A 115,343-nucleotide genomic window follows, 5' to 3' on the forward strand; every position below is an offset into this window, starting at 1 on the left:
ACGTGCGTGCCTCACGATTCTCGTACTGGCTGATGGACCCCAAGAGGTTCACCGATGGTCGGCTCGAACTTGAAATCAGCAGTTCATTAGGGATAAACTGGATGCGGCCAGAACGGTTGGTGGTTGATGTCCGCAACACGCTGGATAGCTTCAAACTGATTCTGTCCGTGCACAACACAGTGCCGACGAACAAAGCCGTGAACCGGAGCGGCGAAGTCCGGCGGTTTTGAAATGGACAGTACTACGTCGCCGCCCGGTGAACGGGGGCGTTATGCGGCAACACCAGCACTGCCATGAACGCGAAAGCGAAACCTTGCTGCAAATCGCACTCCGCTTCCGCCGTAATCGGAATCCGGATGATCGCGGGTGCCGTGTCACGTCGCACTCGATCCTCGCAATCACAGAAGACGACCGGCCTTCGCGCTGCAAGACAACCGAACACATAGGCCCAAACCAAGGAGATCTAAAATGCCGCTCGGCAAAATCTTTGGCGAGCGATGCGCTCGATGCGGCGTCACCCGAACCAAGCAAGAATTCGAAGGCTTACCCACATGCGACAAATGCGAATTGGAAATCAAGGCCGATCGCGAAGAAAAACGCGCCTGTCCAATGTGCCAAGCCGCAATGGATAAATCTGTCGTGCTCAATATCATCGTCGATAAGTGCCCGTCATGTCATGGTGCATGGCTCGATGGTGGTGAACTTGACTTGCTCAAAAAGGCCATCGAGGATGGTGCTGGTGGTGCTTTCGCCACCGGAATGTTGTTGGGCATGGCTACGGGATAATGAATAATCCGTGGACACAAGTGCCGCATAACAAGGCGATGCACCGGAGCGGGCTACGTTTTCCGTTTTTCCACGACGTTCGCTTCGTTTAACAGCCCGTGAGTGATCAACAAATACTCAATGCCGATTAGCCGGCCATAGTACTGTGCCAGCGACGCCAGGTACCGGCCCAAAGGCTGGCGTGCAAGTCGCGGCGATAGGATTGTGAAGTGAGTCAGCCAAAGCGCAAGGTGCGCAACCGAACCCGGCAAGGTGCTAGAAAAGCCTATCCAAGAGGAGCCTGCCTAGAAGATCGAGCACTAACCCTATCGCAAACGACATAGATACCAGGATACCCCCTCCAAGAGATATTATTACAACTCCGCGAACTCGCTCACGTAGGGGTAATTCCCTGTCGATGAATGCCACGACGCAGCAACAGAATGTCCACACCAGCATGAAAGCCGCAAGATACGCGATGACAGCGTTGTCCCAAAGCAAGGGTTTGAGAAACCGGGTCAACAGACAAGCGGTAAAGGTAGCAACCAGTAAGATAGCATAGATATGAAAAGTGCGGCACATTGATCGCTCCTTGCCGTCGTCGCGGTGTCTTATCAATCATCACACATTATATACACCAAGGGTGAACTCCAATACCACAGGAACAGCCAGCGTAAAGTGTTCAGGTGTTGCAGCAAACCATACAGTGGCTTCATGAAACGCGCCAGCCAACCATCGTTCCGTCTGGCCGTTCAGTGCTGCACCTAAATGCAGTAGTTCATGGCGTGCAGCCCGCCCAAACTACCAACTCGAAGGGTTGCTCTGCAACCAGAATCGCAACGGTCCCGAATGCTTTCCGGGCACAAATAACCCCGAGCTGAGCGTAGATCGAGTACGCACGAAGGTTGTTTCCGTTTTGAGCGCCGCCACAATCTGCTCCACAGTTGCTGCACGCTTGCAACCGGGCACAAAACGCGCCGCGTAGTTATATCGCGCCAAAGCCCTAGCAAACTGGGGCGACTCGGCAATCTCAACGTACACGGCGCCTAGCAGCCCGTTGCACAAGCCGGTTTTGGACGCGGCTTGACGGCGAATAATGACCAATGGGCGTTGTGACCTTGCCAGGTCGAATATCGCCAAATAAGCGCCAAATGGCCGTTTATACGGCGCAATCGGCCGAGTATCGACGTGGTGTGAAGATAAACAACCGCAATGACAAAATAGAAAAGACAACCGACGTGAGTCAGGCTCCGCGGCGAGGCAAGGCCGAACAGCAAGCGCAGGATCACCGCCAGGTTGTAGCCCATCACCCGCACCAGGTACCATTTCCTGACTTCCGTCAGGCCCCGCAGCCATACCCGACGACTACCGCCGCTATCGCAGACGTGCGCGAACGTTCGCTCGCAGACCTCCGAGCGCTTCCGCTGAAGCCGTTTCCCGCGGGCTCCCAGACAACGCCGGCGGTTCGCGCGATACGCTTCCTCGTGCTCGCTCGGCTTGTCCGTCCAACGACGCTTGTGCCGAAGACGTTTTTCCGGAATGTATGTCCTCCAACCACCGGCGTGTTGCAGCCGCGAAAGCGTTTCCGCCTTGTGATAGCCCTTGTCGGCAACGACCTCCTCGGCCGGTTCGGTGTCCGCCTTGATCGCGACCTTGTCCGCCGCCTGCAGCGTCTGTTCGATGCTTGTCGTGTCGGGCGTGTCGGCCGTGTACACCTCCGCCGCCAGGATCATCCCCGATCCGAGTTCGACCGCGTGCTCCGCCTTGTAGGCCATGTGGGTCCGGCCGTCTTTCAGCTTGGCGATCCTCGCGTCCGGATCAACCGGCGATTCCCAGTCCCGGTTCGAAAGCCTCTTGTCTTGCCGCTGTCGGTCGAAACGACGCAGCTCGTCGTCGTCCGGCGCTTGCGCCTCCGGGTTCTCCTCCAGGTAGATCTTGCGGACATACTCCTTCCAGCTTTCTCCTTCCTCTTTATGTTGCAGCGACTTCAAGGCCGCATTGCCTTCCAGGAAGGTCGCGTCGACGCCGAGGGTTCTTCCTCGCAACAACCCTTCTTTGCGGGCGATCTCGACGACCATGGCGAACAGCTCGAAAAAGACCTCCAGCGGCAGGCGTTGCCGCGTGCGGCTGAGCGTGCTGTGGCACGGCGTCGGTTCCGTGATCTCGCAGCCCAAAAAGATTCTGGCCGAGAGGCTGTCGGCACAGCGGGCGGCGATCCCGCGTTGCGAACCGATGCCTTCCAGAAAACCGAACAGAAGCATCCGGATCACCACGCCGACCGGTGTCGAGGGGCGGCCGGTTTGGGCATAGTACGGGGCACACAGTGCTTCTGCTCGTTGATCGAAGTCGTGTTTCGCCAGAAGCGCGTTCAGCTTGCGATAAAACGCGGCACCCGGCGGTTCGGGGATCTCATCCCGGCGGATAAACAGCGTCGGCTGTCGAAGCCTTCTTCTGCGTCCGAGCATCGTGCCGTCAGAATCTTGGTCCCAGAGGCTTATTCTTTGTCCTTTTGTGCCGCTATTCTCTACAATCAGCCGCAGTCTGCAAAGAGGTTTTGCAACGGGCTGCTAGACATGGTAGCTGGAAAAGCTTTGACTGCTCGCAAGCTGGGAGGAACACACACGATCGACAGCACAGAAACTGGTCTATTTTCCACAGTTCACAGAACGCCTCGTCGTTACCGGCGCTTCGCGTCCCTGTCTTGTAGCGATTCAACTGCGTCACAGGCGTCTTCTTCGTTTCGTATGTTTCGCGATGGGCACAATGAAACTGAACGCGCGATGGAAAATAACATCGAGGAAACGTACTGGGCCGATCGAGACAGCCATACTGGTGACCACAGTCCTTTGCTGAGGCATTCTCGTGTGTGTGGAATGTACAGCTACCCCAACTTCCCGATACGAGAAAGTGAGTCCTATCGCCGGTAACCACAACGAACTCACGATGTTTTCCTGGCTGCGTTCGCCTTTCTTTGACGGCGGGCCAGTGTCCAAATAGCCGCTCATTCTCAAAATAGTCTTTGATGTTGAGCAAACGACATTTGTGCCCAAGTTGTCGTTCGACTTCTTCCAATAGTTGATCTGCCTGTTTCGCGACCGAGTTCATGTGATCCGTCCAACCGTTGCTGTCCCGAGGAACCTCGCTTGGGGCAGGGTTGCCAGGCTCGACAACAATACACCCGCCGTCTCTGCCAACCAACAGCAACAATGGTGTCACGTGCATATGGGGCACCTTACCGTAACCCGTCCATGTGTGGTCGTAAGCCACTAGTAGTGCGCGTGCCACGCCAGCGATATTCTCATCCGACACCGCACCGGAAACTTCGTTGGGCCGCAGCCACGGTGCTTCGTCTGTGAGCTTCTTGTAGGCCAAGCGTTCAAATATATCGAGGGAGTTTGCGAGGACGGCCTCGCGGTCTTGATAGACGACAACCTCACCCGCGTCTTCTGAGTCATCGCCGAAGGCCTGAGGCGGATCCTGGAAAATAATCAGCCACTCGCCGTTGGTGATGACGAGGCGCTTGACACCTCCAGCTTGGGCTGCGGCGCTGCAAAAATAATCGCGGAGGTCTCGAAGATACTTCTGCCATTGTTGTGTTAACTGTGGTCTACTGCTGCTGGACTGGCGTGCCCCCGATTTCATGTCACCGCAAAACGTTTGGATCATGTCAGCGGCAGGATGGTGTGCTGGATGGCCGCCATGGTTGTTGACACTAGGGAGCGAGAGGCTGGGACGCTTGGCCTCGACGATCAGAAGCGGCCTTCCCGATTGTTGCTCATAACCCAAATAGTCCAGGAACCGCCGGTGGCCAGTCTCGGCAGAAAGGACTGGATACTCGATATTGAGGTTCTGAATGTGATCGGCCAGGTCGCGGCGTGCGTGGATGTTCCATCCCAGTCCAGCCAGGATATGATCAATCACGTAGCGCCGTGCGTGACATTCCAGCCAGTGGCTCTGGTCCTCCGGCGGGAGCGCCGGGGGCACGATGTGGGCGCGGAGGGATTTCCGATTGTCGTATGCAGAAAAGGTCTTGTGTAGTCTATCCAGGAAATCATCAGGCCCCATCCGTGTCACCCCCGGAACACCTCGTCCAAGCGGTAAACGAGTGCTGCCGCCTTCGGCCACCCAGCCTCCACAAATAGATCCAGAAGATCCAATAGCGCACCCAGTAGTTGAGGATCGTTACGGAATATGCCCCGGTGCTCTGCCAAGTAGGTTTCTACAATGTCCACCACCTTGTCTGCGGCCAGAGGTTCAAACTGTAACGCATCCTCTTTTGCCGAGAATGCCGCCTTTGCTACCAGCCGAAACATCCGTTGTGGATCAGCCCGCCGTAAGTTCTGAAGGGTTTTGAGCACATCGTATGCCAGACGCGCAAAGCGGCACTCGCAGATCGCATCCAAAAGATCGTCCGCTTCCTTAACGAAACGATCCAAGACAGACGTGTCGTCGACCGTGTCTAGTGCTTCGGCAGTTCTGGACTGATCCGCACGTGGGTTCAGGTTTTCTGACACCGAGAGCACTTGATGAACTATGCTTTCTTGCAACTGGACGAGCTCGCTTAGTTGTTGCAAACCCTCTTCCGCAAGTTGCCGCTTGCGTGCCTTTTCCAGCAATGGAGCCAGAGCCTTGTCGACCGATCGAAAGACTCCTACGAGCCACTCAATTGCTTGTTGCCGAATCCGACGATTGTCGTCCTCCGATCGATCCGCATCGTCAAAGATGACCAGGTCTCCCACCAGCCTCACAACAGTCTGTAGTTCTGGCTGCCTATCTATTGGGTTGTCGATCGCTTCTTTGATCAGGGCAAGGGAATCCTCGTGTCTGTCCCATAAAGCCCTGCGTAGAAAGAACTCTGCACACTCTTCTCGCACAGGCGATCCCTTTGGGTGCCCCAGCATGCGAGAATGGATTGCTGCGACCAGCGGTTGTACGCGATCGGCTTCCTCTTGTGACAGTTCCAGCAACACGCGATACACGAAAAACCGCAGCACCCCAATGCGTGCCTCCTTGTGGCTAAAGTGCTCCGCCAGTTTCCAGAACAACTTTTGGTCGATCCTCCAAAGGGAGAGTAAATCGCTGGCAATCATGTGCCGCACTGCTGGCACGGGATCTTCGGCAAGCTTTTTGATTGCCTCCAGGATTTGGGGATCAGGACTTCCAAGCCTTCTTGCTAGATTCATCAAGCCCTGCGCCGCATCGATCCTTGGCAGCGGGCTGCCCCATCCGGATGAAGGTTCGTCCCATCGCTCGTCGTCTTCTTGTCTGTACTCGGGAACCGGATGTGAGGCACCTTCGAGAAGCTTTTGCCGCACGTATGCATAAACTACCGGGACTGACACAAGCTCAGGGCAGCGGCTCATCACCTCGCAGCAGGCGTAAATGTGGAATTCGGCGTTCTCGTGCAAGAGTGGATCGACCCCGTTCCCCTTCGCAGCAGCGAGGAGTTGCTGAAACCGCTGTAACTGGGGCAGGAACTGCCGGACTGCACTTAAAGGTAGGGCTTCGTTGAACCATTGCCGTTCGAACTGTTCCACCTCCTTCAGAGCTGCACGAAATTCCGCGTTCTCCGGCCGATCAAGGTCAACACCTTGAGATCGCAAGTGCTCATCGGCCGAAATGAAACGTGGCCCTTCAATCTTCACTGGCAGCCGGTTTTCCGGAGGACCGCCCACAGCATCAAGCTCATCACGGAGGTTGCGTGCTTGCTGTGTAGCCAGCAGATCCCTACGAATACACCCAATGAGACGATCTCTGATTCTCCTCCGGCGTTCTGCATCGTTTTCTTCGGGCGATCCGCCTGGCAAAGCCATGATTGCCTCCTCAATCCGCCGCCGAGCAGAGAAGTCCAGGTGCGGGTAAGCTTGCTCCAACACCCGCCCTGCGGTCACGCTGGTTTCCACCGCTTCCAGGATCGCAGGAGCACAGAGGAGTTCAACCAACGACGGCGCCAGCACCTGCGGGACTTCCATCGCTGCAAGGAGCAACTGGTTCCACAGCACTGCCCAAGTAGCATGCTCAGCGAACGTATCGAGAATGGCATCCACTTGGTCTCGCGCACCTTGCTCACAGAACTGGCGAACCGTAGCCCTGAAAGAAGTACATAGCTTGTACCAAAGCTCGTCCTGAACACTCGGACGGTCGAAAGCCCACCGTTCACTGGCATCGTGAACCAGTTGTGCCTGTTTGCCGCGGAAACCAAATGCAATACTTTGAGCCGGTTGTGAGCCAGTAAGGTATCGCTTACGAATATGCGAGTCGAGCACCACTATCAAGATTCGAGCGCCGAGCGAAGGATGTCGCTGCATGATTTGTCCGAATTGGTTTTCCAGTTCGTGATACGCCATATCCAGAAGATCACGCCGGCTTATCCTCATTGGGAGAATGCGGCTGCCAAACGGCTCCCAGTCGTCACGGCTTGCCTCTGCGTTGCACAGCGTTTCTACAAAATCAATGACAAAGCCTTCATCGACGTCTGCCAGTTGAGCAAAAAATTGAGCAATTGCCGGCAAGTCGCTGTGCCCATATTCTCCGACCCGTTCACCAACAAGGCACCGCCGCAAAAGTTCGATTGATTCTTCCGGGGCCACGCTCGCCGTCCACGCGACCGCCCGAATCGCGAGTTCCAAGGTGGTTGGTCGCAGTTTTCTCTCCAGCGCGTAGGCCATAAACCTTCGAGCTGCTGCGGCAGCTTGACGCTGTTGTTCGTCGGTCAATACGTGAAGTTCATGCATGACGTCACCTGGGCATAACCGAAGCGAAAAGCGATCGTAGTATGCCGACCGTCTCGTCCAGATGGCGTTCCGCCAACTGTTCAGCCAAAGCCAACCACTCTGGAGCACACTCGCCGCAAAGAGGGAAGCCATGAGGATCCGCCCGATGCCGAGCGAGTGCCGCCTGCCATACGAAGTGCAATAGTTTGGTTGCCACTTCCTTATCCGAAGTCGAAAAACGATCAAGAAGTGGCATCATGTCGGGAAGCCTCCGGTACTCTCGGGCCGCCACATCGGCGGGAATAATCTGGCCAATTGGTCTAACGAAGGGATGCTTCGCGAAGCAAATCGCGCGGTCCCAAAACACCTTGCGATCGGGCTTCGCGTGCCACAGCCGCTCGAATGCCAGAGTCAAACTTGGCCGAATGGCAACAAGCAGATCTTGGCTCCCTTTATTGCCCAGCCAATCTATGACATCATCCGGCAGATCCATTAGCAGCAACCTGGCAGCCGCGTAATCAAACAGTATAGTGTGTGAGAAGGTGATGCTTCTTGCTGCACCTGGGACAACCGCATCTGATGCTCTCAGAATGCCGAGACTTCCCAACGTTCTGATACACTGATCCCAGCTATCGACACGCTGGGAACACTGCTCCTCACTGAGATTCAACGACCGCCCATCAACCATCAAGTGCACGCATTCTTTGATCGCAGTTTTCAAGCTGCCGTCGGTGTCGTTCTTTTCGACTCGTTCCGCCCAGTACAAGTCAAGCAGTCCTACCTGCGTCTTTATTTCGGAAAGACGTTGGTGATCCACGTTGCTCTCGACCAGTTCCACAAGTAGTTGCAAGTTAAACAGATTTCGAGTAAGCTCCTGAAGCTCCCGGCCGCATCGATTTCGTACCTCGGCGACTTCCGGAGCTTGCTGTGCGAAAAGATCCAACTCTTCATCTGTCAGAAGCGGCACGCGCAAATGCCTCACACTCTTGAACTTATCGTTCGCGACGTCCGAGACAGGCTCCCCTCTGAACAGCCGCTGAATATCACGACTGTGCGCAAGGTCATACTCCCGAACAGACGCCACCACACGCCAGCGTTTAGCATAGCGGCGAATCTGCTCAATGAGGCTACACAACGTATTTAGGCCATGGGTCGTACGTGCAGCATCCAGAGCGTCGATAATGAGCACCGCCGGCCGAGAACCCGACCAATCGGCCAGCACATCAACCAAACAACGAGCATCTGGAAGCCGCAGCTCTACGTCGAGCTCACCAAAAGATGTGGCCGCCAACTGATCCACTGCGAGGACAATTACGTCGCCTTCTTGCTCATGGAACGCATTTGCAGTGTCATATAAGCAACCAGACTTACCGGCTCCAGCCTCACCAACTACGAGCACGTCACCTTGCGCAGCCTGGAGCAGTTGTTGGACAACGGGACGCCGAATCTTAATTGCCTTGCCTCTAAATGTTATTTGTGATCGCAAACTAAGATGTCTCTCGAATACGGCCGATCGCTGCTTCAACGTATCAATAGCACCGAGGGCAGACCGTGCCGGGCGGGAAATCAACCCACGGTCTTCGAGTCGCCGGCTGAGAAAGCGGCGATCAGCGCCAGTCCGATTGGGAGCCAACTCGCGAACGATACCGACGAGGCAATCCCATGCTTGGTTAGCCATCTGGGGGTCTTTGAGAACAGTGGTCCGGAGCAGACGATCAGCTTCACGCCGTGTTTCCCCGTTTCCGCCAAAATCCAGCGGAAGCACATGCATCAGTCGCAGGACGTTCAGTACATCCTCATCTCGGCAACCGCTCGCGTTCAACGCAGAAAGCGATTCGCGGACAAGCTCCTCAACCAGTCCCAAGTCATTCCGTTCTTTCTTAGACAGCCGAGGGCGGAGGTTTTTGAGGTCTCGATAACTGCCACACGTTCTCAGCCGGGCAAGCAGTTTTCTCAACTCATCGCGAATAGTTGCTGGTGCGTCATGACCGACTGCCAGTACAAGCCTATCCCGATCCAAGTCGAGACGGCGCGATTCTTTGTTGGAAACATAACCTTCATGGTACTGTCTTACGAACTGCTCAATTACCGAGCGAAACCTCCCGTTGTCCGAAAAGCTCAGCGACGCTTTACACTGGAAAAACAACTGCCCGTCTGCACTCGTTTCCACTTTTAGGTCATCGACGGGATATTGTGTTTCAGCGTCCAGCCGCAACAGCGTGACGTCGGACGGTAGGCCGAGAATCGAGGGCGCAGAATCTTCGGCCAAAATCAGACATGCCAACCAAGCTGCCACATTCTCCTGGAAAGTGGTCCCTTTTGTTGTGCCTGCACCGCCGCTCATCCGCTGATTGTCCTTCCTGTTTGCATACTCCGAGAATTGAACATCAGTGCCACCGCTCCTCTCGTAAGCGTATAGTATATCGCAAGGGGGCCAAATCGCGGAGGGGCAGGACCCCGCGGTACGGGGGGTGCGGCAATTCCCGCTTCACTCGAAACTGGGACGCGGCGTCGAGAGACAAGAAACTCGTGACAGATTTGGCACTGCCGCAAAAGCGCACCGTGTTGTTAACCCAGAGGGGGGTGTTCAACGGAGAGTTTGACAGTTTGCGGCGGGTTGGGTTCGGGCTGCGAGCGGAACCTGCTTGGGCGGGGTAGAAAAGGCCGACTCTCAGAGGGGCTAAATAGGTAATTCGCCGGGATGAAGAATGGCGGGGGAGATTGGTGTAAGTGCTTTTCTGGTAAAGACTTACGTCTTATACAAACGCAAAACGCCGGGGCGGCTGTCGCCTCGGCGTTTAGGCTTACCCATGGTTCGGTCTCCACTCGAGACCGACAGAAGGCTCCCCGACCTGGGCTCGAACCAGGGACCTAGCGGTTAACAGCCGCTCGCTCTGCCAACTGAGCTATCGGGGATCAAGGTCGCGAACAAAAATAATATCTCAACCTACGGCGGCGTTCAAGAGTAGCCGAAGCTGCCCCGTCACCGCTCAACCAAAATCGTAGCACGCTCCTGAGACTTTGACCAGAGGGGGAGGCGGGTTGACGTAACTACTTGTGGTCACATAGGTGACGTTACGCAAAGAGAGATTGCATGTTCCCGCGGTGCGCGGCAGATTTTCTCTCTTGAAGTCGCCATTTTTCGGTCATCGTCCGCCGCCAGGACGGGAGAAACCGCCACCACCGAATGGGGACCTTCCTGAAAAGCCTCCAAAACGTTGGAAGAAGGGCGAGCTACCGCCGAACGGGGGGCGGAAACCCGACGACGACGAGGACGAGCTGCTCGGGCGGCTGCTTGACGACTGGCTGGAACGACTGCGCGACGAACTGCCGAAACCTACTCCCTCTCCCAACAAGGCTGAAAGCGCGTCGCGAATCGCGTCAGGGTTGGCGTTGCCTATCGGAATGACTTGCATCGTTTCGTCACTGTCGGTGGCCGCCTTCTGATCGAGCTGGGCGATCAGTTCCTTGACTTCGGACATCAGCGGCTCGGGCGCCGACACGACGATCGAGTTTGTCCGGCTGTCGACGCTCAAGGCCATTTTTTGTTGCTCCTCCTCTTGGTTCGTCCCGCCGCGACCGCCGCCACCACGAGATCGCAACAACTGCATTATTTGCTCAGGGCTTGGGGCACCTCCTCGCGAAGACGACGATTGGACCAATCGATCTTGGTATACCTCCTTCAAGATCGCCAAGATTTCTTCGGCTTGCGTATTCTCGACCGGAATGATGACCGTCTTCGGTTCGACGAGAACCTCCTCGGGACTGTCGGGGCGGTCCAACACTTTGAGAATCTTCTCGATCAACTCAAGGTCGGAAGGATACGCCTGAACAATCAATGCATTCAACCGCGAGTCGGGCGTAATTTGGATCGTGTCGGAGGGTGTCAAGCTCACGCCGTCATCTTCGAGGAGCGAGCCGACCAGGCCACCCCCGATGTCGCCGAACGCCATGCGAGCCATGTCCCCGATCAGTGAGCCGCCACCACCGGACGACGTGCCGTTGGTCAGCGTTCCACCACCAAGAATCTGGTCGATCACGACGGCTACCTGCTCAGCCTTGGCGTGCTTCAGATAGTAAAAAACGAGTTGCGGCCCCCGATCGGCGGCCCCGCCGCTGACCATCGTGCGCACGAGATCTTCAAAGCGATTCAACGCTTCGATATCCTCCGACGCAATTACGAGCCCCTCAGGGGTCACGCTGATCACGATCGGCGGTTTGCCGGAATCGCCCTCGCTTCGATCGTCGTTCGCCGGTTCCGATGCACCGTCGGCCTCGACGCCATCAGGAGATTCGGGCTCCACTTCGTTCGTTTGGGCAGCAAAGCGAAACAGCGACCGGGACGCCCCTGTACGTGTGGCCGTTTCGGCTACATGGCCTTCTGCCGCCGAGAACTGCGAACCGCGGAATCGGTCGTGGTCCCGATCACCACCCTCAGGCCGACCGAAGCCCCCGAAAGGCGGCCGGAAGCCGCCTCCAGGAAATCCTCCACCGGGAAACCCGCCCCCCGGAAAACCGCGGAAGCCCCCCTCAGGACGCTGCTGGTTCGATTGCGATCCGGAATCGGCATCGCTGCTTCGTCGTGTTCCCAACAACAATGTCGGCGATCCCGAAAACCCCAGGTCGATCCGTTCGGCTCGGATCGACTGTTCTTCAGCTTCTTCGGGCGCGGTGCCCTCGCCGTTTCGCATGGTCGGAACGACCGCGGAAGGCGTCACCAACTGCAATCGGTTATCACCCATTTGCGGCCAGATTTCTTGGATTTGCTTCAGCAACGTCTGGGCCTCGTCGACGCTCATCGGGATCGTCCGAATGGCGCCCGCGGGAGAGCTCGAAGCGTCGGTCGTTTCGCCCATTTTCTGCAAGAGTTCGCGAATCTGCTCGATTTGTGATCGGCTTCCCCGCACGAGCAATTGCCGGGTCGACAAATCGGCGTCGACCGTAGGCAGATTTTTGTCCTCGGTCGATTCCGTATCGATTCCGAACAACTTATTGATGGCGAGAACGGCCACCTGCGGATCGACCACTCGAAGTGGGATCACTTCGACGAGTCGTGAGTCCTCCTGCATTTGATCGAGCGTAGCGCGGATAGTCGCTAGTTGGGCTGGTCTCGCCCAGGCAATGAGATTCCCCGTTTCGGGGTCGAGAGCCAATCGGACGTCGGGGAAGCCCGCCATCAAGGTCTGCACGACCTGGAGTACCGATTCGGGATCGGCGGAAGTAACGGGGAAGACCTCTAATTGGGGCGTCGCGCTCAGGGCCGCCATCGCGCCTCCGGTGGCCGAGGGATCAATCTCACGGAGAATTTCTTCGACGCGGTCGAGTACTTCTGGGGTGCCTGTGACCAGCAAACGATGTCCCGTGGGATCCAGCGCGAAACGGAATGTACCGTCTTCGCTGGCGGTTTGATCGGGAGCAATGCCCAACAATTGCCGCAAGACCGTCAGTGTTTGCTCGACCAAATTGGGATTCAGGTCGAAGGTGCGGACTTCGGACCCTGCCACGAGCGTTGGATTTTCACTGGCCTCGATGACCTTGCGAATCGTTCGCAGGCGGCCGGCGGTATCCGTCACGAAAAGCTGGCGGGAATTGGGTAACACGGTGATTTTTCCCTGCGGGCCGAGCAGTTTGCTCACTTCGGCTTCGGCCTGTTCGGGGGATAGACGACGAAGTTGGAACAGCACGCTGACCAGCTCGTACTCGCCGCGGTCGTCGAGATCATCGAGCGAGACGGTATCGATCAGATTTTCCGGGATGCCGTCTTCCGTGTTGATGACGATCAGCATCCGATCGCGGCGGATCAGCACATAGCCTTTGAGCAACAAGACGCTGTTCAACAAGTCGATCGCTTGAGCCGGAGTGTAAGCCCGATCGTCGACATAGTTGAAGGTGCCCGGCGGGGGAGCATCCATTACCAGAGACAATCCGGCTTGATCGGCCAGCCATTCGATGACTTCGTCCCAGGGTTGGTAGCGAAAATTGAATCGCAGTTGGACATCATCACCGGGCAGATGCGGGCTATCGGTCAACTCGTTCTCGTCCGATGTGCCCTCCGAAGCAATTTCCGCTTCCGGTACCACCGCCTCACTACTGTCCCCGGCAGTGTCGGCTGCGCTTTCAGAACCGGATTCCGGTTGCTCCATTGCACCCTGGGGTTCGGCGGCCACTTCTTCGGGGGTCGACGGCGAAGCCGATCCGGACTCGCTTGGAGGCGACGTTTCTTCAGTCGCAGGCGCCGGAACGGGTTCTGAAACGCCTTCTGTCGACTCGGCGGCAGCCTGGTCGTCCGCGGTCGCTTCGGCCGATTCGGACGCCGGCTGCTGTGCCGGGTGTGCTGCACCGGGATTCGTTTCGGCAGGATGCTCCATTTCTTCCGGCACCGTTGTCGCAGGCTCGGACGACTCGGCTTCCGTTTCGCCCTCGCTTTCGCCATTCGTGGCATCGGTTGCCGATTCGCCGGCCTGGGGCCCGGAATCCTCCCCTGTTGCGGAATCGTTCGGAGTCGGCTGTGTCGAATCCGTTTCGGCGGTTGGAGAAGCCGATTCGTCCGGCGACGGTTCCGATGACCCCTCGGGCGCCGTTTCCGGCGCGGCAACAGCAGGCGTGTCCGGTTCCTCGGGGGAGGCGGCTGTTTCGGGCGTGTCTTGTACAAGGCCGTCCGGGGCCGGTGGTTCGTCGGGAGCGGCGGGGGCCTCGATGTCCGCCGCCTGTTGCGGCACTTCGGCCGGTTCTTCCGGATTCGGCTCGATGGCCGTCCCGAGAACGATCTGTTGCAGGCCTCTCCGCTGCTGGTCCGTGAGCGTGGCGGCGATTTGGACCTCATATTCGCGACGCAAGCGATCAGCTTCCGCTTCGTCTTCCAACGACATGACGGCCTGTTCGCGCTTTTCCAGCAGTTCGCGAATGCGGGCGCGTTGGTCGTCGCTCAAGTTCAAGCGATCAGCCAGCGACGAATCGACCAAAGCAGAAAGTCCTTCGCGTTTGAGACGCATCTGTTCCAGTTTGGCACGCTGCTGGATACTAAGCAGAGCAAGCCCCTCTCTTTCTGCTTCGCGCCGAAGAGCGGCCAGCTTGGCACGTCGTTGGTCGGGGGACAGGTCTCGCAGCGAAGATGCCATGTCCAATGCGTCGGATTCGTAACGGTCGATGAGCTCTTGGAGCTGCGTTCGCTGGTTATCGGTGAGCCCCAGTGATTCGGCAACGTCCGGTTCTGCCGCAATCGCCAACACGCCGACGACCTCTCGCTCGGCGGCATTCACGGACGTGGCACTTCCCCACACATAGGTGCCGACCAGGCATACTGCGAGAGCGATTGAGGCCATCCCGGGCAACGAGCGTTTTCGTAAAAATCGTCCAGCCATGGCGAGGGCTCCGTGCCGGAGACTTGACGGGGACAAAGCAGCGAATCTCGAATCCACGTTGCACCTCATGGTTGTCGTCTGCCCGATCGAAGCGACCGGCATCGATCCACCGAGAATCGAACGCCGGAAAAACGGGTTCCGCTCTTCAGTGAAGCGGAACAAATTGCCGCAAACTCTTATTTTAACACGGGATGCGGGGTGGAAACGCGACGCCGAGAGGATTTGCCGTAAGAGGTGGTGCCCCCAACCATACAACCCGCACCGTCCGTCGAAACGGCGCACATTTAAGCGCAATAGGCACCCTATCTCTCATAACACCACGGACTGGTGGGAAGTTCCGCAAATCCGTTCGGCACGACGGCATTTTGCAGAGGTCAGAGTAGCCCCCTCGCCATGGTGGGAGGCAAGAGGGTGCGGAGTAATGCTTCAGCGCCCCAAAATGCCGAATCGGTGGACCGTACGATGTTCGTATACCTGGCCCGGCCGGAGGACGGTGCTCGGAAAATTGGGGCGGTTGGGAGAATCAGGGAAAAACTGAGTCTCCAAGCATACGGCTCCGTACTTGGGGTAGGTGCGCCCTGCGGCCCCTAAGCGGCCGTTTAGCCCGTTCGCCGTATAAACCTGAACGCCGGGAAGGGTCGTGTAGACCTCCATTACCCTTCCAGAGTGGGGTTCTAAAAGCTTTGCACAAAAGCTTTGTTCGTTGGGGCGTTGCTTGTTGAGGACAAAGCAATGATCGTAGCCGCCCACTTCGTCAAGGTCGCGGCCGATCGGCTTTGGGTTCCGGAAATCAAAGGGCGTGTTTTCCACCGGGGCAATTTCACCCAAAGGGATCAACGTATCGTCGACCGGCAAGTAGCCGTCGGCGTTCAATTGCAGCACATGATTGCGAATGTCGCCGTTTCCGGCGCCGGCAAGATTCCAATACGCGTGATTGGTAAGGTTGACGACCGTCGGTTTGTCGGTGGTTGCGTGGTAGTCGATGATGAGCTCATTGTCGTCGTTGATGACGTAGGTGACGACGGCCGTCAATGTGCCTGGATACCCCTCGTCGCCGTCTTCGCTGACGAGCGTGAAGCGGACGCCGACGTGGCCCTCCCCCTGGACGGGCTCCGATTGCCAGATGCGTTTATGAAAGCCGACCTTGCCGCCGTGGAGATGATTGGGACCGTTGTTCGTCGCCAGTTGGTAAACCTGCCCGTCGAGCTCAAATCGCCCTTTGGCGATGCGATTGGCATATCGGCCGCAGATCGAGCCGAAGCAGGGATGTCCCGCGAGGTAGTCGTCGAGGGTCTCCAAGTACAGCGTCACGTTTTCGACGTTTCCCTGCCGATCGGGGAATTCGACGGCCGTAAGCGTGGCACCGTAATCGGTCACTTTGACGACCAACCCTTTGGTGTTGGCCAAGGTGTAGAGCATGACTTCGGTGCCGTCTTCCGTCTTGCCCCAAACCGTCGACTCGAATCGCATGCCTTGGTCGCTCCCGAAAGATAGGGTATCCGCCGAACACAAAGCCAAACCGGCAAGAATCGCCGCCGCTACCAACTGGAACCGTTCGCCCGACTTACAACTCGTGACAAACGCGGCCATATGGCACCTCGTCCGGAAATGGAGTGCGCGTTTTCCGACGGCATCGCGGGCCGTTCGGTTGCGTCGATTATAGAAGGCGAAGCCCCTCGAACGCAAACACACGCAGAATTGCACCGCCGCCGCTCGCGCCGGCTCAAACGGGGTGGACTTCCGGTTGAATTATCAAGGCGTACCTGTTCAGAGATAATCGGCGAACAGCTCGCGCGAAGGCCGCGGAATGACGATCTCAGACACTAGAAGGCCCCGTTCTCGCGCTTCGGCAGCCGCGGCCTGAACGCCTGCCCGAACGTCGGCGACCGTCCCCGTCATCAAGATCAAGCCTTTGCCGCCGAGCGCCATTGCCACGTGGATGCGAAAGAGAGTCACTCTCGCGGCTTTTGCGGCGGCATCTGCGGCAGCCAAGGCGGCTGTGCCGCTGAATGTCTCGACGACGCCCAAGGCACCCGAATGATCTCCGTCCAGGGTGACCGACTGCCCCAAGGCGGGAAAGACCGACTCGTGGACGTTCGGGATGACCAAATGATCGATCACCGAGTCGGGAGCAGTCTGCAATCCGGCCTGTACGGCGGCTTGCACGTCACTGACCAGCCCGCCGACGACGATCAGATACTTGCCGGAACAGATCGTGCGGGCGATGAGCAGCTCGACCGAAGCCGCTTTGAGCATGTTGTCTTCGACGAGATACCCGATTCCCACGCTGGAGAACTCGATTGCACCGATTGCTTTTGCCGTAGCCATGCCGCTGATCCGTTGTTCGTTGAATGACCCGATGGTTTCTTGCCGCCCGTGCCGTGTTCGCCGCTAACGCGCCTCGATCCAGACGACGCCGTCCTCGATTGCGGTGACGGTTCCTGCAATCGACGCGTGAACCGGTGCGCCCAGCGCCGGTTTACCGTCGGTGACGGGCGGTCGTCCGACGACCGTGCCCACGTCGACCGAATCGCCGACGGCGACGGTCGGTTCGCAAGGCGCCCCGATGTGTTGTTTCAGTTTGACGCCGACGCGATCAGCTTCGACGGTGCGATCGACCAGCGGACCGACGTTCGGGAACTGCATCAACCCGAGTTTCTGCATCAGTCGCTTGGTCGGTGCACGGCGGTTTTTCAGATGGCGATCCGCCCGCTCGGGAACGAACGGCGGATTCTCCCAACGCTTCTTTTCGGCGGCCAGCCGTCGCTTGTTTTGCACGCAGACGTTACGCGGATCCAAATCTTCGGGACACGAATACAGGCTGCACAAGTTGCATTCGCAGCAATACGCCGTGCCGATCGTGTTGGCTTCGCCGACGAGGTTGAATCCCAAGCTGCGCATGGCCCGGTGCGGCTCGATCGGGTGCCCCAGCAGCCAACGGGGGCACAACTCGGTGCAAAAACTGCACTGGTCGCAGGCTGCCCGCCCGATGCGGGCGATCTGGCTCCAATCCTGCTTGCGACGTTTGACGACGATGTGGTCCTCGGGCAACACGATGACGCCGCCTGTGGTCTTGTCCACCAGCGCGTCGTGGTTCGGCTCGAGGTAGCCCATCATCACACCGCCTACGACATATTGCGGATCAGGGACGGTCGGTCCGCCCGCGGCCTCGACACACTGGGCCAACGTGACGCCGACCGGAACTCGCAAGGTGACCGGTTCGGCCACGGCTCCGGCGATCGTCAAATACTTGTGCGTGACGGGCTTGGGGGCGTGCGCAATATTCAAGGCCGTTTCGACGTTCGTAACCACGGCGCCCACGTTCAAGGGAATACCGCCCGGCGGAATCACCCGTCCGAGTACCTCGTAAACGAGAATAAACTCGTCGCCCGACGGATAAGCATCGGGCAGCGGATGGATGTCGACGTTCGCGGGAACTTTCGGCTCCAAGATGGAAATGACGTTCGTATACTTCCCCTTGATGCCGATCGCCCCCCTTTCCGCGCCCACCAGACGCATTGCCGTCTGCAACCCGGCGAGGACGTCGTCTACGTAATCCCGCAGGACCTCTTTGTCCTTATGCAGCAGCGGTTCGCACTCGGCGGCGTTGATGATCACCGTGTCGGCTTGAGCGGAGAGTTTCACGTGCGACGGAAACCCGGCGCCGCCGGCGCCGACCACTCCGGCTTCGAAGATATCGTCTGTAGTAATGTTGGCCATCGAAATGCCGCCCAATGAGCCATGTCCAAGAAAGATGCACAACGACCGGCACGGCAGACAACCGGAAGGTCACCTCTGCAATATCGGCCGATTTCTCCCAAAAGGTTCATCATAACGTGCACTGCCGGTCGTCGCCAAGATTGCCCGCAGAACCCGTGCGCGAAACCGAAAGGGAATGCTTTCGCTGTTTCCGGCACTTTTGTTCCTGTGAATGAAATCGACGTTGAACACATTCAAGAACAGCCGCGGCGGAGCCGAACCACGAGTTCGACTCCGCCTTCGGCATGCACCGTCGGAAAGAAGTGAGGTGTGATCCTCCAACGATTACATTTCGCTCTCGTCCTCCGTAGTCGCTGCGAACGCCGATCCGGTCAGGTCTCGCGTCTTGAACTGGCCGACGAGTTCCTGCACCGCCGTGGCCTGAGCGCCGAGCTCCTCACTGCTGGAGGCCAGCTCTTCGCTTCCGGCCGCCGACTGTTCGACCACCTGGCTGATCCCCTCGACGGCGCGGGCGACTTCTTCAGCCCCGGTGGCCTGCTCGACGGTCGCTTCCGCGATTGCCGTGATTTTCTCGGCCGTTTCGCGGACGCTCTCCATGATCTCCTGGAGCGCTTCGGCCGTTTCATGACTGAGCGCGTTTCCTTCTTCGACCCGTTGGGCCGATTCTTGGATCAGCTTCGTGATTTCGCCCGCGGCTTGATTCGACCGTTCGGCCAGCTTGCGGACTTCGTCGGCCACCACGGCGAATCCCATGCCGTGTTCCCCGGCGCGGGCGGCTTCGATCGCAGCGTTCAAAGCCAGCAAGTTCGTTTGGCCGGCAATCTCGGAAATGACCTGGATGATCTCCGAGATCTGTTGCGAGCTTTGCCGGATCAACTCCATCGCCTCGCTGGAACGACGCACGGCATCGCCGCCTTTTTCGGCCACGCGCGAGGCTTTGGCGGCCAGATCGGTCGCCTCTTTGGCGTTGTTGCGGACTTCTTCGACCGAATGCGTCAACTGCTGCATCGAGGCGGAGATCTGTTCGACCGCGGCGCTTTGCTCTTGAGCACCGCCGGCCAGGCTTTGCGACGATTCGGCGACGACCCGGGCTCCCTCGGCGAACTGCAAGGCGCCTTCCCGCAATTCGGCGATGATCGCCTCCAGCTTGTCGACGAACCGATTGAACCACTTTGCCATCTCGCCCAGCTCGTCATTCGAAGAATCGTCGAGCCGTTTCGTCAAATCGCCCTCGCCTTCGGCGATGTCGCGCAACATGACGATGGCGTTTTGCAGCGGCCGGGTGATGCTGCGCGTGATGATCATCGCCGACACGGCACCGATCAGCACGACGGCAAACAACGTCGCAAGCACGATCGTGCGAGCTTGGCCTCGCAGAGCGTCGGCCTGAGCGGCGACCGCCGCCGCCACCCCGTCGACGACGGCATCGAGCGTCGCCAAGGCTTCGGCGCTGTCGACGATTTCACCACCGGCGGTCAACAAGGCATCGACCGCTTGGGTTTGATTGGCCTGGTACGCGTCAATCTGCTGACTCAACTTTTTCAGCAATTGCGGGTCGAGAGGCGTCTTCCAGTTGTGTTCCTCGGCGTACAACTCCATTTGGTGCAGCATCTCGATTTCGTGCTTCACGCGAGCAATTGATCTTTCCATCTCGGCAATGCGGGAGCTGTCGAGGTCGGCCTTGAACGACACGGCTTCGACCGACAATTCTTCCAGGGCGATAATCGCTTCCGAAAGATTGGCTTCCGACTCGACGGCAAACTTTTCTTCGAGTTTGCTTGCCCCCGAAGCCGCCAGCTCGTCGAGATGTTTTTCTTGTTCGTGCAGCATTTCGTCGAGTTCAGCCATCATGGCCTTTCGAATGCCGCCGGCCTCTTGCAGCTCGCTTGCCGCCTTAGCTTGACGATCGCATAGCTCACCCGCCGCGGTAACGTATTGATCGAATCGCTCATCGAATTGGGTGAGAGCCCGGCGCACTTCGGGCTCCAACACATCTTCCTCGATTGCATCGCGGAGTTCCCGAACGCTTTGAGCGGTGGCTTCGTGCTGTTCTCGAATTTTGGCTGCTTGTTGAGGATCGGCGAGAGCCGACCGAAGGTACTCGGCCTGGAGTTTGCCGAGCTCGGTCGTCTGCCGATTGATCTTTTCAGCAAGCGTTTCGTTTTGCGAGATTGCATTTACCGCATTGAGATAGTACAAACCCGCGGCACCGACGACGATCGCCAGCACGACCGCGGTACCGAAGCCCGCGTAGATCTTCGTGCCGATGTGCATTCGGTTCAACCAGCCGCTTCGCCATGCAACGACGCCGCCTGCGATAATGAACACGACGAAACCGAGCAGCAGTGATGTCGCACCGCTGGATGCGGTAACTTGGATTTCGTGTCGCGGGACCTGGAACGTCCGCGTGCGTGCCTGGTCGAGTTGGGCAAGTCGAGTTTTGTCGAGCAAGACGACCGAGAATTCCTCGGCATGGAACTCAGGGAGCGTTTCTTCCGATGTCGCCGAGGCATGGGGCATACCATGGGATTCAGCATCCTTCGAAGTCGATTCGTGAACGGCAACATGCTCGACGGAACCGACCGCCGCAGCTTTCTCGGCGGCGGCGATGATCGCCGCTTGCTCGGGATGTTCGCCCAGCCAGCGCACTTCTCCCGATTCGAGGTCGTATACCGCACCGACCACCTGTAGCTTGCCGGCTTTGACGCGTTTGCGGGCCGCCTCGCTGCGGTGGAACAGCTCGGCGATCGCCTGGCGGACGTTTTCTTCGACTGCATACGGGACAAGATCCTTGCCGTGGGCGTCGGGATGGGCCTGAGCGGCTTTTTCGACGGCCGGGACGATGTTGTCCACCAGCTGCGGAATGCTTCCGTGAACCGCAGCTTTCGTGGCGACTGCCGTGACGGCACCGCACTGCGTGTGGCCGAGGACGACCAACACCGGCGTTCCCAAGTGGTCGACACCGTATTCGATCGAGCCGACTTCATCGACGTCGCACACGTTTCCGGCCACGCGAATGACGAAAATGTCGCCGATTCCCTGGTCGAAGATCGATTCGACGGGTACGCGGGAATCGGAACAGGCGATCACGGTCGCAAAGGGATGTTGACCTTCCTTGGCAGTTTCTTCACGGCGATCGGCATCCAGCCGCGGGTGCTTCATTTTGCCCTTCACGTACCGCGCGTTGCCGCGCTGTAGCTCCTGAATAGCTTGTTCCGGGGTAAGCAACGGCGCGTCATCGCTGCCGTGATCGGCCGCGAAGGCCGTACCGCACAGCAAGAGTGCCGAAATCAGGGATGCCAGGATTCGTTTGCACGACATGGGAGCGATACCTCCATCACGACTTGTAAAACGATTCAGGAAACGCAATTGGGGGTTTTGGGGCTTTCGGTGCGACCCGATTACTCAAGGATGTAGCGTCAGTGGAAGAAAAAACAATCTTTGCGGGTTGGTGAAATATAGATTGACTTTCCACGGATGCATGCGGGAAACGCCGGTTTGCAGCAAAAACGCGAATGTGTCAGCCGACGTTGCCGGACTGTAAAGGACATCCATCGTACGAATTGGGAACGGTCAATCGAATCAGCCTGCAGCATGACCTGCACATTTTGCAGACGGGTAGTAGCGGCTGTTCCGGTTATGTCCCCCGATTCGATGGGGCACAAAATTTCTGTTCGATGTGTCCAATTTTCACACATTTCCCTCGCAGGCGGTCATGTCGACAAGCATACTCGTCATGGTCGGCATTGGAGATTTTCGAAAAGGAAAGGAATGGAACGGCTTGGAGGGTCGGTTGTGAAAGGGTCTTGGTGTCGAAAAGCCGTAGCGGCGGTCGGTTTGGCGATCGGTTGGGCATCGATGGGAGCAGCGGTAACGGCGATGGAGGGGCTGATTATCGAGGCTGAGCAATACGCCCAGCGAGTGCCGGACGACGGCACATTCGCCGAACCGTTCGCGCAAGGAAATGCCTCGGCCGGGATGGGCCTCTTCAAGTTTTTCCCATCCGAAGGGCGTTGCGAGTGGAAAATCACGTTCCCCGAGGCAGGCACGACGCGCTTATGGGTGCGCTATGCTGCCGGCGGTTCGCCGATGTTGCGCTATCGCCTGCTCGATCCCGCGGGCAAGGAGCTGTCGGCAGGCCGACTGAACGTCGAGCCGACGGGTGATCTGGAGGTGTGGGGATGGGAGCTTCTGGGTGAATTGTCGCATCCGGTGGGTGTAGTTCGTTTGGAGGTTCAGGGCGCGCCGTTGCGTTTGGACTGCTTTTGGCTCGGGAACAGCGACCCGCCGAACCTGGAAGACCTCATGGCGGCGCAAATGGCGCGCGTACGCTCGCATTTAGAGCATCCCATCGAACCGATTGCGCCTGACTGGTTGACCGAGGCCGATGAGTACCGTTTGCCCGAATGGTACGACTCGATCCGCGTGTGTGCGCACACGCGATTGTCGTGGTCGTGGAACCGAAAGGATCCGGATCGTTTTTTGCACGCGGGCGAAAGGTTGGCAACGCTGGGGTTTCATGAGATCGTTCGCCACATCAAGACGGGCAGCGAAGGGGCCTGGTGGCCCAGCAGCGTCGGTGCGGTCCTACCCCAGGCGAACAAGGTCGATTATGCGAAGCAAATCATCGACGAAGCGCACGCGGCCGGATGTCGTATCATCGTTTACCATCGGCATATGGAAGACGATGCGATCGCCGAAGCGCATCCGGAATGGGTGGCGAAAGACTTCCGCGGAGAACCGCTCGTCAAACGCGGCACGAAGATCTGCTTCAACACGCCGTATGCCGATTTTGTTGAAAAGCGGCTGGTCGAGCTGGCCGAACGGGGAGCCGACGGGTTTTATTTCGACGAAGTCCATATGCCGAAACCTTTTTGCTGGTGCGACAACTGCCGGAAAGCGTTTCAAGAGGCGACCGGAATGGAGTACCCGCGTTCGCCGAATCCGTTCGACCCTGCGTACCAAAAGGCGATCGAATTCAAGAACGTGACGATCGAACGTGTGTTTCGAAAGTGGCGAGCGGCGATTCATGCGGTGAATCCCGAGTGCGTGCTCTTGATTTCGTCGAACTCGTATCCGCAGATGAGCGACCGCCACACGACGCACCGGCTATACCGCATCGCCGATGCGATGAAGACCGAGTTTTCGCTGCCGGCGAGAGCTTCGGGGAGCCGGATTTTCGCGACCGATCCGACGATTGCACCGACCGAAAACGACGCCCGCTTGGCATTGGGATACGCGATCGCCAGGGACGCGACCGACGGCCGTCCGCCGCACGTGTGGACACACGGTTTGCCCAACGGCTTGCATGCTCGATTCGCGACGGCCGGATTGATCGTTCACGGTTGCGTGGCGAATCTCGACCATCCCGAAAATACCATTCCCGATCCGGAGTTGTTTGCCGATGCGGTCGCGCTGGGCAATCGCTTGTCGCCGGCGTATGCGGGAAAGAAACCGATACGGTTCGCGGCAATTCATTTCAGCGAGTATGCGCGCGACTACTATTTGCCGGACGAATCTGCCGCGTGGAAAAAGGTGTTGTACCCGGTGTACGGAGCGTTTACGACATGCCTTCGGGATCGCTTGCCGGTTGGAATCGTAACCGACAGTCAGTTGGCTCAAGGACGCCTCGACGGATATCGCGTGTTGTTCCTTCCGGCGCCCGATCGGTTGACCGACGAGATGCGCCGGGAGGTAGAGAAGTTTGAGGCTGCCGGCGGTTTGGTCGTCCGACAGAAGCCTGAATGGGAATGGCACCGGCCGAATTCGGGGATGGCCGAGGCAAGCAGCGCCTTTCGGGATACGCTACGTTCCGTGTGGGGCGATGCCCCCTATCGCATCACCGGTGGCCCTGCGAAGATGCATGCCGTCGCCTTCGCCGATCAAGCCCATTCGGAGTGGACGATCGGCTTGGTGAATGATTTTTCGTGGGTGTTCACGGGGCATGCACGTCTTCCCTCGGGGGAGTTTTCGCCCGCTTACCTTGAAGCCTTGCGTTTTCGGGGGCCCGAGCCGTGTCGGAACGTGCGCGTGGTAGTGAACCCGGCGTTCCGAGTCGAAAACGTGCGCGAGATCATCACCGGACGGACGCTCGAAGTTCGTCAGGCTGCCGACGGTTCGACGGTGATCGACGTGCCGGATTTCGAGTGCGCGGCGGTGGTGACATTCCGCGTGCGCTAGTTCACCGACTACGGTGCGAAAGCGATGCTTGCCGCATTGCGCGCGGTTTACGGCGTGCCGATGCAATACAGGAATCGCTTGCCGCGGAGGTACAGTCTACCTTCGGTACAGACCGGCGAGGCGGTGAATTCGTCGTCGAGCGTGTTCTTGGCGATCTCGCGGTATTCGGAATCGGCCGCGACGACGGTGCACTCGCCTTCGAGATTGACGAAGTAGACTTTTCCGTCGGCGATGATCGGGGATGCCTTGAACGTGCCGCCGAGTCGCTCCCGCCACTTGATCTCACCGCTCGCGGCGTCGAGGCATTGGGCGATTCCATTGTCGCTGACGAGAAAGAGCTGGCCGCGGTAATAGATGGGAGTCGGCGAATCGGGGCAGTTACTCTTATTTTCCCACAGAATGCGGTCGGAGGAGAGGCGTCCGTTGCCGCCGATGCGCGCCGCGAAGGTCGGCCCCCCTTTGCCGATCGTGGCAAATACGACGTCTCCGGCGACGACCGGGCCGGTGATCGTTCGGTTGCCTTCCAGCCCCGGCAGATACCACAGTTGTTCGCCGGTTCGGGCATCGTAGGCGTCGAGCCACGTGCCGCCCATCACGATGATTTCGGTGCGGTCGCCTACCCGACGAACGATCGGCGTGGTGTACGCGTCGCACCATTCTTTTTCGGCACCGGTCATGCGGAGGGTGAACCAACGTTCTCGCCCGGTAGCCAGTTCGTGCGCGACGATGTAGCTAGGATTCGGTTTTTCCCAAAGGTCGGCCAACGAATCTTGCATACACACCGAGATGAGCAAGTCGCCGACGATGATCGGACTGTTTGCATGCCCCCACCAGATGGAATAGGGAGCATAGTCGTCCTGCATATTGCGACGCCATACGGTATTGCCGTCGAAATCGGTCACGACCAAATCGCCGTTTCCGAAGTGGAATACGACATAACGGCCGTCGGTCGTGGGTGAGGGGCTCGCCCCGTTGTGGTAACGATGGTATTTTTGGCGGCCTCGTTCACCGGTGCGGGGAAGTTCGGCTTCTCCCAGTTTCTTTTGCCATACGATCTTGCCCGTATTTCGATCGATGCGAAGGGCAACCAAGTCGAACGGTCCTTCATTGTCTTCGTCCGGCGGCTCGACTTGGGAGGTCAGGAAGATGGCGTCACCCCACACCGCGGGCGTACTTGCCCCCCAAGCCGGAATCGGCGTTTTCCAGACGATGCCTTCCGTTTCGCTCCAGGTCGCGGGCAAGTGAGTGGAGTCGAACACACCGTTACCGTCGGGTGTGCGCCAGGCGGGACGGTTGTCATCGGCCGACGACACAGAGGAAATCGCCAGTACGGCGGATACGACAAGACACACGATATTTCGCGTACGCACGGGGAAACCTCCGACTATTCGAGGACGGCAGCGGGACATCGGTCCGCGGGGTAGGTAATGGACGTGCCCGACGATGGTCGAGTCGAGGAACCAACATACGCTAAGCGATCGAGTTTCGCAACGCACCTGTTGCCGCATCCCGACGAGCGCTTGCCTGTCGATGAACGGCCGATCACAATGCAGTCGCTCGAAAACCGCCCGCGGCCGCTTGCCGGGCAAGCGAGTGAACAATTGCCTCGTGTCGATGAGGAATTCTGTCATGCATCGAAAACGCTGGTCGACGATCGCTTTCAGGAGTTCATTCTGCCTGTTGATTGCGGCGGCTGTGTATTTCAGTCGGAACGGCGGAACCGCCCAGGCGAAGACGCTCACCTTGATTCGCTTTGGCACGTTGCCGTCGCAAGCGGCGTACGCGGTCGAACGGCTCGGCGCCGAGTTGAAGACCAAAGGCTGGACGCTTCAGGAGCTTCCGTCATCGGTTGAACCTTCTTCCGAAGTGATCCTGTACTGTGGGATTGCAACCGAACCGGCGATTCGGAAACGGGTGCTTCAAACCGGGGCCGCCCTGCCCGATCAGGCGGAAGGTTACACCCTGGTGCGAGCGGCGGACGGATCGCGTCGACGGTTGATCGTGTGCGGAAAAGACGGGCCGGGATTGATGTACGGGCTTCTCGACGTTGCCGCCGCCGTGCGCACGTCGTCCCATTTGCAAGCGGCGGCGGACGCCGTGCAGACGGGATCATTCGCACCGTTTCTGACCGATCGCGCCGTCTCCACGTATACGATGCAGCGGCGGTTGTTCGAACAACGCCTTCACGACCCGGCATATTGGGAAACGTTGTTCGACATGCTGGCCGAAAGCCGCATCAATAGCTACGTGATCATCTTCGGGTACGAAAACGGCGGATTCATGGCGCCCCCCTACCCTTTTTTCTTCGATGTCGAAGGTTTCCCGGAGGTGAAGCTGAACGATATTTCGCCCCGGCAACAGCAGGCGAACACCGAAGCTTTACGACGGCTGATTCGCCAGGCCCATCGGCGAGGGATTCGAGTGACCCTGGGTATTTGGGATCACATTTATCGTGGAGGCGTGCAATCGGGTGGAATCGACGATGATTCGGCTCGGCCCGGCGCAGCCGCCGGTCACCTGGTGACAGGGGTGACCAAGGAAAACCTGGCCGCCTACACGAAGGCGGCGTTGACAAAGCTGTTGGTCGAATTCCCCGAAATCGACGGAATTCAGTTCCGCATGCATTGGGAATCGGGCCTTACCCGCGAGGAGACGCCCGGATTTTGGCGCGACGTGTTCGCAAAGCTGCATGAGATCGGGCCGAAAATTCGCTTCGATCTGCGGGCGAAGGGCTTGCCCGACGAAGTCATCGACGAAGCCGTCCGGCAGAATTTGCCGTTTCGGATCGCGACCAAATACTGGATGGAACAGATGGGGCTGCCGTTTCACCCGACGCACGTCAATCCGCAGAATCAACGCGATCGCCGTCACGGCTATGCAGATTTGTTACGATATCCCCGTCGATACGAAATGCATTGGCGACTGTGGAACGGCGGGACCACTCGCATGTTGTTGTGGGGAGATCCGGATTACGTACGCCGGTTTGCCGAGAGCTGCCGCCTATACGACGGGCGCAGTTTCGAAGTGAACGAGATGCTGGCCACGAAGATGCTGGGCGAGCCGCACGACGCGGAACCGTTCTCGCTACTTCAGCCCGAGTATCGGTTCTACCGCTACGAATGCGAGCGGTATTGGTACTTTTATCGCGTATGGGGAAGGCTGACGTACGATCCGACCCTGGCCGACGATTTTGCAAGCGACGAGTTCGTCTCGCGATTCGGAGAATCGGTCGGTCCGCATGTCATGGTCGGATTGCATCATGCGTCGCGCGTGCTCCCTCGGATCGTGGCAGCGGCCTACAACTATCGCTTTTTCCCGACCACACGCGGCTGGGCGGAAATGATGCGATTCGGCGACTTAGCGACGTACGCGGCGGGCACGGGAACCGACATTGAACAGTTCGAAAGTTACCACGATGCGGCGAAACGCCTGTTGGCCGGTGAATCGACCACTTTGCGTTCTCCACTCCAAACGGCGCGATGGTTTGAAACGACGGCGGAGACCATCGAAAACGAGATTGCAGCGATCGAAGCGGATCAAACGACCGTGCCGGAACGCTCGCGGCAAGAGCTGGAGACAACACTTTGTGACTTACGCGCGTTGGCCGGCCTGGCCCGATATCACGCTGCGAGGATGAGGGCGGCCGTGTGGTATCACATTGCACAAGAAACGCAAGCCGCGCAAGCGAAGTCGGAATGCATCAATGCGGCCGAGAACGCGTGTCGGGCGTGGCGATCGATTGCCGAAGCCGCCGAGGGCATATATTCCGACGATGTCGCGTTCGGCGTCCATCGGGTCGGTTTTCCTCGAAATTGGCGAGAAGAATTGACGGCCTTGGAGGCCGAACTGCCTGTCCTGCAAGAAATGCAGGCAAACGAAGTGATGCCCGACGAAGCATTCGCGCGGCTGAAGGAGAGTATCGCGCGAGACGCAACACGGCCTGATTTTCGCGTTTCGTGTGCGGGATCGACCGCGGCCGCGCCTGGGAAAGACTATGTCGTGGCGGTTCAGGTTACAGGCGACGTGTTTCCGGCGGTTGTTCGCCTACACTATCGGCACGTGACGCAATTCGAAGATTACGAGGTGGTCACGATGGCCGCCGAGAGCGCGCATGGTAAGTATCGGGCAGCCATTCCCGGCGAGTTCATCGTCCCGGAATGGGATACCATGTATTTTGTCGAAGTGGCTGCTGAAGACGGCTCCGGCGGACGATACCCCGACTTGGATGCCGAAATGCCCTATATCATCGTGCCGACCGTGCGATGACGAGCGCATTCCGCAGGCTGCGCTGGATGCCGCCCGCGGGAGAAACCACGAAATGTCACTCAATCGCAATCGGCGCCGCTCAAAAGCCGAAGCGGCCTTTGTCGGATGCATCGCTCAGGCGACCGGATTCCTTCGGCGCCCCCCATTTCAACCAGTCGGGCCACCAATCCGGACAGTGGGTGTACGTGTGCGGAACACCCGGCAGGGGCACTTTCAGAACGTCGCAGCGTGCACCGAACAAGAAGTTGATCAAGTAGTAACCGATGGCCAGGCCGACGATACCGCCGAGCACGATCTTGATCAGTTCTCCCCAAATCGGTTTTTCCTTGCGTACGCGTGTTCGTGCGACGGACACGCCGTTCGAGGAGTCCTCCTCTTCGCCGGTGTCGATTTGAATTGCCGGTGAAGCGGATGTGCCGTCGTCCGGTGCCGAAATGCCGGGAAACTCCTCCGAGATAGAAGCCCACATGTCGCTCACTTGAGTTTCGGCGGGCGCTTCTTCATCCAGCGATACCTTCCCCTCGCGGATGAAATGGAGACTCAATGTCAATGCTCGCGCGATCGTCTCGCCGATCGGTTCGTCGTCGCCATCGGGAATCAATTCCGCAAGCGAGACCGGTTCATCGTCGGCGGAAAGGTGAACCTTCAGAATCTCGATATCGCCCAATTTCGGTGAGGTTTCTCCAACCGGCGCCGCCTCGCCTTCGGCGTGTTCTTCGACTTCTCCCTCGGCAGATTCGCCCTCTTTATCTTCATCTTCGAACGATTCGGATTCTGCCGCTTCGGCCTCAGGTTCGGTCTTCGGTTCGGAACCCTCGTCGCGCTCCGGTGAATCGTCGGACGCCTCGGCATCTTCTGCGACATCTTCGTCGGTCGCGCAGGTCGAGGCTTCACCCTCATCTTGTGAGCTTTCTTCGTCCTCGGCTTCTGTGGTCGACTCCTTCGGTTCGACGAGTGAGTCTTCATCCGGCAACGCGTCGGCTACGTCCTCATCCTCATGAGCAGCTACGTTCTCATCGTCTTCCGAGGGAGATTGAGTTTCTTTCACGACGGCATAATCGTCCGACTCCGGAATGCCGTCCAAGCCGTCTTCCGACAGTGCAAAGATTCCGTCGTCGGTTTCGGACGGACTGCTTTCGTCACCGACGGCCGGTTCGAGGTTGTCGAGTTCGTCGTTGCCGTGGTTCTTCTTGGATTCGTCGAATGGCGTTGTCATTGTTGGTAACCTTTGCCCTCGCCGAAGGGACCGATCGGCAAAGGGATGCCGTTCGGAATCAAGTCCGCACGCATCGTGCCGATCTCTTCTCTGTCACCGTGTGGCATGTCGAAAGTCCGGGCCGCAATTGCTGCGCCCGAGGAATCTAGTTTATCATCATCGGTCGAGGTCGTGCCAGCTTTGTCACCGCCGAAGGGCGGAGCTATCGCCGACGAGGAGTTCTACGATGTCGCGTACGCTCGACGTGGCGTTTTCTCAGATGCTCGACGAACTTTCGCCCGCCTCTCCCGAATATGCCGTGGATGCGGTGGAGAACCTGTTCCACTTGGCGTCGGAATTCGGCGCGAGCGATCTGCATCTCAATCCGTCGGCCGCCGGGCTCGAGGTGCGGATGCGCATCGACGGAGTGCTTCACCGTGTTGGCAGTTTTCCGGCCGAAGTTCGTTCCAAGATCATCGGCCGTTTCAAGGTGCTGGCGCGGCTGTTGACCTATCGCAGCGACATTCCGCAGGAGGGACGCTATCAACACCGGGAAGATGAACCTGCGGTGCGGGTCAGTACGTTCCCGTCTTTGTACGGCGAACGGTTGGTCGTGCGTTTTTTTGGACGCACGCACCAATATCAATTCTTGGACGAATTGGGCCTGCCGTCGGAAATTGCCGCTACCTTGCGAGTCTTGGTTCAGGAAACCGCCGGGTTGATCCTGATTACCGGACCGGCCGGAAGTGGAAAGACGACGACCGCATATGCGTGTCTCCGCGAAATTCTGCGATCCCAAGAGACGATCCGGAATGTCGTAACCCTCGAAGACCCTGTCGAGGTGACCGTCCCCGGGGCCATTCAATCGCAGGTCGATGCCCGCGTGGGATTGGACTTGACGACCGGTTTGCGTTACCTGATGCGGCACGATCCGGAAGTCATTTTCTTGGGAGAGATCCGCGACCATCAAACGGCCGAGGCCGCGATTCAAGCGAGTTTCACGGGGCACCTCCTGATCAGTACGTTTCATGCGGGCAGCGCAACGGAGGCCTTGGGACGCCTACTGGAGATGGAAATCGAACCGTATCTTCTGCGGGGCACGATCCTCGGCATCGTATCGCAACGACTCGTCAGGCGCCTGTGTGAGTGTGCCGAATGGACCGAAGACGAGGCAGATCGCTTCGGGTTGCCCGTCGCACGGTATCGACGCCCCGTAGGGTGCTCGAAATGTGCCGGTTCGGGATTTACCGATCGGGCTGCCATCGCCGAGTTTCTCGGACCGGGAGACGCCTCGATGGCCGACGTCATCCTCGAACGGGCCGATGCCCGGACACTCCACCGGCGAGCCGTCGAGGCGGGAATGATTCCGTTGTTGGACTGCGCCGTTCGCTTGGTCGAAGAAGGAACGACTTCGCCGAGCGAAGTGCGTCGAGTTCTGGGCATCGGGCGAGCCGGCACAGGAGCATAACAAAGCCCCCGGATGCTTTTTCCACGGCAAATCTTGTGACCCCACATGCGATGTGCTATATAGAGTTCCGGTGTTCTGCGTAATACCACGTCCGGGAGCATTCCGCATGCCGGAGACACCGTCTCTTCCGAGACCTTCGCTCCACGAGCTTGTCGTCGTTACCGAAGAGTTGGCTCGCTTGGCCGAGCAGGGGCTTTCGCTCGAGATGGGCCTCGACTGGCTTTCCGAGGAAGGTGCGCGCAAGCTCCGGGACTTCTCGGCGGTTCTCAAGGAACATCTCGACAAGGGAGAGCCGCTCGATTCCGCCCTTACAAAAACCGCGGAATTGCCCGAACCTTATCTGGAAATCGTTCGCTTGGGCGTTGCGGGGAATCAGCCCGGCGAGGTATTGAGAGTTCTTCTTTGGACGCTTCGGGGGGCGGCTTCGCTGCGAAATCTGCTGGCGGCGACCGTCGTCTATCCGCTATTCGTCTGTTTTGTGTCTTTGGGAGTCTTCCTTGGGTATTGTCGTTGGGGGGCTCCGGCGATCGGTACGATTGCCGCAGATCTCGGCATCTCGCCGATTTCGAGCATGATTCTGGCGGCGTGTACGGCTTGCGGTCGCTATTGGGTAGCGGCCGCGATCGTGGGCTACGGCGTGTTGGCAGCGGTAACGGTGGGTGTTGTGCTCGGGGTTCGCTCGGTCGGTCGCGTATCGAATGTCAAACGGCTGCCTGCCGTATTGCTGTTTCCCGGGGTGTATCACGTTTGTCGCATCCAACAGGCGGTCACGGGTGCGCGGTTGTGGGCGATTTGTCTGAAACAAGGTCTCCCGCCCGCCGAGGCGTTGCGAAGCGTTGCTGCTTTGGTGCCTGCCGACGACGCTTGGCGTGAAAAGCTTCGCCGATCGGCAGATGCGGTTAAGGCCGGAACGTGCGACGTTGTTCAATTTCCGGGCGTTCCCGGAGCCATTGCCGTCGAGCCTCAAGACGATCCATCCACCCTCGTCGATCGCCTGAACGATCATGCCGCACGCTGGCAACGGGTAGCTGAATCGCGACTGGCTGTCTTGCGATCGATGTTGCCGTTGCAAGTCGGTTGGATTGCAGTGGCCTTGGTGAGTGTCGTTTACGCCGTTTATTGGATTCCCTACCTGCAATTACTGTTTCATTTGATGTTTGAAGCGAACACGATCTGAACGAGAATCCCGTTCCCCGCGGAAAGATCCACTCAGGCATGTCGGCAATCAAGATATTTCACGATCGTGAGCTGCCGGTGTTCGGCGACGTCGACGTCTCGACCGATGCGGCCGTTGCCCTGTTGGAGGAGATGGAAGATGAATTGCTCGACCGTCGCGTGCAGCGTTGCACGCGTAGGCTGCGAAGGCTGTGGCGTTCGGGCAGAACCGTGAAGTCGACGGTCTCGCGGCGAAGTCGTTCCGGAAGGTTGGCGGCAGTCGTCTTGTTCGTTCTCGAAAAAGGATATTCGAGAGAGCTCGTCCGTCAGTTCCTATTGTCCGAAGAACAGCGGCTACTGTTTTCCGACCGCATGCGTGCTTTCTTGACCTATCCCTTTTGGTTGCTGGTCGTCGTCTTGCTCGCAGCGGGGTTCGGCAATGCCTTGCAATCTTCGTATTTTGCCGACACGAGGGCCACGTGGAAAGATGTTTTGCAGACGGAAGAGCAACAGGGGGCACTGTTCGATGCCGTGCCGGTCGGAGTTGTTCTCGTAGCCGGCGTTGTTGCCGTGCTTGCGCCGTTTGCCGTTTGGCCGCGAAAGGCGTTCGATTCCGACATCGCCGAATCGTGTCCTGTGTTGGGATACGACATAACCCTGGCGAACGATGCTGCTGTGTGCCGACTGCTCGGAGCGGTCGTTCGGTGCGGCGGCGACATTATCGATGCTTGTCGTCTGGCCTCGGTTGCAGCCCCCACTGCGGTACGACGCGAGATCTTTCAGGCGTGGTATGATGCTGCAAAGCGGGGCGTCGCTCCGGTCGATGTACTGCGAGAATTTCCGATTTTCACCGAGGGGGTTCAAAACGGTTTGCGGTTTGCCGTAGCCGACGGAAAGATGGTCGACGGTTTCGAAATGGCGGTTGCCCAGCTCGAAGAACGCGTTCAAGCTGATCGTAGACATTTCGCGTTACTCATCGTGTGGCTGTTGTGTCTCGGCGCGGTGGTGTTGTTGATATTGGAAACCCTCGCGATACAAATGCTCTCGATTTTCAGTCTGCTGCAAATGCTCGGGGGGTAAAAAGGAGAATAGCAATGTATTCGAGTGTCTGCTGCGAACGTGTTTCCAAGCGGAGCGATCATGTGGTTCGGTAACGGCAAATTCGATGTGATCCTCGGCGGGTACTCCGGCGTCGCTCTGATCGCGTTTGCGCTGATCATTGCCGGCCTGTTGTGGCGACGGTCACGGCAGTCTCGCCGTGTTGATCCTGCCGCTTGGATTGCCGTGGCGGCCGGGAGCATTGCGATTGCCGGTCTTCTTGCCCGGCACGGAGTTCTGTTCGGCCTGATCGTTCCCGGTGCCGTGTTGGTGGGATGTGCCTATTCGGAATATGTGGTGTATCGACGAAGCGCGACCGCCGCGGCGTTGGCCGCTGCGCTGGAATACGGTATTCCCGCAGCAACGATCTTGGAAGGCCTGTATAAGGATCGCGTTTTGGACAAGAAGGCGCAGGACGCTCTTGCGTCGTTGCAGACGGGAGCGAGCTTGTCGTCGGCGCTCGACGCGTCGCGATTGGGATCGGCAGATTTTCGATTCGCTGTGGCCGTCGGTGAACAATTCGGCTGCGTATCGCAGGTGTTGCGCATGTGGTCGGCCGGCGAGCGAGCTCGAAAACACATTTTCGCGGCCTGGATTAGCCGAGGATTGTATTTGTTGTGGCTCTCCATGTTCGTCCTCGCTGGAGTTGGCCTAGTGGTTCGTAATTCTTACTTTTTCGATCAAATCGCCGATGAGTTCGGCATACAACTACGGTGGAACGGCGAGCTGGTAAAGTGGGCTGTGCCTGGAGCGGCCACTCTGCCGCTGCTTGCCGTCGCCTTCTTTCCCTTGACGGCGTTTTCATGGACACGACTTTACGGGGCGTTGAAAGGCTTGCCGGTGCAACATCGAGCGCGGGTGAGTATTCTATTGGCGTTGTGGGCAGCCGTGCATTCGGGGCGAGGGTTGGCTGAAGCGCTCGGCGTGCTCGCCCAAAGGGGAACGACCATCGCCGTGCGTCGCCGTGCCGAAGAGGCACTTCGTTTGCTGCAAACGGGAGAGAACTGGATCGATGCCATGCGCCGCACGCGACTGCTTTCGGAAGCCGATGCGCGTGCGTTACGTTCGGTGTCGGACGACCGAATATTGACGGCGGTTCTAGAACGACTGTCGGACGGACATATGAATCAGGATGTCGCGAAAGTCGAAGCCCGCATGGGAATCGTGTTTCCAGTCACGGTGTGCTTGTGTGCCGTACCGGTCGGAATGGCAGCAATTTCGCTCATCATGTTCCTCATCGATCTCGTGAACCGACTTGTGTGACCATGCCTAAGCGATACGGAAATGGACGGTCCCGAGTATTACGATCGGGCAGCTTGCTGGTCGAGAGTGTGGTGGCAATCGTGCTGCTGACGGTCGTGATCGGTATCGCCGCCCGATGGGCGAAAATTGAGTCCGCGAAGAACGAAGCGAGCTACCGTCACGTCGCCGCCGAGGAGGTGTTGCGCAACGCGGCTGCTCGCTTGCGGACGATTCCGGTTTCGCAGTTGCAAGCATCGGATTGGAAAGACCGTATCGGCCTGGAAGAGCTCCTCCGTCAAGCGGAGTCGGCGTTACCCGGTGGGATGGTGGACGTGTCGATCATCCACGAAGAGGCATCAATCGACACGTTGCGATTCGATATCGTCGTGAGCTGGCAATCGCGGTTGGGAGTCGAGAACCGCAAGGAACTCGCGGTTTCGGGGTGGCGTTTTGCCCCCCGGGGGGGCGTTCGAGGAGAGGCGAATCAGTGAAACGTCGAGGGTACACGATCATCGAGGCACTTGTCGCCGGATCGGTCGGCATCGTCGTCGCAGCGGCTTCGGCAACGTTGTTGTTTTACACGATTCGCCGACAAGCCGAGTTTACGGCGTGTTCGTTCGCCTTGCATCAAGTTGCCCGCCTGACCGAATCGATTCGTGAAGATGCGGCACTCGCCGAGCATGTACATGTTCCCGACGCCGCAGATCGGAACGAAGACAATATTGCCCTATTGATCGTATTGAATTCGATGGATAGGAAGATTCGGTACGAATCGACCGGTTCGGTGATTCGTCGAATCGAAACGGCGGCGGAAGGATCGCAGCGGTACGAGGTCTTCGACGTGAAAGGCCTCTGGACGTGCCGATTCGAAACAGAACCTTTTCAGAGATCGCAGATCGTACGTGCAACCGTGACCCCGACAAAGGGGATCTCCGGCGGCATTCCGCCGCGAGGCCGCATCGTCGTTGAGGAGGTGATACGGGCGAACCCTATCGATCGCGGTGCGCAGGAGCTGGATCGGTGACAAAAAAGCCGTGCCGACATACATGTGAGGCGATTTCAGTAATCGCGCGGGGGCGTCGCCGCCGTCCACGACAAGCATTTTCATTGCTCGCGGTGATCGCGGCTGCGACTTTGATCGGTGTACTCTTGGCGATTTCCGTGCGTCAGACGGCTTCGACGCTTCGTGAAATCCGCGTCGAAGCGGCGCGGATCGAGGCCGAGATCTTGAGAGACTCGGCATTCGAACTTGCCGCGGCAAAGTTACAGGCCGACCCGGACTACGCGGGCGAAACCTGGCAGCCGACGTTGCCGGAACACCGGCAAGATGAAACCGCCGTCGTCGTGGTGAGTGTTCATCGCGCAGAAACGCCGTCACGGCCGCCGTCCGTGCAGGTCACCGTACATCTCAAACGGGGAAACCGGGAAATCGCATTGCTGAAGGACCGGCGAGTCCTTGCTTCGCCGTCGGCAATGGAGGGTGTGCGATGAGCACGCGGAGACCGCGCCTACGAACAGGGTGGACGCTCCTCGAACTGAGTACGACCGTTGCCGCTATTGGTTTGCTCATCGCGATGCTTCTTTCAGCGGTTGCAGCGAGCCGCGAGACGGCGCGAAAAACGCAGTGCACGAACAACCTGGTCCAAATCGGTATTGCTGCGGCGTTGTATGTGGATTCGTTCGGCAGTTTGCCTTCGGGGGTACTCAACGAAACAGGCCCTATCCGCAGCGTTCCCCAGGGATATCACGTGAGCTGGACGATCTTGTTGTTGCCGTATTTAGAGCTTGATGATCTTGTCGATGTCATCGACCGCTCAGGCGGAGTCTACGCCCGATCGAATTGGTTTCTCGTAAGAGATATCCGCTGGCTGGACGCCTACAGGTGCCCTAGTGGGGGAACAGGGAGGGAATCATCATACGCAGGATGTTATGACGACCGGGAAGTACCGATCGACGACAAGGGGCATGGAGTGCTGTTTCGTAACAGCCATATCCGCTACGACGAGATCGCCGACGGTTTGTCGCACACGATTTTGATCGGCGAAAAAAGGGTCAGTTTGTTCGGCGATTTGGGATGGCCTTCGGGGACACGGGCCACTTTACGGAACAGCAGCAGCTCGAATGAGCCAACCGACGTTACGTTTGCGAGGAATGCAGGGCACTATGTGACCACCGATACGCCGGATTGGCAAGATCGCTTGATCGACCAGTTGCCGCAAGACTTCCAATTGCCCGAGGACCCGGCGCTGTATGTCGGCGGGTTCAGCAGTGACCATACAAAGGGAATCAATTTCCTCATGTGCGATGGAAGTGTGCGCAGTGTCGACAGATGCGTCGACCCGATTGCGTTTCGCACGATGGGACACCGGTCCGACGGTGCACCGCTCGAGACACCTGGAATTTCGGTTTCTCCGTGAGCCGACAATTCACGCGAGTCGCTGTCGCCGAAGAACGTTTAGCGAGGAACCGATGATGCGTAAGGGATTCACTCTTGTCGAGTTGTTGGTGGTCATCGCGATTATGGGCATATTGATGGCCATGATGATTCCCGCCGTGCAAATGTCGCGTGAGACGGCGCGGCGTTTTACATGTATGGAAAATCTACACCGTATCGGCCTAGGGTTGCAGCAGTACCAATCGTCGCAATGGTCTTTTCCACCGGGGGTGATCGACGAGCAGGATCCCGTTCGTAGCGTGCCGGAAGGCAAGCATCTAGGATGGACTGTTCACTTGTTGCCGTACTTGGATCACAAGGTCATCTACGACCACGTGGACGGCGAGAGCGTCTATTCGGAAGCGAACGCCCGAATTCGTTCGATCACAATCCCCGAGTTTCGATGTCCTTCAAGCGGCGCGGCCATGGTGAACGAGGTCAAACCGTCCAGCTACGCGGCCTGCTGCGGATCAAAGGAGACACCGATCGGGTCTTTCGCCGACGGTGTATTTTTCCTGAATAGTGCCGTGTCGGATGATGACATCCCCGATGGGCTCGGATGCACCCTGTTGGTTTCCGAGAAGCTTATCGATCCGGATGATCTGGGGTGGATGTCGGGAACCCGGGCGACACTGCGAAACACATCATATCCCCCCGATCCGCGAAAATACGAGAACCCCAAAAATCGAGTTCCCGGTTACCGGGATCCGAGCGAAGCCTCCACGTCGCCGTGGGAAGAAGGAAGCGACGATTTCGAAGTAGTCATCGGAGCGAGCTCGGAACCTTCGGAGGGCGAGAAAAAGCAGGTCAAAAGTTCCGAGCCGGCTACTCCGTCCCCGAAGCCGACCGCCGATCCATTGTATGTCGGCGGTTTCGCGTCGGATCACATCGACCTTGTGGAATCGCTGATGGCCGACGGCGGTGTCCGAACAATTTCGGTCATGATTGATCGCGACGTTTTCCGCCGCCTCGGCAGCCGCAACGACGGTGAGTTGCTGAATCCGGCAGCATTTTGACGATTGAGGCAACGACCGTGGACAGCACCGAAGAACACACAAACACCCCGCGAACCGGTACGTCGTTTTCGCCGCCCTCGACGACCTTTCAAGCCCGCTTTGTTTCCAGGCAGCCGCACTTTCGCTGGTCGGTTCGTTCTTTTCTATTCGCAATGGTGGTCGTTGCGTCGATCGCGTCCCTGGGGGTGCCGAAAACGTCCCCGGCTCCGTCGCAGGTGATCGGCGTGATTCTCGCCGCCGTCGTGTGTGTCGTTGTGTTCATGCTTCACGGTGCGAGCCTCTTGATGGCCGGAATCCTTGGTTATGCAGCCACGGTCTTGGGGGGCTGGATGGTCCTCGCGCCTCCGATGGAAGCGGGGACATACCGTATTGTGATCGCCGTTGTCATCGTAGCGACGGCCTTGGTCTTGCGACGACTGGATCGTCCGGACATTCTCACCGACGTCGATCCGTTTCGTTCGTCAGCGGCCGAGTCGGGGGAGAGCGACACCGAGGAGAATACTTCACCGGATTGATCCCGTCGTGGTCGGCAATTTTTCCGGTCGTAGGACTTGTACCGAAGGGGCGGCCGATGTGTTCTGCCAGACCGGCCGAGACTGCCGGGGCATTGCTGGCGAGCACGTCGGAGCATGAGTATACTCGATTTAGTCAACCTGTCTTGCCCTGGTCGGGCGTTTTGCCCATATTCCAGTCGCACAGCTTTCGGCTATCACAACGGCCGTTCACGTCGCAACTGAAAGAGGAGACTTGATTGTGTCGAACCCGACGGGTGATCAATTCGATCTCGGCAATTTCGAACTGCCCGGTGGGACTGCACCGCAGGAACCGGTAATTCCGGAGTCGCCGCAACCGGCGGTCGACGGCGACATCGGACATGGGGCGGTCGACGAGTCTCCGACAAAGGGGAAGAAGAAAAAGAAGAAAGCCAAGAAGCCCAAGAAGCAGAAAACGCCGGGCGAAAAGGGCCCGAGTCAGTGGACACCCTATACCGTGATGCTCGGGTTGGCCTTGCTGGCGATTGTGATTGCTATTTGTTTCCTGGCGTTGGAGCTTTCCCGTTACGGGTGGGACACCTCGGCTGAGAACGTCGGCTATCTGCCGGCTACCGTCCGCGCGATCTATCACGCGCTGCCGACAATCAGTGCCGCTGCCTGACCCGCGGGCACCCAGTTGACGACCAACAACCGCTTCTTCTCCAACGGTCGTGATTCGCCGAAGACGACGTCGAGGTTCAGGGCCTGGTCCGGCTCGTCGCCGTGCAGCGTGGGGGGCAATGCGCCCATTTCGAGGCAGGCGATGGCGAAGGCAACTCCCATCGCTCCCTGCCCTGCCCCAACGATGCCGTAATAGCTACTCGGCGCCGTGACGGGAACGCCGGGAACAACCTCGGCCAGCGCAGCAGCTTCGATGCTGTCGTCGGATTGAGTGGCCCAACCGTGAGCGATCACACCGCCCAGGTCTTCGCTTTTGAGCCCCGCCTGTTCGAGTGCGGTACCAATTGCGCGAACCAAGGCAGTTCTGGGGCCGCCGGCTCGGGGCCCGCTGAAGGCGGAACCGTACCCCAGTAGCTCGGCGATCGGTTCGACACCTCTCGCTTCGGCCGACTGTTCAGTCTCCAAGAGACATGAGACGGCCGCTTCGCCGCGGACTTCGCCGTTGCGATTTTGTGTGAACGGACGCGGCGTGTTGCTTTCGTCCGTTGATAATCGCCCCATCACGCAATGGCGGACCCAATCGTACGGCGATACTTGCGATCCCGCCCCGCCAGTGACGATTAAATCGGCGAGCCCGCGTTGCAAGACGCCTGCCGCTTCGGCAACGGCCAGCGTCGAAGAGACTTCGGTGTGGTGGATCGTGTTATTCGGCCCGCGGGCATCCAGCGTGATCGAAATATGGGACCCGATCATGTTGGGCAAAACCTTGAGAAAGCTGAGCGGAAAAGTTGCCGCAAAGCCGTCGGTCGCCCATCGTTCGAAATGAAAATGTCCGTTTTCTATGCAAGCGCGGTACGGCGGCTCACTATCTTCCAGCGGTCCACAGATACGATCGGCGCCGAACACGACACCGACTCGCTCGGGAGGAATGCAGCCCGGCGTGAATTTGCCGTGCTCGGCTGCGAAACGCGCCGAAGCGACGCCGAGCTGGGCATCACGTGCCATCACCTTGAGTTGCTTCCGGGCTTTCGTCATCTTCTTCGCGTCGAAGTCCTTGACTTCGGCCGCGGCACGTACCGGAAGTCCTGATGCGTCGAATAGCGTAATCGGCCCGATTCCGGATCGCTTCTCTTCGAGCGTCGCGCGCACGGCATCCCACCCGATACCGATCGGGGACACCGGACCGACGCCCGTGAAGAACACTCGTGGTTGCCTCATTCGGTTGCTTTCAGCTCCGGTGAGTTGCCGGGAAGAAATTCGATCACTACGCTCGGTTCGTGATGCCGCACTCCCTTGTTGCATTCGGCGAATCGTACGCCGAGAGTGAATCGGAATCTCTTCCCCATTCCGATTCTTCCTCACGAGCCTTCGTCAAAACAGCTGCCACCCTCCCATTTTATCCATTTTCCTAGGCAGGGGTACGGGGGAGTATCCAAGCCTCGAGGGGCACCACGCCCCAGGGCAGAAGACTTGCCGATGTTGTTTGATTCGGCGAAACGCTTCAACTACAGTGCAGCAACGACAAACACGATGCTCGGTTTTCAGGAGCTTGGCCATGCGGAAACGTACACCTCTTTGCTCGCTTGTGGGTTGTTCCGTTTTCTTCCTTCTTTTGTTTGCAGGACCGATCCTTGCGGAACAACAGGCCCCGAGTCGACCGACGCGGCCGAGAGAAAATGCGGCGGCACGTGCCGAATCGCTGCGGGCGATCTGCCGCTTGCTCGACATCGGCGAGGGAGCAACGATTGCCGACATCGGTGCCGGACGCGGAATCGACACGTGGGTGTTTGCCGAAATCGTCGGCAAAGACGGCAGGGTTTTCTCGGAGGAGATCAGCGAAGACTTGGTAGCCGGGCTCCGATCCCAAGCCGCCGAACGCGGATACTCCCAAGTCGAGCCTGTCTTGGGCACCGTCGAATCACCCTGTTTGCCCCAATCGTCGGTTGATCTGGCGTATATGCACCAGGTCTATCACCACATCACCAAACCGCACGAGATGCTCCAGGCCATTTGGAAGTCGCTCAAGCCGGGCGGCTATTTTGTCGTCGTCGATCGGCGACGCGGAACACTTCAGGACTGGGTTCCGCGTGAAGAGAGAGGCCGCAAACATTATTGGATTGCAGAAACGACCGTCGTTCGCGAGGCGCGTGAAGCGGGGTTTCAATTCGTTCGTTGTGCCGAAGAGTGCTGGCCGGGAGTACCCGAGCAATTCGTGCTCGTATTTCGCAAACCGCTCGAAGGGGGAACGGTTGGAGTCGATCCTGATCCGCGGAAACCGTTGGATTTGGAAAGATTGGCCAATGCCTTGATGGGGCATCGGCAGCCTCTCGAGTGTATTGCCGTGATCGCGTTGGGCGAGGCGCGAGAGGTGCTACCGGACCTGGTGCAAGACGGAAAGCCGAAAGTCGTCGATATTGTGCTCGAAGAATGGGCTACCCGCAAAGACGAACGTCCGCCGGTGCCCGACGGCATCGAGGTTCAGTCGGTCATGACCGAAAACGGTCGCGTCGAACTTGCCGAGGATTCGCTCGATGCGGTTTTCTTTCTCGACAGCTATTGCCTGCTGTTTCACGAGCAAGAATTGCTCGCGTGTTTGAAATCGGCGCTGAAGCCGAACGGCCGCATCTACGTGATGGATCGCCGCGGTAAATTCACGGAGCATCGTCTGGCCGCCCATCATCGTGCGATATCGCCGGAACTTGTTCGGAAAGAGATGAACTCTGCCGGATTCCAGGAGATCGCATCGCCTGAACCGCCTGCGGAGGATCGATTCTTGTTGGTGTTTCGACGTTCGGATCGGAACGCCGCTTTGGAGGAATAGCCAATGGCACGAACCACAATCTTGAGGTGGATGCTCATCGTTGCGGCCAATTTAGGTATTGTTTTCGCGGGACGCTGGGCGTCGTGTGAACAAACAGAAACCGTAGACGTGCCGAGTTTTCGGATCGATGGCGACACATGCGTCCTATTGCATGGCGGTGATCCGGTGCTCGAATTCGCGCTATCCAGCCGCGTCCCCGATGGGCGTCCAGCCGAATCGGTATCGGTAGGACGTTTGGGGCGCGGTAGAGGCGTGCGCGTCACCGGGGAGCATGGAGACGAGACGCTCGTAGCGAAGATCGATGGATTTCCGTTTCTTGTCGTGTTGCGGACGTTGAAAAATCCGGGCGAAAAGGTACGCGTGATTGCCAAAGAAACTCTGCTAAAAGGGCGTGCGTGCGGCAGTTGGTGTGCCGGAGGAACGGTCACCATGAGTACCGCCGGGTTGATTGATCCGGAAGACTCTCCTGCGGGCTACGCTTTCATGACGATTGCCGATCCGAAATCACGCCGAGGAATGGTGATCGGGTGGCTGACGCACGAGCGAGGCTCAGGGATTGTTTCGGCGGCAGGACGGAATAATGTTCCTGAATGCACAGCCCATATCGACTACGGCGATCTTCGGATCCCTCCCAAAAGTGAGACGGAAACGGAGATTCTGTTAGTGGGCTTCTTCGATGACGTGCGCCTGGGGCTGGAACAATATGCCGAGGCGATTGCGCAATACGATGACATTCATTTGCCGCCGCCGCCCACCGTGTACTGCACGTGGTATCACGCTCGGGCTTCAAACGAGAAGGATATTGTCCGCAATGCAGAATTCGCTCGCGAAAAGCTGGCTCCGTACGGCTTTCAGGTCATGCAGATCGACGACGGATGGCAGGCCGGTGAGAGCAAGAACGGACCGCGTAAGAACTTTTCAACGCACCGGCCGGACGGGCCGTTCCCCTCAGGAATGAAACACACGGCCGATGCCGTCAAAGCCCGCGGCTTGCTACCGGGGATCTGGTTCATGCCGTTTTCGGGTACGTGGAACGATCCGTATTGGCAGGACAAGCTGCACTTGTTCTATCGCGAGGGGCGATCGCCGTACAATCACATCGCGCAGACGAACGGCGGAACACGACCCGATTTTCCGCCCGGAGAAGCGCCCTTCGTTGCGCGCTGGGGCGGCACATGCCTCGATATGACGAATCCCGAGGCGCAAGAATACTTACGATCAATCGTCGCCCGCATTGCCGGCGAATGGGGATACCGTTACTTCAAGATGGACGGCTTGTGGACGGGCACCGGAACGCGATTGCAGTACGTCAATTCGGCGTACCAGGACGACGATTTGGGGTTGACCAAGCGCCACAATCCCGCGATGACACCCATTGAGGCGTACCGAAAGGGCCTGGCGATCGTCCGCGAGACGGCCGGAGATGACGTGTTCTTACTCGGATGTTGCGCGCCGCAGAATATGCGGTCGTTCGGGCCGGCGTTCGGGATGGTCGATGCCATGCGGGTCGGCCCGGACAACGGCGCGAATCCGAAGGGACTGATTCGCGGTCCCCTCTTTTCGACGCGGGTTTTCTTCTTGAACAAACGCGTATGGTACAACGATCCCGATCCGGTCTACGTGCGTCCGAGTTTTCCCAAAGAGATGGCCGAAACGTCTGTGTCATGGACGGCCCTTACAGGTTCGTTGCATTCCAGCAGCTATCAATACGACCAACTGCCGCCGGATCGCCTGCGAATGCTCACTCGGTCGATGCCCTCTCAGCCGCTGAAGACGGTTCGCCCGGTCGACTACCTGGAGAATGATCCGGCCCGATTATGGTTACTGTGCGATAACCGCGGGGAGCGGCCGCGATACGTATTAGGGGTGTTCAATTGGGATATCGAATCGGCACAACACATTGCATATCCGATTTCGCGCATCGGCTTGCCTGCTGATGAACGGTATGTCGCGTATGACTTCTGGCGGGATCGCGTCGTGGAGTTGGACGGCGATGAGGTATCGGTCGATCTTCCGCCCGGTGGATGTGCTATCTTGGCGATCCGCAGAGAAACCGACTACCCGCAGGTCCTCAGTACGTCCCGGCACGTGACGCAAGGCGTTATCGATCTTCGTGATGAACATTGGGACACCGAACATGCGGTGCTGTCGGGTGTCTCCGACGTTCCAATCGGCGATCCGTACGAAATCCGAATCGTGCTGCCTTCGAACGAAGATTTCAACCAAGCGGAATTCCGCTGCACAAATGCAACCGAGATCGAAATGCGTCGCGACGACCGTTTGCTGCGAATTCGGTGGACTCCGCTGCGGGAGGAACCATGTCGTTGGCAAGTTTCGTGGAAGCGCGATTGAACAACCGTCGTATCGCCGCAACCGGGTGTTTCCGGAAAAAAGCGACCGGCGGCTCAATCGCGAGTCGATGAACCGCCGGTAGAAGTTTAGCTACGACGTATTCTCACCACGCTTTCGTGATACCCGGGACGGCGCAGGGGTAGAGGCCGTCCGGCCCCGGTTTGGGTTGCGGCTCGGCATCCCAGGTGTACCCCGAGGGCGACAAATCCAGTTCAGATTGGACCACGTCATCCCAAGTGACAATTTTTCCCGAGTACGTAGCCATGCGACCCATGATGGCCATGATCGTGGCCGGTAGTCGCGTGTCGACCTCGTTGTACTTTTCGCCGGCGCTGAGAGCGGCCAGCATGTGGTCCCACTCGAGCTGATGGCCGTCCGGTCCACGATCCCATTTTTGCGATTCTTGACCGTCGATAACCAGCTCGGCTTGGCCGTGACCTTGGACGCTCGCGTATCCCTTCGTTCCGTGGGCGTGTTCCGAGAAGCTGTTCCAGCAATTGGGCGTGTGCCTGCAATAGCTATAGGCCTTTGTGCCGTCGGGGTACGTAAACTCGACGGCATGATGATCGAATATCTCTCCATAGTCGGGACCGATGCGGAACTGACGACCGCCCATGCCTTGCGCCTCGATCGGGTGCTGGTCTTGCATGAACCAATTGCACACATCGAGGTCGTGTACGTGCTGTTCGACAATGTGATCGCCGCTGAGCCATGTGAAGTAGTACCAGTTCATGACCTGGTATTCCATTTCAGTTTGCCCTTCACGGCGAGGACGCACCCACACTCCGGCCGAATTGAAATACGCCCGCAGGAATTTCAATTTGCCGATCGCGCCGTCGTGTACACGCTTCATGATTTCGATGTGCTTCACCTCGTGGCGCAAATGGTGCCCCACGGCCACGATCAATCCCTTCGCCTTGGCTTGTTCGTTGGCAGCCTGAATTCGGCGGATTCCCGGGCCGTCGACGGCGAGCGGTTTTTCGGTGAAGATGTGTTTGCCGGCGGCTACCGCGGCCTCGAATTGCTGAGGGCGAAAACCGGGCGGCGTGCACAAGAGGACGATATCGGCATCGGTCGCCATCACCTCTTTGTAGGCTTCGAGTCCCACGAATTGTCGTTCGGGCGGGACATCGACGAGGTCCGGGTGGCGTGTGCCGATGGCCTTCAAGCTCGCTTCCAAGCGCGAGGAGAACGCATCGGCCATGGCGATCAGCTTCAGCTTCACGCCCGCGGCGTTATTGAGGGCGTTGATGGCGGCACCGGTCCCGCGTCCTCCGCAACCGATTAGCGCGATTTTGAGTTCGTCGGATCCCGCCGCATGGGAAGCTCGTGCGAGAGACACCGTTCCCGCAACGGCCGCACCGGCTGCGGTGGTCTTCAGAAAATCCCGTCGATTCGCTGTCCTGTGTTTCATGACGACTCTCCGTGGGGGATTCAATACAGTGGCGGGATACGGCTTCGGGGGGACGGACAACGCCCTAAGTGTGATCCGCTTAGAAAGCCTTGTCAATCAATGGAAGGCGAGGGTTCACGCGTTACTTGCTAAAAGGTAGGACGGCTTGTGGACCTCGCGATTCCCGGCTACGACGCCAGTTCCCGGGCAGCCCGAGCAATCACGAAATTTTCGCGACTGCGAATGACGAGAATTCTCGGAGTCGCACCGGCTTCGCACCGCGTGATGTCTGCATCGGGGCGGCACGAGGCGTTTCGATCGGGATCCAAGGTAATTCCGAGGCATTCGAGGCCGCGGCAGACGTCCGCTCGCAAGCCGACCGCGTTTTCTCCGATGCGACCGGTGAACACCAAGGCCTCGAGTCCTCCCAATTGGACGGCCAACGCGCCGATTGCCGCACGCACGCGCGAAGCGTACATATCGAGGGCGAGCTTCGCCCGCGCATTCCCTTCGGCGGCAGCCGTTTCGACGGCCCGAAAGTCACCCGAGACGCCGGAAACACCTAGTAATCCGGACTCTCGATGCAACGTCTTTTCCAGTTGTTCCGGAGTCATTCCGCGGTTGAGGAGGACGTGCGTCAGAACTCCGGGATCGACCGACCCGCACCGCGTTCCCATCATCAGGCCTTCGAGCGGGGTATAGCCCATCGTATTGGCAACGGCGCGGCCGCGATCGACCGCCGTTGCCGACGCCCCCTGCCCCAAATGGACAGAAATGACTCGCAAGTCGGAGGGATTCCGCTCGAGCATTTGGGCGGCACGTTCCAACGCCCACGCATGACTCGTGCCGTGATAGCCCCAGCGGCGAATGCCCCATTCTTCGTACCATCGGTACGGCAAGGGGTACAGGTACTCGGTGGGGGGCAGATCGCCGTAGAATGCCGTGTCGAACACACCGACCTGAACGGCATCGGGAAAGGCAGCTTCGGCGGCTTCGACCGCAGAAAGCCCGGCGGGAATATGCAGCGGTGCCAGGTTCGTGTGGCGGACGATCTCTTCTCGCACGTCTGCGTCGAGCACGACCGGACAGCGATAACGTTCCCCGCCGACGATCAACCGATGACCGACTGCCGCCACCTGCTCATCGCTGCCCAGCAATCCGGCTTGCCGCATCATGACGAACGATTCGGCAACGGCCTCGCGGTAGCCGGTGATTTCCAATTCGCGCCGAATACGTTCTTCTCCGGCGGTGGTCCAAACGATCAAGACCTTGCCTTCCTTCGCCGTAAAGTCGACCAAACCGCCCGCCTGCTCTTCCAGAGAATCCCAGTCGAAGATCGCGACCTTTACGCTGCTCGAGCCGGCGTTCAATACGAGAATTTTCATTGCCGTTTCAACCTCCGGCGAAGCACTCCAGCGACCTCCGGGACGTCGTAGAGCGACACCTCAGCCCGCCGAATCGTGCTCGGGTCGCTGCAACCCAAGTTCGCGAAATAGAAACTCGACATCGGCTTGCAACGATTCGATCTGTCGCGACTGGCAAGCGATCCGTTCCTCGAGTTCGCTGAGGCGGGAATCCTTCACGCTTGCAGGAGGCGAGGGACGTTCGACACCTGCGGAAACGGTGGTATCGGCGCTGTATTTTGCTTCGAGACGTTTCATGTCTTCTTCGGAATACAGCAGGTCCGTTACGAGTTTTGCTCGCCCCGTCGAGCGCAAATAACGCACCAACCCCTTGTCGATCAAACCGTCGACAATCTGCCCCATCTCTTCGAGGCTGGCTATCTTATCCATTCGCGATACCCGACTTCGAAGTTCGCCGAGCGTTTGCGGACCGCGCAGCAACAACTCGGCGATGACGGAGAGTTCCACCTTGGTTACACCGAGCCACTCGTACAAATAATGGCGATACTTTTCGACGCGACCGGCTCCTTGAACAATCCCCACGGCTCCGGCGGCGGCCAGACTTTCCAGGGCGGAAAGCGCCGTTTCTTCATCCAACTGCATAATCGGATCGCGATTGCTCTTTTGGTTGCACGCTGTGACGACGGCGTTGAGCGTGAGCGGATAATTTGCCGGAGTCGTTTTCGCCTTTTCGATCAAAACACCGGCAACGCGCCGCTCCACTTTCGACAATGGTCGCCATTGAACCGGGGACGATTCCGAGCTGTCATCCGGGTGAGTCGAATCCGAAAACATCTTGGTTTTCCTCCGGAGAAGCGATCACTTTTTCTTCAACGGTTTCAGCGGCGCTTTCGACAAGACGAATTTCACTCGCCCCGTCCGCCCGCCGAATTCGACGGTGGCCTTGCGATTGGCACCGTTTCCACTGAGAGCGACGATTCGGCCTACGCCATGTTTGGGGTGGCATACGACCATTCCCTGGGTGAAGGCGTCAGGCCCGGACACGGCCCTCGAGTTGCCCGCCATTTCAGCACCGGTTCGGAACGCCGTGGGCGAGGCTTGGGGTTTGTCGTTGATCGGGCGACGCGAGGGAACTCGCTCGGAACCGGCCCCCGGAATACTCGAATCGTTCCCCAGAACCATGGGAACGTCGTCATCCTGCTCGACGATGATCTCGTCGCGGGGCAGCTCCATCAAGAATGCGCTGGGTACGGTCAAACGTCGCTGGCCGCGAAAATCGCGATACGCGGCACGGGACAAGTACAGTTCCTCTTGAGCCCGCGTGATCCCGACGAACAAAAGACGTCGTTCTTCTTCAAGTTGGTCCGGATTGTCCCGGCTGCGCTCATGAGGCAATAGCCCCTGTTCCAGGGCGACCAGAAAAACGACCGGAAATTCCAGCCCCTTCGATGCATGCAACGTCATCAATGTGACGCGGTTGTTCGTGTCTTCGAAATTGTCGGTATCGTTGACGAGGCTTACCTCTTCGAGAAACGCGTCGAGGCCGTCTTCCGGCGGATGATTCTCATCGAATTGTCGGGCTACCGTCAGCAGCTCTTCGATGTTTTCGCAACGCTGGAGGTCTTCCTCGCTGGTCGAGTTTTCAAACTGCGCCTTGTAGCCCGATTCGCTGAGAACCAGGCCCATGAGCTCTTCCATCGGGGCCGTCGCGTGGCACGCCAAACGATCCATCATGTCGACGAATTGCTTGACGGCGGCAGCCGAACGTTTCGTAATGCCGTTGACCTCGTCGATTCGCCTTGCGGCCTCGAACAGCGACAGACCGTGCACCGACGCAAACCCGTCCAAATGCCGCAACGTCGTGGCCCCGATTCCCCGCGGCGGATTGTTGATGACGCGCAAGAAAGCCACGTTGTCGCGAGAGTTGTTCAAGAGTTGCAGATAGGCGATGACGTCTTTGACTTCCTTGCGTTGGAAGAATGCGACGCCGTTGACGACCTGATACGGGATTCCCTGTTGTTGAAGCGCCGTCTCGAATGCACGCGACAGCGCGTTGACGCGATAGAAGATGGCAAAATCGGCTGGACGACGGCGATTCTCTCGCACGGCCGAAGCAATGCGACGCGCAATGTCGCGGGCTTCGGCGTCCTGGTCCACGTACGTCCGCAGCCGGACCGGCGGTCCTTCGTCGTTGTGTGTGTACAGTTCTTTCTGCTTGCGCCGCACGTTGTGACGAATGAGAGCATCGGCCACGCGCAAAATGCGTTTCGTGCTGCGGTAGTTTCGTTCGAGGCGGACGACCTTGACCTTGGGATAGTCGCGTTCGAAATCGAGGATATTTTGCAAGTTGGCCCCGCGCCAACCGTAGATCGATTGGTCGGGATCGCCCGTTACGGCCAGGTTCGGATGATCGATCGACAACGCCCTGGCAATAGCATATTGGACGAGGTTCGTGTCTTGGTATTCGTCGACCATCACGAACTGGTACCGTTCGTCCAGCTCTTTGCGGATCTCGGGCTCTTTCTTGAGGATGGTCGCGAGATGGAACAGCAGATCGTCGAAATCGACGGCATTCGATTGCAAAAGCTGCCGTTGATAAAGGCCGTATACGGTTTTAACGATATCTCCCAGTTCGCTTCCTCGCCGTGGCTCAAAAGCTTCGGGACTTATGAGGCGACTCTTGGCCCAACTAATGGCATTGGCGACCTGGTCGGGCGTGTGTTGTCCCAAGTCCAATTTTGCCCGCCCCAACACGGTGCGCAACGCTCGCAGGCTTTGATCCTTGTCGTAAATGGTGTAATTCGGTTCCAGTCCGACGACCTGGGCGTAGCGCCTCAGCATTTGGGCCGCAAAGCGATGGAACGTGCCGACCCACACGCGACTTCCGGGAACGAGGGCGGCCACCCGCTCCTTCATCTCTTGGGCCGCCTTGTTTGTGAAGGTCAGGGCCAAGATTCGACGGTCCGAAATGCCCTCGCACAATAGGTTCGCGATCCGGTGGGTTACCACGCGGGTTTTTCCACTTCCCGGACCGGCCAAGATGAGCAACGGCCCCTCGACATGCGTCACCGCTTCTCGCTGGGCTTCGGTCAATCCTTCCAACAGCCGACTACGATCCATGAGCCTTCCTTGTCGAATATTCCACCGGAAAGCCGCCGAACGACGCCTTTCCGTGCCGTTTCCGACGAATTAGGCCGCACTAGGAGAATTCGGCGACGTGCTGCGCCGCCGGAGAGCATGCGGCCCCGAGTATTTGGCCCATGGTACCGGCAATCGAAGGAGTGCCGCAAGAGGCCGGAATCAGTGGTAATCGGCCCCCTCGGCGCTGCGCCGACAAGATTCCTGCCACTCAGCGAGCGTTTCTCTCATGCGGGCGACGATCTCGGGATACTTCGCAGCCACGTTCGTCGTCTCGCTTGGGTCGTTCGCCAAATCGTAGAGTTCCCATTCCGAGAACGGGCACGTACCGTTGTCCGACCGCGGCCGCTTCTTCGAGAGATTGTGAACGAGTTTGAAGCGATTGTCGGTCAAGCTGACCTGTGTTCCGTATTGGAATGCGATGGGACGCGGACGTTCCGTCATCTTGCCTTCGATCAGCGGCATCAGGTTCACGCCGTCGTACGGACGGTCCTGCGGCATTTCCAGCCCGACGGCGGCGAGAATCGTGGGGAAATAATCACTGGTCACGCACGGGACGTCGACGACTCGGGGGTTTCGGACCTTCTCCGGCCATACCAGCAGTCCCGGCACGCGCACGCCACCTTCGTACAGGGAACGTTTCCGGCCGCGAAAAGGTCCTGCCGTCCCCTGTGAGCGACCGGACGGCCCCGGGTTGCCTTCGGGACCGTTGTCGGAGCAAAACCACAGCATCGTGTCATCCGCGACCCCCAACTCTTCGAGCTTGTTGCGCAGCCGGCCGATCTGCTCGTCCATGGCCGTGACGACAGCGTAGTAGTGCTGCTCGTTTTCGGAACGATCTTTATACATCGCCCGGTATTCGGGGCCGCCGACGACCGGCTGATGGGGAGCGTGAAACCAAATTACGGCAAAAAACGGTGTTTTTTCGCCCGCCGCCCTTTCGATAAAGGGCAGTGCTCGATCCATGATGATTTTCGAGTCGCAACCGGTTAGTGGCCCTTCGACGTTCTTACCGTTGTGCCAGTATAAAGCGCGCGGGTCCCACGGCATCGATTTCGAAAGATGTGAGTTTTCGGGAGCGTAGGGATCCCACGTGGCAACGGCAAATTCGGTACTGAACCACTCGTCGAAACCGTTCATGCCCGGCGTCGAATAGTGGAGTTCGGGATGGCGCCCGGGCCCTTTGCCCGAATAGTCCGGCGACAATGTTCCCAAGTGCCATTTTCCGAAATGCCCGGTTGCGTAGCCCTTTGCTTTGAGGACTTCGGCCAGGCAGATTTCTTCGGCCTTCAGGTGTCCGGCGTTGGCCGTCGGTATGCCGTATCGGTAGGGATGCCTTCCCGTCAAACACGATCCGCGCGTCGGACTGCACACCGCTGAGCCTGCATAGAACCGGTCGAAGCGAAGCCCCTCTCGGCTCATTTGGTCCAGGTTCGGTGTTTTGATTACGGGGTGACCGTTGTAGCCGGTATCCCCCCACCCCAGATCGTCGGCCATCATCAGGATGATGTTCGGGCGTTCCCCCGAGCTACCTCGCCGTGCACAAATTAAGACGGCCAAACAGAACACGGCTACGACAGCCCGTACAAAGAGTCGCCGCTGCGCAATTCGATTCATGACAACACCCGTGGTATTTGCAGGGTCGAGCCTTTGCTCTCGCTCGAGCGAAAAAATTCGACGCGAGCAAGTGCGGAGCAGGGAATCGCTTCCGTCATGCATATACTAATTGCTCGGCGGGAGCCTTGTGCACAGTCTTTCCAGAGAATGTGTAATTGTGGGGGATAGGAAATGAAAAATGTGTGGTTCTGGTGCGCGCTTGCCGCCTTGTCGATGCTTGGTCAGCCGGGCTTCGCAGCAGGCGGTTCCTCGCGTGGGAATTCGGATCGCCCGAATGTGGTGTTCATCATTGCCGACGACATGAACAGCTATCCCTTTGACGGCGATTTTCCCATATTGCGAACCCCCGGTCTCGATAAACTCGCCCGGCAAGGTATTACGTTCTGCAAGGCTTATTGCGCGGCTCCCGTTTGCGTGGCATCGCGGGCGGCCGTCTTCAGCGGACGTTATCCTCACCATACCGGAGCGTATCTCAACGGCAGTGATCCTTGGACGAAATCCGCTTTTGGGAATATCGAGTCGCTGCCGGAAGTTTTCCGCGCGTCGGGTTATACGACCTTCGGACGCGGCAAGCTGACCCATGCCCCGGTGACGCCCGAGCGAAAGAAGGCGATGTGGGACAATGATCCGTTCGGAGGCGGTTTCGGTCCGTTTCCCGACGAAGCGCACCAGATCGCCGGTAAGTTTTGGGGGACCCAAGCGTTCGATGACGATTCGGTGTTTCCGGACGTCGTCAACACCGATGCTGCCGTCGATTTTCTTCGCAAAGACCACGGCAAACCGTTCTTCCTGGCCCTGGGCCTATGGCGGCCGCATACGCCTTTTACCGCCCCCCGCCGTTTCTTCGAGATGTGTCCCATCGAGGAAGTATCGGTACCCGTCCCCGGATGGCGACAGGGTGATTTGGCCGATGTCCCCGAACTCGGCAGGCAATTGGCATCTGTGTGGGGCCGACGCTGGGAAGTAAGCGGGCGTGAGACGCCGGAAACCTGGCGCACGCTACTCCGCGGATACCTGGCATGCACGATGTTCGCCGACTGGAACATCGGCCGGCTCGTCGAAGCGCTGGACGATAGTTCGTATCGCAACAACACGATCGTGATCTTCTGGTCCGACAACGGCTATCATTGCGGCGAAAAAAACCACTGGGAAAAAAACACCCTCTGGGAACAAAGCGCCCGGACGCCGATGATTGTGCGGCTCCCCGACCACGCCCATGCCGGATCGGTTTGCACTGCGCCGGTCGGTTCCATCGACTTGTTTGTAACGTTGGTCGAGTATTGTCGGTTGCGGCTACCAAAGCAGCCGTTGGACGGGCACAGCCTGCTGCCGCTCTTGGAAGATCCGAACACCGCGTGGCCGCATCCGGCGATAACGACATACGGCGAAGGGTACTTCTCCATTACCGACGGGCGGTGGCGATATATTCGCTACCCCGACGGGACGGAAGAACTCTACGACCACCGCAACGATCCCCACGAGTTTCGAAATTTAGCCCCCTCTCCGGATGTGCGGTCGATCGAAGAGCGGTTCCGGCGTTATCTTCCCAAAACGTGGCAACCGACTCTGGGCGGTCGATTCGGGTGACCGTCGAAAATTGAGCACGGATGCCTCGCTTCGGGACACCGCGGCGACTCGGCGCTTGCGCCTAAATCATGGTCTTTCGAGTGGTTGCGCAAATGACGAGAGGGGGCTTTTCAGGCCGAGGTGGGAATGCTAATATGGCAAATGTAACGACTGATGGATGCCCTCCCGTGAGGGCCAATCGGTCGAAGCGCACCCCTAGCTCAATTGGATAGAGCATCGGTCTACGGAACCGAAGGTTGCAGGTTCGAGCCCTGCGGGGTGTGCTGTTTTTTTGCGCTTACCCTCCGGAGTTCGGAAGTCATTGCTGCGTCTTGTCGGGGACGAAAACATCTCTTTCATCGACATCGGGATCTTTTCTTTCCCGTGCCGATGTGGCCTACCGGCGGAGACTCGCAGGGGAATAGCCTTCGCCGGCGTCCGGGCCTTTCTTTCGTATGCCTCCAGTCGCGGATCGGCGCCGGTTCCCCCCTGGTTGAGGTTCTTGCGGCGAAACGAGTCCCAGAACGCTCCATTGCCGAGTTGAATCGACGCGACCGAACGGCTGCCCGCGTTTGTGACGCCGGTGGAATATCCGTGGTTAGTTTGTCGCGGGCGTGTGCTTTCGCAAATACGCGTTGAGATCGATCAAAGCGGTGTTCAGGTCCGGGCGCGGACCCAGCCCGCGGTCGAAAATCCCCTGTTTGATGCCTGCCTGACCGAAGCCGGGGGCCGAGTCGACAGGATTGCACCAAAAGCTGCCGAGAATGTACGGCGTTTGCAGGGCCTCACGAACGTATTCGGCGTAGAACCTACCCGCTTCGGCCGGGGATTCAGCGAACTTCCCACCGCGCACTTGTTTGCCGGGCTCTTTGAAGCGGATCGCGAAGTCGCAGATCAAAATCGGCTTGCCGGTCAAACGATGGATACGATCGAACTGTTGTCGAGGAAAGCCGGGTTGGAACGGGGGTTGAATGGCGACGGCATCTATCCACGGAAGCAGCTCTTCCAGCACCTCGGGTGAAAACGTGTTGAATGCGAAGCGATCGCCGAAGATCAAGTGATGCGGATCGTACTTTTTGTTGGCTTCGCCGAGCACCCGGAAATACTCGCGGGCGATACGTCGCAAGAAAGCCGCGTCTCGTGCTTCGTCGTCTCCGTCTTTCCAGGTTTTGAGAAAGGTGTCGTAGGACTGTCTCCCCGGCGATTCGGACGGCAAATCGCGAATGTATTGCACCCAATTTTTCCCGGTGGGATTCTTCAAGGACCACGCGCCCAAATCGGTCCAACAGTAGCCGATCAAGTTCTTGTTGTCACGATTCGCAAGACACATCAATCGAACCTGCGCGGTAAGTTGCTGCTGAACGGCCGGATCGAAAATATCGACATAGTGAAAGCTGCCGTCCGACACGCGGTAGATCGAGATAGGGAGAAAGTTGCGTCCTTCGAGATAAGGGAGGTCGTTCTTGAGCACATCCGGGCAACCATACCCATACGCGTTGAAGCCGAGCCGCTTGCACGCAGCGGCGATGTGAAAAACGTTTTCGGCGTGTCCGTGGCCGAGGTGTGTGACGCCATGCGCGAAGAACGGCCTGCCCTCGCTATCGACAAGCCACGATCGCCCACCAATTTCTTCGATGTGAATGACCGCCTTTTCTCGTTCTTGCGCTGTCGCGTCAGATAACACCTGCCCCAAAAGGGCGGCACATACCCATACCACAATGGCGATACGCATGATGGTACTCATCCTTTGATCGCAAGTTCGCATGCGATTGAATTGTCGCAGAATGCCGAGCGACAGTCTATTTTGCCTGCTTTTTCAAGTCAAACAGTGATGGAACCGTAGTCCGCGTTTCTTCCCTGTCCTACCCATGCTGCCGGTTGGCTCCGGCACCGCCTACCGGGATTCGTATTGTGAGGATTCCCGCAGACGGGGTAGAATTCGTCAGTTTCGCCGCGTGGAAGATGCACATTCAAGGATGAACTCGACAGGGGGACGGGATGTCCCGACGCCACGAATTCTGGTTGTCACCGCCGTTGGAGGCGATCGTTTGGGCTGCCACGCGCGTCCCGGGGTTGACCGTGGCCCTTGCGGCGGCCCTGGCCGTGCTGTCGATTGCGGCGGCGTATCGATTCTTGGATTTTCACACGAGTCGCGCGGATCTTCTCAGCCCTCACAGCGAGTACCACCAGCGCTGGCTTCGTTGTACGCAGGAATTCGGTGCGGAAGAAGACGTTTACGTGGTCGTCGAAGGGCCGGATGCCGATGCGATCACGGCCGGATTGGATGCCGTCGCGCAGCGTTTGCGACAGCACGAAGACCTCTTCTGTATGGTGCTCGAAAAGGTCGACGCGTCGGCGCTCGAGCGAAAAGGGCTTTACTATCTTGACCAGGCCGGCCTGCTCGCATTGGTGCGACAGGTCGAATCGGCCGTGCCGCCCGATGGGGACTGGAACGCTCGCTTCGATTTGGGAGGTGCGCTGGTTCGTGCCGCTTCGTCGCTGGCACAACCGGCACAATACGGTTCTCCTTCCGACAGTGGTAATCGGCTTGCAGAACTCGAAGCACTGGCGGACCGGTTGAACGCGGTCTTGGCCGAAAACGCGCCTGCGTCCCGAGTCGAGTCGATACAAGTCGACGCGATCTCAGAGGCTCCGCTCCCGTCGCTGCCCGAGCGATTTTTGAGTAACGACGGCAAGCTGGGATTGTTGATGCTTCGCTTCCGGCCGGACGATCGGAAGAGTTTTTCAAGATTCGAGCCGGCAATCACGCAACTGAACGCGATTTTGAAAGAGGTCCGAGAATCCGATCCGTCGCTGACGATCGGCGCTACAGGCTTACCGATTTTGGAATACGACGAAATGCAGGCTAGCAATACGGCGCAAACGGCCGCCGTTGTTGCGCTTTTCGGCGTGGCGATCGTCTTCTATGCGGGATTCGCGGGATGGCGACATCCCACCTTAATCGCGATTTCGTTGGTGACTGCCGTCGTGTGGACGCTCGGTTTTACGACTGTCTCGGTCGGTCATCTGAACATACTCACCAGCGCGTTCGGGGCCATGCTGATCGGATTGGGCGATTACGGGGTGCATTATGTGGCGCATTATTTGGCGATCCGTCCGCAGACGCGCTCCGTCGATGAAGCCCTGTTGGAAACGGCGCGATCAGTAGGACCGGGCATTGCGGTCGGCGCGTTCACCACCGCGGGCGCTTTCTTGGCGGCAGCCTTTACGGATTTCCTGGGGATCGCCGAGTTGGGGATCATTGCGGGAATCGGCATTCTGCTGTGTTGGGCGGCAGACATGACCATGCTGCCGGCGATGCTCAAATTGATCGATCGGCGTCGCAAGAATCCGGTTGGTGACCCGTTGATCGATCTGGGAAGTTGGTTCGCTCCCTTGACCGCGGTGCCGCGGTTGACGGTCGTCGTGGGTGGGGTGGCCACGATTTTGCTGATGATCGGAATTCCCTTGATCCGCTACGACTACAACCTGCTGCGACTTCAGCCGGAAGGCACTTCCAGCGTCGCTTGGCAGGAAAAGCTGATCGAAAAGATGAATACGAGTGCGTATTTTGCCTTGTCGATGGCCGAAGACGCAAACCACGCGAGGACACTCGAATCGCGATTCGCGGCCCTGTCAAGCGTTTCTCGTGTAGAATCGTTGGCCGATGCGATTCCCTCGGACGCGGCTGCAAAGCAGCCCCTCATGGTCCGGCTCGCCGATCGTTTGCGAACTTTGCCCGAGAATCCGCCCGCTCCACCGGTCGCCGATCGACGGCAAGTCTTGCAAGCCGTTCGATTTCTGATCGCTGCTGCAAATGCCGGGGCAACGTCTGATTCGCAAATAGGCAGACTCGTCGCAAAATTACAACGACTGGAAGCCAACATCGGACGCGTGAACGATGCACAATACCGGGCCGTCATCGATGCACATCAGCGTCGGATGGCATTGACGACGTGGGCGGCCCTGAAAGAACTTCGGAAGCACGTTTCCACCGAACCGCCGCGTTTGGAGGATCTACCGGAATCGCTCGTGCGACGATTCGTCAGTCCGCGAGGAAAGCATCTGGTGCGGGTATATTGCGCGGGCGACTTTTGGAACCACGAGGTGATGGAGCAATTCGTCCAGCAATTGCGGTCCGTCGATCCCGAAGTGACGGGCAATCCGTTGCAAATCTACGAGGCCTCACACCAAATGAATCAAAGCTATCTCGATGCGGCCGGGTATGCACTGGTAGCCATTCTCGTCATTCTATTGATCGACTTTCGCCGCGTGCAGGACGTGTTGCTTGCCATGCTGCCGCTGGTAGTCGGAGGCATCGCCTTGTTCGGATTGATGGGGCATCTTGGAATCCCGTTCAATCCTGCGAACATGATCGTGTTGCCGTTGATCTTGGGAATCGGGATCGATAACGGCGTCCACATCGTTCACGACTATCGACGCTGTCGGGAGACGTATTCCGGGCCGTCTGTGTCGACGCTTACCGCCGTCATGGTCAACTCGCTGACGACCATGGTCGGATTCGGTGCGCTGATGTTGGCTTCGCATCGAGGATTGCAGAGTTTGGGCCGCGTGTTGACACTCGGGATCGCGACGTGTTTGACGGCTTCGCTGCTGTTGCCGGCGTTGTTGGTGTGGTATCGATTGCGGCGGGATCGACCGACCGGAGGTGCGCAGGCCGGAACCGCCGAAGACGATTTACTGACGGGCCTACCGTTGCCGGATGTCCACTCGCATCGGGAAGCCGCCTGAGTGCGATCGACGAACGGCCCCGCGGGCGCTTACTCATCGTCCGTGCCGTTTTCCGTTCGACGATTGGCTGCGAGTTGTCGTGCAACCCGTACCAGCAGGAACACTGCCGTAAGCGGCAGGACGATGAAGACGACCGCTTTGCCCATGACATCGGCCGTCGATTCACGGCCCACCGCCCGCAAGACGACGTAAGTCGTGTAGATCACGTAGTAGGCAAACAAGCCTGCGCCTTCGATCCGCGTAAGTTTCTTGCCGACGAAGAACAGCGGTAAGCACACGACACCGACGCCCACCATCACCGGCAAATCGAAGGCAATCGACTCACGGGGAACTTGGATGCCGTTCGGTGCGACGACGGCACCGATTCCCAGTACAGCGAGGATGTTCCACAGATTGCTTCCGACGATGTTACCGACGGCGATATCGCGTTCCTTGCGGATCGCCGCCATGACCGAGGTTGCCGCTTCCGGCAGCGATGTGCCCGCCGCGACAACCGTCAACGAAACGACCAGTTCACTGACGCCCAGATACAGCGCCAATTGGACGGCACCGTCGACCAACATCCGCGCGCCGATAACCAGCAAAATGAGCCCCAGCAGCAGCAAACCGGTGCATTTGGCTATTCCCCGAGCGCCCTGTGGGACGTTGAGGGCCGGCACCTCCTGTTGCCGGGCCTTGCCCACCCGTCGGCCGTCGATCAGTGAATAGGCAACGTAGGCGATCAGTCCCGTAACCAAGATCAGGCCGTCGAGTCGACTCAGAAGGCCGTTGAGCGCCATTAAGTAGACGCCCACCGACGCCGCAATCATCAGGGGCGTGTCGCGTCGCAGTACCTGCCCGGAAATTGCCAGCGGAGACGCCAGCGCCGAAAGCCCCAGCACGAAGAGCACGTTGAAAATATTGCTGCCGATCGCATTTCCTAACGCCACGCCGCCGAAACCTCGTGCTGCGGCATCGACCGAGATCGCAATCTCGGGAGCGCTCGTTCCGAAGGCGACCACCGTAAGCCCCACCACCAGCGCCGATATCTTGGCCGCCAGCGCCAACCCCGAGGCACCGCGAACCAACAAGTCTGCCCCGACAATCAGCAGGGGAATACCGACGATCAACATCAAGAAAGGCCACATATTGCACGCAGTCCTTGCTCCGGTGGTGGAAGACGACGCGAAACGGTCGAAGAGAGGATTCTACTCAAAGGCGGCCCAGCTGATCAATCCAATCACCAATTCGTGCCTCGGGGCCTCCTTCGTCTTGAATCGTCAGCCGAGAAATGGCGATCGACGCTTTGTCCAGCAGCGATTGCAGACGATCCGTATTTCCCCTTTCCGGCAGAACAAGGAGGAAACGTAGCTTCTCGGCAGATCGGCCCGACGGAACGGCGAACGCTCCCTGTGGTCTCACGACAATGATTCCGTCGACGGCGGAAAGGCGAAGCCCGAATTGGACGGCGACGGCCGCCATCTCGGCCTCACCAGCAACGGCAACTCGATGCGGATCGATCGCTTTTCGTTCCATCAGCCAGTCGATCGTGTAGTTTAGTGTATGAAGATCACTAGGATTGAGTGGAAGGTGATCCCCTACCCCGACCGCCAACACGATCAAGTGATGCTGCGAAGCGACCGATGACCAATTGCGACACGCGGCCTCGACGTCATCCGATTCGGCAGTCACGAGGATCAGCATTCCTAGTGTCGGGTCGGTATCGGCATGATTTGGAATGAACGCAACGATCGGCAGTCGTCCTCCCTCGCTACGGATACGCACGAGGCCGTTCGGCAACAGACCGGGCTGTAGGGCGGTTTTCGGCTTTACCGACATGCCCGCGGGAATATCGAGCTCACGAACCTCGAAGGGATATCGAGCTGCCTGCACGCGGAAATCGTGCAACCGGCCGTCTCGCCGAATCGACAACAAGGCTTCGTGATCGACGGCACAATCTTCCAAGAGAGATTGAAGGTGGGCCGCGTCGCGTATGCGCACCCCGTCGAAGGCAACGATCTGATCTCCGGCTTTCAAACCGGCCTTGGCGGCAGGTTCGTCGGGAAACACGTAGCGAATCGCGACGCCGTTTTCCGAAGGAGGATTGTTCTCGGAAACAGGTTGCTCGGAGGAGCGATCTGGCGCCGTTTCTTCGAGCAAGATGCCAAGATAACCGCGTCGAAACGTGGGGTTCGATCGTTCGAGCGAGACATTTACCGGCAATGTCTTGCCGTCGCGACCCACTTCGATTTCGATCGTGTCTCCGGCGTAGAAGTTGGCAATCGCCTTACGAATGTCGGATGCGCTTCGAACGGGAGCACGGGCGCAGGACACGATACGATCACCGCGGCGAATCCCGGCACGATAGGCCGGACTTACGCTTCGGCATGCGGTAACGACCGGTTCGACCGCCAAGAGTGAACCACCGTCGACTTCGAAAGGCATGGCGGGCGGAAACAAATCCTTTTCCCGCACCCAACGCGGCAGCACGTGCATGATGTGCGTTAGCGGCACAGCGAACCCGATACCGGAATCGTACCACTCGGCGCCGGTGGTTTTGCTTCCCGGCATAGGGTTCCACGGCACGATAACGCCGAACACGCGGCCGTCGAGATCGATCAGCGGCCCGCCGTAATTACGCGGCCCCGTGTTGGCGTCGGTTTGAAGCGCGCGTCCGTCGAAACGATCAGCGGCGCTGATAATGCCGATGTTGAGGGTGACGTCACGAAGCGTAAGGCCTCGCCCCAGCGCGACGGCCGTCAACCCGGCCCTGATTTCGTCAAGTGGGACCGGTTGAAGGTCTCCCGACGGAATCGCCGCATCTTCGATTCGTAGCAGCACCAAATGACGGGAGTGATCTCGTCCGACGATGACGGCGCGATGCTGTGTTCCGTCCGGCAAGGCGGCCAAAATTTGTGGAGCGTCGCCGTCGGCAAACACGAAATGGCTTGTGACGATGAGGTCGTCGTCGACCCACAACCCGCTGCTCGTTCTCGCAGTCAACGTGCCTCGATTTTCGCCGGGGATCCCAAGCACTTCGAGCCGTACTACAAACGGAGCGACACGTTCCGTTGCCCGTCGGACGGCTTCAGACTCGAGTTGCCATAAAGGAACCTCAGCCCCGAGCCCATCCCGGCCTACGGATCCGATGAGGGCGATCCAGGCTGTCAATAAAGCGATCGACACGCCGGCAAAACGACGCAATACCTCGGTTTCCTTGCGGATGAATCGACTATCGGTAGAGCGGGCATCCATATCGAGACACTGCTAAAGGTTCTGCGGGGCCGGGAGGTGAACTTCGATCAGCTCGTTGCCTCGCGAAAGCGTCAACGGTATCGTGTCTTCCCGACGGTATTCAGTCACGGCCGCCGCCAAGTCGCGGAGACTCCGAACCAACCGATTGCCGACCAGCACCACAAGATCGTCCTCACGAATGCCGGCGGTGTCGGCGGGGGATCCGATGACGACACGGTCGACGTACGGCGGAGTGTTTTCGAACAACTCCGGCAAGAACACGATGCCCCGTTCGACAAGCCGTGTAATATCGCCCTCGACTTCCGGCGAATCTTCCACGACGGCGGCTTCGCCCGACAAGATGCGATCGATCGATTGTTTGACCACGGGCGTCGGGATTGCAAAATTCAACCACGCGCCCGATACATTGTCTTGTAGCTCTTTGCCGATCATGCCCAGCAATCGACCGTCCATCGACACCAAGGCGCCTCCAGCCGCGCCGGCGTTGTTAGTCACCATGTCGAGGACGATGATCGGCCCGCGGTATCGAATTTCGAAACTTCCTCGATGTGCGGCCAGGTTTTCCGTGCCGCTGATCAACGTGTGCTGGACGCTTACCGGTTCGTTGCCCGTGGCCACACCGAACGCATTCGTCAAGGCGAAAGCCCAATCACCCGGCCGAGACGGTTCTCTTTCGTCGAGTCGGAAGTATGGCACGAGCGTGTCGACGTCGATCTTGAGCAAGGCAATTTCGGTTTCCAGATCGCCGCCGACAAGTCGAGCCGTATAGCGTCTACCGTCGTGCAGGATGACGGTGATGTCGTTCGTATCGAGCACGTAGCTGAACGCCGTGGCGATGTATCCGTCGTCGGTGATGAAAAAACCGCTTTGGAACGGTTCCAAGCGACCGATCGTACCGGCACCAAAAATCTTGACGACTTTGGCTTGGACTTCCGGCAGAACCGACCGATTCCAGGTCGCGATTCCCAAACCCGAAGACGATTCCGCCGCCTGCTGCCCGAAGACACCGTCGGACGAAATCGCATGCCCTCCCGTGATCACCCATCCGGCAAGCACGAGAAGACGAGCGGTTGCACAAAACCAGGTTGTCGTTTCGTCGCGACGGTCCATGGCGTAAATCATCGAAATTCGAAGTCTTCGCTAAGGTGCCGAAAGTGTTTCGACTTGAAGCTTGGCCACCGGCAAATCACCGGCCACATAGACGATCGTCCGGGGAACGTTGTTGCCGTCGCGATCGGCCGGCAAAAGCCAAAATGTGTCATCTTCAGGTGTCGGTGTCCAGGCAACGGCCGCCAAGAGCGCCGTCTGCGGGTCGACATAGTAGTCGATGACGCCCGCCTTGCGTCGCTCGCGCAATACCTCATACAACCGCAGATCGGTCTCTAAGACGAGCGGCGCCTGCCCCCAATACTCGAGAGTTTCTGATAGGGGGGAGAGCTGCGGATATTTTTGCCAGCACCACAACAACGCAAGCAATCGGCCCGTTTCGTCGCCTGCAATGAGCGGTTCGTCGCCGGGGGGCGAAGTCCAGGTGACGGTTCGCTGCGGAAAAACGATGCGGGCACCGGTGTTTTCGACGGTTGCCAAAAAGGTGCCGCTGCCCTCCAGTCGGCCGGACAACGTCCACGCCTCGGCAGAGTTGAATGGCAGTTTTCGGGTAGCCAGCAAGCCCTCTTTATGATGACGGTTGAAATAGTAATTCGCATATCCCCGCCGGTATTCAAAGTACGGGCGGACGGCATCCGGTAGCCGATCTTCGAGTCTTGGTTTGGGCACTTCGATGACCGGCAACTTCGATGATCGAGTGTCGGACGCAGCGACCGGAAGCACATCGCGTTGCGTCGATGAATCGCCTTCGGAATCGGTTCGTGCGAGCCCCAGGAGGCCTTTCTCGACGCGGTCGATGAGTTCGCCGGGCGGATGTAAACGTTCCAGCCGCACCCACGTTCGATTCGTTCCGCGATCCGTGCGATATTCCAACAAAACGGACCAACCGGCGGGCAGAGTCCCCAGGACGTTCTTGAACTCATTCGGCGTGGCAATTGCACGATCGGCAAAGAAGAGCAATTCGTCGTCGTATCGCAATCCGCGCCGCCAAGCATCGCTCGTTTCGAGGATGTCGCTGACGGCCGCACCGCCGGTCGCGGTGCTCGACACGACCGCTCCAAGCGAGGCGTGGTCGACAATTCGCCCTGCCTTGAGCATGCCGAGAAAGTGGACGACCTGATTGATCGATACGGCGTAGGCGACGCCGACGTTGATTCGGCCCCGTTTTTCGAAGGAGGCGCGGCCGTTGATGCCGATCAACCGCCCGGCGGCATCGAAGAGCGGGCCCCCCGAATTTCCCGGATTGATCGAGGCATCGGTCTGAAGACAGTCCGTGTACTCCAACAAGGTGCCGGCAGGATATTGGTAACGGTGAATCCCCGAGATGATTCCGAAGGTGGCGGTCGGCTGAAAGTCGGCCGCCAGCATGAACGGATTTCCCATTGCCAAACAAGGATCGCCCGGCCGGACGTTTCGACTGTCGCCGATTTGCGCGGCCGGGAAGTCGTCGCGCCCCAGCAGTTTGATCAATGCGATATCGCCGGTCGGATCAACACCGACGATGACCGCATCGTATAGATTTCCGTCCGCCAGCCCGCATTTCATAAACGGGCCGCAGGGTTCGACGACATGGTAGTTCGTGACTGCGAAACCGTCCGGGCTGATGAGAACACCGGACCCGCCCGAATCTCCTCTCGGCGAGAAGACGGCGACGACGGCCGGTGTCACGCGCTCGACCAGCGCACATCGGTTTTCGTCGACGGCCGTCAACGGCCCCGGGACGGCCGCAAACGCGAACGCCATCAGCGCCATCGCCGACGCGGTCATTCGATTACCCTCGGCTGTTCGATTACCACGACGTCCCCTAAGTCCCCGTTTTCACCGAAGTCGACCTCGAAGACGAGTTCGCGAGTACTTTCGAGATCGACTTCGACCTGCACGGGTGAATCGCCGCCGCGTACCTGCGATTCCCACAACACGCGGCCGTCACCGACGACTCGGACGACTGCATTTCCGGTCTGCCGGAAACGATCTTCTATTCCACAGCGAAAAACGAGTCGCGAGTAGACTCGATCGAGGCGGTAGACAAGCTGCGAACGGGCATGCAACACGACGGCGTCGGTGCACGCTTCCCCGTTCAGGCTTACAGAGGCGTCCGATGAATTCTGTGCCCTAATGAACTTCGGTTCACGAGCGCGACGCACAATCGTTGCAAGTTCGGGTGTGCCGATGAACGGCTCGTACGAGACCGACACCGGTTCCAACGCGAGTAACGAGCTGCCTGCTGCCGCCTCGAACCGCAACGAACGAAGGAAATCCGGATGAATTGCCGTTTCAGACTCGCCCCTTTTAATGAGGAGTTTCCCTGTCTTGCCGTTCCAGGTAACCGAGTCGGCGGCCAAGACCGAGTCATCGCTCAACCGGCAACGAATGTTTCGTCCTCGCGGCTGCGCTTCGGGAACATGCAGTACGAGGCCGTAAATCCGATCCCAAGGCACGGTGATCTCGTCACCTTGAAATTGAAACTGAATCATCTCCCTGTCGATCGATTGAACGACGCCGTCGAAATAGTTCAGCACGGTCCCTTTCGGCAAGACCAATCGGTCGCTATCGGAATTCGACGCTGCGAGTTCCTGCCAACGCGTTTCCAAGGTCGGGTCGACGACGCGTGCAATCCAACGAATCGAATCAAGCTTGCAATCAAGTTCGATGCCGCAAACAAGGCGAATTCGAACACCATCTTGCTCCGTGGAAACGATACGCCCTCGTAATGTCGAGCCATCGACTAGGGCGAGGCGCCGTTCGGGAGCCCCCGAAAACATCGAGGCCGTGTTTGGAAACGTGATCGAATCGATGTCGGCCATCGAGTAGCTCGTGGATACACCACGCGATTCCACCGAGCATCCGTTCGCGTCCAAGAGTTCAAGCGATCCTTCCGTGCTTTTCCCGTCGATCGTCTTCACTTCGACGATCGGTCCGCCCGGAGTCTCCTCTCCGCGCACGCAGGATTGCCGTATGCCGAAAATCGGCAGCGTTACGAAGATGACGATCGTCCAAGCGACCGCGGTCGAGTTTTGGGGCCGTATCGGCTGTTGAGAAATCGTTTGCACTTACTCTTTTTGGTCGATCGTTGCTTCGAGTGGCCGCCTTTGGGCAGGGCTAGGAAAATGTACCACGCAGAAACAGGCGCGTGCCTGAATTGTTATTACCGTACTCACCTATTGATCGCTCTCGGCTGCGAGGCGACGAAAGTACTCCTCAATGACCTTCCGGTAGTGCGGCGGAAATTCACGAGCGATTTCCCTCAGTGCCTTTTCGCGTTCTTTCGGTGGGAGATCGCCCCAACCCGCCTCGTGACCGATCTCGCGCTTCGTCACTCGCCCTTGTCCCGAAGCGCCCATCAAGCGACTTTCAGAAGCCGGCTGCGTCGATGAACGGCTTTGGTTGCCCGCAGCCCCGGCTTGTTGTTGCTGCTGTTGTCTTTGCCGCTCGAGTTGTTCGATGAGCTTGTCCAACGACTCGACGATTCCCTGTTCGATTTTCGGCAATTGTTCGTCGTACTCTCCGTGATCGAGTCGGCGTTCGACATCATCCATGCGGCGGGCAATGTGTTCTAAGGAGTCGGGTTTCATGGCGGCCAAGTCGGTTTGCATCCGCTCGGCAAGTAAACGGTAACGAACCGGAACCTCGTTTTCCGGTAAATGCAACAAGCGGCCTAGATCGGCCGATGCCTCGGCCTTGTGCAGCAATCCGAAATGGGCCGTACCGCGATAGAACCAGAACGCGGCAGGATCGGCGACTTCCGCCACCTGCACTCCGTCCAACCACTCCAGAGCCCACTCGTAGCGACGATGCCCCACGCAATATCCCGCCAACACCAACCGTATCGCATCGCGCACGCCGGTCGGAAGTCGGTCCACCTCGCGCCGGGTGTCACCGTCGGGCTCAGCCGCCTTCACCGCGATGGGAGCGTCACGAACAAGTGTGTTCAAGTGCGGATTCCACAATGCGGCGGTTTGAATCGACTTGCGAATCAACTCTTCCCGAGAGCCAGGAGGGGCGTTTTTCCACAGCTCGAGAATTGCACGTTTTTTCGGAGCGATGAGCTCCGCGTTATTGATTTCGTCAACAATACCTGAAACAAGTTCCGGAATCGAAGCAGTTCGCAACGTTTCGATCTTGTCCGGAATGTCAGCGGGCGGGTGGGCGGAATCGGCGTAAGAGGTTCGCACGCCACCGAGCAAAACGCTCAACAACAACGCGAACAGGATCCTTGCGAAAAGCCTTCGCGAGGAACAGTCGCTCGACCGGTTTTTCCTGGTTACACCGTGCATGGCTACTGCTTCGCCCTTTTCATCAGTTCGCGAGTGATCGATTCAACCGTGGCTTCGCGGTCACTCAACTCTTTCAAGGCATCCTTCAAATCCTCGGACGGCTCCTGCGGGGGTGCGGGAAGCAGGTCCAAAAGGGCCTCCGTCCGACGGTTGATGCGGACTTGCAGGTTGCGAATCACTCGCAGCTCGGCGATCAGGTCGACCAGGGGTTGTTCCATCTCACCGGAGGCCTCCCCGGATTGCTGCGGCTGCTGTCGGTTCTCTTCGAGTTCTTTCTTGGCCTCGGCGATCGCCTGCAATAACTCTTCCAGACCGAGAATGATGTCCTCTTCGATCGACTGAGTGAGTTTGCCGACATCGGCCCGAGTCAGCCGTTCGGCAACCTCTTTCATGTCGTCACGCGCTTGGCGAAGTGCTTCCGGAACGGCAACTGCGGTTCCATCATCCTTGAGCACCAGCAACGTGCGATCCGCCTCGAGCACGATTTCCGATTCTCGTGTTCCGAGCCGCGACGCCTCCAGCGCATCGGAGCGGGTTCGTTCGTCGAGGGGCACTTGGTCCAACGTCTTGGTTGCGTCGTACACTTCGCGTTGCATCGCCAGCATCCGCCGGATGCGCACGTCGAGCATCGTCAGCAAACGGCCGATTTCTTCCTCTCGCATTTGTCGCAAGATCCGTTCGAGTTCCGCCTTGGCCTCCTCGAGCTTGCGCATCGCTTCTTCTTGCTTTGCCTGCGCTCCCTCACGACGGGCTTCTTCCAGCGCGCGTTGCGCCTCCCACATTCGTTGCTGAGCCTGTTCCAACGCCTTGCCGGCGGGCGACTGCGATTGAGAGCCCGATTCGGTGCCCGGCGTATGGGGCGTACTCGATTCCGAAGATTGACCGGACGGTGGTGAATGCTCGCTCGCCCCTTCAGTGTTGCCGGAGTTTCCCTGCTCTTGGTTCTGCGACGAATTGCCGTCGCCCGATTGTGCGTTTTCTTGTCCCTTTTGCGACTGGGAGCTATTCCGGTCGTTTTCAGAAGATTCTGCCCGGGAATCGGGCCGCGCCTGGGAAGGCGGCTCCGAAGATGATTGTGGCTCGTGGTCGTCCTGTGACGACGGTGTTTTCGAACCATCCTTTTCCGGCTCGTCACTGGGCGACGATTCTCCTGACCGCTCGGCGTCATCACCGGCCTGGGCTTCCGCTCGTTTTGCGAGTTCGCCGGTTCGACGCGCGATATCGCCTTGCGGCTTGCCCAGCGAGTGCGTGTCGGGATCGCTGAACGTCTTCGCGTACAATCGGCGTTGTTCCCCGAGAATTTCACCGATATCGCGGAGCAGTTGCTTGATCGCCTCACGGCGCGCTTGCTGAGTGTCCGACCGATTGCCCTGCTCAAGAATCTCCAACAACTCTTTCAATCGGGCGCCGACTTCTTCTTGATTTTCGATGGCCGTCGACAGGTCGCCTTGCTCGAGCTTCGCCGCGATTTCGTCGAGGCGCTCGCGGATCAGGCGGCGGCGACTTTCGGCACGCGCTTTTTCCAAAAGAGAGGCTCGTTCGGGATCGGTAAGTTGCGTAGTCTCGGAAAGCCGAGCGAGGAGGAGCTCGAATCGCCGATACTGTTCCGCCAATCGCCGTTCCCGTTCGGCCAGTTCCGAGGACGAAACGTCGTTTGTTTCGCCGGAAGCAGAAGGTTCATTCGCTCGTAAGGCGTCGGGTGACGGTACGGGCCCGTCTGCCGCGATTCCCCATGCGAGCACGAAAACGATCGGTACGACAATTCGCCGCACGGCGGAAATGGCCCGAGTCGTTCGAATGCGTCGACCGTTCATAGCTCCCCCTCCAATAATTTGCGGAGCTCTTCGGCGTGGCGTTGCCGCGTGGCGTTCTCGATTTGTCGGTGAGATTCGAGGATGTCTTTGAGAAGTTCGATCGCCTCGTTGTAATCCTCCATTTTCAACATCACGCTGAGCACGTCGTTCATGGCGGCGAGAATGCGCGTCGTTTCGTCGACGGCTTGCCGCAATTCCTCGTCGAACTTAGGTGAATCAGCCGACGGCTCAATCACACGAAGTTTCTCTTCTACATTGTAAAGTTCGTTCGCGATCCGGGCCAATGGTTCAGCGATGTCTTCCAACAAGTGCCTTCGGTCATCGGAGGTGTCGATTCGATTGTTTTCTAGTTCCGCAAACAGGTCGCGAAACGCTTCGGCCATGCTTTCGACGTCGTGACCCGATTTTCCGGCATCTTGCCGAGATCGCACGATCATGAGCCGTCGTGCGAGCGCATCGGGAGCCGATGTCGCCTCGACGAGTTGTTCCCGCATCCTTTCAACATCGGTGATATGTGTCTCGAATCGCTGTCGCAGTACCATTTCGCGGGCTTGTAACGTATTCCGCAACTCTTCGGCGGATACAATTCGGAAAATCCACGGTTCGGAAACCGCTCGATTCGCCCCTCCGTGAAGATTGCATGCGTCGGAAGCTTCGACGGTCAAGGTCACGGTGTCTCCCGGTTTCAGCGCAAAACCTTCGACCGAGATTTCATCGTCGATGCGGCATTCGGCGGGCGGATCGTCGAACGATCGCAACAGATTTCGCGCGGGTTCGAGATTGCCGGAGAATTCGAGACCGACTGCCACTTCGGCAACACCGTGATCATCCGAAACCGTGCCGATAAGCGGAATGACGGCCGTGGGGGTGATCGTCGCGCCGATTCCCTGCGTCCGCACCGCCAATCGAGGCGGTAGATCGGGAACGACCGCCAACACGACCGGATACGGCTCGCGCATTCCTACGCCGTCCGCATCTTCCAAGTCGATGAGAAGTGTGCCGCCTGTTGCAAGTTCGTTCAATCGCACCTCAAACGCTCGTTCACCGGTGCTTCGAAACGTCGGAGACGGCGTATCTTGACGCTGTGAACCCGAAGATTGTTTCCACGAAACCATTCCCGAAACGATCGGTTTGTTGACCTTGCAATCGAGAACAACGGACGTGCCTTCGAAGACGCTCATCAGGCCTTCGATAGGGCGCGTTTCGGATGCTTTCTTGAGATAGTCCGGGTATTCGAAGCGTATTGCGGCGTCGACAATGACCGGTCGTTCGACAAGAGCGATTTGCAAATCGTTCAGCTTCGCATCGCCCCCGTACACATCGAAAACAACCGGATGGGTCAACGAGCGAAACACGTACGTGTATTTCTGCCATCGGTCCTTCGACGGATCGGCAATCCCTTCACGAACCATCGGTTCTCGGATACGGCGTCCGGCCGCGTCGCGGTAAACGACCGACACGCGGTCCGGTATTTCTTTGCGAGTATCGGCCTTTACGATCAACGTGAAGTCGTCGCCGCGAGGCACCCTGGCCTTCCCATCGGTGAATCCTTCGACCGTCAACAGCACTCGGCGCGGCCAGGGTCGGTCACTAAGCCCGAGGTAGCGGTCTCCCCACATCACGAAAAGGCCCGGGAAAACGACGCCGGTTACGGCGGTCACAAGCACCAGCGAGGCTACGAGCGATCCTCGTCGCATCAATCGCTTCATATTCAGCAAGAGGCGACATTCTTCACCGGACGCGAAGTCGGCAGCTTGACGCGCGACGCGATCGAACATCGACGCCCCGAGTGAGCCGGGAGCGAACGAACCGGCCAGTTCGACCGTGGTGATAAGGCTTTCCCCGAAACCGCGGTGTTGTCTTTCGAGCAATACCGCCAGGGTGCGATCGGAAATCTTGCGGAAGATACGCATGATGCCCAGGAACACGAACAGCCAGACGGCCGCCGCCACAACGGCAGCGAGCACGGCGATGCGGACGGGCTGATTCGGCTCCCAGAACCAATCGATCCAAAGCGACAGCCAAAAACCTGCGACCAGGCATGTGACGACCGCGAGAATCGCTTCGGCGATTACGTACCGGCGGACGGCGCGGCGCGCTCGCCCTAGGAGCGATCCAACGACCGCCGGCACGGCTTGCGATTTGTTTCGATCGGTCGTGTGCATTACGGAATTGCGAATCTCGACAATCAAGGAAACGGTCAGGCCAACCGGTTGAGGCGGCGAATCAGCCACTCCATCGACAAGCAGGCGGCAATCAATCCGAGCATCCAACCGAACCAACGCACTTGCCAAGTACGATCGATCCCGATAGGGGTCAGTACAATTCTGGATCGGTCGGGAAGCGAGTCCACGATGGTTGCCCATGTGGCCGCGTCCAATGACTCGAGCGGTACGTACCGGCCTCCTGTTGCTTCAGCGATTCTTTCCAAGGTCGCCTTGTCTTGGGCGGCGTGCAGCTTTTCGAGTTCCGGTACGCGGACGCGGATTTCTTGCGAAAGTCGCTCTTCACCGCCGTCGGGCAGCCGTAAGGACACCCGGTAAGTGCCTTCTTCAACGACGGGAAGATGGCCGACAAACATGCCTGGCCGCCCGGGTTCGGCCGCCAATCGAATCGTTTGTACGTTGTGTTCGGGGGAAAGGACTTCCGCTTCGACATCGGCGGCGCGATACGGCTGAAAATCGGTATCCAGCACTTGCGCCCGCAAAGTGACGGTCGTTCCGAGAGAACAATCGTCCGGCGACACCAGCAACACGCCGCGATTCGATTGGCGGGCTAAACGACCTTCGGCGCAATGACGAACCAGGTTGACGACCAACCGCTCGAAGTACGCGGGCTTGACCGTCCGCAACCGCCAAAGTTCTCCACTGCCGACAAATAGGACTCGTCCGGCACCATAAAACTGCTCGGCCAAGTAGACAGGCCTTTGGTTGTCGGAACCCAATGAAGGATCACCGAAATAGGCAAGTACGACGGCAGCCGGCTTCGGACGCCGCGAAATGTGGCAACTGTAGACCCCCTCGAAACTTTCCCACGCGGCCACGTTCTGCTCGGGTGTGTCTTCCAACCAGAGATACGTCGCGTTCCAGCCTTCTTCGGTAAATGCAAGCGGCCAAGCCTCGGCCCCGGAATAGGCGAGAACTTCGGTGACACCGACGCTACGCTGCAACTCGACAGGCAGCAGATTGCGAATTACCTGACAGTCGGGATTTTGGGTCCAACCACCGAGCGCTGTGCCCATGTGCACGTTCCCGGCCTCGACGATCAAGCCTCCTCCTTGTTGCGTTACCCACTGTTCGAGCTGGCGTTGTGCCTCAACCGGAAGTTGCGACCAATCGGGATCGAATGCAAAGACGACATCGTATTCGGCAAGTTCAGCGAGGCTCGCCGGAAATTGATCGAGAATTCGTCTTCCCTCTTGCGACATGCCCGGCTGTCCCGTTTGTAAGAACACGTCCGACTCGATCGTCGGGTCTCGCCACAGGACGCTTCGCGCGAACTGATAATCTCGCGTCGGGCCGCCGGCAAACAAGAGCACGCGATTTCGCCGATCGACGACTTCGACGACGACCTCGGCAAGGTCATCCGTCGCGTCGCCCGCCGCTTCCGAACGAATCTTCAGGCACAAGATAAACCGGCCGAGATCGTTGAAAACGTGCTGAAAGGGCACAGAGACGAGTGCTTCGGCGGGCATGGTAATGCGCTTGGCCGCAATTTGTTCACCGGTTCCTTCTTCTCCAGATCGCGATGCAGGGCGCACGAGTAATTCCACGTCGACCGAGGTCCCTTCGGCATGCACTTGCCGGAGAAGTCCCGTAATGTGACACGGATCGCCCGGATAGATGCGTTTCACGACTTCCAGACGTTCGACGGACACGTTGCGTGGTTCTTCCGTTTTCCCCACCCCCACAGCATGCACGGGAGATTTCAACCGGTCGAGAATACCGGGATCCTCGGCGGGAACGCCCGCGTTCGAAGCCCCGTCGGTAATCACCATCACCGCCGCAGGCGGATGATCTTGGGTCTGCTCGGCTAAACGTGCCAGGGCATCGCCGAGGCGTGTTTGATCGCCGCCGGGCGATAGTTCCTTCACCCAATCGGTTGGGGCAACTTCGTCGCCTGCTATTTCTCGGCCTTCGCCTTCTCGCACAAGCCGGGGAAACCGGCCGATCTCCTTCAATTCTCGATCGAATCGGAACAGTCTCACCTCATGTCGGTCGCGAACCGCCTTGAGAGTCGAAGGTCGAGTCAGCATATCAAGGGCCTGTGAGAGCCTCGACGTGCCGGCACGAGAGGCGGAATTCCCGTCGGTGATCGACATGCTCGAACTGGTATCGATCAAGATGTCGACGTGCGAAGGCTGCAACGTTTCACGCTCGCGATAAATTCCCGGTTCGAGCCATAACAGAAAAATTCCGATCAGGGCTGCAATACGTAAGAATGTCAGAAATTTTGCGACAAGGGGCCTCAGCTCGACGGCATCCTTGCGATACATCCAAACGGCATAGGCCAAGACCGCCGCCAAAACGATTCCCGGCAGCAGCCAATCACTCGGCTGTTCGATACGTCCCCAGCGGAACGTCGAATGCACGACGGACTGGGCCAGCAGCGGAGGCAAAGCGTCGATCATCGTCTCGGCCCTCCCGCTGCGACCGGCTCGCCGGGATGATAGCTCGTCCAACGAGCAGCCGCTTGCTCCAACAGCAGGAACACGATCAGCAGATACAACACTGCGCGTGCCGGTGTGCCCGACCGATCTTCGGTTACCGCCGTCGCCTCCGACGCCGGGATGAATGCGTCGACGAGATTCCCGAATTCTTGTGCGATATCGCCGGGTTCAAGCAGCGTCATGTCGCCTTCTTCCGGATCGACATTGACGGCAAAGGCTTGTTCCTGGGGATTTCCGGATATATCCACGAGACACAATCGGTAAATTCCCTGGGCGGTCGTGCGCGGTAGTTCAAGTTGCGTCGCGTTTGTTCCCTGCGGCGGCGGGATCGTTTGCGGTGGTCGCCCCAACTCGGCAGGTGGCTCCCAACGGAGCACGGGTTGCCAACGATCCAGCCGGAATAGAAATCGCGGACGCTGTCCGACGTGCAACACGACGGCTTGCGATGAGCCGCGATGCAGGTAACGTTGCAACTCGAGCATGGTAATTACAAAACTCGGGTTTCCGCGGGCCCAGTTGTTCCATATCGGCGCTGCCGTCGTCAAAAAGACGATCACCTTGCCTTTGCCTACCGGAAACTCGTAGGCCAGCGGGGCCCCATTGCGGAGTTCGGCAATTACCTTTGCGCCGGATTTCGTTTTCTCGGTATCGACTTCGACATATCGTAAGACGCGCACCGTATTCAAAAACGTACTCCCCATTCCCCGAAACGCGGCAAAGATGGGATGATCACTGAACAGAACGTCGGGGGCGGCCCGCAATCGATCGATCGGAAGGTCTCGCGGACCAAGCAACGGTACGGGCATAACGGGGTGGTCGCATTCGTAGAGTAGTCGTGTGTACTCGCGCAGGTCGGCGCGTTCGCCGATGAAAAGGCAAACCCCACCGCCTTCGGCAGCGTACTCCGACAGGGCCCGGGCAGTCGACGGAGTCGGCACGTCCCAGTCGAGCAAGAAAACCGCGTCGAATTGATTGAGCTTCAAATCCTCGATCGCGCGAGGCGTTTCGACCTGCGGTACGATTCCCGTTCCGGCTTCGCCTCCGGGCGCCAATGCCGCGGCCACGTATTTGGCACTTTCTCCCGCGGGCGAAGCGTCGACCAAAAGCACACGAATCTCTTTCGGTACATGGATCGCTGCGAAATATGCGTTGTCGGTTGCAACGGCATCGGACTCTAGAGAGGCGGTCACGGTGTGCGTGCCGGCCGTTCTAAATGCCATTGTCGTCCGCACCTCGGCCGTACCGGCGGGCGGAATGCGATCGATCGTCGCCGCCGGCAGGACGGCTTCATCCGTCTGTAGCCGGACCAACACGTTGCGAACCTCGTCTTGAGACTGATTCCTGACTTCGACTGCAATATCGAACGGTACGTCGACGGCTATGTTTTCGCGGATCAGCCGTACATTCGTCACCGTGAGGTTTGGATGGGCACGATCGACGACGCGCACGAACCGCACCGTCGCATCCGCCGAGTCGAGCTCGGCAAGCGATTCTTGGACCTCGGGACGTGCGATGTAATTCCGCCGACGAAAGTCGGAAACCACATAAACGATGTGGCCTTCCGTCGGTGATTCGGAGCACCAGCGGGCTGCCGAATTCAAGGCCTCGGCCGGACCGTACGCGCCGGCCGTCGGTTTCACACTCTCCAGGAACTCAGTTATGCGCGTGAGGGTTTCCGTTCCAACGGCTTGGCGGTAGAAATCGACGGTTCGCTCTTCTTCCGAAAATGATGCCTGAGAAAACCGCAGGATCGTCACCAGCGATCGGCTTCGATCACGGGACGCGGCCAGCGCGATTTGTCGGACCGTCTGCTTGGCATTCTCCCAAGCGTCGACACCTTCGGCCTGATCGCTCATCGAGTAGCTGTCGTCGAGCAGCACGATTACGTGTTTGGTTCCGCTACCAAGATTACCCCACCAGTCACCCGCGAGCGGTTGCGCGACGAAGAGGGCCAACAACGCCAATACCGCCATTCGCAAAAGCAGTAAGAGCCACTGCTTGAGCAGGATTTTCCGCTGATTTCGTTTTTTGGCGGCCAGCAGGAATTCCATGGCAGCCCACGGAACGCGCCGCCGCCGAAACAAGTTGATCAGGTGGATGATTACCGGGACGGCAACCAAACCCAATGCCCACAAGAAAAAGGGATAGGCAAATCCTGCCATGCCGCTAACTCCTCCTTATCGCCGACATGCGGTAAGAAAGAAATGCGGCCAAAGCGGCATCGAGCGGTTCTCCGGTGCGTACCAGAGTGTAATCGACGCCACCGCGGGCGCACCCGCGACGGACCTCTTCGAGATACTTTCGGAGTTCCTGAAGATAGCCCTCTCGTAATGATCTGGCGTCGCACGGAACGACTTCATCCGTTTCGAGCGACTCGAATCGTGTCGGCCCCGAAAGGCGGAATTCCAGCTCGTCGTCGTCGAGGACATGGAACACGACGACGTCGTGCCCCTTGGCGCGTAGGCCCTGTAACCCTCGAAACAAGCCTTCTCGCGGAATCAGCAAGTCGGAAACGAGCACCACCAACCCACGGCCCGGCATGTGGTCGACCGCCGCAATCAAGTTCTGATAGATTTCCGTTTTCTGCGCGGGCACCGACACATCGAGCGCTTGTGTAATCATTTCCAATTGCGATCGCTTGGAACGAACCGGCACGCTCGCCCGAACGGATTCGTCGATCGCCAGTAATCCAACCGCGTCTTGCTGTCGCAGGAGCAGATAGGCCAGGCTTGACGCAAGCGTGCACGCATATTCGTACTTGTTCAGCGGCCCGGATCCGTATTGCATGCTGGCGGACACGTCGACCACCAACAAGCAACGAAGGTTGGTGTCTTCTCGGAATTGTTTGACGTACAGCCGGTCTTGGCGCGCCCACACCTTCCAATCGACGTGGCGGGGATCATCGCCCGGCGCATACTGGCGATGCTGGAGAAACTCGACCGAGTTTCCCGTGTACGGACTGGCGTGCATGCCGCTCAGAAAACCTTCGACGACCTGTTTTGCGCGAAGTTCCAAGCGCGCGATGCGTCGCAGCGTCTCAGGATGCAAAAATCGCTTGGAACCGGGCATCGTTCGAGAGCTCGTCTTCGCGGTCGGGCGTGTTTTCGATCAGCTTGCGGATGACGTCATCGGGCGTTACGCCCTCACTTTCGGCGACGAAGCCGAGAACCAACCGATGACGCAGGGTCGGTGCGGCCAGCTCGCGGATGTCTTCACAGGTGACGTGCGGCCGTCCGTGCAGCAGAGCACGTGCCTTGGCGCCCAAAAGCAAGAACTGCACGGCACGAGGACCGGCGCCCCACGTAACGTACTGGGAAACGAAATCGGGAACGCCCCCCTCCCCTACCCGTGTCTGTCTTACGATGGCCAGCGCATATCGAATCGCATGGTCCGACAGCGGTACTTCGCGAACGACTCGCTGCAATTGGAGAATCTCTTCGCCCGTCAAGACCGGTTCGACTTCGTCGATTTCGGGGGCGGTCGTGCGGCGTGCGATTTCAAACTCTTCATCGAATCGCGGGTAACGCACGAACACCTTGAACATGAAGCGATCCTGTTGGGCCTCGGGCAAGGGATAGGTACCTTCCTGTTCGATCGGGTTTTGTGTCGCCAGGACAAAAAACGGATCGGCAAGTTTGTGACGGGTGCGTCCCACCGTGACTTGCCGCTCTTGCATGGCCTCCAGCAGCGCGGCTTGCGTTTTGGGCGGGGTGCGGTTTATTTCGTCGGCCAGCACGACGTTCGCAAAGAGCGGACCTTCCAAGAAGCGATAGTTGCGTGTGCCGGTCGTGCGGTCTTCTTCGATGATTTCGGTGCCGGTGATGTCGGCCGGCATCAAATCGGGAGTGAACTGAATGCGGCTGAAGGACAACATCAGGCTGCGGGCCAGCGTGGAAACCATCAACGTCTTCGCCAACCCGGGAACCCCTTCCAGCAGGCAGTGTCCCCTCGCGAACAACGCAATCAGCAATTGTTCGATGACTTCGTCCTGTCCGACGATCACGCGGTGAAGTTGCTCCAGAATCTTTTCGCGGGCCGCGTGGAGTTTTTCGATCGCCGATGCTGCTTCCAGGGGAGCTTTGTCGCCGTGGTTGTCCATCGTTCTATCTCGTGGGAAAGTTCGGTTTGTGGTCTGCCGTTTATCGCAAATCGGTTGCGCGTCGTCGATCCGTTCTCATCGTTGGTAGATCGGAAGACAAGCTTTTTCCAATTGCAAGATCGTCAAGTTGATGGAAGTGGTGTACACAGGACCGATGTACCCTTGGCTCCAGGAACCATCGGGCTGTGCTTCGCGTACCAGTTTTTCGGCAATTTGATCGAAATACTGTTCCCATGCGTCCCCACCTTCGCGGTACATGACCTGGGAATAGTATAGATGCGCGTAGTGCCAGTGGCCGCTGGGCTGATTCCTCACGTCACGGAATGTGGTTTGGCAGTACGCCAAGAGTTTGGGCACGTATTCGTCGTCGTACTCTCCGGCGTTGAACAGGCAGGCGACGGCGGCCGCGGTGATCGCCGGTCTTGCACCACCTCCTTTCGAGCTGTATTGCACTCCTCCCTGCGGAGTCGTGCATCGCTTGATGTAGGCGACCGCCTTGTCGATGATTTCTCGTGGAACGGGGATTCCTGCGTTGCGACAGGCCCTAAGCCCTTGCACTTGCGTGATGGTCGTCGATCCTTCGTCGAAGTTGTTTCCATCTTCGGCACTCACGTAACCCCAGCCTCCCGCAGAAGTTTGCGCACGCCCCGTGAACTCCACTGCCTTGGTCAGAATTTCCACAAGTTCTTCGCGACGGTCGATATCTTCTTCTTCACCGAGCACTTGTGAAAGGAACAACATCGCGAAGCCGTGCCCGTACGTATATCGGTCGTCGCGTAGCGGATCGCCGATCAGCCCGTTCGGTCTCGCAGTGGCCGTCAAATAGTCGACGGCACGCCGTATGTTGGGAGCGTACCGCCCCTGCGTGGTCGTGGAACCTTCAGCGAGCATCGCCATGCCGGCCAGTGCAGTCATCGCAGTTGGGTATTGCCCGTTCTGTTCGGACCAGTTGCCGCGCCCCGATTGCCTGGCCGCCAGCCAATTGAGCCCTCGCTCGACGACGCCGTCGATTTCCGCTTGCGTCGGACGTGCAGCCTTAGCTTGGGCGTTCACGAGGCATCCCAACAACAACGTCATTAGACACCCGATAAGGGGCATCGCGCGTTCGGCGAGAGATCGCTTCGGGCTAAGACGGGTAATCTGGACGGCCATGATCGTTGTGGTTCGTTATCCTCTTTTCGAACGATCTCAGTTTGTCGTCGGGAGCAAGACCCAAAAGTCCCATCGTCGATTCAAAGGACATGCTACCAGAACAACGTACGAATGATGCGTTTCGGGTCGACCTTGTCATCGTCGGCCGGGGTGTCGGCGCGGTCGGTGAACCGCAACGTCACGACGGCTTGCTGGAGTGCGATCTTGACGGCATCTTCTTCCGGAACGGACTCAATGTTGAAGTACTGAGACATGTTGTTGTGCCACGTATCCAGCACCAGTTTTCCGGTTCGTTTATCGATTGCTTGAACTCGTGTCTGGTACGTGCGAACGGCCCCGGTCTTCTTCCAGAACAGACCGCCGAACACCAACACGGGGGAGTCGATCGGTTGATCGAGCGGCAAGTACGTGTTTTCAATAACGGCCGGCTTTTCCCACAGTTGTTTTCCGTCCTTGGCGATTCGGTAGACTTCCGCTTGCGAAAGCGAGATGCATCGCATCGACCGGAAGGGACCGATCGGGGAAACGATCGGCGCAGGTTCCGACGAGGGATCGCGGAAGCCGAGCACAATGTGATACTCGGCGCCGTTATCGAAGATATTGATGGATACGGGAGTTTTGTGCGGATTCAATTTCGCGTCACAAAGCACAGTGCCCGTCGGCATATGAACAAGCCGCCACCGGCCGTTGTGAGGTTCGTAAATTCCCACACGTCCGCCGGAAAGAACAGCCGTCATGGGGTTGGGCAGCCCCGCATCTCGTGGCACAACGAATTCTTGCACGACTCGCTCGTCTTTCACGTCTTCGTACGTGATACGAAAAGCGGTCGCGCCGTTTTGTGTTCGCAGTAGATATCTTCCAAGTGAGCGTAAGACCGGTCGCGTTCGGTCGAAGTCTCGTCGCGCGAGCTCGGCGCCGTCGTTGGTGCTGTAGAGAATTGTTTCCGGATTGGATCCTTCGGTTTGGCACGCAACGAATTCACTACAGGCAGTCAACAATCGTCCGGCCGGCACTCCCGTCCTTTCCCAAAGAACATGGCCGGTTGCCGCATCGCGCGCCCGCAGGGTGTTGCCGATGCGGAAGATCACGGTGCGCCCGTCGGCAATTGCCGTCGTGTGCTGGACAAACGGCATGTTGGACGGAATGCCAAGCGAGTTGTCGTCGATTGTCGCGGTGACGCCTTGATCGATCCACAGCGGTATTTGGGGGGAGTCATGCTGGAGATTGAACGCGGCGCAGAGGAATCCCGTATCGACCAGCAGGACGTCTCCAATGATCCAAGAACGGAGCCGCGACTGGTCGACTTGCCGTAATCGCTGTTCTTCGATACCGGTCAAATCTCGAAGCACTCGACCGCGCGCATCCACGATGCGATAGCCGGCAGAAGCCGTACGCAGTACGTCGAGTGCCCAATCTTCGGCGTAGGGGGAGAAATCTTCTTCAATAGCGATGCGGTAGGTGTTGAACAACTCCGGATTGCCGGCTTTCGACACCTTGACGACTTCGATCTTTCCGATCGGCCAAGCCGATTCGGTTTCTTCGCCGATTTGAGTGTCCCGATACCCTGCCAACCATCGGGTTAAGGTCTGTGCCCTTTCAGGATCGACCGCTTCAGCGTCTTGGATGGATTGTGCCGCACAGTCTAAATGATGGGCGATCGCTTGTTGGAAGTCGTCCGTTTTTGCAAGTAACAGACAGGCTTCAGCTCGCACGAAGACGTCCTCCGACTCCGCCAGATTTGTGAGTAGCTGACGCCCCACCAGGCGTTTTTCCTCCCCTGGAGGTTGTTCGACGAGCCCCCTGGCAGCATCTAGGAGCCACGGCTGGACAACTGCATCAAAGACGGGAAAACATCGAGCGGCGGCCGTCACCAACGTCTCGTTGTCGGTATCGGCAGCAGCGAGCACCTCACCGACTTGCTGTTCCATTCTCTCGCGAAGCCTTTGGTCGCACTGGGGTACCAACGCTTCGAGTCCTCGACCTACCCAACCGGCGGCGGAGCGTCGCACGCCGGGGCTGGGTTCAAGTGTGCGATCGCCTTCGTCTAGGATTCGCCGGGCAACTGCGAGATAGCGTCTCCACGCCGATTCATAGCGTCCCAGACCGGTTTCCCCATCGGCAACGACCAATTCGAAGGCGATTTGTTCCTCTGGTTGCGTCAACAGGGACCGAAATTCTTCCAAATATTTTTCGAATTGCGGAAAGTCCCGCTGCGCCCCGTTCAGAATCATCAGCGCCATTTCGCGCTTGAGTGCCGAGGGCGCCTCGGCCGCCAAGAAACCGGATAAGGCCTTCTGTGCATCATCAACGCGATGTTCTTGAAGCGCCAGAACGGTTCGGGCAAACCATGCTCGTCCGTCCTGCGGATTTGTTTGCAGTCGTTCGGCGATCTCCCGGCGAATTGCTTCGGCCTCGTAAAAGGCCTCGACGGCATCCACCGTTTGACTTACCACTTTGCCGTTGTGGACGACGAGATTCCCGAGGCGCTGTGCCGCGGGAGGAATCAAGCGTCGCTTCAAGTCGCCCGTCTCGACGTCGAAGACGGCCACATCACCCGAAGTCAACGGTAGGTAATACTCCGCTCCGTTGAAATACCCGAAGCCGGCCGGTTCCATTGTATCCGGGCGAAACACGGCGTTTTCTCGGACGACCGATCCGTCGTCCATCGACAACACGACCGTTCCGGTTTTGGTTATCAGGAAGACGGTGTGATCGGTAGCACACCCGATGAACAGGCAAGCCGGCGGATTCTTGTATTCCCAAACCTGCTCGCCGGTCATGAGATCCAGGCAGACGACGCCGCCCGTCGAGGCGATAGGCAACAGCACTCGGTTACGGGAGATGATCGGCGTGTAGTCCAATATTTCCGACCGGCCGGTGGGCGACTGTACGACGACGCGTCCACCGATGAGGCGAGGTGCGAACGGGCTGCCCGCCTCTTCCCCCCGTCGAGAAGGGGGAATATATGCCCACATCAGGCTTCGCGTGGTCACGTCGAGCGACACGACGACGCCGGGTGACACGCGGCAAATCAAAATGCCTTCCGAGTATACCGGGCTAAGCCCGCAACCGGCAGCAAGAAGATCTGCGACACCCAGATCCTGGAGGACAGCCAACTGCTGTTGCCAGATGAGGGCCCCCGTTTCTGCCTCCAAAACAAATAAATAGGCATCCGGCCCCTTTCGCCCCATCACATACAATTCATCTTCATGCGGCAAAGGGGGGCCTAGGAAGTCCGTCCCTTCCAGCGGCAAGTTCAGTAGTTGTGAATCACCGCCCACATGCCAACGCAATTTTCCGGTTTCGAGATCGTAAGCAGCGAGCCGATTGGCGTCCACCTCGCCTTCGGCTTGTCGTCGTACGGCGATCGCCCCGAACGGAACGGCAGCGGTCATGTTCGGAACACGTGACACATCGGAGTCTTCCACCGCGTACAATAACTTTTCGTCGGCGGCCAGACGCCCGTAGGTCTGGTTCGTTGTCAAGCGTGCGAGAAGCACGTCGAGCGAGCGGGAAGCCGACGAATTTCGGGCGGCCGACGCGGCTCCGTGCAGTGCCAACCATGTCCGATCATCCGCCGTATGCCAAAGCCGTTTCCCGGTTGCCAAGTCGATCGCAACGATACCCCGAGCCGTTCGCGCCACGACCTTGTTGCCGATAGCCAGCGGGACGGCCGACGCAAACCTCGTCGTCAAATCGCCTTGCAGCCGCAACGCGGCCAACCGGCGTTCTGTTTCGGCGTCGACGACGGTTGGAACTTTCCAACATGCCAACAGTAACGGATCGCCGGCTTCGACGGAGGCGTTTCGGCTCGGATCGCCCCGAAACATCGCGTACCCACGGATGACCTTTGTCACGCCGGGGTCGGTAACGATCCGATCTTCGAGCCATCGACGCGCTTCGTCGGCATCGGAGAACCACTCAATTTCTTTGCCGCCCAATCGCAGGGGCCGCCCCTCGTAACGCTCCACCGCATCCGCCAAGACTTCATCGACTTTTCCCGATTCGCCGGCTCGATACCAGGCCAAGGCCGTCCAAACCGATAGTGCCGGCTCGTACTCTGCCGCTGTTCGGCACGTCAACCTAAGACGATCGAATAGGATCGCAGCCGCCAGTGCGTTGCCCGAGTCGAGATGCCGAAACGCCAGCAGAAACGTGGCCTCGTAACCGGCGGTCGTGTGATAGTAGCGGCCCGCAATATCCGACACCGCATTCCAGTCATTGGCCTGCAACGCGGCTTCCAATTTGGCTTGGGCAGCCGGTCCGTACTCTTCTTCGAAGGTTTGATACGCGCGGTCCGACAAAGAAGCAATCAATTCGTAGGTGGCATGCCTCAAGCTGCGCAACGTCGCCGAAGACGTTTCTCGGTCTTCAGGAGGCAAGAGCGCGTCTTCGCTTTCGAGCAGCGGGCCCAGACAACTGATTGCGTCGGCCAGCCGATCTTCGCTTAATAGTTCCTTCGCCGTTCGAAACAGCCGCAGCGTTTGGCGATCACCGAACAATACCGGCGAAAGATCGGCAGGTTGGGGGGACTGCGCAAATGTCGGCCCAACACGGGAAACATGGGCCGGGCCCCAGAGGATCGCAAGAAGCGCCGCCGATACGAGAAGCGGCAACCTCCGGCCGTTGGACCGCCGAAAAGTCCGGTGTCTCCCGTTTCTCATGCGGTTCCATCCCTCAGTTTCTCGAACCGGACCCTCGGAGCACTTGTGAACTGAACTACATTTCAAGCCTAGCATGCGGCCGCTCGACCACGGATGACGACGGATTGTTCCGAGGGATTCGATTCTCGCAAATGAACCGGTTTTTCCCCCAAGTAGCATGATACCGGTCGGTCGAGAGGCGAACAAGAAAATGCTCGCTGTTCGACACCGCCGGTCGCCCTGCAATTGGACGCGGATTCCGGCTTGCCGGTTCCGCGAGGTCGCCTGAAGACCGGTCGATTGGAATTCGAGCGTGTGTTCACAAATTCCGTCGCTGATGACCGAAGTCGCAGACGACCGGTTGCCGATAAACATGCAGAATTTCGCCGGCGATCCGTTTGTTTGTGCGCTACGAGGACGCGTTTAGATGCTGAATGGGCGGGAAAACGCGTCCGAAAACCGAAAAACCCTGATTTTCTTGGGGTTTTTCGGGGGAGATCGCTTGCATTTTTTCGAAAAGGCGGTCTAATCACCGGCAAATACGGCATTCGCGGCGTTCCGGCGCACGCGTAAAGCGGACGGACACTACCGTTTTATTTCTTTCCTCTTTCCACATGGAGGGTTGAGGCAAATGGCCAAGAAACAAGCTGCTCCGAAAAAGCCCTTGACCAAGACTCAGCTGTACACCGTCATCGCCGAGAAGACCGGGCTTCAAAAGAAGCAGGTGGCTGCGGTCTTCGATGCGATGACCGAGGAAATCGCCAAGTCGCTGAAGCCCCGTGGTCCCGGTGCCTTCGTGCTGCCGGGCTTGCTGAAGATCGTCAAGAAGCGGGTCAAGGCCAAGCCGGCCCGCAAGATGCCCAAGCCGGGTAATCCCGACGAGATCATCACGGTGCCCGCGAAGCCCGCACACAATGTCATCAAGGTTCGCCCCTTGAAGAACCTCAAAGAGATGGCCTGATCGCCGTTGTCGGGGCCGGCCGAGCCTCGAACGTGCTTTGTTCAGGCCGACACGCACAGTTTTCCGCCTCGTCTCAGCAAGGTCACCTTCGCCGGAACGCCGCCGACCTTGCATGAGTGAGGCTTTTTCTGTGCGCTCGTCTCCCGCCTCGTTTTCGGATGTTTTGGATTCTAGTTTGGCGTTGTTACCGTTGCTCGCCTACCTCGTACTCGGCCCGCAAACGCGAAAGCATGTCGGCAAGGCGCTCCATAGGAAGCCCGACGACGTTGGATTCGCTTCCTTTCATCACGCGAACCCATCCGAGGCGATCCTGATATCCGAAAGCCCCGGCCTTGCCCTCCCACAGGCCGCTGTCGAGGTATTCCTTGAGTTGCGAGTCTGAAAGACGTTCCATGAACAGCTCGGTGGCCTCGACTTCGACCCACGGATCTCGAGAAGGCCGATCCCACAAGCAAATTCCACTGAGCACGCGGTGTCGCCGGCCGCTCAGAAATCGCAAAATCTCTTCCGCGTGATCACGATCGCGCGGTTTTCCGAGAATGCGTCCGCAGCACTCAGCCACGGTATCGCAAGCGAGAATACAGCCGTGCGTCACACGAGGCGCGACGTCCCTAGCTTTCGCAAGGGCGAGACGGGCCACCAGCTCCCACGGGGATTCGCCGCTGCACATTCCACACTCGGCCGAATCGGCCGGAGGCAAGATTTCGAAACGATAACCGGCTTCCTCCAGTAACTGACGCCGCCGAGGCGAGTTGCTGGCCAGGATCAGTCGTTCAGGTTGCCAAGGCTGAGTCGTGGTCATTGACGTTATCCGATGAGAATGCATGTGCGATATCGTCCTTCGCCCCTCTCGTCTTTGTAACGATTCCACTGTACCGTAGCGGTAAGACGCCGCAAGGAATCCCGGTTCGAGATGGACGTTGCCGCCAACGGGCCCGCCGATGGAAATTTCTGTGCTCTACGAAGACAACCACCTGCTCGTCGTCGACAAGCCCGCCGGACTGGCCACCATGGGGTTGCCGGAAGGACGCCCGACTTTGTTGTCGTGGGTGAAAGACTACATTCGCGAACGGTACCGTAAACCGGGCAACGTGTACCTGGGGGTTGTGAGCCGGCTCGATGTGCCTGTCTCGGGTGTCGTCTTGCTGGCCCGCACGTCGAAGGCCGCTTCACGGCTTTCCGAGCAATTTCGGCGACGCCTTTGCCGGAAGTGTTACTGGGCCCTGGTCGGCGGCGTGCCTCGGTCCCGGAAGGGCGAGCTGCGGCACTGGATCGTTCACGACAAGCGGTTTCGTCGGGTTCATATCGAACATGCGCCCACTCCCTTGGGACGTGAGGCCCGGTTGCATTACCGGATTTTGGCCGCGGATGGGGGAATTGCACTGCTGGAAATCGAATTGATCACCGGTCGCAAGCATCAGATTCGCGCCCAGTTTTCGGCGATCGGGCATCCGATCCTCGGCGACATGAAATACGGATCCCACGCAGCGTTCCCAACCGGAATCGCGCTACATGCGCGATCGTTGACGATCGTCCATCCCACTCGCAAACAGGAACAAACGTTTCTGGCACCACCGCCGAAAAGCTGGGAAACACACCACCACTTGTGGAGGGGGGTATCGGAGGAAACGTCTTGAGGTCTCCGATGTCGGGCGACGAACAAAAAGAGAGTTCTTTCAACGCAACTGCCTGATCCGTCAGAAGTTGCGTGGTATTATAATGAACGGGACGTGCATAGCCGTTTTCGATTCTTTCGGAGCGCGACGACGTTGTCCTCTCCTGCTGCCGAAACGGGATTCGAACAATGCGCATTGGCCAGCGGCCTGCTCCAAAAAGAGCAGATTGAAGCCGCCAAGGACAAGCTGCGCCGGTCCGGAATCACTCCGGCAACGACCGCCCGATACGAAGAACGGCTGGCCGAGGTTCTCGTCAACAGCGGTCTGCTGAACGCGTGGCAGGCGAAACAACTGCTCGACGGTCGGACGAAGTTCACCTTAGGTCCCTACCGCATTGTCGATTCGATCGGTCGCGGCGGAATGGGCCAGGTGTTCAAGGGAGAGCATACGGTTCTCGGACGGGTCGTCGCCGTCAAAGTCCTGCCTCGGCACAAATCGAATCCCGAAACCATCGCGAATTTCATGCGCGAGATTCGGGCCCAGGCCATGCTGGATCACGAGAACCTCGTCCGGGCCCTCGATGCGGGCGAAGATGGGAACGTCTATTACCTGATTACCGAATACGTGCCGGGCACGGATCTCCGAAAGCTGATTCGTCGCCGGGGACCGCTTCGCATGCATGCGGCGGCCGCCATCATTTCCCAAGTCGCGGCCGGCTTGCAACATGCCCACGATTTGGGGCTCATTCACCGCGACGTGAAACCGGGGAACATCCTCGTTACTTACGATGGAAAGGCCAAGCTTCTCGATTTGGGATTGGCCGGTCCGTTAGGGGCGGATGCCGAGAAAGATCCTCGCCACGGGCGTATCGTCGGCACGGTCGATTACCTGTCGCCCGACCACATTCGGGATCCGAAACATCCCACCCCGGCGTGGGACATCTACTCGCTGGGATGCACGCTGTATTACGCGGTCACCGGCAAGGTGCCGTTTCCCGGAGGAACGACCGGCGACAAGGTGCGGGCTCATTTGGAGTTGCGGCCTCTGGACCCACGACGGCTCAACCCTGAGCTGGACGCCCATTTCGTCGATGTGATGGCCGACATGATGGCCAAAGATCCCCGCGAGCGTCTGCCGTCGGCGCAGGCGGTCATCGAGGCATTGTCGCCGTGGGTCGACGGACCGGTGCCCTTGGATGATTCCGCCTGGCTACGGGCAGGCCTGCAACGTTTGCGACGGAAAGCGTCGGTCGGGACGGTCATTCCCGTCGAGGCATCGGCGCTGGCCGAAACGAAACCGAGTTTCACGAACGCCTTCGACGCGCTGCCGCAGGCCGAGACGAATTCGGAGGCCGCAACGACCAACGATGCCCCGGAGCCGTTGCCGTTGAACATTACGGCTCCTCCCCTATACGAGGACCGACTGAGCCTGAGTCTCGTCGGCCCGGTTCTCTTTTTCGTGATCCTCCCCCCCGTTTTAGTGGGGGCAGTCCTCTGTTTGTGGAGGTTTTGGCTCACTCGTTGACTTCCCGAGCATCCGATTTTCTCGTTGGAGACGAAGTGTCCATCCAACGTCAGGGACGCCGATGTGTACTGTGGCGATAAGGAATTCACCGAATGGGCCGCTCTTTCGGGTGGGAGTTTGCTTGCTCGGCGTCGTGAATCCTATAGGATTCTTGGGAAATTATGGTATCGTCGCACCACGAAGCGGGTATCGGGTAACAAGGTCGGTGCAATAGCGACCGTTCTTGCCCCCTTTGTGTTCCATTCGAGTCTGAGAGGCAGCTTCCATGGCGGGACTGGTTCGCTTTTCCGAGGCGGCATCCCTGGCGTTGCATGCAATGGGGATCTTGGCGCGTAACCCCGATCGACGTATGTCGAACGATGAACTGGCAACCGCTCTATCGGCGTCCACGCATCACCTGGCGAAGGTGATGCAGCGACTGGCACGGGCCGGGTTGGTCAAGTCGACGCGAGGACCGCGAGGCGGTTTCCAGATCAGCCGCCGTCCGCACGAAATTCGTTTGGCTGAAATCTATGAAGCGGTCGATGGTCCGTTGCCGGAGCGTGGTTGTCTTCTGACCGATCAGATTTGCAGCGGCGGCGAATGCATGTTGGGGGATTTGATGGGAGCCATCCACCAACAGGTAGTCAGTTATCTGGAGCACACGACCCTTGCCCAGATGGCCAACGGGCTCCACATTGTGGGTGCGTGACCGGACGACGCGGCGTACACGACCGCTGTCGACCGGAATTGTAGTTCTACGGAACCGATCCGAACGCGATTGCTCCATGACATCTTCTCATGTCGGTGATGCCGCTCACCGTGAAAAGAAGGCGGTTGCGGCACTCTCGTTGGCAGCGGCCGTCGTGCTCACGACCACGAAATTGGTCGTGGGATTGGCAACGAACAGCTTGGGGATCCTCTCCGAGGCATTGCATTCCGGTCTCGATTTGGCCGCGACGGGCATGACCCTTTGGGCGGTGTACGTGGCGGCGCGACCGGCCGACAGCGATCACACGTACGGGCACGGCAAAATCGAGAATCTTTCTGCACTTGGGCAAACTCTGTTGTTGCTGGCCACCTGCTCCTGGGTGCTGTACGAGGCGTGTGCTCGACTTTTCTGGAAAGAAAGCGTCCATGTCGAAGCGTCGTTCTGGGCGTTTGCAGTCATCATCATCTCGATCGCGGTCGACGTTTGGCGCGCTCGCGCGCTGAAGGCGGCGGCAGACAAGTTTCAAAGCCAGGCATTGGAAGCCGACGCCTTGCACTTTTCCAGCGATATTTGGTCGTCCCTAGTGGTTTTGTTGGGTTTGGTCGGTGTGTGGCTGGCCGGCCGTTACAACTTGCCCGTTGCAGCGCATGCCGACGCAGCGGCGGCCGTCGTCGTGGCCATTCTGGTCTTGTGGGTTTCACTAAGACTGGCTAAGAGCGCGATCGACGAGCTGCTCGATCGAACTACCGAAGAAACGGTAACCCGTGTCCGCGAAGCGGCTGCGTCGGTCGAAGGCGTGGAAGACGTACATGATATCCGAGTGCGCCGCAGCGGAGCCTCGCTCTTCGGCGACGTGACGGTGACGGTGGGACGCCATCGCAGTTTCGAGCATGCGCACCGGGTCGCCGACGAGGTTGCCGAGGCTGTTCGCGACGAATTCGACGGGGCGGACATCGTCGTTCACGTAGAGCCGGTAAAAACCCCCGAAGAACCGCCCATTCGCACGATTCAAGTGCTGGCGGCTCGCCATGAATTGTCCGTACACGACATCCGATTTCTCCAGGACGGTCGAGAAACCGTTCTCGAGCTACACTTGGAAGTGCCTCCCTCGCTGACCTTGGCCGAAGCACACGCGGCGGTCACTCGATTAGAAAACGAGGTCTGCCGTCGGCTTCGCGACATCGATCGTATCGTCAGCCACATCGAACCCTGGAGCGATCGATTCGCCGCTGGCGTCACGGCAGAAATGCCGCAATCCCTCAAACGCGTCTTTGCCGAGTTCACGGCAGAATACGGTAAAGGATTGTCCGTCCACGATGTGCAATTGCGCTATGCCTCGTGCGGGCTATCACTTTCGTTTCATTGTGAACTCCCCGGCGACACGAACATCATTGACGCGCACGACATGACGCGCCGCTTCGAGCGCCGTCTTCGTGCAGCCGCTCCCGATTTGGCCCGGGTAGTGATTCACGTCGAACCTGCCGGAGCGCACAGGAACGGCGAGCCGTCAGACGACGACCCGCCTTCCAGGGCTCAAGATGCAGCGTCCGGCGATTAGCCGTCCGGGATCGCGATTCTACAGTTCACGAATCCAGATGTTGCGGAAGCGAACAGGATTCCCGTGGAACTGAAGGTGCAACGGTTCCTTTTCACCGTGCGGTTCGTATTCGGGCGGTTTGTGCCAGAAGGTGCCCCCTTCCAGCTCGAAATGGTTTTGGACCAACACTCCGTTGTGCAAGACGGTTACATAGGCGGGTTCTACAAGCTTGCCGTTTTTGTCGAAACGCGGCGCGGTGAAGATGATATCGTAGGTCTGCCATTCCCCGGGTTTCCGAGAAGCATTCACCAACGGCGGATGTTGCTTGTACACGGCACCGCATTGCCCGTCGTAATAGGTGGGATTTTCGTACGAATCGAGAATCTGCACTTCGTAACGCCCCATCAGGTACACACCGCTGTTGCCGCGCCCCTGTCCGGCTCCCTCGACCTTTTCGGGGGTGGCAAATTCCAAGTGAAGTTGGCAATCGCCGAATTTCTGTTTCGTCGTGATTCCCGTCCCGCGGGCGATCGCGTAACCGTCCTTGACGATCCATTTATCGCCACCTTCCCAGGCCGACAAGTCTTTACCGTCAAACAGCACGATCGCATCGGCCGGAGGACCGTTGTTTTCTCCCGGAGTGACGACCGGCGGTTCGTCCCACACACGACCGCTCTTATATTCCTCGGCCTGCAACTCGCTCAGTAACAGCGGCGTTGCCGCAGTAAGGATAATCACCACCTGCCGTAAGGCTTTCATGGGTCGGTAGCTCCTGGCTGTAGGGAATCGGAAGGAGAGAGACTAAGGCGAAACCACTTCGCCGGGAAAGTTGCAACAGAAAGGCCGCAACGACCACGGATTTCAGAATAGCTTCGCTTCCATAGAGACGTCAATCCGGCCGCAAATCGTCGGCAGAAAACGCCGACTGCCCGTTTCGATTGCGAACTCGAACCGGCGTGACTATCCTATGGGGCTGGCCGACGTGCGAGAAACGGCGCCCCGTCGGCCGATTCGAACGGCAGCGTGCCGGATCGTGAGGACTCTTGGTAACTCGAATTCCACGAAGGGAGTTCGTATGAAACTGTTACGTATCGCAATGTGCGGATTGGTCGGTCTCGGCCTGATCCTGGCCACTCATGCGACCGTGTCGGCCGCGAATGACGCCATAGTGCCGGTTCCGCGGGAGCAAGACTGGTGGATGGCCCGTCACAACAGTATGAACGAGCGGGTCAAACAAGGGAACGTCGACTTGATCTTTATCGGCGATTCCATCACGCACGGCTGGGAAGGCCAAGGGAAGGCCGTCTGGGACGTCTTCTACGGCAATCGAAATGCCGTGAACCTGGGCATCGGCGGTGATCGTACCCAACACGTGTTGTGGCGGTTGGAAAACGGAAACATCGACGGCATTTCACCGAAATTGGCCGTCGTCATGATCGGCACCAACAATTCGCGCGACAACACGCCGGAAGAAATTGCCGAGGGCGTCGAAGCAATCGTTCAAAAGCTCCGGGCGAAACTTCCCGAAACGAAAATTCTCCTGCTGGCAATCTTTCCTCGCGGGGAAAACGACGAAGACCCGCTGCGTCAAACCAACATGAAAGCCAACAAACTGATTGCCGAGCTCGACGACGGAAAGATGATCCGGTTCGTCGACATCAATGCGAAGTTCTTGACGAAGGATCGCGTCCTCACGCGGGAGATCATGCCCGACCTGCTGCATCCGAACGAAAAAGGCTACATCATTTGGGCGAATGCGATCGAGCCTTACGTCGCCGAAGTCTTGGGACCGCTTCCTAGCGGCCCCCAAGAAGCAAAGGATCCTGTACCGGCCGATGATGAAGGATTCGTGCCGTTGTTCGATGGAAAGTCGCTTGCCGGTTGGCATAAGGAAGGCGGCGGGGCGACGTATGCGGTCGAAGACGGCTGCGTCGTCGGACGCGTCGGTCCCGGCCCGAATACGTTCTTGTGTACCGACAAGACTTATCGGAACTTCATTCTGAAGCTCGAGGTCAAGCTCGACATCCCGGGCAATTCGGGAATTCAGTTCCGGAGCCATATTCGCGACACGGGGCGCGTGTACGGCTACCAGTGCGAAATCGACCCGTCGGATCGCGCCTGGTCCGGCGGTATCTACGACGAAGCACGCCGTGGATGGCTGTACCCGTTGGAAAACAAGCCGGCGGCTCAAAAGGCCTTCAAGCTGGATGATTGGAACGAGTACGTCATCAAGGCTGTCGGCAACCACTTGCAAACGTGGGTGAACGGCGTCCCTTGCGCCGACTACATCGACGTGTCGGCGGACATGGACCTGGAAGGCTTCATCGCCTTGCAAGTCCATCAAGGAAAACAAGGCCAAATTCGTTGGCGGAACATCCGCATCAAGGAATTGCAATAGTCCGCACGGCCGAAGTTGAACGTTCCGCGTAACCTCGCTTGCCTCGGCCCGACTGCCTCCTGCCCGGTTTGGCGGTCGGGCCGAATGCGTTACGATAGAGCGATGTGCTCAAATCGACGCTCGCCGCGAAAAAGGAGTTTTGCCGCATGCACTTCTACTCACTTCAGTCGGGCAGTCACGGCAACTGTCTGCTCGTCGAGAGCAACGGCACCAAGCTGCTCTTCGATGCCGGAATCAGTGGTGCGAAGGTAGAGCGGCGACTGCGGGCTGTCGGGGTCGATGTGCGGTCGGTGACGGCAGTCGTCGTGTCGCACGATCATCGCGATCACGTACAATGCGCGGGTATTCTGTCGCGCAAATTTGGAATTCCGGTATTCATGACCCAAACCACATACCGCGAAGCCGACGCCCGCGTCAATCTCGGACGAATCGAGCGATTACGGCACTTTTCGTCCGGCGACGTGCTTCAATTCGGGCATTTGCGGGTCGAAACGATCCCGACGCCGCATGATGCTGCCGATGGGGTGGCTTTCGTCGTCGATGACGGTCGGCGTCGATTAGGAATCCTGACCGATCTCGGCCATCCGTTCGCGGGCTTGGACGGCATTCTCGAGTCGCTCGACGCCGTCTTGTTGGAAAGCAATTACGATCCGCAGTTGCTGGAAACCGGCAGCTATCCTCCGTTTCTCAAAGCCCGCATTCGAGGGAGTCGAGGACACCTTTCGAACGACGAGAGCGCGCGCCTCGTCGGTCGATTCGGCAAACGGCTGCAATGGGTGTGCCTGGGCCACCTTTCGGACGAAAACAACACCCCGCATCGTGCCGGGCGTACGTTCCTGCGTCACGTCGGCAAGAAACTACCGTTCAGCGTCGCGCCGCACTATGAGGCCGGCCGCCTCCTTCGCGTCGCCTGAGCCGCACACTTGCGCCGACGCAGCAGAAAGGCCGTGGCTGCTCAGCGGTAGCGCGACTTCGCTGTTCCCTCCCACATGTCGGGATTCTTGCCGAGTTTTTCTTTCAACGGCCGTGTGATTTCGTCCAACCGGGAAACCAGTTCTTCAGGCAAGTCGAGATCACCCGCCCGGGCGTTCGAGTTCGCCTGCCGCGGGTTCCGAATGCCGCTGATCACGGCCGTGACGCCGGGGCGATGAAGCAGCCATGCCAATGCCAATTCGACCAACGGGATGCCCGCTTCCTGGGCGATTTTTTCAATTGCGGCAATGGCGGTGAACGTTTCTTCCTCGGCGCCGTCTTCGCCGTGCCGGGTAAGAGGGCGATCCTTCGAAAAATGGCGAGATCGTCCCCGTCCCGGCGGTACCTCGTCGGCATGATGGAATTTGCCCGTCAGCAGGCCGATGGCCAACGGACTGTAACAGAGAATTCCGATATTCTCAGCAAGGCATTTCGGCACGATCTCGTATTCGATCGCCCGAAACAGCAGGCTGTACGGCAACTGGTCGGTTACCGGGTGCCCGACTCGCAGGGCATCATCCAGATCACGCACGCCGAAATTGCACACGCCCGTGTAGCGCACCTTACCTTGACGTTGCAATGTGTCCAGCGCCCGCCAGGTCTCTTCCAACGGAACCTCGCGGTTGTACCAATGCACTTGGTACAGATCGATGTAGTCGGTGCGCAATCGCGACAGACTACGCTCACAAGCCGCGAGGACGTCGTCGTACCGAGCGTTTTCCTGGCTGAACTTGGTGGCGATGACGACCCGATCGCGTCGTCCGACGAGCGCCTTGCCCAGCCGCTCTTCCGACAATCCGTTGCCGTACATTTCGGCGTTATCGAAGAAATCGATCCCCGCATCAATCGCGGCATGCACGGCGGCGATCGAGTCTTCCTCGGGTTGATCGCCCCAGGTGGCGTCGCCGGAAAGCGACCAGCATCCCATTGCAATCCGCGAAACGGTTAGATCGGTATTTGGAAGCGTGATGCGATGCATGAGTCGTCCTCGTTCTGCAAAGGAGCGGTGTTCTATTCGGTCATGCCGCTCGGTCGCCGGCGGCGAGAATAAAGTTGCATCAGGGATAGCTCGACGACCGATAGGAAACCTCGACAGGCGATGACGGCGTGTACGCGCCGGAATTATGCGGATTTCAACAGATACTACAGTAGTTATTTGCCGTCCTTGACGTTATCGACCGAGACCATTTTAATGGCTGTTGGAGTCTGTCGTAACCGCACACGTGTGTCGAACGCGGCGCTTTCGGCGTGCCGCAGGGAAAGCCTTACCGCTGCGGTTGCACGGATGGAATGATGCCGTTCGGTGATCCGTCGGTCGTCGGCTAGTTTTGTGTTGCCGAACATGGCGGGACGGAACCCCGATTGGTGCGGTTTTGTCAATCCGCACCTTCCCCCCCTTAACCACTCCCGATTGATGCAACTCGTCCATTGAAGGCTGACCTCGGTGCAGCCAAAAGGGGCTTGCGCTCGTTTTGGCCCGAATCGCGATATCGGTGCGCGCTTTGCGGATCGAGATTGTGAGGCGTGGTGAATCGCCGCGATCCTTCTCGCCGGCGTTAAGACAGCGACTGCTGGGACTTGTCGTTCACACAAACTACGGGGAGGCAGTCAGGTGGCTGACTCGGATCAACGAACCTGCTCTTGCGAGAACGTCTCGGAAGACGAATTGCTGGCTCAACTCGACGACGTCTTGGAGCAATACAAGGACGTCCCCGGCGGCCTTATTCCGGTGCTTCAAATCGCCCAAACGATGTTCGGGTACTTGCCCGAGGCCGCGCTCAAGAAAATCTCTCTGGCGCTGGGAATTTCGTACAGCGAAGTGGCCGGCGTGGTGTCTTTCTACTCGTATTTCACGACTGTGCCGCGCGGCAAACATGTCATTCGCGTGTGTCTAGGAACGGCGTGCTACGTTCGCGGTGGGAAGGAAGTCCTTGCCGCGTTGAAAGACGAGTTGGGAATCGACGTCGGCGAAACGACTTCCGATCGCAGCTTCTCGCTCGACGTCGGCCGCTGCTTCGGCGCTTGCGGCCTGGCGCCGGTAATCATGGTCGACGACGACGTTCATCAACGCGTAAAGCCGGCACGTCTCGGGCAAATCCTGGAGGCCTATCGAGCTACCGACGCCGAGAGTAACGCACCGCAAGGAGCGATTCGATGACGACAAAGATTCGAAGTGCCGAACAGTTGACGCAATTACGCGATACCATTCGAGCCGATCGTGACGCGCGACGAACGGCAGGCCATCACGAAATCCGAATTTGCATGGGGGCGGGATGTATCGCCTCGGGCGCCGTTGAAGTCAAGGAAGCCCTCGAGCACAGTCTGCATGCGCATGCCATGGCCCGTCACGTCCGCGTGATCGGAACGGGATGCTTGGGCCCTTGCTCGGGCGGCCCCGCCATGGTCGTCGACGGTGTCTTCTATCAGCACGTGCGTCCGCAAGACGCCGATGCCATCGTAACCGAACACTTGCGGCGAGGGACACCGGTCGAGCGCCTTACCTTCCGTCGGGCCGACGGCCGCAGTGTCGCCGGTGAATCGGAGATCGAATTCTTTGCCCGTCAAACGAAGATCGTCTTGCGGAACTGCGGGCGAATCGATCCAACCAGTATCGAAGACTATATCGCCGAAGACGGATACCAGGCGCTCGCGAAAGTTCTCGCTCAAGACGATCCCGACGCCGTGATCGAAACGTTGAAAGTCTCGGGCTTGCGCGGTCGCGGCGGTGCCGGGTTTCCGACCTGGATGAAATGGAACTTTACGCGACAAGCACACGGCGACGTCAAATACGTTGCTTGCAATGCCGATGAAGGCGATCCCGGTGCGTTCATGGACCGAAGCGTGCTGGAAGGCGATCCGCACAGCGTGATTGAAGGCATGGCGATTGCCGGATTGACGATCGGCGCGGAACGCGGCTTCGTCTACGTGCGAGCGGAATATCCCCTTGCGATCGAGCGACTCAAAACGGCCATCGAGCAGGCGCATCAGTACGGTTTGCTCGGCGACGACGTATTGGGAAGCGGGCGGCGGTTCGAGCTTGAAATCCGTATGGGAGCGGGGGCATTCGTTTGCGGCGAAGAAACTGCACTCATGACGTCTATCGAGGGAAAGCGGGGAGAACCTCGACCTCGCCCGCCTTTCCCCGCTCAAAAAGGGTTATGGGGAAAACCGACGCTCTTGAATAACGTCGAAACGTACGCGAACGTTCCGGCGATCGTGCTCCACGGCGGCGACTGGTATGCCGAGCACGGCACCGAGAAGAGCAAGGGCACAAAAGTCTTCGCATTGGCAGGCGCGATCAATAACGCGGGACTGGTCGAAGTCCCGATCGGCATGCCTTTGGGCGATCTGGTCTACGACATCGGCGGCGGAATTCCCGCAGGAAAAAAGTACAAAGCGGCCCAGATCGGAGGACCTTCCGGCGGATGCATCCCCAAGCAGTATTTGAACGTGCCGTTGGACTACGAGTCGCTGGCCGACTTGGGGGCCATCATGGGCTCGGGCGGCCTGATCGTCATGGACGAAGATAGCTGCATGGTCGACGTCGCCCGCTATTTCCTCGAGTTCGTGCAAGAAGAATCGTGCGGAAAGTGCGTTCCCTGCCGTGTGGGCACGAAACGCATGCTCGAAATCATGAACCGCATTTGCGAAGGCAAAGGCGAAGAAGGGGATCTCGAGCGGTTGATCGAGTTGGGCGAAATGATCAAAGACACGTCGCTGTGCGGCCTGGGGCAAACGGCGCCCAATCCCGTACTGTCGACGATTCGGCATTTCGGTTACGAATACGTGGAACACATCCGCGACAAACATTGCCGTGCCGGCGTATGCCCGTCGTTGGTCTATGCTCCATGCGAAAGTGCCTGTCCCGCCAACGTCGATATTCCCGGCTTCGTCTCGTTGGTGGCCGAAAAACGCTACGCCGAAGCGCTTCGCCTCCATCGCGAGCGGAACCCGTTTGCAGCGATTTGTTCCCGGGTCTGCTTCCACACGTGCGAAGACAAATGCCGTCGTTCGACACTCGACGAACCGGTGGCCATTCGAGCGATCAAACGGTTCATGGTCGATCAAGAAGTCACCGTCCAAATTCCCGAGATTCGCGAGAATCCCGAGAATGCCGCCCGCAAGGTGGCTATCGTCGGTGCCGGTCCGGCCGGTTTGTCGTGTGCGTACTTCCTGGCCAGGCTCGGCTATCGGCCGAAAGTCTTCGAGGCCGAACCGAGACCCGGCGGTATGCTGGTGCAGGCCATTCCCGCATACCGGTTGCCACGAGAAATCGTGGCCCGGGAGGTGCGCATGATCGAGCGGATGGGCGTCGATATCATCACCGGCATGCGGCTGGGGAAGGATTTCACACTCGAAAGCCTGCGGGGCGAAGGCTATGAAGCCGTGTTTCTCGCTGTCGGGGCCCCGGAAGGTGCACCGCTGGGCTTGGGAACCGAGAACGTCGAAAACGTGACCGATGCGTTGAGCTTCTTGCGGACGTACAACATTCGCGGGTCGGTGCCCGTCGGAAAACGCGTGGTCGTCATCGGCGGCGGCAACTCCGCGATCGACGCCGCCCGGACGGCCCTGCGACTCGGGGCGGAAGACGTCACGATCATCTACCGTCGGACGCGAGAAGCAATGCCGGCCTACGAAGAAGAAATCCAAGAGGCCGAACATGAGGGCGTCAAGCTCATGTTGCTCACGGCACCGACCGAAATCCTTACCGAAGGAAATCGGGCAGTGGGGGTTCGTTGTGTCCCCATGCGGCTCGGCGAATTCGATCGCACGGGACGACGCAAGCCGGAAGAGAGCGGCGAGGCCTTCTGTGTTCCAGCCGATCAGATCCTGGTCGCCATCGGCCAAAAACTGGACGCCGCATCCCTCCTGAAAGATGTCGATCTGGAGTTGACGCCGCGAGGTTTCATTCGCGTCGACCCGGTTACGTGCCAAACGTCGCAACGCTGGATTTTCGCCGGTGGCGATGCGGCAATCGGACCGTCCTCCGTCGTCGAGGCGGTCGCCGCCGGAGAGCGAGCCGCCGTGGGCATCGACAAATTCTTGACAGGTGCCGAACATGCGTTCTGGCGCGAAACCCAGGAGATCGACACGCACTTCGATCCGGACGCCGAGCCGGTCGACACACCGCGGGAAAAACTGCGTTTGATTCCCGTCGAGCGCCGACGGGCGAACTTCGACGAAGTCGAACTCCCCTGGCCCGAACCGGTCGCCGTGCGTCAGGCGGAACGATGCCTTCGGTGCGACTACGGCAAACGCTGCGCCGAAATCGACACTGCCCACTGATCGTTTCTGATTCGATCGCCTCGTGCGTATCCCGAACCGAATCCATTCACTTTTGAATCGCAACGGAAGCCAGAAAATGGTTCGCATCTTCATCAACAATCGCTCGATCGACGCCCCGGAAGGCGCTACGATTCTGGAAGTCGCCAGGAGCGAGGGGATTCGGATCCCGACGCTTTGTCATTTGGAAGGCCTACCGGCGATGGGGGCTTGCCGCGTATGCGTCGTCGAGGTGGCCGGTGCGCGAAATCTGGTGGCGTCCTGCTCCACGCCGGTCGCCGAGGGCATGAAGATCTTCACCCACTCGGCAAGGGCGCGGCAGGCGCGAAAGGCCGTCGTCGAGTTGTTGCTTTCCGAGCACAACGGCGAATGCCAAACGTGCGATCGCAATGAAGATTGCGAACTGCAATCGCTCGCTTCCGAACTCGGCGTCCGCGATGTGCCGTTTCGGGGCGAGAAAGCGCCGCGGCGCATCGACGAATCGACGCCTTCACTCATTCGCGATTCGGGCAAATGCATCAAGTGTCGACGCTGTGTCACGGTTTGCAACGAAATTCAAAACGTCGGCGCCTTGTTTCCGCAAGGCCGCGGATTCCACACTCAAATCGGCGCGGCGTTCAACCGCGAGTTGGCCGGTGTGGCGTGCGTCAAGTGCGGCCAGTGTGCGGCCGTGTGTCCCGTTGCGGCCATCAGCGAACGAGACCAGGTCGACGAGGTTTGGGAAGCCCTCGACAAACAAGACAAATTCGTCGTCATCCAAACGGCACCGGCGATCCGTGCGGCATTGGGGGAAGGTTTCGGACTGCCGCCGGGCACGCTCGTGACCGGGCGAATGGTCGCCGCGCTGCGACGCTTGGGGGTCGACGCGGTGTTCGACACGAACTTCGCCGCCGACCTGACGATCATGGAGGAAGGCACGGAACTGCTGACACGTTTGAAACGCGCCCTGGTCGCCAAGGAAGAAGTCGCGTTGCCGATGTTCACCAGCTGCTCGCCCGGGTGGATTCAGTACATGGAGTATTTCCACCCGAACTTGCTCGCGAACTTGTCGACCTGCAAATCGCCGCAGCAGATGTTCGGTGCCGTGGCGAAGACGTACTACGCCAAGAAGCTCGACAAGCGTCCTGAAGATATTTTCGTCGTCTCGGTCATGCCGTGTACGGCCAAGAAATTTGAAGCGGCACGACCGGAAATGCGGGCCAGCGGTACAAGAGACGTCGACGTCGTTCTCACGACGCGCGAATTGATTCGCATGATCCGTTCGGCAGGAATCGACTTCGTCGCCTTGCCCGATGAAGAAATGGACGCCCCGCTCGGACTTTCGTCGGGAGCGGCCGATATTTTCGCCAATACCGGCGGTGTGATGGAGGCCGCCCTGCGTACGGCATACGAATTGGTCACCGGCAAGCCGCTACCGTCCGAAAACCTGCACGTGAAACCGCTGGCCGGTCTATCCGGCGTCAAAGAAGCCGCGCTACGAATCGAAGGCACCTTGCCCGACTGGAAGTTTCTCGAAGGGGTTACGTTGAATGTCGCCGTAGCACACGGGTTGGGGAACGCCGAAAAAGTGATTCGGGCCGTCGAACAGGGCGAAAAAGCGTATCACTTCATTGAAGTAATGACGTGCCCGGGCGGCTGTATCGGCGGCGGCGGACAACCTCGATTCACCGACAACCGCGTACGCGAAGCGAGAATCGCCGCGATCTATCGCGAAGACGAAGGCAAGCCGATTCGCAAGTCGCATGCCAACCCGGCCGTGTTGTCGCTGTACGAGGAGTTTCTCGGCCGGCCCCTCAGCGAGCGCTCCCACGAACTATTGCACACGAAATATACCGAGCGATCTCGCGTTCCCGGGTGAACGCCGTTCGCGGCCGGGAGCATCGACGATCGCGGCGCGGCGGGCGCTGCCGGGTATCGACAAGCCGTGTAGAATGGGCTTTTTCCGTGCCGTGCCGATTGCAATCGGCCGTACCCGTCGTCACCTCGGCCAAATATGGAATGCCGACTCGATCCCGCCCCGACAATTCCGCCGGCGGTAGCTATGTCGCTTGGCGATCGACCGACTACCGCTATTATGCCGTCTCGCTATTTGCGCGAGCTTTTTCTCGGCAGATCGAGATGGTCACGCTCGGGGTGTATGTTTACGACAGGACGAGCGATCCCCTGTCGTTGGGTTGGTTGGGGCTCGTTCAAGCCGTACCGATGATCCTCTTTGCCTTGGCCGGCGGCCATTTGGCCGATCGGTTTTCGCGAAAGTTGATCATGTTGATCACCTTCGCGTGCCAAACGGGCATTACGATCGGTTTAATCCTGACCGTGCTCGCCGACGGACCTTTGTTCTGGTTGTACGCTTGTTTGGCGGCCGCATCTTTCTGTCAAGCACTGGGCACGCCCGCGAGGGCAGCCATCTTGCCGCAGTTGGTCCCCGCTCGGGATTTCAGCAATGCGGTCATGTGGAACAGCAGCATCTTCCAATTGGCGACGATGACGGGGCCTGCCGTCGGCGGATTGCTCTTGGGGGAAACGAAATCGTTCGTGAACGCTTTATCCGTCGTGCTGGTATGCCGCGCCGTAATGACGCTCAGCACGCTCCTGCTGCATCCTCAGCCCACGCAAGCCCCCATAGACTCCTCCGGCAGTGACGATTTTTGGGCAGGACTCGGCTTTCTGTGGAAGCGAAAAACGATTCTTGCTGCGATCAGCCTCGACATGTTTGCCGTTTTGATGGGCGGCGTTACCTATTTGTTGCCCGTATTTGCCGAGGACATCCTCAAGGTGGGTGCAACGGGGCTGGGATTTCTGCGGTCGGCCGAAGCGGTCGGCGCGGTCTTTATGGCGATGCTGCTTGCCCATGCTCCGCCGATGCGACGAGCCGGGCGGAATATGCTACTGGCGGTCGTCGGGTTCGGACTTGCGACGGTCGTTTTCGGGTTATCCCGTTCGTTCCCCCTGTCCCTGGCGATGATGTTCTTGATCGGGGCGTTCGATAACATCAGCGTGGTCGTCCGGCACACGCTGGTCCAATCGCTCACCCCCGACTCGATGCGAGGCCGTGTGTCGGCAGTGAACACGATATTCATCGTCGTTTCGAACGATCTCGGCGGACTCGAATCGGGTGTGACCGCGCGGTTGTTCGGGCCCGTCGGATCCGTGTTGCTCGGCGGCTTCGGCGCCATTGCAGCCGTAATCGTAATTGCGCGCGTGTGGCCTCAACTGGCGAAAATCGGCCGCCTCGATGAACTGACGCCCGAATCGGTCGATTGAGCGCCGAAGTCCGAAATTCGAATCGATGTCGAAGTTACGCCAGATCGCGTTCCTCGAACAACAAAAGCGCCAGCACGAAGGCGATTCCCACGTAAAGCAGTGTCAGAACGCCGCACATCGACAGATAGGCAGAAGATACGGCTTTTCCCGTCCCGATGGCGGTCTCGATGCTGAAGTTTTCGAGCATCGGCACAATCACCGACAGCAAGGTCGCCGCGAACGATACGAATTCGAGACGGCCCGCCGTGGCGTCGACCACCGTCGGCAACAGGTGCCCCAAAATGTAAAGAAGCGAGCAAATCATCAGGTTGGGAACCAACGGCAGTCGCATTGAGACGGCCACGGCAATCGATCCCAACACGCAGGCCTCCATGAACGAGAGAGCCAATCCCGGCAGGACGCCCACCATCTCGGCCTGACATTCGGCGACGGAAGGATCGGGGCGGGCCAATTCCCGCGATTCGTACTTCACCTTGTACGAGACCGTGGTCAAGAACAACGCTCCCAAAACGACAAACAACAAGGCAACCGGCACCATGACGCCGAGAAACTTGCCGACGACGAATTGCCATCTCGCCACCGGTTTCGACAGCAAGGTCAGCGCTGTTCGGCCCTCGATCTCTTCTGCGACCGACAAGCTCGCGGTCCACACTGAAAGCACGACGGCCAGCAATTTAATCAGCGTGAGGCCCTCGATTTTGAGCATCTTGATGTCTTCCCCGAGCGTGTTGTACGGAATGAAGGGGAAGAGCAGCAAGGCGATTACACCGATGGCCACGAGCACGCCGTAAATCGGCTGCGAAGTCGCTTCGCGAGCCGTCGTGTGAACGATCGCACCGACGCGGGGAAAGAGACGACGGAGCAGTCGCGTCCCCAGCACAACCACCGGAATCCCGACCGCCAGATAGACGACCACGATCCATAACGGCTTGATCCAGACCGGCAGCATCGCGTACAGCGTACGCAACGATCCCAACCAGTCGGCCAGAAGCAATGCGTCCGTCATCCGAAAGCAAACCTCACGACTACTGAGTTAATCGGTTTAGTGATCTTTTACCTGTTTCAGCCGTTTACGCCGATGCAATGTCGTACGGACGGGCAGCCGCCGTGGTTCTTCCACGATCGGACTGCAATAGTTCCATGCTACCATCAAGCTGCCGAGAACGCAGCCGTTTCGTCGAAGGGTCCGCGGCATCTCGCCCCGTGCCATCGGCAAATCACTTTGCCTAGATTGCACAATCGCTACAACCGACCCGGCTGTTCGGACAACGGGCAATTCGGTCAGTAGCGGATGGTAAACGCTCCAAACTCGTCGGTAGCTGCTCGCACGGACGAGTGAACGTCGCGAATGTAGCCGCGCATTCTACGTTGGAGATCGTCCAAGAATCGGTCGAGTTCCGCAGGTTCTCCTTCGGCGATCAATTCTACGCGTCCGTCCGGAAGGTTCCTGACGTAACCAGTGATTTGATAGGACCTTGCGATTCGCTCGGTCGTGTAACGAAATCCCACGCCCTGGACGCGGCCGCTGAAGTACACCTCGCGTCGCTCCATGTTGCGCGATCCTCCCGTCGTCGCGACGTAACAAACGACCTTGACCGAAGTTCCGACGATTTCGTAGAACACCCGCGACAACCGTGGTTGAGCTTTAAGTCTTCGTGATGTGGGTGATACGCCGTGGATAATCGATCCGGAACCGCCATTTTCAGCATTTTACTGGGATCGGCGATCATTGCCACGCTGAGTTTCTGTGGCAATGCGCGTGCCGAGGTGATTCTTCTCCAGAACGGTGCAGTGATCGAGGGGCGAATTCTAGAGAAGGCCGATTACTGGCGAATTGCCGTCGAATCGGGTGAAGTTTACGTTCGCCCGAGCGATATCGACGAGGTCGCTCCCAATTTGGATGAGGTGTATCGTCGCCGCGCTGCCCGCATTACGCCCGGAGACGCTGAATCGCACCTTCGTTTGGCAATCTGGTGTGCGCGGTATCGATTGATCGAACAAGGTCGGCGAGAACTGACCATAGCGAAGGCGATGGCTCCCGATCATCCCCTGGTGGCGAACGCTGAAACGCAACTGGAGGCCGCTGCATCCTTACTGGAATCGGGGGCGACTACCGCGGAAGCGGAAGAATCAACCGCGCCGGTTCCACCGACTCTCCGCGGTGCCAAGACATCGCAACAAGAGCTGGCTGAATTGATGGAGACATTGCCCAAAGACGCCGCCATTCAGTTTTCCCGCACCGTTCAGCCGATCTTGGCCAACAGTTGTGCCGTCTCGGGATGCCACGGAACGGGTGCCCCAGAGAATTTGCGGCTGCATCCGCTCCGTCACGGCATCTTGGCTCCTCGCGAAACATTGAACAATTTGCGTCGAGCACTCGGCTGGATCGACTACCGCACGCCGGGAGCGAGTCCGCTTTTGGTCGTGCCGTCACAACCGCACGGCGGTTTACCGGCTCCCGTGTTTTCGGGCAGACGGTTGGCTCAGTACCGGGAACTCCTTTCGTGGGTTGAAGCGGTTACACAAAGGCCGACTCAAGAAGAAACGGCGCCGACTCCCTTGGTTAACGACGTCCCACCGTTGCGGCTGGACGAGGTGCCTACGGCTTCCTCCGTACCGGCGACGAAATCTCCCGTCGGCGACGACGAAGGTTTCGACGAATTGGAAGCAATTTACCGCGAGCTTGGCGGATCGGTACCCGAGGCGTCTTTGCAAAACGATTCTGCGGCCCCATCGGGCGTTGTCCCGGCAGCCGCCATGCAATCACCCGCCCCCAGTTTTCAGGCAATATTCCAGCGACCGGAAGCGTCCCCTGGCGTTTCGTCCCCGACGGGGGTACTGCCCGGCAATTCGAATCTCCGAAACGACGCCGGTAACGAGCACGCGACGCCCGGGGCAATTCGAGATCCCTTCGATCCTGCGATTTTCAACCGCAAGTACCATCCGCAGGAGAGCGACAACCAAGGCAAACGCGAACAGCCGTGAGCAAACGGCGCTTGGGATGAAGTGTCAGGATTCGAGGGAAAATTCCCCTCGTTCGACGGCGTCGAGAAAGGCGAGATTGCTTTCCAGCAAGTCGGGATGGGTTCGTAACTCCGAGACGGTCATCCAGAACAACTCGGCGACCTCCGCGGGATTTGGAACAGGAACGCTGTCGACGGCCATTGCAGCCGACCACCACGTCAGGTGAACGTTCCACGGAGTCATGCTTTCCCAAAGACGTCGCAACGGCGTGATTTCGACAGCCAGCTCTTCGCGAAGTTCCCGGATGAGCGTTTGCGGTTCCGATTCCCCCGGAAGCATGCCGCCCCCAGGAAAACAGAGTTTTCCCGGAGCTGCGACTCCATTTGCCCGCCGGATGACCAACAACTGTTCGTCTCGGCGGATCACGGCGACTACACCCCGTCGCTGCACATCGTTCTGAGAAGTAGGATTCGCCGAGCTGGCGCCGACCTCACCCCTTCCTGTATTGCCCATTTGCCCTACCTTTCCTGCAAAAAGAAAGTGCCATTGTGGCGGGCCCCTCGACGTGCTAACTTCCCCAAAGTTTTCTCGGAGAAGTGCCGTTCAAAATGGTGTGAGCAAGGCCGGTGCGCGTTTCCGCCTGCCGACGACCGAGATTACACACCGACATTGCTTCCGCGACAAGGTGGAGAAACGACACATGCGCAAGCGACATTGGGAGCTTCCATTATTGTGCTTTTTCCTGGCGGTGATCGCGACCGGTTGTCGTACCCACACCGAACAAGGCGCGCTGGTAGGCGGGCTCATCGGAGCCGGAACCGGTGCGCTGATCGGCGATGCTGTGGGCAACACGACGGCAGGCACGGCGATCGGAGCCGGGATCGGCGCGATGACCGGTGCCACTATCGGTGACTCGCTGGATCGCATCGACGCGGAGAATCGCGCGCGCATTCAGGCACAGTTGGGGCGGGAAGTGAGTTCGGGCCTGGTCACCTATGACGACGTGATTGCGATGACGGCTGCGGGAGTCTCGGAAGAATTGATCATCAATCACATCGAAATCAACGGTATGGAGCACCCGCCGACGACCCAAGATTTGATCAATCTGCAACAGGCCGGTGTGAGTACAGCGGTCATCAAGGCGATGCAAAAACCGTCGCGGCGCCAAATGCAATCGCAAACGGTCGCCTCGCCTGCCACGACGCGAACTGAAACGATCGTGGTGCACGACAATCCGCCGCCGGTCGTCATCCATGAATACCATGATCCGTTCTTCTTCCATCATCCGCGGGTCTATCATCATGTTCCACCGCGGCCGGGCGTGGCCTTCGGGTTGCATTTTCACGATTAAACGATCATCTCCGTGTACAAGCTTTCAACGAATGCCTTGGTCGCGATCGGCCGAGGCATTCTTGTTTTCGGCAAGCGTCGCGGTGCTTGACGAGCGATTGATCGGCGCATTAGCCTGAGGGCCGGTACGAAATCCCAGCTTTCGATTACACCGGTTCCGCGGGAGGTTGCCGTGAATACGCACTGGAGGGTATCGTTTGCCACGTTTATCTTGTGGATTGCGAGCCTGGAATCAGGCGTCGTTGCTACAGAACCGATTGGCGTCGTGACATCACCGAACGGGAAGCTCGAGTTCTCCATCATTCTCGAAAACCGGCGATTGTCCTACCAAGTTTCTGCCGTCGATGCGGGCAAGAAAGTTCCAATCATCGGCGATTCTCCTCTTGGTTTGGACATGGCCGACGAAGACTTCTCCTCGGCGCTGTGGTTTGTCGAAGCAACGCCGCAGCATACGGTTCGCGAACGGTATACGATGGCGACGGGCAAGCGTTCGGAGTGCGCCTACCAAGCCAATCAACGCGTCTTTCGCTTTCGCAATGCAAAGGGAACTCTCTTCGATCTGCAGGTACACGTAGCCGATGACGGGACTGCTTTCCGCTATGCCCTTCCGGGAAGTGCGGACGAGCCGATGCGCGTCGTCGCCGAGAAAACCGGCTTTCGCATACCCGAGGGTGCCAAGTCTTGGATCGCACCTTGTTCCAAATATTCGAAGTGGACCCCCGCCTACGAAGAGTTCTATACGAACGGAACGCCCGCCGGTCAGGATGCGCCGGGGGAACCCGGATGGACCTTTCCGGCGTTGTTCCAATTGTCGAGCGGGTGGTGGTGTCTGGTGACCGAATCGGGTACCGACGGCACGTACTGCGGTTGCCGTTTGGCGGCCAAGGTCGAAGACGGGCTCTACCGGGTACGATTCCCTGCTCCGGAAGAAGGCTGGGGGCAAGGGGATGTGTACCCCGTGATCCAATTACCGTGGAAGTCGCCATGGCGCGTTTTGATCATCGGTGCGAAGCCGTCGGTGATCGTCGAGTCGACGTTGGTGACCGATTTGGCTCCGTCGTCGCGGGTCGACGATACATCGTGGATCAAGCCCGGTCGCGTTTCCTGGAGTTGGTGGTCCGATCACGACAGTCCGCAAGATTTCGACAAGCTGAAGACTTTCGTCGATTTAGCCGCCGAAATGGGATGGGAGTACTCGCTGGTCGACGCCAACTGGACTTTGATGAGCGGCGGTAATGTTCGGGATTTGGCCAAGTACGCCCAAAGCAAGGGCGTGCGGCTCTTGCTGTGGTACAACTCCGGCGGCGAACACAATATCGTCACCGAAAAGCCTCGCGGCGCGATGAAAAGTCGTGAAGTTCGGCTGTTCGAATTCGATTTACTGCAACAATGGGGTGTTGCCGGAGTCAAAATCGACTTCTTTCAGAGCGACAAGCAGAACATCATCCAGCTTTACCACGATATCCTTCAAGATGCCGCCGAGAAGCACATCCTGGTCAATTTCCACGGTTGTACGATTCCGCGTGGCTGGCAACGGACCTGGCCGCATCTCATGTCGATGGAAGCCGTCAAAGGCGCGGAATGTTACACGTTCGCCGCCGATTTTCCGTCCAACGCGCCCGTACACAACACGATCCTTCCGTTTACACGGAACGCGATCGGTTCGATGGATTACACGCCGGTCGCCTTCAGCGACGATCGGTATCCGCACATCACAACCAACGCCCACGAACTCGCCTTGTCAGTCGTGTTCGAATCGGGTTGGTTACACTTCGCCGACAGCGTCGAAGCCTATCGTAGCCTTCCTGATGCTCCCAAACAGTTTCTGAAGACGGTGCCCGTCACGTGGGACGAGACGCGACTCTTGGCCGGCTCTCCCGGCGACTACGTCGTAATTGCGCGACGCAAGGGTGAACGATGGTGCATCGGGGCGATCAACGGCCGAAATGAAGCGAAAGACATTTCGCTGACGTTATCGCTCGCCCCTGAAGGCGAGTGGAAGGCCGTATGGATCGGCGACGGCGAGAGCGATCGGGAGTTCGCTGTGAAAAGAGGCATTCTACGTGACGGCGACGAGCTTCGCTTGAAACTGCGCCCATTCGGCGGCGCCGTGGTCGATTTGCAGCCGTAAATCGGGGATCGACGCAAGACTGGATCGCGCATGTGCCCCTGCAACTGAGGCAGGATGCGTTCCTGTCGGGGGGAACCAGTCTGTCGTTCGACGGTGGATGCTCCCTTGCCGTTTCGTTGCGGGCACCGACCGACCGCGGCTATAATGGGCGTGGTTGAAAAACCTTTGCCACCGTGTTGCGACCGTTCGACTCGTCCCAAGGAACGATCCGGCTGGATGTGCGGTTCTCTTGAATCCGGTTTCCGCACGATTGGGGCACAAACTCTCGGAACAGGGCGATCGTGCCGAGAACTTTTCGACCTAAATGGGCGATCGCATCGAACGACGCCGAGGGGGCGGGTGCGCGCTCCTCTCCGGCGGGCGGTGTCGGAAAAACAGCAGGCTTCTGCAGGATGGTAGCAAGGGCACGGAGGGCCGACACATGGTCTACAACCGTTTCTTTCAGTTTATGATCCTGCTGAGCTGGGCCGGCTCCATGTCGTGGTTGCTGGCCACCAAGATCCTGCCGGCACTCATCGTCGGCGACCCACCGACGTACGAGCAAATCGTCGAAGCCCAACGGCGCGACAATTTGGTGGCATGGCAGTTGCGGTTCGACGACGAGCATATCGGAACGGCGATCACGCACACGCACCCCGCGTCGAACGACATGACGCAAGTCGATCACGTTATTCACTTCGACGACTTCCCCGGCGACAAGATGTTTCCTACGGTGTGGAAACTTGTGTTAGGGCCTTCGGGGACACATCGACGGTTTCGTCTCGATCTTCGGTCGACCATCTATTTCGACGGTTTGAAGCGATTGTCGTCGTTTGAAACGAAGCTTTATCTGCCGCCGCAAGAAGAAAGTTTGTTTTCGATTCGCGGCTCCATTGAACAAGACGTGTTGTCGCTCTATTTTACCAGCCCCGGTTTTCGCTACGACACCGAATTGCCTCTCAGTCAACGGTCGATATTGACCGACCAGTTCGCCCCCCAATCGCAACTGCCCGGACTGAAAAAAGGACAGGCATGGACGATCGAAGTGTACAGTCCGTTTTCCATCGCACAACATGTCGAAGGAACCCGTCCGCTGGAAATCCTCCATGCCGAGGTGGTCGGCCAGGATTTCATCAGCTGGGAAGGGCGTCCGACGCGTGCGTGGGTGGTCGAGTATACCGACGATCCCGGTAGGCGGGTGAACGGCGACCATCACGTGCGAGGACGCGTTTGGGTGGCCCCCGAAGGGACGATTTTGCGACAAGAGGCAAGATTGGGAGCCGGAAAACTCTTACTCGTCCGCATGGATCGCGCCCGAACACTGCAATTGGCACGTCGTGAAGGTATGTTGGAGTGACTCGTCGATCGCACGGCCGGAGTCGAAAATCGCCATGATTGAATATGACCATGTCAGCCGACGTTACGGCAACAAGTTGGCCGTCGATGGGCTGAACCTGAAGATCGAGCCGGGAGAGCTGTTCGCCTTCTTGGGGCCGAACGGCGCGGGCAAAACGACCTCAATCAAAATGTTGGTAGGCCTCCTCCGACCGACGACCGGTCACGTACGTGTTTGCGGCATCGATACCGCTGAATCGCCGCAGCAAGCAGCCCGCTACATGGGATTCGTACCGGATCACCCCTATTTGTATGAAAAACTCAGCGGGCGCGAATTCTTGTCTTTCGTGGGGCAATTGCGAGGGCTGGAGGGGGACGACCTCGAATCCCGTATCGAGCGTGAAATAGAGCGATTCGAGCTACACGACTTCGTCGACGACCTGGCCGAGACCTATTCCCACGGCATGCGGCAACGTGTGGTGTTTGCTTCGGCGGTGATGCACGACCCGAAGGTGCTCGTCGTCGATGAACCGATGGTCGGCTTGGATCCGAAGACCGCCTGGCTCGTCAAAGAATTGCTGCGACATCGCACGGCCGAGGGCGGTATCGTCTTCATGTCGACGCATACGCTCAGCGTGGCGGAGGAAATCGCCGATCGTATCGGCATCATCAATCACGGGAAACTCCTGTTCTTGGGCACGATCGACGAGCTGCGGCGTCGCCGGATGCAGCAATCGGGCGAAGCCGATGTGTGCACGCTGGAACGACTCTTCCTTGCAATGACGGCGGAGGAGCTGCTTACGACACGCGCGCCCGACGGCAATGGAAAACCGCACGCCGCCGGGACACCATCACCGACGAAACAAATGGAAGGAAACGAGGTTTCGCCTTGAGCATGCCGAGCCATCTCGCACCGCAAAGGGATGCTTCGATCGCGGCTCGCAAAACGGACGTCGGCGAGCGCGAGCCGCCGCCTCTCTTACCGCCCGAGGTGGAGGGCAGCTTGTTTTGGCAGATTCGCATTCGGGCTGCCCGCACGATCGTCCGCCAAACGTTGACGCAAGCCACTTTCCGACTCCTGCTCATCTGCCTGCTGGGCGGAATCTTGTGGCTGGTGTTGTTCTACCTGTTTCACGACGGTTTTCTGTTCATGCGCGACGCCGTACCGATCGGCGATTTACGCGAGGACATCGTGCGTTATGTGCTGGGTACGTTCTTCATGACGTTGGCCGTCATGTTGGTTTTCTCGTCGGCCATCATTATTTTCGGGGCGGCGTTTCGCGGCGCGGATACCGTTCAACTGCTGACGTTGCCCGTGCGGCCCGAACGAGTCTTCTGGATGAAGTATCAGGAAGCCGTTTTGCTGTCGAGCTGGGGCTTCCTCTTTCTGGGCACGCCCGTGTTGGTGGCTTACGGCGTGTCGGTTCACGCGCCGTGGCCGTATTACGCCATGATGTTGCCGTTGATGATTTCCTTCGTGTACATACCGTCGGCCGTCGGTGCCTTAGTCACGTTGGGAGCGGCCCGGTTCGTCAGTCGCTTGCGCAATCTCCTGATCGGCGCAGGATTCTTCGCCGTGTTTGCGGCCGGATATCTCGTGATCCAGTGGCTCAGCACCGTCAAAGATGCCAACGTCTTGACCATCGATTGGTTGGAAGGAACGCTGTCGCGCCTGCGAATCACGCAGTTTCGTGTCTTGCCGAGCTGGTGGCTGACGACGGGCTTGCTTTCGTTCGCTCATAATCAAACGGCCGACGGCACGATGTTCTTCGCCGTGCTGACGACAAACTCGTTGGTAGCCAATCAGATCGTCGGGTTTGCAGCCCGACGAAGTTACCGTCGCCTGTATCAGTCGGTAGCCGGACGCCGAGGGCGTCGACGCGGATCGACGGCCGCGTTTCGCGTTTCTCTCTTCGATCGCCTCTTCCGATTTCTGTCTCCGCAGGTGCGGTTGTTGATTCGAAAGGACGTGCGGATCTTCCGACGAGATCCGATCCAATGGTTGCAAACATTGATCTTCGGCGGATTGCTGGCTTTCTATTTCTTGAACATGCAGCGGCTGTACTACGATCGCGCTTACGCCCAGTGGATCAACAGCATCAGCTTGTTGAATCTGGCCGTCATCGGCCTGCTGCTTTCGACCTTTACGACCCGATTCGTCTTCCCGTTGATCAGTCTCGAGGGGTTACGATTCTGGATCCTCGGGCAATTGCCCCTCGACCGAAACGCCGTGGTGTGGAGCAAGTTGACCTACGGGGTCATCGGTTCGCTGATTCCGGTGGCCGCGCTGGTTGCGCTGAGCGACGCCATGTTGGGCGTCGACACGATGGTATTCTTGTCGCACCAACTGTGCGCCGTGCTGATGAGTTTGGGGCTTAGTGCGATCGCCGTCGGACTAGGTGCCCGATTTCCGAATTTCCGGGAAGAATCACCGTCTCGCATAGCTGCGGGTTTCGGCGGCACACTGAACCTGGTGGTCAGCACGTTTTACAATGTCTTCATTTTGCTGAGCGCCGCCCTGCCCGTGCACCTCGAGTTTCTGAGCCGATCAGCGAACACGTTGCCCGTCCTCGGGTTCAAAGTCGCCATCAGCGATTGGATCGCGCTGTGGGCTTGGCTGGGGCCCATGGTTGCCGTATTCCTGTGCCTCCTCACGACCGTCGTCACACTGATTGTGGGCATCCGGCATTTTCGCAAGATCGAATTCTGACCCCCGCCGGGACGGCCGCCACCGCGTCGGGATTTGTTGATCACTGTGATTCGGGGGATCACATCTCCGATGCGCGGATCAACCGGAAGAAATCGTCGAAGAACCCCGGATACGTCTTGCGGGTACAGCCGGGATCCAAGATCGCCACTCCCGGAATGCGCAGCCCCGCAACGGCGAAACTCATCGCCATGCGATGGTCGTTGTACGTAGCGATCTCGGCGGCACGGTATTCCGACACCGGCCGCGGATGGATTCGCAGGCCGTCGTCGAATTCTTCGACTTCGGCTCCCAGTTTGCGAATTTCGGTCGCGACGGCGCTGATGCGATCCGTCTCTTTGCACCGGATATGGGCTACGTTCCGGATTGTCGTCGGACCTTCGGCGAAGAGTGCGACGACCGCCAACGTGGGCACCGTGTCGCTGATGGCATTCATGTCCAGCTCACGTCCGACAAGGCGTCCTCCCGTGACGCGAACGGCGTCGGATTTGTAACGTACACCACAGCCCATCTCGCGCAGGCAGTCACAGAACCGGACGTCGCCCTGCAAGGCGTTTTCGGTGAGTCCGTGGACTTCGATCTCGCCGCCGGTGACGGCCGCAGCAGCAAAGAAATAGCTCGCCGCCGAGGCATCCGGTTCGACGGCATATTCGCATCCGCGATAAACACCCTTATCCACGCGAAAAATACGATCATCCTCAACGTGTACGCTGGCGCCGAACGCCTGCATCACCTCGATCGTCATCCGCACATACGGTACTGAAACGAGCGTGCCCCGCACTTCGAGAACGACCGGAGCTTGTGCGTACGGAGCGGCCATCAGCAGGCCACTGAGAAACTGACTGGAAATGCTTCCGTCGACATCGGCCCGCCCGCCTGGAAGCCCATCGGCACGCACAATCACGGGAGGGCAGTCGTTTCCAAATTCAGTGGTGACATCGGCCCCCAACACACGCAAGGCTTTGACGAGATCTCCGATTGGACGTTCGCGCATGCGCTGTATGCCGTCTAACCGATACGTGCCGCGGCCCAGCGTGCATAAAGCAGTCAAAAAACGAATACTCGTCCCGCTGTTGGCGAGAAACAGGTCGCCCTCCGAAGCCGGGATGCGTCCGGCGCAGCCTTCGACTTCAATCTGCTGTTGATCAGGCGAGTGAATGACGGCGATGCCCAACCGTCGCAGGGCCTCGATCATCACTTGCGTATCTTCGCTGTCCAACGCACCGGTCAGTGTCGAACGCCCATCGGCCAAGGCGGCACACACCAATGCGCGATTCGTAATACTTTTCGACCCCGGCGGTACGACTTTCCCTTTGACGGGACCGGAAACCGGAATCGTGATGACCTCTGGCAAGCCCACCGACGTAAACTCCTTTCACTCAACCGGTCATGGACGACCGGGTATGATTTCCATCTTGTTCAGATCTGCTATCAACTGTCGGACCAGTGCCGCATTGCCCGTCCGTCGTGCAGCTTCGAGAGCCACTTGAGCCATCTGCGAAGCTTCGGCCTGGCGTCCGGCCGATTTTGCTTTGCGCGCAGCCGCCATGCTCGTGTCGACTAATTGCCGCAGCCCATCTCGGCTTCGCGTCGACTTGATCAGTTCACCGGCGACGGCAACCTTGGCCGCCCACTCATCAACCGCGAACCGTCGTGCGGTTGCTTCCACGGCCGCAAACGCAGTTGACGGATCACCGGCCCGAACCGCCCAATCGCGGCCCATCATAAGCGCAGCGTATGCTCTCGCGGAGTCGGTTTCTCTCCGTCCGCGGTCGATCAGTGCTCTCGCCAGACGAATTTGCTGTTCGGCAGTTTGGGCGGCTTGAATGTCGGCGGCCAGCTCTTGGGCGATGACGGATGCCGCGGCAGTCCGGGCGTTTTCGTCCGGCGGTTGGCTTCCGGCAGAAGGAGGCTCGTTCCCCGCTGCCGGAGCGAATCTCAACGCTTCGATCAACCAATGCGTATCCACGCCTTGGCGCTGAGCCGTTTCCCAAATCCGACGGGCTTGAGCGGGATCGCCTTTCGGATCGACCGCCAGGTACGCTGCGTAAATCGACTGCGTTTGTGGATCCGTCGCAAAGGTTCGGCGCACAATCAAGCGAATCAAAACGTCGGGAATGTCCCGAATCAAGTAGGTACGGTTTTGACCGGCCGCACGAATCGTCAACTCTCGCGGCGTACTGTCGACGACGATGATGTACGTTTCGCCGATCGCGAATTCTTCTCCGCCTTCAAGTCTCGCCACGCCCTGCGCAAGCGCACGCCAGAATTCTTCCAAGTGGTTCAGAAGTTGATCCAACGACCGCACGACGTTTCTTCCGCGATCATCGCGCACGGTTGCCGCCAAGGCGTTCAGTCGCGCTCTCGCGACGTCAGGATTACGTTCGGCCATTGCCTGCCACACCTCGCGTGCAGCTTCGATGAATGCGTCATCCGGCGGATCGGCGGCCGAACCGCTCGGCGTCCCCTCCGTAGCGACCGGAGGACTCGGCGGAACCGGTTCACTCGATGGAGCGACGGGAACCGGTGCGGCCGGCGGCGATTGCCCGGCAGGCTCTGCAGCAGGCAACGCATTCGCCGGCTCGTTTGCGGCGTCGGAACCGGAGGCATCAATGACCGCCGGCGGATCTTGCCCGGCATCGTTATCGTTTGTAGATGTCGTCACCGGCGATCCAGACCCCGCCGCACTGCTCGGTTTCCCATTCTCTTTCGGAGAGGCCGCCTGCGGCGGCAAAGGCGCCGACGTCGCCGTTGCCGTGCCCGCTCCAGGTTCCGGCGTGGCCGGTAACGTCACGGGGGGCGGCGAAGGGGGTTCTTCCCCGCGCGCAGGTTTGGACGCGTCGGCGAGTTGGGTTTCAGCTTGAAGCTG

At 58.7% G+C, this 115,343-nt stretch carries 79 protein-coding genes and 2 tRNA genes (2 of these 81 cut by a window edge); 38 read left to right on the top strand and 43 right to left on the bottom strand.

The window, feature by feature from the left end:
- A protein-coding gene (locus ACYQ2I_RS09700; RefSeq protein ID WP_460166812.1) for a hypothetical protein crosses the window boundary here: on the top strand, positions 1–230 show its 3' end. Its footprint begins 292 nt before the window's first position; the window shows 230 of its 522 coding nt (coding positions 293–522); its start codon lies off the left edge, out of view; its stop codon occupies positions 228–230.
- A gap of 11 nt (positions 231–241) precedes the next feature.
- Here ACYQ2I_RS09700 and ACYQ2I_RS09705 read toward each other — a convergent pair whose 3' ends face one another.
- Positions 242–385 carry a hypothetical protein gene (locus ACYQ2I_RS09705; protein ID WP_460166813.1) on the bottom strand — a complete coding sequence of 48 codons (144 nt, stop codon included), beginning with the start codon at positions 383–385 and terminating at the stop codon, positions 242–244.
- 83 nt (positions 386–468) lie between these two features.
- On the opposite strand from ACYQ2I_RS09705, the gene ACYQ2I_RS09710 reads away from it, so the two are divergent.
- Positions 469–786, top strand: coding sequence for a TFIIB-type zinc ribbon-containing protein (locus tag ACYQ2I_RS09710; RefSeq protein ID WP_460166814.1), 318 nt, complete (start codon positions 469–471; stop codon positions 784–786).
- Positions 787–1,811: 1,025 nt separating this feature from the next.
- Here ACYQ2I_RS09710 and ACYQ2I_RS09715 read toward each other — a convergent pair.
- From ACYQ2I_RS09715 to ACYQ2I_RS09760, 10 genes are all read right to left on the bottom strand, one after another.
- Positions 1,812–3,230: a transposase gene (locus ACYQ2I_RS09715; protein ID WP_460166811.1), complete on the bottom strand. Its 1,419-nt coding sequence runs from the start codon at positions 3,228–3,230 to the stop codon at positions 1,812–1,814.
- Positions 3,231–3,282: 52 nt separating this feature from the next.
- A complete protein-coding gene (locus ACYQ2I_RS09720) occupies positions 3,283–4,890 on the bottom strand; it encodes a hypothetical protein (protein ID WP_460166815.1) in 1,608 nt (535 codons plus the stop codon).
- Positions 4,836–7,499 (bottom strand): hypothetical protein, encoded by a 2,664-nt coding sequence (locus ACYQ2I_RS09725; protein ID WP_460166816.1) that lies wholly within the window; start codon positions 7,497–7,499, stop codon positions 4,836–4,838. The genes ACYQ2I_RS09720 and ACYQ2I_RS09725 overlap by 55 nt, the downstream gene beginning before the upstream one ends.
- A gap of 4 nt (positions 7,500–7,503) precedes the next feature.
- Positions 7,504–9,822: an NACHT domain-containing protein gene (locus ACYQ2I_RS09730; protein ID WP_460166817.1), complete on the bottom strand. Its 2,319-nt coding sequence runs from the start codon at positions 9,820–9,822 to the stop codon at positions 7,504–7,506.
- 499 nt (positions 9,823–10,321) lie between these two features.
- A tRNA-Asn gene (locus ACYQ2I_RS09735) sits at positions 10,322–10,394 on the bottom strand.
- Positions 10,395–10,624: 230 nt separating this feature from the next.
- A complete protein-coding gene (locus ACYQ2I_RS09740; protein ID WP_460166818.1) occupies positions 10,625–14,839 on the bottom strand; it encodes a secretin N-terminal domain-containing protein in 4,215 nt (1,404 codons plus the stop codon).
- Positions 14,840–15,265: 426 nt separating this feature from the next.
- The gene (locus ACYQ2I_RS09745; RefSeq protein ID WP_460166819.1) at positions 15,266–16,429 is read right to left on the bottom strand and encodes an aldose epimerase family protein; all 1,164 of its coding nucleotides are present in this window, start codon (positions 16,427–16,429) and stop codon (positions 15,266–15,268) included.
- A gap of 177 nt (positions 16,430–16,606) precedes the next feature.
- Positions 16,607–17,167 (bottom strand): BMC domain-containing protein, encoded by a 561-nt coding sequence (locus ACYQ2I_RS09750; protein ID WP_460166820.1) that lies wholly within the window; start codon positions 17,165–17,167, stop codon positions 16,607–16,609.
- A gap of 63 nt (positions 17,168–17,230) precedes the next feature.
- Positions 17,231–18,559 (bottom strand): 4Fe-4S dicluster domain-containing protein, encoded by a 1,329-nt coding sequence (locus tag ACYQ2I_RS09755; RefSeq protein ID WP_460166821.1) that lies wholly within the window; start codon positions 18,557–18,559, stop codon positions 17,231–17,233.
- Positions 18,560–18,883: 324 nt separating this feature from the next.
- Positions 18,884–21,880 carry a methyl-accepting chemotaxis protein gene (locus tag ACYQ2I_RS09760; RefSeq protein ID WP_460166822.1) on the bottom strand — a complete coding sequence of 999 codons (2,997 nt, stop codon included), beginning with the start codon at positions 21,878–21,880 and terminating at the stop codon, positions 18,884–18,886.
- Positions 21,881–22,330: 450 nt separating this feature from the next.
- Between ACYQ2I_RS09760 and ACYQ2I_RS09765 the strand changes: the two genes are divergently transcribed.
- On the top strand, positions 22,331–24,739 hold the full coding sequence (locus ACYQ2I_RS09765; protein WP_460166823.1) for a hypothetical protein: 2,409 nt from the start codon (positions 22,331–22,333) through the stop codon (positions 24,737–24,739).
- Between the two features lie 47 nt (positions 24,740–24,786).
- Here ACYQ2I_RS09765 and ACYQ2I_RS09770 read toward each other — a convergent pair whose 3' ends face one another.
- On the bottom strand, positions 24,787–26,109 hold the full coding sequence (locus ACYQ2I_RS09770) for an outer membrane protein assembly factor BamB family protein (protein WP_460166824.1): 1,323 nt from the start codon (positions 26,107–26,109) through the stop codon (positions 24,787–24,789).
- A gap of 259 nt (positions 26,110–26,368) precedes the next feature.
- Here ACYQ2I_RS09770 and ACYQ2I_RS09775 point away from each other — a divergent pair, with 259 nt between their 5' ends.
- The gene (locus ACYQ2I_RS09775) at positions 26,369–29,005 is read left to right on the top strand and encodes a hypothetical protein (protein WP_460166825.1); all 2,637 of its coding nucleotides are present in this window, start codon (positions 26,369–26,371) and stop codon (positions 29,003–29,005) included.
- Positions 29,006–29,084: 79 nt separating this feature from the next.
- On the opposite strand, the gene ACYQ2I_RS09780 is transcribed toward ACYQ2I_RS09775, so the two are convergent.
- Positions 29,085–30,221 carry a hypothetical protein gene (locus ACYQ2I_RS09780; RefSeq protein ID WP_460166826.1) on the bottom strand — a complete coding sequence of 379 codons (1,137 nt, stop codon included), beginning with the start codon at positions 30,219–30,221 and terminating at the stop codon, positions 29,085–29,087.
- Positions 30,222–30,447: 226 nt separating this feature from the next.
- Here ACYQ2I_RS09780 and ACYQ2I_RS09785 point away from each other — a divergent pair, with 226 nt between their 5' ends.
- From ACYQ2I_RS09785 to ACYQ2I_RS09835, 11 genes are all read left to right on the top strand, one after another.
- Positions 30,448–31,668 carry a GspE/PulE family protein gene (locus ACYQ2I_RS09785; protein WP_460166827.1) on the top strand — a complete coding sequence of 407 codons (1,221 nt, stop codon included), beginning with the start codon at positions 30,448–30,450 and terminating at the stop codon, positions 31,666–31,668.
- Between the two features lie 106 nt (positions 31,669–31,774).
- Complete coding sequence (locus ACYQ2I_RS09790) at positions 31,775–32,845, top strand: type II secretion system F family protein (protein ID WP_460166828.1); 1,071 nt, start codon at positions 31,775–31,777, stop codon at positions 32,843–32,845.
- 38 nt (positions 32,846–32,883) lie between these two features.
- Positions 32,884–33,903, top strand: coding sequence for a hypothetical protein (locus ACYQ2I_RS09795; protein WP_460166829.1), 1,020 nt, complete (start codon positions 32,884–32,886; stop codon positions 33,901–33,903).
- Between the two features lie 60 nt (positions 33,904–33,963).
- Complete coding sequence (locus tag ACYQ2I_RS09800) at positions 33,964–35,184, top strand: hypothetical protein (RefSeq protein ID WP_460166830.1); 1,221 nt, start codon at positions 33,964–33,966, stop codon at positions 35,182–35,184.
- A gap of 53 nt (positions 35,185–35,237) precedes the next feature.
- Entirely contained in the window at positions 35,238–35,654 is a 417-nt protein-coding gene (locus ACYQ2I_RS09805; RefSeq protein ID WP_460166831.1) for a hypothetical protein, read from the top strand.
- Positions 35,651–36,187, top strand: a complete 537-nt coding sequence (locus tag ACYQ2I_RS09810; protein WP_460166832.1) for a type II secretion system protein — start codon at positions 35,651–35,653, stop codon at positions 36,185–36,187. Before ACYQ2I_RS09805 ends, ACYQ2I_RS09810 begins: the two co-directional genes overlap by 4 nt.
- 83 nt (positions 36,188–36,270) lie before the next feature.
- Positions 36,271–36,654: a hypothetical protein gene (locus tag ACYQ2I_RS09815; RefSeq protein ID WP_460166833.1), complete on the top strand. Its 384-nt coding sequence runs from the start codon at positions 36,271–36,273 to the stop codon at positions 36,652–36,654.
- Positions 36,651–37,580 carry a DUF1559 family PulG-like putative transporter gene (locus ACYQ2I_RS09820; protein ID WP_460166834.1) on the top strand — a complete coding sequence of 310 codons (930 nt, stop codon included), beginning with the start codon at positions 36,651–36,653 and terminating at the stop codon, positions 37,578–37,580. The genes ACYQ2I_RS09815 and ACYQ2I_RS09820 overlap by 4 nt, the downstream gene beginning before the upstream one ends.
- Positions 37,581–37,632: 52 nt before the next feature.
- Positions 37,633–38,613 (top strand): DUF1559 family PulG-like putative transporter, encoded by a 981-nt coding sequence (locus tag ACYQ2I_RS09825; RefSeq protein WP_460166835.1) that lies wholly within the window; start codon positions 37,633–37,635, stop codon positions 38,611–38,613.
- Between the two features lie 17 nt (positions 38,614–38,630).
- Positions 38,631–39,128 (top strand): hypothetical protein, encoded by a 498-nt coding sequence (locus ACYQ2I_RS09830; RefSeq protein ID WP_460166836.1) that lies wholly within the window; start codon positions 38,631–38,633, stop codon positions 39,126–39,128.
- A gap of 238 nt (positions 39,129–39,366) precedes the next feature.
- Positions 39,367–39,768 carry a hypothetical protein gene (locus ACYQ2I_RS09835; RefSeq protein WP_460166837.1) on the top strand — a complete coding sequence of 134 codons (402 nt, stop codon included), beginning with the start codon at positions 39,367–39,369 and terminating at the stop codon, positions 39,766–39,768.
- Here ACYQ2I_RS09835 and ACYQ2I_RS09840 read toward each other — a convergent pair.
- Together ACYQ2I_RS09840 and ACYQ2I_RS09845 are read right to left on the bottom strand one after the other, a co-directional pair.
- Positions 39,735–40,985 (bottom strand): beta-ketoacyl-[acyl-carrier-protein] synthase family protein, encoded by a 1,251-nt coding sequence (locus ACYQ2I_RS09840; RefSeq protein WP_460166838.1) that lies wholly within the window; start codon positions 40,983–40,985, stop codon positions 39,735–39,737. The two genes, ACYQ2I_RS09835 and ACYQ2I_RS09840, sit on opposite strands and share 34 nt — an antisense overlap.
- Positions 40,982–41,113 carry a hypothetical protein gene (locus ACYQ2I_RS09845; protein WP_460166839.1) on the bottom strand — a complete coding sequence of 44 codons (132 nt, stop codon included), beginning with the start codon at positions 41,111–41,113 and terminating at the stop codon, positions 40,982–40,984. Before ACYQ2I_RS09845 ends, ACYQ2I_RS09840 begins: the two co-directional genes overlap by 4 nt.
- Positions 41,114–41,322: 209 nt before the next feature.
- Here ACYQ2I_RS09845 and ACYQ2I_RS09850 point away from each other — a divergent pair, with 209 nt between their 5' ends.
- Positions 41,323–42,588 carry a class I SAM-dependent methyltransferase gene (locus ACYQ2I_RS09850; RefSeq protein ID WP_460166840.1) on the top strand — a complete coding sequence of 422 codons (1,266 nt, stop codon included), beginning with the start codon at positions 41,323–41,325 and terminating at the stop codon, positions 42,586–42,588.
- Positions 42,589–42,591: 3 nt separating this feature from the next.
- On the top strand, positions 42,592–44,940 hold the full coding sequence (locus ACYQ2I_RS09855) for an alpha-galactosidase (protein WP_460166841.1): 2,349 nt from the start codon (positions 42,592–42,594) through the stop codon (positions 44,938–44,940).
- A gap of 103 nt (positions 44,941–45,043) precedes the next feature.
- Here the strand turns inward: ACYQ2I_RS09855 and ACYQ2I_RS09860 are convergent, their stop codons facing one another.
- The 5 genes from ACYQ2I_RS09860 to ACYQ2I_RS09880 form a co-directional block, all read right to left on the bottom strand.
- Positions 45,044–46,354 (bottom strand): Gfo/Idh/MocA family protein, encoded by a 1,311-nt coding sequence (locus ACYQ2I_RS09860; RefSeq protein WP_460166842.1) that lies wholly within the window; start codon positions 46,352–46,354, stop codon positions 45,044–45,046.
- 167 nt (positions 46,355–46,521) lie between these two features.
- On the bottom strand, positions 46,522–47,718 hold the full coding sequence (locus ACYQ2I_RS09865) for an acetate/propionate family kinase (RefSeq protein WP_460166843.1): 1,197 nt from the start codon (positions 47,716–47,718) through the stop codon (positions 46,522–46,524).
- Between the two features lie 60 nt (positions 47,719–47,778).
- Positions 47,779–48,531: a YceH family protein gene (locus ACYQ2I_RS09870; protein WP_460166844.1), complete on the bottom strand. Its 753-nt coding sequence runs from the start codon at positions 48,529–48,531 to the stop codon at positions 47,779–47,781.
- Between the two features lie 24 nt (positions 48,532–48,555).
- Positions 48,556–50,817, bottom strand: a complete 2,262-nt coding sequence (locus ACYQ2I_RS09875) for an ATP-dependent helicase (protein ID WP_460166845.1) — start codon at positions 50,815–50,817, stop codon at positions 48,556–48,558.
- Between the two features lie 180 nt (positions 50,818–50,997).
- Positions 50,998–52,452, bottom strand: a complete 1,455-nt coding sequence (locus ACYQ2I_RS09880; RefSeq protein ID WP_460166846.1) for a sulfatase family protein — start codon at positions 52,450–52,452, stop codon at positions 50,998–51,000.
- 171 nt (positions 52,453–52,623) lie between these two features.
- Between ACYQ2I_RS09880 and ACYQ2I_RS09885 the strand changes: the two genes are divergently transcribed.
- Together ACYQ2I_RS09885 and ACYQ2I_RS09890 are read left to right on the top strand one after the other, a co-directional pair.
- Positions 52,624–54,039: a sulfatase gene (locus ACYQ2I_RS09885; RefSeq protein WP_460166847.1), complete on the top strand. Its 1,416-nt coding sequence runs from the start codon at positions 52,624–52,626 to the stop codon at positions 54,037–54,039.
- A 189-nt stretch (positions 54,040–54,228) separates the two neighbouring features.
- A tRNA-Arg gene (locus ACYQ2I_RS09890) sits at positions 54,229–54,302 on the top strand.
- A 314-nt stretch (positions 54,303–54,616) separates the two neighbouring features.
- Here the strand turns inward: ACYQ2I_RS09890 and ACYQ2I_RS09895 are convergent.
- On the bottom strand, positions 54,617–55,750 hold the full coding sequence (locus ACYQ2I_RS09895) for a beta-agarase (protein ID WP_460166848.1): 1,134 nt from the start codon (positions 55,748–55,750) through the stop codon (positions 54,617–54,619).
- A 266-nt stretch (positions 55,751–56,016) separates the two neighbouring features.
- Between ACYQ2I_RS09895 and ACYQ2I_RS09900 the strand changes: the two genes are divergently transcribed.
- Positions 56,017–58,770: an MMPL family transporter gene (locus ACYQ2I_RS09900; protein WP_460166849.1), complete on the top strand. Its 2,754-nt coding sequence runs from the start codon at positions 56,017–56,019 to the stop codon at positions 58,768–58,770.
- Between the two features lie 29 nt (positions 58,771–58,799).
- Here ACYQ2I_RS09900 and ACYQ2I_RS09905 read toward each other — a convergent pair whose 3' ends face one another.
- The 5 genes from ACYQ2I_RS09905 to ACYQ2I_RS09925 all read right to left on the bottom strand — a co-directional run bounded on the left by ACYQ2I_RS09905 (position 58,800) and on the right by ACYQ2I_RS09925 (position 65,915).
- A complete protein-coding gene (locus ACYQ2I_RS09905; RefSeq protein ID WP_460166850.1) occupies positions 58,800–59,897 on the bottom strand; it encodes a calcium/sodium antiporter in 1,098 nt (365 codons plus the stop codon).
- A 64-nt stretch (positions 59,898–59,961) separates the two neighbouring features.
- On the bottom strand, positions 59,962–62,004 hold the full coding sequence (locus ACYQ2I_RS09910) for a PDZ domain-containing protein (protein ID WP_460166851.1): 2,043 nt from the start codon (positions 62,002–62,004) through the stop codon (positions 59,962–59,964).
- 12 nt (positions 62,005–62,016) lie between these two features.
- Positions 62,017–63,114, bottom strand: coding sequence for a S1C family serine protease (locus ACYQ2I_RS09915; protein WP_460166852.1), 1,098 nt, complete (start codon positions 63,112–63,114; stop codon positions 62,017–62,019).
- Between the two features lie 30 nt (positions 63,115–63,144).
- Complete coding sequence (locus tag ACYQ2I_RS09920) at positions 63,145–64,878, bottom strand: S1C family serine protease (RefSeq protein ID WP_460166853.1); 1,734 nt, start codon at positions 64,876–64,878, stop codon at positions 63,145–63,147.
- Complete coding sequence (locus ACYQ2I_RS09925; protein ID WP_460166854.1) at positions 64,875–65,915, bottom strand: NPCBM/NEW2 domain-containing protein; 1,041 nt, start codon at positions 65,913–65,915, stop codon at positions 64,875–64,877. The genes ACYQ2I_RS09920 and ACYQ2I_RS09925 overlap by 4 nt, the downstream gene beginning before the upstream one ends.
- A gap of 10 nt (positions 65,916–65,925) precedes the next feature.
- On the opposite strand from ACYQ2I_RS09925, the gene ACYQ2I_RS09930 reads away from it, so the two are divergent.
- The gene (locus ACYQ2I_RS09930; RefSeq protein ID WP_460166855.1) at positions 65,926–66,147 is read left to right on the top strand and encodes a hypothetical protein; all 222 of its coding nucleotides are present in this window, start codon (positions 65,926–65,928) and stop codon (positions 66,145–66,147) included.
- Between the two features lie 122 nt (positions 66,148–66,269).
- Here the strand turns inward: ACYQ2I_RS09930 and ACYQ2I_RS09935 are convergent, their stop codons facing one another.
- The 9 genes from ACYQ2I_RS09935 to ACYQ2I_RS09975 all read right to left on the bottom strand — a co-directional run bounded on the left by ACYQ2I_RS09935 (position 66,270) and on the right by ACYQ2I_RS09975 (position 83,783).
- Entirely contained in the window at positions 66,270–67,043 is a 774-nt protein-coding gene (locus ACYQ2I_RS09935; RefSeq protein WP_460166856.1) for a hypothetical protein, read from the bottom strand.
- A gap of 344 nt (positions 67,044–67,387) precedes the next feature.
- On the bottom strand, positions 67,388–69,199 hold the full coding sequence (locus tag ACYQ2I_RS09940) for a hypothetical protein (protein WP_460166857.1): 1,812 nt from the start codon (positions 69,197–69,199) through the stop codon (positions 67,388–67,390).
- Positions 69,196–71,331, bottom strand: a complete 2,136-nt coding sequence (locus ACYQ2I_RS09945) for a hypothetical protein (protein WP_460166858.1) — start codon at positions 71,329–71,331, stop codon at positions 69,196–69,198. Before ACYQ2I_RS09945 ends, ACYQ2I_RS09940 begins: the two co-directional genes overlap by 4 nt.
- Positions 71,332–71,399: 68 nt before the next feature.
- Positions 71,400–73,829, bottom strand: a complete 2,430-nt coding sequence (locus tag ACYQ2I_RS09950) for a hypothetical protein (RefSeq protein ID WP_460166859.1) — start codon at positions 73,827–73,829, stop codon at positions 71,400–71,402.
- Positions 73,826–76,030, bottom strand: a complete 2,205-nt coding sequence (locus ACYQ2I_RS09955) for a BatA domain-containing protein (protein ID WP_460166860.1) — start codon at positions 76,028–76,030, stop codon at positions 73,826–73,828. The genes ACYQ2I_RS09950 and ACYQ2I_RS09955 overlap by 4 nt, the downstream gene beginning before the upstream one ends.
- Positions 76,031–76,034: 4 nt before the next feature.
- Positions 76,035–76,937 (bottom strand): DUF58 domain-containing protein, encoded by a 903-nt coding sequence (locus ACYQ2I_RS09960; protein ID WP_460166861.1) that lies wholly within the window; start codon positions 76,935–76,937, stop codon positions 76,035–76,037.
- Complete coding sequence (locus tag ACYQ2I_RS09965; RefSeq protein WP_460166862.1) at positions 76,906–77,967, bottom strand: AAA family ATPase; 1,062 nt, start codon at positions 77,965–77,967, stop codon at positions 76,906–76,908. The genes ACYQ2I_RS09960 and ACYQ2I_RS09965 overlap by 32 nt, the downstream gene beginning before the upstream one ends.
- A gap of 75 nt (positions 77,968–78,042) precedes the next feature.
- Positions 78,043–79,119 (bottom strand): prenyltransferase/squalene oxidase repeat-containing protein, encoded by a 1,077-nt coding sequence (locus ACYQ2I_RS09970; protein WP_460166863.1) that lies wholly within the window; start codon positions 79,117–79,119, stop codon positions 78,043–78,045.
- Between the two features lie 92 nt (positions 79,120–79,211).
- Entirely contained in the window at positions 79,212–83,783 is a 4,572-nt protein-coding gene (locus ACYQ2I_RS09975) for an outer membrane protein assembly factor BamB family protein (protein WP_460166864.1), read from the bottom strand.
- A gap of 610 nt (positions 83,784–84,393) precedes the next feature.
- Between ACYQ2I_RS09975 and ACYQ2I_RS09980 the strand changes: the two genes are divergently transcribed.
- Positions 84,394–84,723: an HU family DNA-binding protein gene (locus tag ACYQ2I_RS09980; protein WP_460166865.1), complete on the top strand. Its 330-nt coding sequence runs from the start codon at positions 84,394–84,396 to the stop codon at positions 84,721–84,723.
- Between the two features lie 184 nt (positions 84,724–84,907).
- Here the strand turns inward: ACYQ2I_RS09980 and ACYQ2I_RS09985 are convergent, their stop codons facing one another.
- The gene (locus ACYQ2I_RS09985) at positions 84,908–85,525 is read right to left on the bottom strand and encodes a Maf family protein (protein ID WP_460166866.1); all 618 of its coding nucleotides are present in this window, start codon (positions 85,523–85,525) and stop codon (positions 84,908–84,910) included.
- Between the two features lie 139 nt (positions 85,526–85,664).
- Between ACYQ2I_RS09985 and ACYQ2I_RS09990 the strand changes: the two genes are divergently transcribed.
- From ACYQ2I_RS09990 to ACYQ2I_RS10005, 4 genes are all read left to right on the top strand, one after another.
- Positions 85,665–86,360 carry an RluA family pseudouridine synthase gene (locus ACYQ2I_RS09990; RefSeq protein ID WP_460166867.1) on the top strand — a complete coding sequence of 232 codons (696 nt, stop codon included), beginning with the start codon at positions 85,665–85,667 and terminating at the stop codon, positions 86,358–86,360.
- 93 nt (positions 86,361–86,453) lie between these two features.
- Entirely contained in the window at positions 86,454–87,863 is a 1,410-nt protein-coding gene (locus tag ACYQ2I_RS09995) for a serine/threonine-protein kinase (protein WP_460166868.1), read from the top strand.
- A 265-nt stretch (positions 87,864–88,128) separates the two neighbouring features.
- Complete coding sequence (locus ACYQ2I_RS10000; RefSeq protein WP_460166869.1) at positions 88,129–88,554, top strand: RrF2 family transcriptional regulator; 426 nt, start codon at positions 88,129–88,131, stop codon at positions 88,552–88,554.
- Positions 88,555–88,630: 76 nt separating this feature from the next.
- On the top strand, positions 88,631–90,112 hold the full coding sequence (locus tag ACYQ2I_RS10005; RefSeq protein WP_460166870.1) for a cation diffusion facilitator family transporter: 1,482 nt from the start codon (positions 88,631–88,633) through the stop codon (positions 90,110–90,112).
- An 18-nt stretch (positions 90,113–90,130) separates the two neighbouring features.
- On the opposite strand, the gene ACYQ2I_RS10010 is transcribed toward ACYQ2I_RS10005, so the two are convergent.
- Complete coding sequence (locus tag ACYQ2I_RS10010; RefSeq protein ID WP_460166871.1) at positions 90,131–90,850, bottom strand: 3-keto-disaccharide hydrolase; 720 nt, start codon at positions 90,848–90,850, stop codon at positions 90,131–90,133.
- A gap of 316 nt (positions 90,851–91,166) precedes the next feature.
- Between ACYQ2I_RS10010 and ACYQ2I_RS10015 the strand changes: the two genes are divergently transcribed.
- Both ACYQ2I_RS10015 and ACYQ2I_RS10020 read left to right on the top strand, forming a co-directional pair.
- Positions 91,167–92,489 carry a 3-keto-alpha-glucoside-1,2-lyase-like domain-containing protein gene (locus ACYQ2I_RS10015; protein WP_460166872.1) on the top strand — a complete coding sequence of 441 codons (1,323 nt, stop codon included), beginning with the start codon at positions 91,167–91,169 and terminating at the stop codon, positions 92,487–92,489.
- A gap of 146 nt (positions 92,490–92,635) precedes the next feature.
- A complete protein-coding gene (locus ACYQ2I_RS10020; protein WP_460166873.1) occupies positions 92,636–93,403 on the top strand; it encodes an MBL fold metallo-hydrolase in 768 nt (255 codons plus the stop codon).
- Between the two features lie 41 nt (positions 93,404–93,444).
- Here the strand turns inward: ACYQ2I_RS10020 and ACYQ2I_RS10025 are convergent, their stop codons facing one another.
- Positions 93,445–94,440 carry an aldo/keto reductase gene (locus tag ACYQ2I_RS10025; protein WP_460166874.1) on the bottom strand — a complete coding sequence of 332 codons (996 nt, stop codon included), beginning with the start codon at positions 94,438–94,440 and terminating at the stop codon, positions 93,445–93,447.
- A gap of 633 nt (positions 94,441–95,073) precedes the next feature.
- On the opposite strand from ACYQ2I_RS10025, the gene nuoE reads away from it, so the two are divergent.
- The 4 genes from nuoE to ACYQ2I_RS10045 all read left to right on the top strand — a co-directional run bounded on the left by nuoE (position 95,074) and on the right by ACYQ2I_RS10045 (position 102,008).
- Positions 95,074–95,619: an NADH-quinone oxidoreductase subunit NuoE gene (gene nuoE / locus ACYQ2I_RS10030; protein ID WP_460166875.1), complete on the top strand. Its 546-nt coding sequence runs from the start codon at positions 95,074–95,076 to the stop codon at positions 95,617–95,619.
- Positions 95,616–98,747 carry an FAD-dependent oxidoreductase gene (locus ACYQ2I_RS10035; RefSeq protein ID WP_460166876.1) on the top strand — a complete coding sequence of 1,044 codons (3,132 nt, stop codon included), beginning with the start codon at positions 95,616–95,618 and terminating at the stop codon, positions 98,745–98,747. Before nuoE ends, ACYQ2I_RS10035 begins: the two co-directional genes overlap by 4 nt.
- Before the next feature lie 76 nt (positions 98,748–98,823).
- Positions 98,824–100,602, top strand: coding sequence for an NADH-dependent [FeFe] hydrogenase, group A6 (locus ACYQ2I_RS10040; RefSeq protein WP_460166877.1), 1,779 nt, complete (start codon positions 98,824–98,826; stop codon positions 100,600–100,602).
- A gap of 140 nt (positions 100,603–100,742) precedes the next feature.
- A complete protein-coding gene (locus tag ACYQ2I_RS10045) occupies positions 100,743–102,008 on the top strand; it encodes an MFS transporter (RefSeq protein ID WP_460166878.1) in 1,266 nt (421 codons plus the stop codon).
- A 34-nt stretch (positions 102,009–102,042) separates the two neighbouring features.
- On the opposite strand, the gene ACYQ2I_RS10050 is transcribed toward ACYQ2I_RS10045, so the two are convergent.
- Both ACYQ2I_RS10050 and ACYQ2I_RS10055 read right to left on the bottom strand, forming a co-directional pair.
- A complete protein-coding gene (locus ACYQ2I_RS10050; protein ID WP_460166879.1) occupies positions 102,043–103,014 on the bottom strand; it encodes a hypothetical protein in 972 nt (323 codons plus the stop codon).
- A 275-nt stretch (positions 103,015–103,289) separates the two neighbouring features.
- The gene (locus ACYQ2I_RS10055) at positions 103,290–103,559 is read right to left on the bottom strand and encodes an acylphosphatase (protein WP_460166880.1); all 270 of its coding nucleotides are present in this window, start codon (positions 103,557–103,559) and stop codon (positions 103,290–103,292) included.
- Between the two features lie 123 nt (positions 103,560–103,682).
- Between ACYQ2I_RS10055 and ACYQ2I_RS10060 the strand changes: the two genes are divergently transcribed.
- Positions 103,683–104,993, top strand: a complete 1,311-nt coding sequence (locus ACYQ2I_RS10060) for a hypothetical protein (RefSeq protein ID WP_460166881.1) — start codon at positions 103,683–103,685, stop codon at positions 104,991–104,993.
- A 24-nt stretch (positions 104,994–105,017) separates the two neighbouring features.
- Here ACYQ2I_RS10060 and ACYQ2I_RS10065 read toward each other — a convergent pair whose 3' ends face one another.
- A complete protein-coding gene (locus ACYQ2I_RS10065) occupies positions 105,018–105,422 on the bottom strand; it encodes an NUDIX domain-containing protein (protein ID WP_460168412.1) in 405 nt (134 codons plus the stop codon).
- Positions 105,423–105,672: 250 nt separating this feature from the next.
- Between ACYQ2I_RS10065 and ACYQ2I_RS10070 the strand changes: the two genes are divergently transcribed.
- From ACYQ2I_RS10070 to ACYQ2I_RS10090, 5 genes are all read left to right on the top strand, one after another.
- Positions 105,673–106,323, top strand: coding sequence for a YMGG-like glycine zipper-containing protein (locus ACYQ2I_RS10070; protein WP_460166882.1), 651 nt, complete (start codon positions 105,673–105,675; stop codon positions 106,321–106,323).
- 264 nt (positions 106,324–106,587) lie between these two features.
- The gene (locus ACYQ2I_RS10075; RefSeq protein ID WP_460166883.1) at positions 106,588–108,453 is read left to right on the top strand and encodes a glycoside hydrolase family 97 protein; all 1,866 of its coding nucleotides are present in this window, start codon (positions 106,588–106,590) and stop codon (positions 108,451–108,453) included.
- Positions 108,454–108,874: 421 nt separating this feature from the next.
- Positions 108,875–109,789: a hypothetical protein gene (locus ACYQ2I_RS10080; protein WP_460166884.1), complete on the top strand. Its 915-nt coding sequence runs from the start codon at positions 108,875–108,877 to the stop codon at positions 109,787–109,789.
- 34 nt (positions 109,790–109,823) lie between these two features.
- Positions 109,824–110,660 (top strand): ABC transporter ATP-binding protein, encoded by an 837-nt coding sequence (locus ACYQ2I_RS10085; protein WP_460166885.1) that lies wholly within the window; start codon positions 109,824–109,826, stop codon positions 110,658–110,660.
- 2 nt (positions 110,661–110,662) lie between these two features.
- Positions 110,663–112,477: a putative ABC transporter permease subunit gene (locus ACYQ2I_RS10090; RefSeq protein WP_460166886.1), complete on the top strand. Its 1,815-nt coding sequence runs from the start codon at positions 110,663–110,665 to the stop codon at positions 112,475–112,477.
- Between the two features lie 58 nt (positions 112,478–112,535).
- Here ACYQ2I_RS10090 and aroA read toward each other — a convergent pair whose 3' ends face one another.
- On the bottom strand, positions 112,536–113,834 hold the full coding sequence (gene aroA, locus ACYQ2I_RS10095; RefSeq protein WP_460166887.1) for a 3-phosphoshikimate 1-carboxyvinyltransferase: 1,299 nt from the start codon (positions 113,832–113,834) through the stop codon (positions 112,536–112,538).
- A 27-nt stretch (positions 113,835–113,861) separates the two neighbouring features.
- Positions 113,862–115,343, bottom strand: partial view of a hypothetical protein gene (locus ACYQ2I_RS10100; RefSeq protein ID WP_460166888.1) — the 3' portion only. The gene runs 612 nt beyond the window's last position; only the last 1,482 of its 2,094 coding nucleotides appear in the window; the start codon falls outside the window, past its right edge; its stop codon occupies positions 113,862–113,864.

The organism is Thermostilla marina (genome assembly GCF_054657455.1).

Coding starts and splice junctions, on each gene's coding strand:
- ACYQ2I_RS10090 (WP_460166886.1), top strand. CDS start 110,663: ATGCCGAGCCATCTCGCACCGCAAAGGGATGCTTCGATCGCGGCTCGC.
- ACYQ2I_RS09965 (WP_460166862.1), bottom strand. CDS start 77,967: ATGGACAACCACGGCGACAAAGCTCCCCTGGAAGCAGCATCGGCGATC.
- ACYQ2I_RS10070 (WP_460166882.1), top strand. CDS start 105,673: ATGCGCAAGCGACATTGGGAGCTTCCATTATTGTGCTTTTTCCTGGCG.
- ACYQ2I_RS09980 (WP_460166865.1), top strand. CDS start 84,394: ATGGCCAAGAAACAAGCTGCTCCGAAAAAGCCCTTGACCAAGACTCAG.
- ACYQ2I_RS09725 (WP_460166816.1), bottom strand. CDS start 7,499: ATGCATGAACTTCACGTATTGACCGACGAACAACAGCGTCAAGCTGCC.
- ACYQ2I_RS09955 (WP_460166860.1), bottom strand. CDS start 76,030: ATGGCAGGATTTGCCTATCCCTTTTTCTTGTGGGCATTGGGTTTGGTT.
- ACYQ2I_RS10085 (WP_460166885.1), top strand. CDS start 109,824: ATGATTGAATATGACCATGTCAGCCGACGTTACGGCAACAAGTTGGCC.
- ACYQ2I_RS10035 (WP_460166876.1), top strand. CDS start 95,616: ATGACGACAAAGATTCGAAGTGCCGAACAGTTGACGCAATTACGCGAT.
- ACYQ2I_RS09800 (WP_460166830.1), top strand. CDS start 33,964: ATGTGGTTCGGTAACGGCAAATTCGATGTGATCCTCGGCGGGTACTCC.
- ACYQ2I_RS09840 (WP_460166838.1), bottom strand. CDS start 40,985: ATGAGGCAACCACGAGTGTTCTTCACGGGCGTCGGTCCGGTGTCCCCG.
- ACYQ2I_RS09975 (WP_460166864.1), bottom strand. CDS start 83,783: ATGAGAAACGGGAGACACCGGACTTTTCGGCGGTCCAACGGCCGGAGG.
- ACYQ2I_RS09745 (WP_460166819.1), bottom strand. CDS start 16,429: ATGGCCGCGTTTGTCACGAGTTGTAAGTCGGGCGAACGGTTCCAGTTG.
- ACYQ2I_RS09970 (WP_460166863.1), bottom strand. CDS start 79,119: ATGGCCGTCCAGATTACCCGTCTTAGCCCGAAGCGATCTCTCGCCGAA.
- ACYQ2I_RS09920 (WP_460166853.1), bottom strand. CDS start 64,878: ATGACCGCGTCGGCGATGGCGCTGATGGCGTTCGCGTTTGCGGCCGTC.
- ACYQ2I_RS09865 (WP_460166843.1), bottom strand. CDS start 47,718: ATGAAAATTCTCGTATTGAACGCCGGCTCGAGCAGCGTAAAGGTCGCG.
- ACYQ2I_RS09860 (WP_460166842.1), bottom strand. CDS start 46,354: ATGAAACACAGGACAGCGAATCGACGGGATTTTCTGAAGACCACCGCA.
- ACYQ2I_RS09760 (WP_460166822.1), bottom strand. CDS start 21,880: ATGTCGTGCAAACGAATCCTGGCATCCCTGATTTCGGCACTCTTGCTG.
- ACYQ2I_RS09750 (WP_460166820.1), bottom strand. CDS start 17,167: ATGGCTACGGCAAAAGCAATCGGTGCAATCGAGTTCTCCAGCGTGGGA.
- ACYQ2I_RS10045 (WP_460166878.1), top strand. CDS start 100,743: ATGCCGACTCGATCCCGCCCCGACAATTCCGCCGGCGGTAGCTATGTC.
- ACYQ2I_RS09885 (WP_460166847.1), top strand. CDS start 52,624: ATGAAAAATGTGTGGTTCTGGTGCGCGCTTGCCGCCTTGTCGATGCTT.
- ACYQ2I_RS10040 (WP_460166877.1), top strand. CDS start 98,824: ATGGTTCGCATCTTCATCAACAATCGCTCGATCGACGCCCCGGAAGGC.
- ACYQ2I_RS09875 (WP_460166845.1), bottom strand. CDS start 50,817: ATGGATCGTAGTCGGCTGTTGGAAGGATTGACCGAAGCCCAGCGAGAA.
- ACYQ2I_RS09795 (WP_460166829.1), top strand. CDS start 32,884: ATGTCGGCAATCAAGATATTTCACGATCGTGAGCTGCCGGTGTTCGGC.
- ACYQ2I_RS09775 (WP_460166825.1), top strand. CDS start 26,369: ATGCATCGAAAACGCTGGTCGACGATCGCTTTCAGGAGTTCATTCTGC.
- ACYQ2I_RS09950 (WP_460166859.1), bottom strand. CDS start 73,829: ATGATCGACGCTTTGCCTCCGCTGCTGGCCCAGTCCGTCGTGCATTCG.
- ACYQ2I_RS09755 (WP_460166821.1), bottom strand. CDS start 18,559: ATGGCCAACATTACTACAGACGATATCTTCGAAGCCGGAGTGGTCGGC.
- ACYQ2I_RS09905 (WP_460166850.1), bottom strand. CDS start 59,897: ATGTGGCCTTTCTTGATGTTGATCGTCGGTATTCCCCTGCTGATTGTC.
- ACYQ2I_RS09790 (WP_460166828.1), top strand. CDS start 31,775: ATGCCGGAGACACCGTCTCTTCCGAGACCTTCGCTCCACGAGCTTGTC.
- ACYQ2I_RS09780 (WP_460166826.1), bottom strand. CDS start 30,221: ATGACAACGCCATTCGACGAATCCAAGAAGAACCACGGCAACGACGAA.
- ACYQ2I_RS09710 (WP_460166814.1), top strand. CDS start 469: ATGCCGCTCGGCAAAATCTTTGGCGAGCGATGCGCTCGATGCGGCGTC.
- ACYQ2I_RS09990 (WP_460166867.1), top strand. CDS start 85,665: ATGGAAATTTCTGTGCTCTACGAAGACAACCACCTGCTCGTCGTCGAC.
- ACYQ2I_RS09850 (WP_460166840.1), top strand. CDS start 41,323: ATGCGGAAACGTACACCTCTTTGCTCGCTTGTGGGTTGTTCCGTTTTC.
- ACYQ2I_RS09985 (WP_460166866.1), bottom strand. CDS start 85,525: ATGACCACGACTCAGCCTTGGCAACCTGAACGACTGATCCTGGCCAGC.
- ACYQ2I_RS09900 (WP_460166849.1), top strand. CDS start 56,017: ATGTCCCGACGCCACGAATTCTGGTTGTCACCGCCGTTGGAGGCGATC.
- ACYQ2I_RS09925 (WP_460166854.1), bottom strand. CDS start 65,915: ATGGCCGACATCGATTCGATCACGTTTCCAAACACGGCCTCGATGTTT.
- ACYQ2I_RS09960 (WP_460166861.1), bottom strand. CDS start 76,937: ATGCCCGGTTCCAAGCGATTTTTGCATCCTGAGACGCTGCGACGCATC.
- ACYQ2I_RS10050 (WP_460166879.1), bottom strand. CDS start 103,014: ATGACGGACGCATTGCTTCTGGCCGACTGGTTGGGATCGTTGCGTACG.
- ACYQ2I_RS10055 (WP_460166880.1), bottom strand. CDS start 103,559: ATGGAGCGACGCGAGGTGTACTTCAGCGGCCGCGTCCAGGGCGTGGGA.
- ACYQ2I_RS10010 (WP_460166871.1), bottom strand. CDS start 90,850: ATGAAAGCCTTACGGCAGGTGGTGATTATCCTTACTGCGGCAACGCCG.
- ACYQ2I_RS09880 (WP_460166846.1), bottom strand. CDS start 52,452: ATGAATCGAATTGCGCAGCGGCGACTCTTTGTACGGGCTGTCGTAGCC.
- ACYQ2I_RS09915 (WP_460166852.1), bottom strand. CDS start 63,114: ATGGACCGTCGCGACGAAACGACAACCTGGTTTTGTGCAACCGCTCGT.
- ACYQ2I_RS09845 (WP_460166839.1), bottom strand. CDS start 41,113: ATGGGGAAGAGATTCCGATTCACTCTCGGCGTACGATTCGCCGAATGC.
- ACYQ2I_RS09765 (WP_460166823.1), top strand. CDS start 22,331: ATGGAACGGCTTGGAGGGTCGGTTGTGAAAGGGTCTTGGTGTCGAAAA.
- ACYQ2I_RS09740 (WP_460166818.1), bottom strand. CDS start 14,839: ATGGCTGGACGATTTTTACGAAAACGCTCGTTGCCCGGGATGGCCTCA.
- ACYQ2I_RS09715 (WP_460166811.1), bottom strand. CDS start 3,230: ATGCTCGGACGCAGAAGAAGGCTTCGACAGCCGACGCTGTTTATCCGC.
- ACYQ2I_RS10020 (WP_460166873.1), top strand. CDS start 92,636: ATGCACTTCTACTCACTTCAGTCGGGCAGTCACGGCAACTGTCTGCTC.
- ACYQ2I_RS09895 (WP_460166848.1), bottom strand. CDS start 55,750: ATGCGTATCGCCATTGTGGTATGGGTATGTGCCGCCCTTTTGGGGCAG.
- ACYQ2I_RS09825 (WP_460166835.1), top strand. CDS start 37,633: ATGATGCGTAAGGGATTCACTCTTGTCGAGTTGTTGGTGGTCATCGCG.
- ACYQ2I_RS09730 (WP_460166817.1), bottom strand. CDS start 9,822: ATGAGCGGCGGTGCAGGCACAACAAAAGGGACCACTTTCCAGGAGAAT.
- ACYQ2I_RS10000 (WP_460166869.1), top strand. CDS start 88,129: ATGGCGGGACTGGTTCGCTTTTCCGAGGCGGCATCCCTGGCGTTGCAT.
- ACYQ2I_RS10015 (WP_460166872.1), top strand. CDS start 91,167: ATGAAACTGTTACGTATCGCAATGTGCGGATTGGTCGGTCTCGGCCTG.
- ACYQ2I_RS09870 (WP_460166844.1), bottom strand. CDS start 48,531: ATGTTTTCGGATTCGACTCACCCGGATGACAGCTCGGAATCGTCCCCG.
- ACYQ2I_RS09910 (WP_460166851.1), bottom strand. CDS start 62,004: ATGGATGCCCGCTCTACCGATAGTCGATTCATCCGCAAGGAAACCGAG.
- ACYQ2I_RS10005 (WP_460166870.1), top strand. CDS start 88,631: ATGACATCTTCTCATGTCGGTGATGCCGCTCACCGTGAAAAGAAGGCG.
- ACYQ2I_RS09820 (WP_460166834.1), top strand. CDS start 36,651: ATGAGCACGCGGAGACCGCGCCTACGAACAGGGTGGACGCTCCTCGAA.
- ACYQ2I_RS09855 (WP_460166841.1), top strand. CDS start 42,592: ATGGCACGAACCACAATCTTGAGGTGGATGCTCATCGTTGCGGCCAAT.
- ACYQ2I_RS10025 (WP_460166874.1), bottom strand. CDS start 94,440: ATGCATCGCATCACGCTTCCAAATACCGATCTAACCGTTTCGCGGATT.
- ACYQ2I_RS09785 (WP_460166827.1), top strand. CDS start 30,448: ATGTCGCGTACGCTCGACGTGGCGTTTTCTCAGATGCTCGACGAACTT.
- ACYQ2I_RS10080 (WP_460166884.1), top strand. CDS start 108,875: ATGGTCTACAACCGTTTCTTTCAGTTTATGATCCTGCTGAGCTGGGCC.
- ACYQ2I_RS09940 (WP_460166857.1), bottom strand. CDS start 69,199: ATGAACGGTCGACGCATTCGAACGACTCGGGCCATTTCCGCCGTGCGG.